This window comes from Jiella soli, from assembly GCF_020615385.1.
In the GTDB taxonomy this organism is placed as follows: Bacteria; Pseudomonadota; Alphaproteobacteria; order Rhizobiales; family Rhizobiaceae; genus VKMB-3413.
The window spans coordinates 368,062-483,404 of the sequence record NZ_JAJAVB010000025.1; the positions used below are offsets into that span (position 1 = coordinate 368,062).

Sequence of the window (115,343 nt, forward strand, 5' to 3'; positions counted from 1 at the left end):
TCGCCTTCAAGCGGATGGGCGACATGGTGTTGGAGGACATGGCGCTGATGGACCGCGGGCTGCCGCCGGCGGTGTGCAAGCGGGCCGAACGCGAGACGGTCTCGCGGATGCGCTCGCGTCCGGTATCGACCAACTGATATAGGCGTTCGGCAGCGCGGCCTGCCATGACGCGCGGCCCGGGGAGCGACGGGAAGGGACGGACATGGAATTTGCAAGACGTGAAATCGGGCGGACCGGCGTCGAGGTCAGCGAATACGGCTTCGGCGGTGCGCCGCTCGGCAATCTCTATGCGCCGGTGCCCGAAGATGAGGCGCGGGCGCTGCTTCTGGCCGCCTACGAGGCGGGCCTTCGATATTTCGATACCGCTCCCTATTACGGCTTTGGCCTGTCGGAACGCCGCTTCGGCGACGCCTTTCGCCAGCTGCCCTGGCAGGAGCTGACCGTCTCGACCAAGGTCGGCCGCCTGATCCGGCCGGATCGCGGGCCCAATCCCGACCGGGAGAAGTTCATCGACGCCGCGCCGTTCCGCTCCGATTACGACTATTCCTATGACGGCGTGATGCGCTCGCATGAGGACAGCCTGCAGCGCCTCGGCATCGACCGCGTGGACATTCTTTTCCTGCACGACATCGGCGCCGTCACCCATGGATCGGAGGCGCATCCCGCCCTCTTCAAGCAGGCGATGGAGGGCGGCTACAAGGCGCTCGACGAACTGCGCCGCAATGGCGACGTCGGGGCGATCGGCCTCGGTGTCAACGAATGGCAGGTCTGCGAGGAGGCGATGGACCACGGCCGCTGGGACGTCTTCCTGCTCGCCGGCCGCTACACCCTGCTCGAACAGACGGCCCTCGACAGCTTCCTGCCGCGCTGCGAGCGCGAGGAGGTCTCGATCGTCATCGGCGGACCGTTCAATTCCGGCATCCTCGCGACCGGGCCGGTCGCCGGCGCGACCTACGACTACGAACCGGCGCCGGCGGAGATCCTGGAGCGCACGCGCCGGATCGCGGCGGTCTGCGAGGCCCATGGCGTCCCGCTCGCCGCGGCGGCGCTCAGGTTCCCGCTGACCCATCCGCGGGTCGCCTCGGTCATCCCCGGCGCCGCCGCGGTCTCGCATCTTCGCCGCAACATGGAGCTTCTGGAGAGGCCGATCCCGGCTGAGCTCTGGTCCGACCTCAAAACCGAGGGGCTCTTGCGCGCGGATTCGCCGGTGCCCGAGGCGGGCTGAGGCGGCGAAACGCCGGCCCGGGCCGGGCGTCTCGCCGGACGCTGCAGTTAACCGGCGACGCGCAGCCCGGCTTGCGCGAGCGCCGGTTCCGGCTCGCTTTCGATCGGCGCCGGCTGGACGGCATTGCGGACCGGATCGCCACGTGCGACGCTCTGGCCGTCGCCGCCATCCTGCTTGGCAGCATACATCGCCTGGTCGGCTTCGATCATCAGCGCCGCGAGATCGGCGGCCGAGGCAGCCCGGCGGGCGGCGATGCCGATGCTGAGCGAGACCCTCGCAATGCCTTCCTTGCGCGCCCTGTCGCGAAACGCTTCCGCGATCGCGCCGCAATCCGCCCGCGCCGCGGTTTCGGCGCCCTCGCCGGTGAACAGGACGACGAACTCGTCGCCGCCGAGACGCGCCGACAGGCTTGCGCCGCGAGCGTGGAGCCTGAGGACGCTGGCGAGGATCCGCAGGAGTTCGTCGCCGACCGCATGGCCGAACTCGTCGTTCACCGACTTGAAGCGATCGATGTCGATGAGCGCGAGCGCGACCTCGACCGGGCGCCCGCGGTCCGGCTTCCAGTTCTGGATCGCCGCCCGGTTGGGCAGCCCGGTCAGGGCGTCGGTGACGGCGATCTGCCTGAGACGGCGCTTCTGCCGGAAGATGAGCGTCAGCAACGCGACGCCGATCAGGCATAGAAGCAGGAGGTTCGCGCTCAGCCAGGCCATGGTCACCACAAGGATGTCCATGTCCTTTTCGGCGAGCTTGGCCTGGCGGACATTGGCAAGGGCGCTCAACTGCGTGAACTCGCGCACGGTCTCGTCGAGCAGTCGGAGCGCCTCGGCACCGTGGTTCGGGGTCGCAAGGGAATTCACGAGCGGCGCGACGGATGCGAGAGTCGCCTCCAGCCGGTCGCGCGCGGCGAGCGCCTCGGGGAACTCGATGCCACCGATCTTGTCCGGAATGGTCGAAACCCGGCTCTGGACGATCGCCAGCCTCAGTTTCGGAGACGTCGCGTCCCTTTCCTTGAGGAGGGCGTCGCGGATCGCGCCCTGCAGGAGCAGGACTTCGATCTGGGTGCGCGTATAGGAATAGGTCAGGTCATAGCTGGTCATCTCGACCAGCCGCGTCTGCTTGCGCTGGATCTGCACGCTGGTAACGACCGCAAGGACGGCCAGCGCGCAGGTCGCCAGCAGCAGCAATCCCAGGAAGCGGTCGACGCCGCGAAGGACGTTTAGCCAACGCCGGATCATGACAGCCGAATTTGCGAGATCTGCCAGATGCAAAGGCCGTAATGGGACTTGTCCTTCAAGCTCGGCCGGTCGTCGAAGGGGAAGACGAGATAGGCCGGACCCTTCTCGGCGATGGGCAGAAAGGCGCCGTCCTGCCGGATGGCGAGGATCGCCCCGTCCGCCTCGAGCTGCGAAATGTCGGCACTGACCAGATAGGAATCCAGCGCGACGATCTCGATCCGGTGGAATGTCCTGTCGGGATCGAAGGCTCGCAGCAACTGCGAGACGGACGGGCCTTCGAGCGGGGTCGGCGTCTTCAGAAACGGGGCCGCGGTGACAAAGCGGGTCTGCGGGAGCTGCGCGAGGTCGAGGCGGCTGAACTTCGCCGTCCTGCCATCACCGTCGACGACCGACAGGATCTTGGCCGCGGGATCGTCGGGATCTTCGGTGGCCGCCGCGACGGGCTTGAGAGGCATCGCGAACGCGCCGCAGATCCCGAACAGCATGCTTCGCCGGCTGATCCCCTTCATTCCGCAAGCTCCCAAATGCGTTTGAAATGTGACGCAGCCTGTCGCATCAAACCTAAATTCTTGTAAAGCGCCTCTTGGCCAATCCAGTAAAATCGGAACGAAGGTGTGAAGCGGCTATGCCGCAACCGCTCGCCGGAGGGGCGAGTGCGTCCGGCGCTCAGTGCCCGGCTGCGACCTTGCCCCCCGGCTTCTGCATGAACACCGTCAAGACGATCAGCGCGCCGAACATTACCGTCATCGCCGTGAAGACGTCGGCGAAGGACATGATCGAGGCTTCCCGCGAGACGATGCCCGACATCTGCTTCAGCGCGGTCAGGTCACCGTCGAAGCCGTAAGAGTTCATCGACGACGCCATGTCGCCCATCCGCTCCTCGACAACGGCGCGGCCCCAGCGCACATGCTCGGCGATGCGCTGATAGTGCATTGCGTTGCGCTCGTTGAGCATGGTGTTGATGATGGCGAGCCCGACGGCGCCGCCGAGATTGCGGGTCAGATTGTAGAGCCCCGAGCCCCCCTTCATCTTCTGCGGCGGCAGCGTGCCCAGCGCGATGTTGTTGACCGGGATCATCGCCAGCATCAGGCCGATGCCGCGCAGAATCTGCGGGATGAACAATTCCCAGAAGTCCCAGTCATGGGTGAGGCCGGACATCAGATAGGTGCCGAGGCCAAAGGAGACGAAGCCGAGGCACAGCATCAGCCGCGGATCCATCTTGCCCGACAGGATGCCCGAGATCGGCGCCATGAGGAACATGGTGAGGCCGGAGACGAACATCGTCTCGCCGATCATCAGGGAATCGTAGCCGCGAATGCGCGCGAGATAGATCGGATAGAGATAGGTGAGGCCGTAGAGCCCGATGCCGAGCACGAAGGAGAACAGGCAGCCGACCGCGAAATTGCGGTTGCCGAAGGCCGAGAGATCGACGATCGGCTCCCTCGCGCTGAAGGCGCGATAGAGGAAGATGATGCCGCCGACGACCGCGACCACGGCCAGCCCGGAAATGGTGGGATCGTCGAACCAGTCGTTGAGCGGGCCTTCTTCCAGGACGTATTCCGCCGAGCCCAGAAGGGCGGCGAGGCCGAGAAGGCCCCACCAGTCGAAGGACTGGAAGAGCTTCAGGTTCGGCTGGTCGAAGTCGACGAGATTCCAGACCGCGATCGCGACGAGGATGCCGGGTGGGACGTTGACGAGGAACAGCCAGTGCCACGAAAGCGCATGGCTGAGATAGCCGCCGACGGTCGGGCCGATGGTCGGGGCGAGGGTGGCGACGAGGCCGATGACGGGCGAGACGATCGCGCGCTTGGAGGGCGGGAAGATGGTGAAGGCGGCGGCGAAGACGCTCGGGATCATGCCGCCGCCGATGAAGCCCTGGATCGCCCGGTAGACGATCATCTGGTCGATGTTCGTCGCCGTTGCGCACAGCGCCGAGGAGGCGGTGAAGCCGGCCGCCGCAAGCGTGAACAGGACGCGGGTCGACAGCATCCGGCCGAGGAATCCCGACAGCGGGATCATCACCACCTCGGCGATGAGATAGGCGGTCTGCACCCAGGAGATCTCGTCCTTGGAGGCAGACAGCCCCGCCTGGATTTCCGACAGCGAGGCCGAGACGATCTGGATGTCGAGGATCGCCATGAACATGCCGAAGACCATGGCGACGAAGGCCAGCATCTTGCGCGCCGGGATCGCGTCCGGCGCTTCCTGCGAAAGCGGCATCGATGGGCTGGCGGCGGCGCTGGCGGACATTCGGGATCTCGAAGCGGAACGGACCTGCGTCTAGGAGAAGCGGGAGAAGGCTAGGCTCACCTTGCGGCCGGCGTCGTCACGGGGGCGGGGCCAGATGCGGCGTCACGGTCCGGTGTCGTACGCAGGTCGATCGACACGACGGCCGAAAGCCCCGGACGCAGCCGTCCGGCAAGCGCCTCGGCGTCGTCGATGGCGATGCGCACGGGCACGCGCTGCGTGACCTTGGTGAAGTTGCCGGTGGCGTTGTCGGTCGGCAGCAGCGAGAACACCGAGCCGGAGGCGGGCGAGACGCTCTCCACAGTGCCGTGGATTTCGCGGCCGGGCAGCGCGTCGATCTCGACCGTCGCCTTCTGGCCCGGCACGATCTCGCTCAGCTGGGTCTCCTTGAAGTTGCCGTCGACATAGGCGCCGTTCAAGGGAACGATCGCCGCAAGCCGCCGGCCGGCGGCGACGAAGTCGCCCGGCTCGACGCTGAGATTGCCGACGATCCCGTCATAGGGCGCCCTCAGCACGGTGAAGGACAGGTCGCGGGCCGCCTTGTCGCGGGCGACTTCCAGTTCGTGGACGAGGCTCTGCGCCTCGGCCTTCTGGGCATCGATGACGGCAAGGTTGGCGGTTGCCGCCGAAAGCGCCGCGGTGGCCGCCGCAAGCTTCGCCGTCGCGGCATCGCGGGCGCTCTGGGCGGTATCCTGCGTCGCCCGCGCGCCGGCACCGCGCTTGGCGAGGTCCTTGGCGCGGGCAAGATCGATCTCGGCCTGCGACAGTTCCGTCCTGGCGGCGGCGAGATTGGCCTTCGCCTCCTCCACTGAGGCCTCGGTCGCCTTGCGCTGGGCATCGCTGCGGGCGACGGTCGCCGTCTGCGTCGCGATCTTCGCCTCGGCGGCCTTGAGCGCGAGCGTGAAGTCGCCGGGGTCGATGACGACCAGCGGATCGCCGGCCTTCACGCGCTGGTTCTCGGTGACGGGGACGCTGTCGACATAGCCGGCGATCTTCGGCGAGACGATGCTCATGTCGGCTCCGACATAGGCGTCGTCGGTCGTCTCGAAGAAGCGGCCCTCGGTGACGTAGTAATAGCCGTACCAACCGCCGCCGGCGAGCGCGGCGAGGAGGATCAGCGGCAGGAGCACCAGCTTGGCGCCGCGCCGGCGCCGCACCGGCGCTTCGGACGGCGTGGCTGCGGGTGCGGCGAGGGGAGCGGAGGCGGGTGCCTGCGGGGCCGGTCCCGGCCGTTCGGCCTTGGACGGGGCGGGCGTGACGTGTTCGGACGTGAACTGGCCGCGTGTGGTGCTGCCCGAAGCGGTCAGGACGCTGCGCGTCGCGGGTGACGTCTCGCCGTCGGGGCTTGCTGTACCGGTCTGGGTCTCGGAGAAATCGTCGAGCATCGTCGTCAGATCCAGATCGAACCGAACCGTTCGGTTTGATTTGCGTTTACAGCCCGGACGTCCTCATGGCAAGGACGGCCCGGAAACTCTTCCGCCGGGGGGAATCGGCGAATCTTGGCGTCAAACTGTCTGGACATGAAACCGAACAACCCCGACGATCCGGTAAAGATCAGACCTCCCGCCGGTGGAAATCCGCGCAAGCGCCGACAAATTATGGATGCGGCGGCCCGCGTCTTCGTCTCGATCGGCTTCGACGGCACGTCGATGGACGATGTCGCCGCCGCGGCGGGCGTGTCGAAGAGCACGCTCTACGTCTATTTCAAGAGCAAGGAACATTTGTTCACGGCGCTGGTCGCCGGCGAGCGCGACCAGAATATCGGCGAAATCTGCGCGCTCCTGACCGATCCGACGCGACCGGCCGAGATCTTGTTCGAGTTCGGCCGGCGGGTCGCCGAGCGGCTGACCGCGCGCCGGGTGATCCAGGCGCATCGAACGGTGATCGGGGTTGCCGAGCGGATGCCGGAGATCGGCAGCGACTTCTATCGGAGCGGCCCGGAGCGCTCGATCGCCTCGCTCGCGCGCTACCTGCAGGTATGCGATGCAGCCGGTACCCTCGACGTCCGCGACCCCGAGCTGGCCGCTGCGCAGTTCCTCGACTTGGCGACGGCCGGGCTGATCAAGCCGCGCATCTTCAACGTCGTCTCGGCCGATCCGACATCCGAGGAGATCGACGCCACCGTCGCCGCGGCGGTCCGGCTGTTCACGGCCGGCTACGGAGCCGGAGGATCTGCCGCGCGGGGTGCGGCGCCGACGCCTTAGCTCGATCTGCATGGTGGAGGATCGCCGGATCACGGGCTTTCGAGCGGATGCCATGGACAGAAGCGCCGCCCCGAGCCGGCATCGCCGTGCCGTTCCCGGCGTGACATCGCGGCGGTCTTCAACTCTGTGACCCCTTGCCGGGATGCGACGCAAACGTCGGTGTGACCAAATTTTTGGCTGTCACCGAAGCTTCATCATTGTGTAACGGAACCGTTTTGGAGCACTCTTAAGCAGGCGACTTGGACAGCTCGGCAACAGGGCCCGAGAGTCGCTTCAACGGTGAGGAAAGATTGATGAACCTGAAATTTACGAGCGCGGCCGCCGTATTCGGCATGGCCGCCGCCTTTGCGACCGCGGCCAGCGCCCAGACCGAGATCCAGTGGTGGCACGCCATGACGGGTGCCAACAACGAGGTCGTCGATACGCTCGCCAAGGAATTCAACGACAGCCAAGGCGATTACAAGATCGTCCCGGTCTTCAAGGGAACCTATCCGGAGACCCTGAATGCGGGAATCGCTGCGTTCCGGGCCAAGCAGACCCCGGGAATCATCCAGGTCTTCGACGTCGGCACCGGCGTCATGATGGGCGCCGAAGGCGCGGTGAAGCCCGTTGCGGAAGTGCTCGAGGCCGCCGGCGAGACGTTCGACAAGTCGAGATATCTGCCGGGCATCGTCGCCTATTATTCTAAGCCCGACGGCACGATGTTGTCCTTCCCCTACAATTCCTCCTCACCGATCCTCTATTACAACAAGGACATCTTCGAGAAGGCCGGCCTCGATACCACCAATCCGCCGAAGACCTGGCAGGAGGTGTTCGAGACCGCGCGCAAGATCAAGCAGTCCGGCGCCGCCGACTGCGGCTACACCTCGACCTGGCTGACCTGGATCCACCTCGAGAACTTCGCCGCCTGGAACGACGTGCCCTACGGCACCGAGGAGAACGGCCTCGCCGGAACCGACGTGAAGCTTGAGCTGAACGAGCCGATCTATGTCGAGCATTTCAAGGAGCTCGCTTCCCTCGCCAAGGACGGCGTCTTCCGCTATGGCGGCCGCACCTCCGAAGCCAAGCAGCTGTTCCTCTCCGGCGAATGCGCGATCCTGACGGAATCCTCCGGGGGTCTCGGCGACATCGTGAAGTCCGGCATCAATTACGGCATCGGCCAGCTGCCCTACGACAAAAACGCCGAGGGCGCGCCTCAGAACACCATTCCGGGCGGCGCCAGCCTCTGGGTCTTCGGCGGCAAGTCCGACGAGGAGTACAAGGGGATCGGCGAGTTCTTCAAGTTCCTGTCGCAAACCGACGTGCAGCAGAGGCTGCATGAGAAATCGGGCTATCTGCCGGTGACGCAGGCGGCCTACGAGGCGACCAAGGCATCGGGCTTCTACGACGAGAACCCGGGCCGCGAGACGCCGATCACCCAGATGATGGGCAAGGAGCCGACCGTGAATTCGAAGGGGGTCCGCCTGCCGAACCTGCCGCAGATTCGCGACATCGAGAACGAGCAGTTCGAGGCGCTTCTCGCTGGCAAGCAGGACGCGCAGACGACGATGGACAACATCGTCAAGCTCGGCAATGCGGCGATTGCCGAAGCCCAGTAATTCCTGCAAACCCGGAAGGCGGGGCGGCACGGGCCGCCCGGCTTTCCGTTCGCCTTTCCGCCCGGCGCCTCTGCCGGGCGCAGCTTTCAGGTCGCCGTGTCAAAAGCCGTCTTCCCGAACAAGGTGCTGCCCTACGCCCTGCTGGCGCCGCAGGTGGCCATCACCATCGTCTTCTTCTACTGGCCGGCAAGTCAGGCGCTCTACCAGTCCATGCTGGACGAGGACCCGTTCGGGCTGAAGTCGAAGTTCGTCGGGCTGAAGAACTTCCGCGACGTGCTCAGCCAGCCGAGCTACATCAACGCGGTCGAGGTGACGGTGATCTTCAGCTTGGCGACGGCGATTCTCGCAATGGGGCTGGCGCTTTTGCTGGCGACGGCCGCCGAGAAGGTGATCCGAGGCAAAACATTCTATCGAACACTGATGATCTGGCCTTATGCCGTGGCTCCGGCCGTCGCTGGCCTGCTCTGGCTGTTCATGTTCAATCCGGCGATGGGAACCTTCGCCTATCTCCTGCGCGACCACGGCATTGCCTGGGACCCGCTGCTGGAAGGGCGCCAGGCCATGCTCCTCGTCGTGGTCGCCGCGGCCTGGAAGCAGATCAGCTACAACTTCCTGTTCTTCGTCGCCGCGCTGCAGTCGATCCCGCGCTCCCTGATCGAGGCCGCAGCGATCGACGGCGCCCGCTCGACGAAGCGGTTCTGGACGATCGTCTTTCCGCTGATCGCGCCGACCACCTTCTTCCTGCTGGTCGTCAACACCGTCTATGCCTTCTTCGACACCTTCGGCATCATCGATGCGGTCACCGGCGGCGGGCCGGGACAGGCAACGACGACGCTCGTCTACAAGGTCTACCGGGACGGATTCGTCAATCTCGACCTCGGCGGATCGGCGGCGCAGTCGGTCATCCTGATGGCGATCGTAATCGGCCTTACCGCCATCCAGTTCCGCTATGTGGAGAAGCGGGTGCACTATGGCTGACGCCCCGGAATCCGCCCGATGATCGAACGCAGCACCTTCGGCCGGCCGATCGCCCACGGACTCCTGATCCTGGGCATCCTGATCGTCGCCTTCCCGATCTACTACACCTTCATCGCCTCGACGCAGTCGCTGCAGACGATCTTGCAGCCACCGCTGCCGCTGCTGCCGGGCGACCAGGCCGCCGCGAACTACGGCGAGGCGCTGTTCGGCGGCGTCGGGCGGATCGGCGGCGTCACGGTCTGGACGCTCCTCTTCAATACGACGGTGATGGCACTCGGCGTCGCGGTCGGAAAGATCGGTATTTCGATCCTGTCGGCCTTCGCGATCGTGTTCTTCCGATTCCCGCTGCGCATGACCTTCTTCTGGCTGATCTTCATCACGCTGATGCTGCCCGTCGAGGTCCGCATCCTGCCGACCTACAAGGTGATGGTCGATCTCGGCCTGATCGACACCTATGCGGGGCTGATCCTGCCACTGATCGCCTCGGCGACCGCGACGCTCCTCTTCCGCCAGTTCTTCATGACGATCCCGTCGGAACTGGTCGAGGCAGCCCGCATCGACGGCGCCGGCCCGATGCGCTTCTTCAAGGACATCCTCGTCCCGCTGTCGAAGACCAACATCGCGGCGCTGTTCGTCATCCTCTTCATCTATGGCTGGACGCAGTATCTCTGGCCGCTGCTCGTGACCAACGACAACCAGATGAACACGATCGTCATCGCGCTGAAGAAGATGGTCTCCTTCGCCGATGCCGATACGCCGTGGCACCTCGTGATGGTGACGGCGATCCTGGCGATCGTGCCGCCCGTCCTGGTCGTGGTCCTGATGCAGCGCTGGTTCGTGCGCGGCCTCGTCGAATCGGAGAAGTAAGCTTGGCCGGCATCGAACTGACGGATGTGAAGAAGGTCTATCCTGGCGGCGTCGAGGCGGTGAAGGGCGTCTCCCTGTCGGTCCCCGACGGCGCCTTCGTCGTACTCGTCGGCCCCTCGGGCTGCGGCAAGTCGACCCTCCTCAGGATGGTCGCGGGACTGGAGACCATCTCCTCTGGGACGATCGAGATCGGCGAGCGGGTGGTGAACCAGCTCGAGCCCGCCGAGCGCGACATCGCCATGGTGTTCCAGAACTACGCGCTCTATCCGCATATGTCGGTGCGCCAGAACCTTCAGTACGGCCTGAAGAACCGCGGGATGGCGAAGGACGAGATCGGACGCCGGGTGGACGAAGCCGCCCGGATCCTCGAGATCGGAGCGTTGCTCGACCGCAAGCCGGGCCAGCTCTCCGGCGGCCAGCGCCAGCGCGTCGCCATGGGACGGGCGATCGTGCGCGAACCGGCCGCCTTCCTGTTCGACGAGCCGCTGTCGAATCTCGACGCCAAGCTGCGCGTGCAGATGCGGGCCGAGATCCGGCAGCTGCAGAGGCGGCTGAAGACCACCAGCCTTTATGTCACCCACGACCAGCTGGAGGCGATGACGCTTGCCGACAAGCTCGTCGTCCTCAACGGCGGCCGGATCGAGCAGGCCGGAACGCCGATGGAAGTCTATGACCGCCCGGCGAGCCTGTTCGTCGCGACCTTCATCGGCTCCCCGGCGATGAACCTCATACCTTTGAACGGCCGCGAGTCTTCGCGCCTGGCACATCTTGCCCCGAAGCATTCCGGTGACGTGACGCTGGGCGTGCGGCCGGAGCATCTGCGGCTTCTCGGCGACGAGACGCCCGCGGCGGACGAGATCGTGTTCGACCTCACCGTGTCGGGCGTCGAGGTCGTCGGTGCGGAAAGCTTCGTCTATGGCCGGTTCGGCGAGGGGCGGACGGAGATCGCGGTGCGCGTGCCGGGCTACAGCCATCTGGAGCCGGGCACCCCGGTCAAGGCCGCGGCGCCCGCCGACGCCTTCCACAGCTTCGACAGTGACAGCGGCCGCCGGCTTTCGGACTGACTTACGCGAAACGACCGGCAATCACGCGACATCGCGGTGCGTCGCGGATGGGATGGCGCTCTGCCAGGGCGCGGGGCGCTCCACTCCAGAATAGGGTTCGGCAGCGCCTTTCCAGCGCTTCACCAATTGCGGATCGTGCACTCGACTTTTCGCCGCTTGCGGATGCGAAGCAGGGGGTGGTCCGAACTGCTTGTCCGGACCACCCGCCGACGGCTCATGCCGCCTGCGCGGTTTCCGGCTCGGCCTGGTCCATGGCGCGCATGTAGAGGTCGAGCAGCGACTCGTGCTCGTCCCGCTCTTCCTTGTCCTGCTTGCGCAGCTTGAGGATCTCGCGGATCACCTTGACGTCGAAGCCTTCGCCTTTCGCCTCGGCGAAGACTTCCTTCTTGCCTTCGTTGAGCTCTGCGATCTCGGCGTCGAGATGCTCGATGCGCTCGACGATCGAGCGGATGCGTCCCCCCGCGATCATGGCCGTGTCACTCATGCTTGCTCCTTCCTGAATGGAGAGCCGCAAGATGGAGCGGCTTCGTTAGCAGGTCCTTAACGGCGCGCGCTCGTCCACAGCCATCGGAGAGCGGCCCCAAGCGGCCGGCTCCCTTTTCCCGTGCCCCGCCGCGTTCTCAGGAGCCGAGGCAGGCGGTCAGCGACTTCGACATGTCGGAAATCAGCTCGAAATAGAGGTCCGGCCCCGCGGCGAGCTCCGCGCCGAGCGGATCGAGAACGCCGGTTCCGGCATCGGTGCCTTCGGTTACCACCTGGACGATCTTCGGCTCGAACTCCGGCTCGGAAAAGACGCAGACGGCGCCGGCCGTCGCGATCTTGTCGCGGATCTCGGCGACGCGGGCGGCGCCCGGCGCCGTCTCCGGGCTGATCGTGATCGCGCCGATCGTGTTCAGCCCGAAGCGCTTGTCGAAATACTGATAGGCGTCGTGGAAGACGATGAACGGCTTGTCGGCGATCGGCTGCAGTTCCCGCTTCGTCGTGTCGACCAGCGCGTCGAGGCGCTCGTTCAGCCTGGCGAGGTTGTCGGCGTAGTGTTCGGAGTTTTCCGGGTCGGCCTTGGCGAGCGCCGTCGCGATGTCGGAGGCCATCGCCTTGGCGTTTTCGGGGTCGAGCCAGAGATGCGGATCGACCGGGACGTCGCTGTCGCCGTCGTCGTCGGCCTCGAACAACCCGCCCGAGCGCGGCTTCAGCTTGACGAGACCAGGCGCTGTGTCGAGCTTCTCCGCGCTGGCGCTTGCGGCGATCGTCTTGATGGGGCCGGCGAGGAAGGTCTCGAGCTCCGGCCCCATCCAGAAGACGAGGTCGGCCGCCTGCAGTGCCGCGGCCTGCGACGGCTTCAGGCTGTAGTCATGCGGCGAGCCCGCACCGTCCACGATCAGCATAGGCTCGCCGACGCCCTGCATCACGGAGGCCACGAGCGAATGAATCGGCTTGATCGAAACCACGACCTTCGGGGCGGCTTCGGCCGCGTTGGCGGTCGTGGCGAGGAGGGCGAGGGCGGCGAGGCCTTGGAAGCGCATCGGGAACTCCGGATGGTTGGCGGCAAGTGATGTTATCACGTAACATCATTGCGTAACGGTATAACGTATGCGATATGAGGGGCAAGACCTTTTTTGACGGCGTGCCATGTCCCTGACCTCTTCCGAACCGCTCCTGTCGCTGAAGGGCGTCGGCGTCGCTCGTGCCGGCCGCTGGCTGGTGCGCGGGATCGATCTCGAGGTCGGCCCGGGCGAGATCGTGACGCTGATCGGCCCGAATGGCTCGGGCAAGTCGACCACCGCCAAGCTCGCCCTCGGCGTGCTCCGGCCCGACGAGGGCAGTGCGTTCCGCCGAAGCGATCTCGCGGTCGGCTACGTTCCGCAGAAGGTCGCGGTCGACTGGACCATGCCGTTGACGGTGAAGCGCTTCATGACGCTGACCAATCGCCTCGCGCCGCCGGAAATCGATCGCGCCCTTTCCCGCACCGGCATTTCGCATCTGTCCGCCGCGGAGCTCAGGCATCTGTCGGGCGGCGAGTTCCAGCGCGCAATGCTCGCCCGGGCGATCGCCCGCAGGCCCGATCTTCTCGTCCTCGACGAGCCGGTGCAGGGCGTCGACTTCTCCGGCGAGATCGCCCTTTACGAACTGATCGGCGCGATCCGCGAGGAAATCGGCTGCGGCATCCTCCTGATCTCGCACGATCTCCATGTCGTCATGGCGGCGACCGACCAGGTCGTCTGCCTCAACGGCCATGTCTGCTGCAAGGGCACCCCCAGCGCCGTCGTCGCCAGCCGCGAATACCGCCAGCTGTTCGGTGACCGGGCGGCCGAGGCGCTCGCCGTCTATCGCCACAGCCACGACCACACGCACCTGCCGGACGGCACGGTGCGCCATGCCGACGGGACGATCACCGACCATTGTCATCCGCAGGACGGCCACCATCCGCACGAACACGGGCCGGGCGCACATGCCGATGGCCATGGCCAGGATGGAAATGCGCGGACCCGGCGAGGCGCGGAACCGGCGGCGGGTTCTGTGCAAGGCGCCGGCGCGGTCGATCCGCAGAACGAGGAGAGGGCGCATCACCATGCTTGACGACTTCTTCGTGCGGGCGCTCGTCGCCGGTGTCGGCGTCGCCCTCGTCGCCGGTCCCCTCGGCTGCTTCATCGTCTGGCGGCGGCTCGCCTATTTCGGGGATACGCTCTCGCACGCCTCGCTGCTCGGCGTGGCGCTCGCCTTCCTCCTGAACACCAATATCATCCTCACGGTCTTTGTCGTTGCCGTCGCGGTTTCGGTGGCGCTGCTCGCCCTGCAACGCCGCGCGACGCTCTCCTCGGACTCGCTGCTCGGCCTCCTGTCGCATTCGGCCCTGGCGATCGGACTCGTGGTCCTGTCATTCCTGACCTATCTGAGGGTCGACCTGATGGGCTTCCTGTTCGGCGACATCCTGGCGGTGTCGCGAACCGATATCGCCATCATCTACGCCGGCGGGCTGGCGGTGCTGCTGGTGCTGGCCGTGATCTGGCGGCCGCTGCTCGCCGCGACGGTGAACGGCGAACTCGCCGCCGCCGAGGGCATGCGGCCCGAACGGGCGCAGTTCGTCTTCATGCTGCTGATGGCGACGGTGATCGCGATCGCGATGAAGATCGTCGGCGTTCTCCTGATCACCGCGCTCCTGATCATCCCAGCCGCGACCGCGAGGAAGTTCGCGTCGGGGCCCGAAACGATGGCGGTGTTCGCCGCGCTCATCGGCGCTGCGGCCGTTGTCGGGGGGCTTTTCGGCTCGCTCAACTTCGACACGCCGTCCGGCCCCTCGATCGTCGTCGCGGCGCTCGTCCTCTTCGTCATCAGCCTGTCGCCGCTTCTGGAAAAGTCCGCGCAGCCGGCCGAGCCGGCGGAAGGGGCGGGCCGGTGAGCGAGCATTCCCATCACCACGACCGGCCGGCGCTGACGCGCAACCAGGGTCTGGTCTTTGCCGCGCTCGAGCGCGCAGACGCGCCGCTCAGCGCCTACACGATCCTCGACCGGCTGCGCGGGGAGGGGCTCAAAGCCCCGTTGCAGGTCTATCGCGCGCTCGACAAGCTGGTCGCCTATGGCATGGTCCATCGCCTCGAAAGCCTCAATGCCTTCGTTCCCTGCCGCCAGGACGACTGCGACGCCCACGAGACCGCCGCCTTCATGATCTGCGAGACCTGCGGCAAGGTCGCCGAGTTTGCCGACGAGACGTTGACGGAGCGGCTGGAGGCGGTGACGCGCGCCAGCGGCTTTACCCTGCACCGCACGACCATCGAACTGCGCGGAATCTGCGCGGCCTGCGGGGCGGCACAGTGAGCCCGCGGCCATCGGGTCGCCGGTAGCGCAGACCGGCTCATGCGTCGGGCTTGGAGTTTGCTCGGTGATCAAATTGTCGGACGCCCGTCTCCAGCCTATAGTCGGAGGGTGATCGCGAGACGGTGCGGCCTGGCCTTTCCGGCAGCCGTGGAGTCCCATGAGCAGACGGACGGCCGAGCCAGTGACCGAGAGTGCGAAATCCCCGGCGGGCGGCCGCCGCGCCGACCGCGGGGAGAAGATCTGCCTCGGCGAACTCGAAAACTATATCGCCTTCCATCTGCGGCTGGCGCAGAACGCCTCCTTCAAGGCCTTCAAGCGCCAGACCGGCCAGAGTGATCTTCGGCCGGGACGCTTCGCCGTACTCGCCCTGATCCACCACAATCCCGGCATCACGCCGATGGCGCTCAGCCTTGCGAGCGGGCGCGACAAGTCGACGATCACGCCCGTTCTGCGCGATCTTCAGCGGGCGGGGCTGATCATCCGCACGCCGGTTCCTAAGGACAAGCGGAGCCATTCGCTCGACCTGACTGCGGCGGGCGAGGAGATGCTGGCGCATCTGGCGGCCTGCGCGGCCGAGCACGACCGCGATCTCGACCGGATCGTGGGCGACAGGAAGCCCGAACTCCTCGATCTTCTGCGCCGCATCGTCGCCGCGATGAACTGAGGTGGCGAAGCGCCGGCCCCTTCCCGCGCAGTCACGCCTCGGGCAACTGCGTCCGGCTCGGCGGCCCGTTTCCGGCCGCAGCGGCACGGCAAGCCGCGCGACGGAGCGGCAAAATCTGCTAAGAACGCAAGCGGCCCGGCAAGAAGATTGCGACGAGCCGGCAAAATGCCTGCCGGGGATAGAAAAGCAGCGCCGGGCATGGCAATCTAGTTGGTGATAAAACAATTCCGGCGATGCCGTCATGGTCTTGGACGGCTGCCACGGTCGCAAAGGCGGGGAGGCCTGCGATCACGGGGATCGGGATGATCGGGAGACGGAGGAACACGCCATGAAACGCAGACAATTCCTTCTTGCGGGAGCGGGCGCGCTCGCAATGCCCGCGCTCGTGCGCAAGGGCTTTGCGGCAGAGCCGGAAGTCACGCTGAAGCTGCACCACTTCCTCGGACCGAAATCGCCGGCGCAGACGAAGATGCTGGAGCCCTGGGCTCGCGCGATCGAGACCGATTCCGGCGGCCGCGTGAAGATCGAGATCTATCCGTCGATGACGCTGGGCGGTTCGCCGCCGCAACTGTTCCGCCAGGTCGCCGACGGCGTCGTCGACATCGTCTGGACGGTCAACGGCTATACGCCGGGGCTCTTTCCGCGCTCGGAAGCCTTCGAACTGCCGACGGTCTTCGTCAACGACATCGCAGCCGCGAACCTCGCCATGCGCGCGATGTTCGACGAATATCTAGCGCCCGAATACGAGCCGGTACACGTCCTGTTCAACCACGTCCATGCCGGTCAGGCGATCCACATGGCGAACAAGCCGGTGCACACCGTGGCCGACACGCAGGGCACCAAGCTGCGCGTTCCCGGCCCGACCGGCAACGACGTCGTCACCGCCATGGGCGCCACCCCGGTGACCATGCCCGTGCCGGACCTTCCGCAGGCGCTGTCGACCAACGCCGTCGACGGTGCGCTGATCCCCTGGGAGATCATTCCGGCGCTGAAGCTGCAGGACGTCACCAAGTATCAGATCGAGGGACCGGACAAAGCCCGCTTCGGCACCACCACCTTCCAGGTCTCGATGAATCGCGACCGCTGGGATTCCCTGCCGGACGACCTGAAGGCGGTCTTCGACAAGAATTCCGGCGAGGACTGGTTGCGCGAGGTCGCCAAGGTCTGGCGCGAGAACGACGATCACGGCATCAAGGTCGCGGTCGATGCCGGCAACGAGCACATCGTCCTCACCCCCGACCAGATGAAGACCTTCGACGAGGCCCTCGCGCCGGTGGTGGACAAATGGGTGAAGGACCATAGCGACTTCGACGCGCAGGCGATCGTCGACGCCGCCAAGGCCAACATGGAAAAGTTCAAGTCTTGAGCCTGCCGACCAACGAGGCGGACGGAGCCGGCCGGTTCCGTCCGTGGCGCCGTCATCGGCCGGGCCGCGGCGAGCGCCTCGTCTTCGGCCTTTCGGCCCTGATCCGCTGGTGGGCGCTCCTCGGCGGGTTCCTGATGGCCGGTCTTGCCGTGATGACGGCCCTCAGCGCGATCTCCAACATCCTCTTCGCAGCGCCGTTTCCCGCCGACTACGAACTGGTCAAGCACATCGTCGCGATCGCGATCTTCATGTTCCTGCCCTATTGCCAGCTCGCCGGGGCGAACGTCACGGTCGACATCTTCACCGAGGGCATGAGCGAGGGAAAGAAGGCGGCGATGGCGCTGTTCGCGGCGATCTTCGCGATCGCCTTTTCGGCCGTGCTGCTGCGCCAGATGTCGCTCGGCTGGATGAGCTATTTGCGCTATCCGGAAGTGACGCCTGTCCTGAAGCTGCCGCTGTGGACGGCGTTCCCGCCGATCCTTTTGTCGCTGGTCCTGCTCCTTCTGGCCGCCGTCCTCACCGCGATCGACGGACTGCGGGTGATGGCCGGCCGGCCTTCCCTCGTCGAGCGCCCCGCCATGACGATCGCCGAATAGGCGCCGGATGATGACCGATCTCGCCCTCGGACTCGGCGGCCTCGTCGCCCTGCTCTTCCTGATCGCGGTCCGGGTGCCGATCGCCTACACGATGATCCTTGTCGGGATAGGCGGCACGATCATCCAGTCCGGGCCGCTGATCCTTCTCAGCCAGTTGAAGGACCTCGCCTACTCGCAGTTCTCGAACTACGATCTGTCGGTCCTGCCGATGTTCATCCTGATGGGCGGGCTCGCCTCGCGCTGCGGCCTGTCGCGCGATCTCTTCCGCGCCGCCAATGCCTGGCTCGGGCGGTTCCGCGGCGGCGTCGCCATGGCGGCGATCGCGGCCTGCGCCGGCTTCGGCGCGCTCTGCGGCTCGTCCACCGCCACCGCCTCGACCATGGGCCAGGTCGCGCTGCCGGAACTCAGGCGCTACAAATTCGCCCCCTCGCTCGCCACCGGCACGATCGCCGCCGGCGGCACGCTCGGCATCCTGATCCCGCCCTCCGTCGTGCTGATCGTCTATGCGATCATCGTCGAGACCAACATCGTCACCATGTTCGCCGCCGCCCTGATTCCGGGCATCCTCGCCATGGTGTTCTTCATGGTCACCGTCGCGATCTATGTGCGCATGGTTCCGGGCTCGGGCCCGGAGGGGCAAGCCGTGCCGGGCGCCGAACTCCTGGCCGCGAGCCTCGCCGTCATTCCCGTCGCGATCATCTTCGGCATCGTCATCGGCGGCATCTATGCCGGCATCTACAATCCGACCGCCGCGGCCGCGATCGGCGTCTTCCTCGTCGCGCTCTACGGCTTCGGGCTCGGGCGCCTGAAATGGGGCGGCTTCCTCGAGGCCCTCCTCGAGACCGCCCGCACCTCGGGCATGATCTTCCTGATCCTGCTCGGCGCCGAGCTTCTCAAGATCTTCATGGCCCGCGCGGGCGTGCCGCAGGCCGCCGCCGACTACCTCACCCATAGTGGCCTTGGCCCATTCGGAATCCTGACGCTGATCATCGTCATCTTCCTGATCTTCGGCTGCCTGATGGATTCCCTGTCCATGGTGATCCTGGCGATCCCCTTCTTCTGGCCGGTCGTCGCGGGACTCGATTTCGGCCTATCGCCCGACGACACCAAGATCTGGTTCGGGATCATCATCCTGATCGTCGTCGAACTCGGCCTGATCACCCCGCCGGTCGGCCTCAACGTCTTCATCATCAATTCGCTCGCGCCCGACGTGCCGATGAAGGAGACCTTCAAGGGCGTGACGCCGTTCTTCGCCTCGGAGATCCTCCGGATCACCATCCTCGTGATCTTCCCGTCGATCTCGCTGCTGTTGCCGCATTTGCTGCGATAGGAAGCGGAAGGACGTGTCGCCGCTGGGTGGGCGGGTGTGCGGAGACCTACTGCCGCGGATCCGCCGCATGGGCACTCAGGAGATCGAGAAAGGCGCTGTGGATCGGGCTCGGCAGGAAGTCGATCCGTGTGGTGACGCCGATCGGCCGGCTGGTCTCGGGCAGCGGAAACGGCACGATGGAGAGCAGGCCGAGCCGTTCCTCGACCGCGATCTGGCGGCGTGACAAGAGCGTCAGCCTGTCGCTTTCGGCGAGGATCGTGCGGGTGACCACCAGCGAACTCGTCTCGACATGGATCCGGGGCCGGCGTGACGTACCCTGGAAGAGATGCTCGAAGGTGCGCCGGATCGGCGCGCCCTGCCGCGGCACGACCCAGTCGTAACCGGCCATGGCCTCCGGCGTGATCGCTCCGGACGACAGGATCGGATGGCCGGCGCGCGCCACCACGGCGAAGGGGTCGTCCAGCAGGAAGCGCTCGACGACGTCGCCGACCGGCGGCGGATTGCGCATGGCGCCGATCAGGAAGTCGACCGTGCCGCTGCGAAGATCGGAGAGGAGATTGTCGTAGGGGCCGTCGACGATCTCGACCGTGACCTGCGGATGGGCTTCAAGCAGCGCGTTGACGGTGCGCGGCAGGATCAGCGTGCGCGCCAGCGGCAGCGAGGCGACTGCGACGCGGGCAGAGACGAAGCCGGCAAGCGCGGAGATCTCCTCGTCCGCCTGCCCGATCTCGCGGATCGCCACCTTCAGCCGCCGGGCGAGTTCGAGCGCGGCCTTGCTCGGGCCGATGCCGGTCACGGCGCGGACGAAGAGGGTCCTGCCGACGAGGCGTTCGAAATCGCGTGCGGCGCGGTGAAGAGAGGGCTCTGCGACGGCGATCAGACGCGACCCTTGCGCGAACGAACCGGCCTCGGCGATCGCGATCATCGCCCGGATCTGCGGCACGGTGATCCGCTGCTCGAGCGCGGCGAGTGCCGCATCGTCACGGCGGAGCGCGGGCCCCGCGACCTCGCGCAGCGCGGCGCGCAATTGCTGGAAGAAGCGGTCGAGACGCGCGGCGAGTATTGCTCCGGCCTCGGTCGCGAAGCTGCCGGAGCTGCGGCGCACCGCGAGCTTTGCTCCGAACGCGGCTTCCAGCTTGGCGATCGCCTGACTGACGGCCGGCTGCGACAGGTTCACAGCTTCGGCCGCCGCATTGACGCTGGACAGATGCGCGACCGCCGAAAAGGCCCTGAGATGCCTGAGGTTCGGAAGCGCAAAGGCCATGTCGGTGCTCTCCCTCAAGCTCGGCGTTTCGCAGGCGCACTTCACAAGAACTTATAGCACGTGCGGCGAGTTCGATTGGATTTCGCACCGCCGCCGCCGCTAACACCCTCTCATCGTCAAGAGGGATCACGAAGCAAGATGGACAAGAAGACCGCCCTCGTCGTCAGCGCCCATTCGGCCGACTTCGTCTGGCGCTCCGGCGGCGCCATCGCCGTCCACGCAGCCAAGGGATACGACGTCACCGTCGTCTGCCTCTCCTATGGCGAGCGGGGGGAATCGGCCAAGCTCTGGAAGCAGCCGGGCTACGACCTCGACAAGGTCAAGGCGAACCGGCGCGAGGAAGCCGAAAAGGCCGCAAGCGCCCTCGGCGTTGCCGACATCCAGTTCTACGATCTCGGCGACTATCCGATGAATATCGAGGACGAGGCCTTCTATCGGCTCGTCGATCTCTATCGCGCCATTCGCCCCTCCTTCGTCATGACCCATTCGAAGAAGGACATCTACAATTTCGACCATCCGCTGACGACGGAGACGGCGCAGCACGCCCGCGTGATCGCGCAGGCGCATGGCTACAAGCCCGGCGAGACCGTCCTCGGCGCGCCGCCGGTCTATCTCTTCGAGCCGCACCAGCCCGAACAGTGCGACTGGAAGCCGAACTTCCTCCTCGACATCACGAGCGCCTGGGAGAAGAAGCGCGCGGCGATCGAATGCATGGCCGGCCAGGAGCACCTCTGGGACTACTACACCCGCGTCGCCCTGCAGCGCGGCGTCCAGGCCTCGCGCAACTCCGACTACAAGATCAAGTATGGCGAGGGCTACGAGGCCGTCTTCCCGCATGTGACGGGCGAACTCGGGCACGGAGCGGTCTGATGGCTGTGGTCGTCCAGAATATCGAGCGGGCAAGCCTCGAAATCGTCGACGGGCTCGCCGCGTGCGGCGTCGCCACCGTCCACGAGGCGCAAGGGCGCAGCGGCCTGATGCAGTCGCATATGAGGCCGATCTATCGCGGCGCGCGCATCGCCGGCAATGCCGTAACGGTGTCGATCGCGCCGGCCGACAACTGGATGATCCATGTCGCGGTCGAGCAGTGCCGGGAGGGCGACCTCGTGGTGGTGTCGCCGACCTCACCGTGCGATGCCGGCTATTTCGGCGAGTTGCTCGCGACATCGCTGAAGGCCCGCGGCGTGCGCGGTCTCGTCATCGAGGCCGGCTGCCGCGACGTGCGGGAGCTGGAAGAACTGGGCTTTCCCGTCTGGTCGAAGGCGATTTCGGCGCAGGGCACGGTGAAGGAGACGCTTGGTTCGGTGAACGTTCCAATCGTCTGCGCGGGGGCGGCGGTCATGCCGGGCGACGTCATCGTCGCCGACGACGACGGGGTGGTCGTGGTCGAACGCGCGAAGGCCGAGGCGGTGCTTTCGGCGAGCCGCGCGCGCGAGGAGAAGGAAAAGATCACGCGCCAGCATCTGCAGTCCGGCGAACTCGGCCTCGATTATTACGGCATGCGCGAGAAGCTCGCGGCCAAAGGGCTGAAATACGTCTGAGGCGGCGCCGGCTCATATGGCCGGCTCTCGCCGTACGAGAAGGAACGGGCGCTTGCGGCTGGGGCCGCATCGCGCTGGGGGACGGACATGAGTGACGGCATACGCTGCATGATGATGCGCGGCGGCACCTCCAAGGGCGCCTATTTCCTCGCCGAGGACCTGCCGGCGGGCGAGGCTGCGCGCGATCGGCTGCTGCTCGAGATCATGGGCTCGCCCGATCCGCGCCAGATCGACGGCATCGGCGGCGCCGATCCGCTGACATCGAAGGTCGCGGTGGTGAAGCGTTCCGAGCGGCCGGGCATCGACATCGACTACCTGTTCCTGCAGGTCTTCGTCGACCAGCCGCTGGTCTCGTCCAGCCAGAACTGCGGCAACATCCTCGCCGGCATCGCGGGCTTCGCGATTGAACGCGGGCTGGTGGAGCCGGCGGACGGCGAAACAACGGTCGCGATCTTCCTCGAAAACACCGGCCAGACGGCGAAGGCGACGATCCCGACGCCGGGCGGGTGGCCGGACTATTTCGGCAATACCGCGATCGACGGCGTGCCGGGAAGCGCCGCGCCGGTGCTCCTGTCGTTCACCGACGCCGCGGGATCTTCCTGCGGCGCGCTTCTTCCCACCGGCCGCGCGGTCGACGAGGTTGACGGGGTGGCATGCACCCTGATCGACAATGGCATGCCCGTCGTCGTCATGCGGGCCGAAGACTTCGGGATCACCGGCTATGAGAGCCGCGAGGAACTCGACGGCAATGCCGGGCTGAAGCAGCGGCTGGAGGCGATCCGGCTCAAGGCCGGGCCGATGATGAATCTCGGCGAGGTCGAGGAAATGAGCGTTCCGAAGATGACGCTGGTCGCGCAGCCGAGCGGCGAAGGCGCGATCATGACCCGCAGCTTCATCCCGCATCGCTGCCACGCCTCGATTGGCGTCTTCGGCGCCCTCAGCGTGGCGACCGCCTGCCTCCTGCCGGGCTCGCCCGCCCACGCCTTGGCGCGGATCCCGAACGGGCGGAAGAAGACGATCCCGGTCGAGCATCCGACCGGGGCGCTCGACATCGTCGTCGTCATGGAGAGCGATGAGGACGGCGCGGCCATTGCCGAGGCGGCGTTCATGCGCACCGCCCGCAAGCTGTTCGACGGGGCAGTATTCCCGCGTTGAGCCATTGCAGTGCCCGCGGCATCCGCGCGCGGCACCAGAACATTCGGGCGGGCGCCGGGCGCGCGGACCGCGGAAGGAGACTGAAGCGATGAGTGAACCCTGTTTCGACGTGGCCCATCTCGGGCATCTCGAACTCCTGACCAACAAGCCGGAAGAGAGCCTGGACTTCTTCGTGAACGTCTACGGCCTCACCGAGAGCGGGCGCGAGGGGGATTCGGTCTATCTCAGGGCCTTCGACGATTACGAGTTCCACTCGCTGAAGCTGACCGCCTCGAACACGACGGGCATGGCTCATGTCGGCTATCGCACGAGTTCGGCGGCGGCGCTGGAGCGCCGGGTCAAGGTGATCGAGGAAATGGGCTGCGGGATCGGCTGGACCGAGGGCGATCTCGGCCATGGCCGCTCCTATCGCTTCCGGAGCCCGGACGGTCACGTCTTCGAACTCTATTACGACACCAAAATCTATGAGGCACCGGATGCCGAGAAGCCGTCTCTGAAGAACATCGCCCAGCGCTACCATGGCCGCGGCGTCTCGCCGCGCCGGATCGATCACTTCAACCTCCTTGCCTCCGACGTCTCGGCGATCCGCGACTTCATGACGAAGGCGCTCGGCAGCCGGGTGACCGAGCAGATCCTGCTCGACAACGGCCGGCTCGGCGGCTGCTGGTTCACCGTCAACAACAAGGGCTACGACGTCGCCTTCACCGAGGACCATTCCGGCGGGAAGGGCCGCTTCCACCACATCACCTATGCAGTCGACCAGCGCGAGGACGTGCTGCGGGCTGCCGACATCTTCCTGGAGAACGGCGTCTTCATCGAGACGGGACCGCACAAGCACGCGATCCAGGGCACGTTCTTCCTCTATGTCTACGAGCCGGCGGGCAATCGCGTCGAAGTGGCCAATGCCGGCGCCCGGCTTGTCCTCAGGCCCGACTGGGAGCCGATCACCTGGACCGAGGGCGAGCGCCGCAAGGGTCAGGCCTGGGGTCTCAAGACGATCGAGAGCTTCCACACGCACGGCACGCCGCCGGTGGAGTGAGAAGCCAGTCAATGATGAGCCCAGCGGGGCTGATGTATAACAACAGAGTTATGGCTAGGCCGCGATTGGCAACCATTTCTGCGTGATTGCGCGGGTTCCGGCGGCCTCGCTCTTGCATCTGTTATGAGTGTCTGGCCTTGTGATCGTGAAAACACTGTTCGGTTGGGATGGATCGGACGGACATCTGGGAGGAGCGCATGACCATTACGAGACGGCGTCTCATGACGTTGGCAGCCACGGTGTCGTTCGGCGTTGCATTGGCGGGCGCGGGTCTGCCGCAGTCTGCCGCGCATGCGGCCGAGGACACGGTGAAGATCGGGCTGATCCTGCCGATCACCGGTCCCTTCGCCTCGACCGGTGCGGAGGAACTCGCCGGCGTCAGGCAATACATGGCCGACCACGGCGACACGAGCGCCGGCAAGAAGATCGAGCTGATCGTCAAGGACGATACCGGCTCGCCCAACGAGACCAAGCGGATCGCCCAGGAACTGGTGACCAGCGGCGGGGCGGACGTGCTGATGGGCTTCGGCCTGACGCCGCTTGCCTTTGCGACGGCGCCGATCGCGACGCAGGCCAAGGTGCCGATGGTCGTCACGGCGGCCGCGACCTCGTCGATCACTGAAAAGTCGCCCTACATCGTGCGCACCAGCTTCGCGACGCCCCAGGGCGCCTACGTGATCGGCGAATGGGCGGCCAAGAACGGCATCAACTCCGTCGTCACCCTGGTCAGCGACTACGCTCCGGGCATCGAGGAGCAGGACTGGTTCATCAAGGCCTTCGAGAAGGGCGGCGGCAAGGTCGTCGAGAAGCTCACCGTGCCCTTGAAGAATCCGGACTTCGCGCCGTTTCTCCAGCGCGTCGCCGACAACAAGCCTGAGGCGGTCTTCGTGTTCGTGCCGGCCGGTGTCGGTGCGCAGTTCATGAAGCAGTTCCGCGAGCGTGGCCTCGACCAATCGGGCATCCGGCTGATCGGCACGGGCGACATCGTCGATGATCAGATCCTCAACGACATCGGCGACGTGGCGCTCGGCATCGTCACCGCCCGCGACTATACGGCCGCGCACGATTCGGAGATGAACCGCAAGTTCGTCAAGGATTTCGAGGCCGCGAACGACGGCATGCGGCCGAACTTCATGGCCGTCGGCGGCTATGACGGCATGGCGCTGGTCTATCACGCGCTGGAGAAGACCGGCGGCGACACCGATGGCGACAGACTGATCGAGGCGATGAAGGGCATGTCCTGGGAGAGCCCGCGCGGGCCGATCTCGATCGACCCGGAGACGCGCGACATCGTCCAGAACATCTACATCAACAAGGTCGAGAGGAAGGACGGCCAGCTTTACAGCGTCACCATGGATACTGTGAAGGACGTCAAGGATCCGGCCAAGGCCGGCAAGTAGACGTGCAGGGCGCCATTGCGCGGTGCCTTCCCATCCGCCGATGCGGCGTCCCTCCGGCCCCGCCGGGCGGGCGCCGCGAAGCCTGAACGAGAAACTGCCCCTCCGGTTCGTCCGGACATCATCAACAGGGAGGAACCCATGACCTTCACGAGACGCAATCTCTTCGCACTGGCTGCAACGGCCTCGTTTGCCGCGACGCTCGCCGGCCTCGGCCTGCCGGTCCATGCGGCAATGGCTGCGGACGACACCGTCAAGATCGGCATGATCCAGCCGATGACGGGGCCCTTCGCCTCGACCGGCGTCGAGGCCGTCGCCGGCGCCAAGCAGTACATCGCCGACCATGGCGACACCGTCGCCGGCAAGAAGATCGAGCTGGTGGTCAAGGACGATACCGGCTCGCCGAATGAGACCAAGCGCATCGCCCAGGAACTCGTGGTCAATGAGGGTGCCGACGTCCTGATGGGCTTCGGCCTGACGCCGCTCGCCTTCGCGACGGCCCCGATCGCGTCGCAGGCCAAGGTGCCGATGGTCGTCACCGCGGCCGCGACCTCCTCGATCACCGAGAAGTCGCCCTATATCGTGCGCACCTCGTTCACGCTGCCGCAGGCCTCCTCGGCGATGGGCGAATGGGCCGCCGCGAACGGCATCAAATCCGTCGTCACACTGGTCAGCGACTATGCGCCCGGCAAGGACGCGCAGGACTGGTTCGTCAAGACGTTCGAGGACAAGGGCGGCAAGGTGGTCGAGCAGCTGACCGTGCCCTTGAAGAACCCGGACTTCTCGCCCTTCCTGCAGCGTGTCGCCGACAACAAGCCGGACGCGGTCTTCGTCTTCGTCCCCGCCGGCGTCGGCGCGCAGTTCATGAAGCAGTTCCGCGAGCGCGGTCTTGGCGATGCCGGCATCAAGCTGATCGGCACCGGAGACGTCGTCGACGACCAGATCGTCAACGACATGGGTGACGTCGCCCTCGGCGTCGTGTCGGCCCATCACTACACGGCCGCGCTGCCCTCGGACATGAATCAGAAATTCGTCAAGGACTTCAAGGCGGCCAATGGCGGCATGCGGCCGAACTTCATGGCAGTCGGCGCCTATGACGGCATGGCGCTGGTCTATCACGCCCTGGAAAAGACCGGCGGCGACGCGAGCGGCGAAGCGCTGATCGAGGCGATGAAAGGCCTGTCCTGGGAGAGCCCGCGCGGTCCTGTCTCGATCGACCCGGACACCCGCGACATGGTCCAGAACATCTATATCGACAGGACCGAGAAGAAGGACGGCGAGCTTTACAACGTGCCGATCGACACCGTGGAGAACGTCAAGGACCCGGCCAAGGCCGCAAAGTAACCGCAGAAGTAACCAAGAATGGGAGACGGCGTTCGCGCCGCCTCCCATTCCGCACTCCGGCGCTGCGACCGCGCCTTTGAACCGGTGTGGCTGGCGGAAGCATCGCCAGCCCGCCCCATGACGGAACACGTCTCTCCATGACGATCTTGTTCGACGGTATCGCCTACGGGATGCTTCTGTTCATCCTGGCCTGCGGCCTCGCCCTGACGCTCGGCTTGATGAATTTCATCAACCTGGCCCACGGCGCTTTCGCCATGGCCGGCGGCTACGTGCTCGTCATCCTGTCGCAGCAGGCGGGCGTGCCCTTCCTCGCCTGCCTGCCGATCGCCTTCCTGGTGCCGGCGCTGATCGGCGCTCTCCTGGAGCGCACGCTCTACCAGCATCTCTACGGCCGCAGCCATCTCGACCAGGTGCTGTTCTCGATCGGCATCGTCTTCATGGCGATTACGGCGACGCGCTATTTCATGGGCTCGGGCCAGCAGATCGTCCAGCTGCCGGACTATCTGCAGGGGCGGGTGGAGCTCCTCGGCACCTCGATGGGTGTCTACCGCCTGTTCACCATCGCGATCTGCGCCCTCGTCGCCGGGCTGATCCAGCTCGGCCTGTCGAAGACGCGCTTCGGCAGCCAGCTCAGGGCCGCGGTCGACGACGCGACCGTCGCCAGAGGTCTCGGCATCAACGTCTCGCTCGTCTTCGCCGTCACCTTTGCGGTCGGCTCCGGTCTCGCCGGCCTCGGCGGCGCGCTGGGCGCTGAAGTGCTCGGCCTCGATCCGGTCTTCCCGCTTCGTTACATGATCTACTTCCTCGTGGTCGTCGCCGTCGGCGGCACGACCACCATCACCGGCCCGTTCATTGCGGCGCTCATCCTCGGTGTCGCCGACGTCCTCGGAAAATATTACGTGCCCTCGCTCGGAGCCTTCATCATCTACACGCTGATGGTCGTCATCCTCCTGTGGCGGCCGCATGGCCTGTTCTCGCGGGCAGGTGCCCGATGAGCGCCGCCGCGCCCGCCGCCCGCCGCGCCGCCGGCGCCGCTCCCGCGCTCGACCGGCCGGCCCTCGTGTCCGCGCTGTCGCGCCCGGCCGTTCCCTGGTGGCTCGAAATCGGGTTCTGGCTCGCGGCGATCGCGATCTTCTTCGTGATCCCGGATCGCGCGCTGCTTCTCACCGACATCGCGATCCTCGGCCTCTTCGCGCTCTCCCTCGACCTCATCCTCGGCTATGCCGGCATCGTCTCGCTCGGCCACGCCGCCTTCTTCGGAACCGGGGCCTATGTCGCCGGCATCCTGGCGGTGAACGGCTTCGGCTGGGCGATCCCCGGCCTTCTCCTCGGCGGGGTGGTGGCCGCGGCGATCGGCTTCGTGTCGAGCTTCCTCATCCTGCGCGGATCCGACCTGACGCGGCTGATGATCACGCTCGGCGTCGCGCTGATCCTTCTGGAGCTCGCCAACCGGTTTTCCGACTGGACCGGCGGGGCCGACGGGCTCTACGGCGTCACCATGCAGCCCGTGCTCGGCCTGTTCGAATTCGACCTTTACGGCCACACCGCATACTTCTACGCCCTCGCGGTCTTGTTCCTCTGCCTCATGCTGGCGCGGCTGATCGTGGCCTCGCCCTTCGGCCACGCGCTGAGGGCGATCAAGGGCAACCGGATGCGCGCCGCCCATCTCGGCATCGGCACGTCGCGCCATCTCGTCGGCATCTACACGCTCGCCGCCTTCATCGCGGGCATTGCCGGGGCGCTGAACGCGCAGACGACGCAGTTCGTCTCGCTGGAAGTGCTCGACTTCGCGCGCTCGGCGGACATCCTCCTCATCCTCGTCCTCGGCGGCACCGGCTACCTCTATGGCGGCCTGATCGGCGCGGTGATCTTCAAGGTGCTGCAGGAGATCTTATCCGATCTAACCCCCGAATACTGGCAGTTCTGGATCGGGCTCCTCCTCGTCGTGATCGTGCTCGCCGGGCGCGAGCGCATGGGCGAGCGGCTGCGCGGATTGTTTGTGCGCGAGCGCGAGGAAGACGGGGAGGCGCTGTCGTGAGCGCGCTCGGCGAAACGGGCAGGGCGACAACGCCCGCGCTTCAGACCACCGGCCTCGTCAAGCGCTTCGGCGGGCTCGTCGCGACGAACGACGTCACGCTCGCGATCGAGAAGGGCGCCCGCCACGCGCTGATCGGGCCGAACGGCGCCGGCAAGACGACGCTGATCAACCTTCTGACCGGCGTCCTGAAGCCGACGCATGGCACCGTCGCCCTTGCCGGCAAGGACGTCACCCGGCTGACGCCGCATCAGCGGGCGCGGCGCGGCATCGCCCGCACCTTCCAGATCAACCAGCTCTTCCTCGACATGACGCCGCTGGAGACGGTGACGCTGTCGGCTGCCGCGGCGAAGGGCCGGGCGGGCGTGTGGTGGCATGGGGCGGCGCGCGAGACCGAGAGCGTCGAGCGGGCCGGCGCGCTCCTGGAGCGCTTCGGCCTCACCGATGTGATGTCGACGCGTGTCTCCTCGCTGCCCTACGGCAAGCAGCGGCTTCTCGAGATCGCCGTCGCCATCGCCTCCGAGCCCTCCGTCCTCCTGCTCGACGAGCCGGCGGCCGGCGTTCCGGAGGACGAACGGCACGAGATCCTGGCGATCGTGGAAAGCCTGCCGAAGGAGGTCACCGTGGTCCTGATCGAGCACGACATGGACCTCGTCTTTTCCTTTGCGGACCGGATCACGGTCCTCGTCTCCGGCGCCGTCTTCACAGAGGGCACGGTGGCGGAGATCTCTGCCAATCCGGAAGTGCGCCGCGTTTATCTGGGAGAGGGCGATGCCTGACATGCTTCAGGTTGAGGGCGTCTCGGCCGGCTACGGCAAGGCCGTCGCCATCCGCAGGATCGACTTTTCGCTGGCGGAGGGCGGGGCGCTGGCGCTGCTCGGCCGCAACGGCGTCGGCAAGACCACGCTGATCAACACGCTCGTGGGCGTCACCACCTTCAAGGGCGGGCGCATAGTCCTCGACGGCAAGGACATCACGAAGCTCGCGCCGGAACGCCGCGCGGCCGCCGGCATCGGCTGGGTGCCGCAGGAGCGCAACATCTTCGTCTCGCTCACCGTCGAGGAAAACCTGACCGCGATCGCGCGGCCGGGCCCCTGGGACGCAGCCCGCGTCTACAAGATGTTCCCGCGGCTTCAGGAGCGCCGCCGGAACATGGGCAACCAGCTCTCGGGCGGCGAACAGCAGATGCTGGCCGTCGGGCGCGCGCTGATGCTCAACCCGAAGATCATCCTGCTCGACGAGCCGCTGGAGGGGCTTGCCCCGGTCATCGTCGACGAACTCCTCGCCGCGCTGCGGCGCATCGTCACCGAGGAGAGGCTGACGGCGATCATCGTCGAGCAGAAGGCGCGCAAGATCCTGCCCTTCACCGACCGCGCGCTGATTCTCGAGCGCGGTACGATCACCCATCAGGCGGACAGCGCGGCGCTGCTCGCGGACGAGGCGGTCCTGGAAGAACGCCTCGGCGTGTAGGGCTCTGGGCCGGCATCTCGCGGAGGTGCCGCCTTCCGCGCCTTGCTCCGGCGCGGCGCCAGTCGTCTACATCATCATCCGCATGTCGAGATTGTAGAGGATCCATATCGTCCCGCCCGCCATGACCACCACGATCATGAAGGAAAAGAGGATCAGCTGCAGGTCTTCGCGCTTCGATTTCGCCAGGTTGATGTGCAGGAAATAATAGAAATGCGCGACGATCTGCACGACGGCGCAGCCGAGAATGATCCACAGAAGCGTCATGCGCGACCAGTCGGTCCAGGCGACGCTTCCGAAGGCGGCGATCGTCAGCGCGGCCGCGACGACGAGCCCGGCGAAATAGTGCCGGCGTTCGCGGCGGAAGTCTTCCTCGTGTTTCATCCGGCGAGCCCCTGTAGATAGACGACGGAGAAGATCCCGACCCAGACGACATCGAGGAAGTGCCAGAACAGGCCGAGCCTGAGGATCCTCAGCTTCACGTCCCTGTCGACCCCGAACACCATGATCTGGGCGAGCATGACGACGATCCACAGGCAGCCGAGCGCGACGTGGATGCCATGGGTCGAGACCAGGGCGAAATAGGCGGAGATGAAGCCCGAGCGGCTGGGGCCGACGCCTTTCTCGAAGACCGACAGGAAGTCGTGCGCCTCGAAGCCGAGAAAGGTGAGGCCGAGGCACAGCGTCACGACCAGCCAGTAGACGACGAAGCGCGGCCGCGGATTGTACTTCATCGCCAGCGAGGCCATGCCGAAGGTGAAGCTGCTCATCAACAATAGGCCGGTCTCGATCGACACGCTCTTGAGGTCGTAGAGCTCCTTCGGACCCGGCCCTCCCGCCGTGGCCCCCATCAGCACCGCATAGGTCGCAAACAGCATGGCGAAGATGATGAGATCGCTCATCAGATAGACCCAGAAGCCGAAGACGAGTTCCTCGGCCTCTTGATGGGTCTTCGGATCGGTGGTCCCGAGATTGATGCCGGGATGCGCCTGTTCCCAATGGCTCATGCCGCCGATGCCTCCGCCAGACCCCTGTTCGCCGGGCTGGTCTCGTAATCGCGCGAGATCACCGGCGCGCGGTGGACGGCGCGGAGCCAGCGCTCATGCTCGCGGCGCACCTCCTCGGCCGGGATGATCTTCTTGGTGTCCTTGACGAAGCTGCGGCCGATGACCGATCCGATCATGGCGAATAGGCCGGTCGCGACCATCCACCAGATGTACCAGACCAGGCCGAAGGCGATCATCGCGCCGGCCATGGCGAAGAGCGGGCCGAGCACCGAATTCTTCGGCATCTCGATGTCCTTGTAGTGCTCGGGCGGCAGATAGGCCTCGCCACGTTGCTTCATCCCATGGAAGGCGTCGCGCCCCTGGACGGTCGGGATGACGGCGAAATTGTATTCGGGCGGCGGGGCGGAGACCATCCATTCCAGCGAGCGCCCGTTCCAGGGGTCGCCGACGAAGACCTCGGTCGCCCGGCGCTGCCGGATGCTGACGAAAAGCTGGATCGCGAGGCTGCCGAAAGCGGCGAGCACGAAGCCGGCTCCGACCAGGGCGACGATTGTCCAGGGCAAATAGGCGCCTTCGAAATACTCCACCGTGCGGCGGGGCATGCCGAGCGCGCCGAGCGCGTAGAGCGGGAAGAAGGCGAGCGTGAAGCCAAGCACCCAGCACACGAAGGCGATCCGGCCCCAGACCTCGTTCAGCCGAAAGCCGAAGGCCTTCGGGAACCAGTAGGTGTAGCCCGCGATCATGCCGTAGAGCATTCCGGGGATCAGCATGTTGTGGAAATGCGCGACCAGGAACAGCGTGTTGTGGACCTGATAGTCGACGGCGGGATTGGCGAGGAGAATGCCGGTCAGTCCGCCGATGGTGAACAGGATGATGAAGGCGAGGGCGTAGAGCATCGGGACCGGGAATCGGATCCGCCCGCGGAACATGGTCAGGATCCAGTCGTAGATCTTCACCCCGGTCGGAATGCCGACCAGCATGGTCGCCGTCCCGAAGACGGCGTTCAGCGCCGCCGTCTGGCCCATGGTGAAGAAGTGGTGCACCCAGACCAGGAAGGAGATGAAGCCGATCGCGGCCGTGGCCCCGACGAGGCCGAAATAGCCGTAGAGCTTCTTGCCCGAAAAATTCGAGAAGACTTCCGAATAGATCCCGAAGGCCGGCAGGATCAGGATGTAGACCTCGGGGTGGCCGAACGCCCAGAACAGGTTGGCGTACATCATCATGTTGCCGCCGAGGTCGTTGGTGAAGAAGTGCATGTCAGCGTAACGGTCGAGCGCGAGCAGGATCGTCGCGACGGTCAGCGGCGGCATGGCGAAGATCATCAGGATGCTGGTGGCGAGTGCCGTCCAGGTGAATAGCGGCATGCGCATCAGATGCATGCCCGGGCAGCGCTTCTTGTAGATCGTGACGGCGAAGTTGATGCCTGTCATGGTCGAGCCGATCGAACTCAACGTCACCGCCCAGATCCAGTAGTCTGGCCCGACGCCGGGATTGAACGTCCACTCGGTATAGGGCGGATACCCGCTCCAACCGCCGGTTGAGAACTTGCCGAGGCATAGGGACACCATCATGATCGCCGCCCCGGCGGAGGTGAAGGCGAGGCTGAGCGAGTTCATCAGCGGGAAGGAAACGTCGCGCGCGCCGATCTGCAGCGGCATGGCGTAGTTGATGAGCCCGGTGAGGAACGGCATCGCCATGAAGAAGATCATGATCGTGCCGTGGGTGGTGAAGAGCTGCGAGAAATGGTCCGGCGGCAGATAGCCGGGCGCGTCGTAGGCCAGCGCCTGCTGCAGGCGCATCATCGACGCCTCGACCAGGGCGCGCGCCATCATCACGAAGGAGAGGATGATGAACATGATGCCGATCTTCTTGTGGTCGAGGCTTGTCAGCCATTCGCTCCACAGATAGCGCCACGTCCCGAGCCAGGTGACCAGCACCGCCACGAAGAGGGCGCCGAAGACGACGATCGATGCGGCGAACGTGGCGATCGGGCTGTAGAAGGGCAGGGCGTCGTAGGACAGCTTGCCGAAGAAGAAGAACCACCAGTCGGAACCGGTCATGGTCGTCCCTTACTTGTCTGCGTGGCGTTCGGTCGGCTGGACACCGGTGGGATAGGGAGGGCGGTATTTCGAGACGATCCGGTCGAGAAAGTCTGGCGCCGCGTCGGTGAAGTAGAGGCGGCCGGGCGGCAGCGAAGTCATGCCCAGCCGCTGCTGCGCCTCGACGGCCGTGCTGCGCTGGGACAGGACGGCGTAGGACTTCATGTCCAAGGGGCGCGGAGCCTCGGCGCGGATCGTCTCCACCCAGGCATCGAACTCCGGCTCGGCCATGGCGTGCACGTCGAATTTTTGCGTGTGGAAGCCCATGCCGTTGAACTGCGTGTTCTCGCCGCGCAAACTCCCGGCACGGTCGGCGAGGAGGTAGAGTTGCGTCTTCATGCCCGCCATGGCGTAGATCTGGCTGCCGAGCGAGGGGATGAAGAAGGATTGCATCACCGCGTCGGCGGTGATGGTGAAGTGCACCGGCCGGTTCGTCGGGAGGCCGAGCACGCCCACCGTCGCGATATGCTGCTCGGGATAGACGAACAGCCATTTCCAATCGAGGCCGATGACCTGGATCTCGAGCGGCGGCTTGTCGGAGGCGATCGGCCGATAGGGATCGAGGTCGTTCTCCCAGGACCAGATCAGATAGGCGAGGATGCCGACGATGAGGACGGGCACGCCCCAGATCACGATTTCCAGGCCCCAGGAAAAGCCCCAGTCCGGCTCGTACCTGCTCTTGGCATTGGTGCGCCGGTAGCGCCACGCGAACAGGGGAACGAGGATGAAGACCGGCAGGCAGACGATCATCATCCAGCCGATCACCTGCAGGAACAGCGCCCGCTGCTGATGGGCGACCGGACCGTAGGGATGAAGGAAGGACGATTGTTGTGCGCAGCCGGCCAGGCCGAGGACGGTGAGAAGCAGAAGGCCGAGCGCGAGCGCCCGGCAGCCGAGGCGGATCTTGTCGCCGCTCATTCGGCGCTCCGCGCGCTGAAATTTCCGACCTCCGCCATCGGTGCAACAGCGCGTATCACAGTCATGCGTGACCTCGTCCGGGGGGCTGTAACGGTCCTGGCGGCCATGTCAGCCGGCCGCCTCGCCGGCGTCGAATTCCGCCAGCGCCAATAGGGCGTTGACGAGGGCAAGATGGCTGAGCGCCTGCGGATAATTGCCGGCCAGGCGACGGCTGGCGACGTCGTATTCTTCCGACAGGAGACCAAGCTCGCTACGCACGTTGAGCGCCGTGTCGATAGTCTCGACCGCGGCGGAGCGCCGTCCCTGTAGGAGCCGGCATTCGGCGAGCCAGAAGGAACAGGCGATGAAGGCGCCTTCCGGCACCAGCCCTTCCATCAGGTGGCGCCGCACCAGTCCCTGATCGACGAGCCGGTCCTCGACGAGGGCGATGGTGCCCTGGATGCGCTCGTCCTCGACCGGCAGGAAACCAACCTTCGGCAGGAGCAGGAGCGAAGCATCCACCTCCCGTCCTCCGAAATAGGAGGTGAAGGAGCCGAGCCCGGGGTCGTAGCCTTCGCGGCAGATGACGTCGTGGATGTGGTCGCGCAGCGCTTCCAGCCGCTTGCGGTCCTTTGCTGAGAGTTCCTGTCCGCCCTTGCCCTTCAGGAAGAGATCCAGCGCAACCCACGTCATCACCTTGGAATAGGTGTAGTGGCGCGGCCGACCGCGGCTTTCCCACAGGCCGGAATCGGGCTCCTGCCAGACCCGTTCGACATAGTCGACGATGGCGTGTTCGAGGTGGCGGCCCTGTTCGGTGCGCTTCATGCCGGCCTGTTCGGAGGCATGCAGCGTGCGGATCAGCTCGCCATAGACGTCGAGCTGGAGCTGTCCGGCAGCGGCATTGCCGACGCGCACCGGTTGGGCGAAGCGATAGCCGGACAGCCAGCCGAGTTGGGCCTCGTCGAGCCGGCGCGAGCCGTCGACGCGGTACATGATCTGCATCTTGTCCGGCGCGCCGGCGACCGCTCTCAGGATCCAGTCGCGCCAGGCGGAGGCTTCCTCGGTGAAGCCGCAGCCGACCAGAGCGGTCAGCGTGAAGGTCGCGTCCCTGAGCCAGCAGAAGCGATAGTCCCAGTTCATCGTGCCGCCCGGCTGCTCCGGCAGCGACGTCGTCGGTGCCGCGACGAGGCCGCCTGTCGGGCGATGGACGAGCGCCTTCAGCGTGAGCAGCGAACGGCTCATCGGCTCGCGATAGCGCTCCTCGTCGAGCGGACTGTCGAACTGGCCGATCCAGTCGGTCCAGTATTTCCGCGTTTCCTCCAGAGCCTTGTCCGGATCGATCGCCTCGGGATCGGGATCCTGCGCCGGACCGTAGGTCAGGAGGAAGGCGTGGCGGCTGCCCTCCGAGGTCGTGAAGTGCGAGGTGGCCCTGCTGTCCTCGATCCGAAGATCCTCGCTGCTGCGGATGACCACCTTGTCCGGCCCGACATGCATGGCGACGCCGTCCTCGCTGCGGGTCACCCATGGCGGCATGTTGCCGTAGTCGAAGCGCAGCGCCGCATCCATGCGCGCGTTGACCTTGCCGTAAACGCCGCTCACCAGGCGCACGAGGACCGGATTGCCGGAGCGGACCGGCATGAAGTCGGTGATCCGGATGGTGCCGCTCTCGCAGGCGAGGTCCGTCTCCAGGATCATCGTGCCCGGCTGGTAGCGGTGTGCGCTGTGCGTGACCGGCTCTTCCGGGCCGATCTGCCAGCAGCCGTTCTCGGCACTGCCGAGGAGCGACGCGCAGCATGCCGACGAATCGAAGCGCGGCAGGCAAAGCCAGTCGACCGATCCCTGGCGGGTGATGAGGGCGACGGTCTCGCCGTCGCCGATCATCGCCAGCTCTTCGAGCGGCCGGGTCATCGTATAGCTCCGGCCGGGGAGATGGACGGAAACCTCATGTCAGCGCCGTCTTCGCATAAAGAGGGAGGCGATTGACAACAGACCGATGAGCCCGACGCCGGCGATGACGGCATCGCGGTGGCGCTCTGTCACCATCTCCAGGCTGGTCGACCTCGCCTCAGAATCAAAACGGCCATGCGCCGTGGCATGGCCGGCCACGGGGTGGAACAGATTGGCCGGAGCATCGGCGGGCTTCGGCGTGTTGGAAAGCTGCGACTTGTAGCCCTTCTTCGCCAAGAAGCGGTCGAGCAGGCCGGGCGCGATCATGTTCCCGACGATCGCCTGGACGCTGGAATAGCCCACCCAGATCTCTCGGCGCTTGTTGGTTGCTGCGAAGAAAATCGCCCGCGCGGCGACCTCCGGCTCGAAGATCGGCGGCACCGGCTGAGCCTTCTTGCTCATCTTGTTCATCGCCCAGTCGAACTGCGGCGTGTTGACCGCCGGCAGCATGACCATGGTCAACTGGATGTCGAGACCGTCATGGATGAGTTCGGAGCGCAGCGAATCGGTAAAGCCGCGGATCGCCGCCTTGGCGGCGCAGTAGGGGGCCTGCAGGGGGACGGAGCGATAGCCGAGGGCGGAGCCGATATTGACGATCACGCCGCGGCGGCGCACGCGCATGCGCTTCAGCGCGGCCATCATGCCGTGGACCTGGCCTTGATAGGTTACGTCGGTCGCGCGCCGGATCTCTTCCGCCGTCAGCTCCGCGACCGGTGCGAAGACCGTCGCCATCGCGACATTCACCCATGTGTGGATCGGCCCGAGCTCCCCCTCGACGCGCGCTGCGGCATGATCGACCGCCTCTGCGTCGGCGACGTCCGTGGGTACCGCCAGCGCCTTGCGCCCGAGCCCACGGATTTCGGCGGCCAGACTGTCGAGCCGGGCGGGATCGCGAGAAAGGAGCCCGACATCGTAGCCGTTGCGCGCGAATTCCAGCGCTGTCGCACGGCCGACGCCCGCGCCTGCCCCGGTGATCACGGCGATCTTGCTCATTCTCGTCTCCTCATCTCGGAAAGCCTCGCTTGGGGGGTGTCGATCCACGTACCGGACCGGACAGGAGCAGCCTCGCCGGCGCGGTGCACCGAATAGCGGCCCCGCTCGCGCCGGGCCCGGCTTGGGCTCGATCGGCAAGGCCGACTTGTGGCGAGGCGGCGGGGTTTCAAATGACCGGATGCTAGCCGTCTATGGTTCGCCTCCGGGTCCGGATGTCCCCGCTGTGTCAGTTGTCGCTCTCGGATCCGTGAACGAGAGTCCTGCGTCGATCACGGTCGCGCGATCTCTATGAGAACCTCCGATCGGCGCGAGCGTTCCCCGGCGCAGCCCTACAAATCCGTAACGATTTCTTTCGAGACGATTGCCGGCCGGGCAGGTCGTACGGCTGGATTCGCCAGCGCGGCCGGGGCTGAACTACAGCGGGCGCCGGCTTAAATGCGCAGACATTCTTCTGAAACCCTCCAGCCCGCGAGCCACATGAGCGAAAGACCCAACATCATCGACATCGAGGATCCGGACGATCCGCGGGTCGAGGACTTCCGGGACGTGCGCGAGCGCGACCTCGTCCGGCGCGGCGGCTTCATCGCCGAGGGCGCCGTCGTGCTCGACCATCTCATCGGCTCGGCTCGGTTCGGTCCCACCGCATTGCTGATCCTGGAAAGCCGGCTTGCCGGGCTCGGGTCCCGCCTTGCCCGCCTGCCGGCCGATGTGCCGATCTATGTCACCGGCCGCGAGGTCTTCGATCGCATTGCCGGCTTTCCGGTCAACCGGGGCGTCCTCGCCCATGCCGAGGATCGCGGGGGCGGGAGCGACGCTTCGCAGATGCTCGCGGCGGCCCGGGCCAGGGGGCGGCCGGTCGTCGTGCTGATCGGCCTGTCCAACCACGACAATGTCGGCGCGATCTTTCGCAATGCGGCCGCCTTTGGAGCCGGCGCCGTCCTTCTCGACGCGACCAGCTGCCATCCGCTCTATCGCAAGGCCCTGCGTGTCTCGGTCGGCACGGTGCTGACGGTTCCCTGGCGGTATGGCGGAGCGTCCGAGGATATCGCGGAGATGGTCGAGGCGGCCGGCTTCCGCCCGATCGCGCTGGCGCCCGGGGGCGATACCGGGCTTGCGGCGGTCGCTGAAGGTGGGCCCGCGGCGCTGTTCCTCGGCTCGGAAGGGGATGGACTACCGCCAGGACTGATGGGCCGCATGCGCACGGTCCGGATCGCGATGGAGCCGGCGCTGGACAGCCTCAACGTCGCAACGTCGGCCGCGATCGTGCTCCACGCGCTCTATTCGGCGGCGTGATCCTTGACGGTCTGGCGGTTCTGGATGCGTCGCACCCGCTCGGCGAGACTCGGCGCGTCGCTGCGCCGGGGCGAGTCCTGGTCGGCCGATAGGATCGTATCGAGCGGCGAACGCGGGCCCTCGGCCGTCGCGGTCATCGCGATGACGCGCGCCGCGAGGTCGCTCACCTTCTGGCGCAGGCCTTCCTCGTCGACGTCCTCGTCGAGGATCGGACGCTCTGGCAGGTCGAGCGTCTCGGCAAGGCTCGGGCGACCGTTCGGCTTCGGCATCGGCACGTCCTCCGGCGCTTTCTCTGACTGAGGCTGCTGCTTGTCGGCGACGCGGCGGGGCGGCTGACGGTCTTTCGAACGCGCATGCCTCGCCGTCGCGGCTGTCGCAGCCGTCGAGGCCTGGGCCCCGAGAAGCCGCGCCAGCTGTTCGTCGCGGTCGGCGAGTTGGGATGTCAGGCGGGTCACCTTCTCGTCGAGGCGCCGGGTGGCGGCCTTCTCCTTCTGGAGATGGGCCTCGAGCGCGCTCGTCTCGCTCTTCAGCCGCTCGATCAGGTTCTGGCCCTCCCTGCTCTGGCGCTCGGTCTGGCGCAATTCGTCGGAGAGCTGCTCGATCTTCGTCTCGGCGGAGATGATGTTGAGCTTGCGCTCCTCGGCGATCGCGCCGAGCTCGCGGAAGCGCTCGGCCAGCGCATCCATTTCCTCGGTCCGCAGCTCCAGGTCGTGGCGCGTGTGTCTCAGCTGTTCGTCGAACTCGTCGATTTCGCGCTCGCGTGCCTCCAGCGTCTCGGCGATCTCCTTGAGATCCGCCGTCTGCTGGGCGACCGTCTCGGACAGGGTGGTGTTGCGAGCCCGAAGCTCGGCATTCTCGCCCGCGACGCGGCCGGCCTCCGCCCGTTCCAGCGCAGCCTTCCGCATATCTTCCTCGGCCTTGATCTCGCGCCGCCGCGTCGTCAGCGCCGCCTCGGCGCGCACATGGTCGATGCTCGCCCGGATCTCGTTGACATTGGCCGGGATCGCGGCCTCGAACTCTCGCAGCGCCAGCCGCTGGGCACGGCGCCAGACGAGCGGCGCCAACAGCAGCGCAAGGAGCAGCGCCGCGCAGAAGCCGAATACGAATGTCAGGGCGGTCGCAATCATGGGGCAGCCGGGTTAGCCAATCACACCAACGGTATAGTGCAAGATGGGCCTTTTTGTTCGGTCAACTTCGTCTGAGCGAGGAAGAATCGCCCGGCGATATGGTTTTATGGCAACGCCGCGGCAAGCGTCGACGGTGCGCATGCGCGCCCGGCGCCAGCTTTCCGGCTGCTGCGCCTCCTGGTCGTCGCTGCCGCCGCCGCCGGATTGATCGGATCCGGCGCATATGGCCCGGTCGCGGCCGGGCATCGCATCATGTGTCGGGGCGGGACAAGTGGTGGTCTTTCCCCCCAGAGTTCGGCCGCGACTGTTTCAGAACGGGTTCCAGGTCGGCATGGGGGTCATCTTCAGATAGCCGACATTGATGCCGAGGCGGGCGCCGATCCCGGTCTTGACCGGGACGAGCAGCACGTCGTCGCGCTTGAGGACCGTCATGCCGAGGCCGCCGACGAGATAGGCGCTGCCCGACAGCCCGCCGAACCGCCCGTAGACGGCATCCACGGACGGCAGGTTGTAGACTAGCATCATGGTGCGGGCGCCGTCGCCGCCGACGTCGAAGCCGAGCGAGGGGCCCTGCCAGAAGATGCGGTGCTGGCCGGCATTCTTGGTGAACAGCGTGCCCTCGCCGAAGCGCAGGCCGCCGAAGAAGGCACCCGCGGCCTCTTCGCCGAGGATGTAGCCGTTCGGCAGGCCATAGCTGCGGAACGCCCGCTCCATGAGCTGGGCGAGGCCGCCGGAGGTCGTGCCGAAGAACTGATGGCCCGTGCGGACCACTTCGTCCAGCGTGTAGCCGGACGACTGGGTCTGGGCGATGGCGGCGGGCGTGGTGAGCTGCACCTGGCAAAGCCCGACGAGGGCAGCGAGAAGAAGTCGGCGGACCGCTGCGGCGATGTTCTGCATGGTCGAATTCCTTCGCGATGGCAGACCGCTCCGGGGCGTCCGAAGCATCTGGCGCCGACGAGGCGCTTTCGGGCGAATTGGAACAAATCATGCTTGCCAATTGCCTAACGCAAAACGGCAACTTCGTGATCTTTTCGCGGTCGGGCCCGCGCGAAACGGCGGTCCACCCGTGGCCCGTCGGTTGACGCGGCCGGCCGTGGGACTCATTGTTTGCCCCGAAATGGGACGGGTGATTCGACCCGGTTCCGCCAGCCTTCTTCCGGACGGACATTCGAATGACGACGCTTCCAGCGCTTTCCTCGGCGGATCTCGCGGCCCTCCTCTCCAGCAGGCTGTGCCACGACATCATTTCGCCGGTCTTCGGCATCCAGAGCGGCCTCGAACTGCTCGACGACATGCCGAACGACAAGGAAGCGATGGATCTCGTCAGGAGTTCGCTGAAATCGGCGGTGGCGAAGCTCCAGTTCGCCCGCATCGCCTTCGGCGCGGCCGGCTCGCAGACCGCGATGATCGACCTCAACGACGCCAAGACGGTGGCGATGGGCTATATGGAGCACGAGAAGGCCAATCTCGTCTGGGAGGGCGAGGTGGGCTACGTGAAGAAGAACTTCGCCAAGGTCATCCTCAATCTCGTGCTTCTGGCCAGCGCCTCGATCAGCCGCGGCGGCGAGGTCCGGGTCGACATCGAGGCGACCGACCCGCCGCGGGCGAGTGTGCGCGCGACGGGCGAGCGTATCCGCATGCAGCCGCGGCTCGTCGCGCTGCTCGACGGCGCCGAAGACCAGGAGACGATGGACGCTCAGGCGATCCAGCCCTACTACACGCTGTTCCTGGCACAGGAATGCGGCCTCTCCGTCTCCTACGAGAAGGTAGACGGCCAGGTGACCTTCTCGGCCGCCGCGGCCTGACGGTTCCCGCTCCTTCGCGCGCGATCGCTTGATCTTCCATCGCGTGCGTGACCGCTCCTTGGTGAGGGGCGGAACCTGCGGTTCTGCGCGAGGCAGGCGCTGCCGGACCGTAACTTTACGGAAAATTTGCCGCGTTCTCGAACCGTCTCTCAACCCTGTACTGTTACAGTTTGCCCCTGCCGCCCGTCCGTGACGGGAACTGACCGGAGGGACGTCATGCAAACCTGCCTCATCATCGACGAAGCGCCGGTGATCCGGAAGATCGCCTCCCGGATCCTTCTGCAGTTCGGTCTCGCCGTCGAATGCGTCGCGACGCCCGCCGAGGCGCAGATCTGGATCGGCGAGAACGGGTTTCCCGACATCGCCATCGTCGCCGCCAACGCCTCCGAGCCCTCCGGCGTCGACTTCGTCCGGGAATACCGGCGGCGGGCAGGCCAGGCCCCGGTCGTCATCCTGGCCCTCCTCGCCGAAGCCAATCTGGGGCTGATGACACGGCTGCGGCGGGCCGGCGCAAACGGCTACGTCTTCAAGCCCTTCGACCGCCGAAGTCTCGGTGAGCAGTTGGCGCCCTATATCGCGGACCAGGCCGCCTGAGCGGGTCCCGCATCGGCGGCGGCGGCGGGTTCCCCTCCGCCTGAGGCGGCAGCCGGCGCGGTTCTTCCGCTTGTTCCGTGTGCGGTCGCAATGCGCTACTCCTTGCCGGATCGATGACGTCGGGGAGTGGTTCGGATGTTGAAGGCCGTGGGAATGCCGGGATCGCGGCTCGGCCGCGTGACCTGGATGCTGGAGGAGATCGGCGAGCCCTACGAGATCGTCCCCTGCAAGCCGCATGACGAGACGATCAAAGCGCTCAATCCGTCCGGCAAGATGCCGGCGCTGATCGACGGTGACTTCGTGCTCGTCGATTCCGGCGCGATCGTCGGCTATCTCGCCGACAAATACGCGCCGACGATCCTTTCTGCGCCGTCCGGTACGCGCGAGCGGGCGATGATCGATTCCTTCGTCCAATTCGCCCAGAGCGAGCTGGAGAGCGGGCCGTGGCACAAGGCGCAGAACCGCTTCGTCCTGCCGGAACATCTCCGGCGCGATGTCGACGACCTCGTCGCCTATGAATTCGGCACGGCCTGCCATGCGCTGGAGGCGCGGCTCGGCGACCGCTCCTATGCCGTGGACGAGAGGTTCACAATCGCCGACCTGATGCTCGGACACTGCGCCGCCTGGGCGCGGATGGCCCGGCTCGAGATTTCCTCGCCGGCGCTCAACGCCTATTTCGACAGTATCCTCGATCGGCCGGCCCTTGCCAGGGCGAGGGCGCGGGAGGCGGAAGCCAAGGCTGCCGCGGGCTGATAGAAGCGAACGAAGGAGGGGGCTCATGCGCAAAATAACGAAGGCGGCGGTCTGGGCCGCGGCGCTGGTCGCGGCGGGCATCGTGCCGGCTCTTGCTGCGCCGCTGACGATCGACCTCGAGGGCGATGCCCAGCGCACGACGGTCGACTACGCCTGCAAGTCCGGCCCGGACGCTGCGCCGACGCCGCTCGGCGTCGAGTACATCAACCTGCCGCACAACAATCTGGCGGTCCTGCCGATCGACGGACATCCGACCGTCTTCGTCGACACGGTCGCGGCGGCGGGCGCGAAATACGCCGCCGGCCGCTGGATCTGGTGGACGAGGGGCCGGCGGGGAACCCTGCGCGACGTTATCCAGAACGACCCGAAGAAGGACGTCATCTGCGAACTCAAGCGCTGACGCCGATCTTGGCCAGACCGCTCTGCGTTCGCCGGCCCGGCCTCCGGTCGCCGTCTATGCCTGCGGCGACAGGAGCGACAGCGCGCTTTCATGCAGCTGCGGCCGGTAGCCGGCCGCGAGCGCCCCGACCGTTACCGCAGGCGTCACAACCGTTACGATTCCGTCCGGACCTGGGGCCGAGCGATCATATCCGTCGATCCGCCAGCGCAGGATCCGGTCGGACCAGACCAGCCAGAACGCATCATCCGACAGAATCATCGCCCCGTCGGGCAGGCCCGAGGCGTCGGCTTCATGACGGATCTGCCTGCGCGAATAGCTCTCGACCCGGCAGGCATGCAGGCGCCGGTCGATCAGGCCTGCCCGGATAGTGCTCGCCTCGCCATCTGCCCGGGCGAAGGCGGCGGCGAAGTCTCGGAACGCGGGGCGCCGGCATTCGGCGCAGGGCCGATGCCCGGCGGCGAGCGCCGTTGCCTCGTCGAGGAAGAAGAGCTCGGTGTAATTTCCCGGCTCCATGATCGTCCGGCGGATGCCCTTGAAGTCGAGGGTGCAGGCGATCCAGGCCTTGTGTCGCCAGCGGCTCGTTCCGAGCGTGCGGTCCGCGCCGTGCAGGATCCCGCGATTGCCCATCAGCGTGCCTTTTGCGGGGTCCGCGACGATCTCTCCCGCCGGCGTTACCCTGTTCTGAAGCGCCATGGTCGTCCTTTCCGCCCGCGTGCACCGGTCCTCGGCACGGCTCGCGCCGCTCTGCCGCCCGGTCCGCGTTTCGATCGATACTGAGCGGCACTGGCGAGCCGCGCCTGCCCGCCGTATCTTCCGCCCGGATGTGGGCACGGAGATTGAGCATGATCGTCGGCAATGAGGTCAAGCGGCGCGGCCAGTGGACAAACGCGGCGGACACGATCACGCTGGACGAGACCCAGCGGCATCGCCGCCGCATGGCGATGGTCACGGACGGGGGCATCGCCTTCCTGCTCGACCTCTCAGAGGCGACGCTTCTGCGCGACGGCGACGCGATCCTTTTCGACGACGGCCAGATCATCGAGGTCAAGGCCAAGCCCGAGCCGCTCTACGAGGTCCGGGGGCGGGACACGGCCCATCTCGTGGCGCTTGCCTGGCAGATCGGCAATCGGCACCTGTCTGCGCAGGTCTTTGCCGACCGGCTGCTGATCCGGCGCGACAAGGTACTCCGCGAGATGCTGGAGGGCCTCGGCGCCAGCGTGAGCGAGGTCGAGGCGGCGTTCGATCCCGAAGGCGGCGCCTATGACGAGAGCGCGCGCCACGGCCATCATCACGACGGTGCCGGCCGCTGATGGCGGACCGTCCGGGGATGCTGCGCGACGGAGACGACACCGCGCGCCGGCATCTTCCGACGCTTCTGACGCTGTTCTCGCCGGCCTTTCCGGTCGGCGGCTTCGCCTATTCGCATGGGCTGGAGACGGCGGTGCGGGAAGGCACAGTCGCCGACGGTGCCGACGTGGAGGCCTGGGTCCGGCTGCTCTTGCGGGCCGGCAGTGGCTGGAACGATCTCGTGCTTCTGACCGAGGCCTTCCATGCGGCCGAGGCCGGCGATTCCACGCGGCTCGCCGAGGTGGAGGAACTGGCTGAAGCGCTCTCCGGCAGTGCCGAGCGACGCATGGAGACGCTGGCTCTGGGCGTGGCTTTCGCCGAGGCGTCGCAGCCCTGGCTGCTTCCGCCGGCCCCGGCCCCGGCCGGGCAGGCCGAGGACGCGGGCGAGAGCGGGGCGCCGCCCTATCCGGTGGCGGTCGGACGTCTCGTCGCCAGGGCTGGCCTGCCGCTGGCCGAGACGCTCGCCGCCTATGCCCATGGCTTTGCGGCCTCCCTGGTCTCGGCGGCGGTGCGGCTGGTGCCGCTCGCCCAGAGCGAGGCCGTGCGCATCCTCCATCGTCTCGAGCCGGAGATCAGCGCCGCCGCCGAACGCGCGAGCGCCTCGACGCTGGACGATCTCGGCCAAGCGGCGCTACTCTCGGAGATCGCTGCGATGCGGCATGAAACGCTTCGAACAAGGCTCTTTCGCTCATGACATCGAGAAACGGACCCTTGCGGGTCGGAATCGGCGGGCCGGTCGGCTCCGGCAAGACGACGCTGACCGAAAAACTCTGCAAGGCGGCGCGCGAGACCTGGTCGATCGGGGTCGTCACCAACGACATCTACACCCGCGAGGACGCCGAGGCGCTGGTGCGCCTGCAGGCGCTTGCGTCGGACCGGATCATCGGCGTCGAGACCGGCGGCTGCCCGCATACCGCGATCCGCGAGGATGCCTCGATCAACATCGCCGCGATCCGGGATCTCAACCGGCGCCATCCGGACCTCGACCTCGTCCTGGTCGAATCCGGCGGGGACAATCTGGCCGCGACCTTCTCGCCGGATCTCGTCGATCTCTCGATCTACGTCATCTCGGTCTGCCAGGGAGACGACATTCCTCGCAAGGGCGGCCCGGCTATCACCCGCTCCGACCTCCTCGTCGTCAACAAGACCGACCTTGCCCCTTATGTCGGAGCGGATCTCGAGCGCATGCGCAGCGATGCGGCGAAGGGCAGGGGTGATCTGCCGACGGTCTTCACCGATCTCTCCCGCGCGAAGGGCGTCGGCGACATCCTCGCTTTTCTCACGCGCCAGGGCGGATTGCCGGCGGTCAAGACGGCGGCGTGAGCCGGCTCTTCCTGAAGAGCCCGCTGGCGATCCTTGCCGAGGGGGCGGATGGCGGCATCGTCGTCGAGAGCGGCAAGATCGTCGAGCTGGTGCCGGCCGGCGGTACTCCCGCCCGGCCGGTCGATGAGACGGTGGACGCCTCGGCCCATGTCGTGCTGCCGGGCCTCGTCAACACCCATCACCACTTCTACCAGACGCTGACGCGGGCTCATCCGCAGGCGATCGACCGCGAACTCTTCCCCTGGCTGAAGGCGCTCTACCCGATCTGGGCGAGGCTGGATCCTCCGAGCTTCCGCCTCGCGGTGCGCCTGGCGCTGACGGAGCTCCTGATGTCCGGCTGCACGACGGCGGCCGACCACCACTATCTCTTTCCCGGCGGCCTGGACGATGCCATCGACATCGACATCGAGGCCGAGGAGGCGCAGGCGCTCGGCATCCGCGTGACGCTGACGCGCGGCTCGATGGACCTGTCGCAGAAGGATGGCGGCCTGCCGCCGGACGACGTCGTGCAGGACGCCGACGCGATCCTCTCAGACAGCGAGCGCCTCATCGCCCGCTATCACGACCGGTCGGAAGGCGCGATGACGCAGATCGCGCTCGCGCCCTGCTCGCCCTTCTCCGTCACCAGGCGGCTGATGATCGAATCGGCCGCCCTGGCGGAACGGCACGACTGCCGGCTGCACACCCATCTCGGCGAAACCAAGGACGAGAACCGCTTCTGCGAGGAGACTTTCGGCTGCCGGCCGGTCGACTATCTGGAAGAGGTCGGCTGGCTCGGACCCCGCACCTGGCTCGCCCATGGCATCCATTTCACCACCGAGGAATGCCGGCGGCTCGGCGCCCACAAGGTCGGCGTCTGCCACTGTCCGGCCTCCAACGCCGTGCTCGCCTCCGGCTTCTGCCCGGTGAACGAACTGAAGGCCGCCGGCTCGCCGGTCGGGCTCGGCGTCGACGGCTCGGCTTCGAACGACGCCTCCAACATGATCGAGGCGGCGCGCCACGCGCTGATGGTCGGGCGGCTGAACTATCGCTCGGCGGAGGCGATCACCGCCCGCGATGCCCTGACGATGGCGAGCGAAGGCTCTGCCGTCTGTCTCGGCCGCGAGGACATCGGCAGGATCGCCGTCGGCCGGCAGGCCGACCTCGCCCTGTTCACGCTCGACGAGTTGCGCTTTTCTGGCGCCCATGATCCGGTCGCGGCGCTCGTTCTTTGCGGCGCGACGCGGGCGGATAGGGTAATGGTCAAGGGGACATGGCGCGTGCTGGACGGCATGCCGGTCGGCATCGACGTCGCGCGGCTTCGCGAGGAGCACGGGAGGGCCGCCCGGCGCTTTGCCTGATCAGAGCGCCAAGCCGCTCGCCTCGTTCGCGCGCGCCAGGAGCCACGCCTCGCATTCGTCTGCCGGCATGGCCGGGGCGAACAGAAAGCCCTGCAGCTCATCGCAGCCGAGGAGACGCAGCTGTTCGGCCTGATCCTCGTTCTCGACGCCTTCGCCGACGGTCTTAAGGCCGAGGCCGTGGGCGAGGTCGATCGTCGACCGGACGAGCAGGCGGTCGTCGGGATCGGCCGCAAGACCGGTCACGAAGACCCGGTCGATCTTGATCACGTCGAGTGGCAGGCTCTTCAGCGCGGCGAGGTTGGAGCAGCCGGTTCCGAAATCGTCGAGGGCGATCGTCAGGCCGAGGGAATGCAGCGCGTTCAGCCGCCGCGCCGCCGCATCGATCGGCTCGACCAGAAGGCTTTCGGTGATCTCGATCTGCAGGGCAGAAGGATCGAACGCCTCGGCCGCCAGGAGGCCGGCGATCACCGGAACGATCTCGTCCTTCTCGAGCTGTTTCGGCGAGACGTTGACGGCGACGTGGTCGACCAGTCCGCGCTCGAGCCACGGCTTGACCGCCCGGCACGCCTTGCGCAGCACCTGCATGCCGAGTTCGTCGATCAGGCCGGCAGACTCGGCCAGCGCGATGAAGTCGTCCGGCGGGACGAGCCCGCCATCGCCCCGGCGCCAGCGCGCCAGCGCTTCCAGACTGGTGCAGCGCCGGCTTTGCGCATCCATCTTGGGCTGGAACCAGACCTCGATGCGGTCGGCGGCGATCGCGGCGCGCAGATCCTCCTCAAGGTCGGTTCTCGCCTGAGACGCCGCCTGCATGCCGTGCTCATAGCCCACAAGATGGTTGCGGCCGGCGCGTTTGGCGGCGTCGAGCGCGATCTCGGCGCGCGCCTGCAGGTCCAACGGGCCGAGAGCCTCGCCTTCGGTGAAGGCCCAACCGGCCGAACAGGTCAGGTTGACCGTTGCGTGCCTGGCACGCACCGGGTCCGACACGGATTCGAAGACGGAACGAGCAAGAGCCTGTGCACTTCCATCCGGGAAGGGTGCCTCGCAGAAGACCACGAACTCGTCGCCGCCGAAGCGGGCGACGAACCCGCTGTTGCCGACCGAATGTCGGAGCCGGTCGCCGATGCCGGCGAGAACCGCATCGCCACACGCATATCCGTGGGTGAGGTTGATCGCACGGAAACCATCGAGGTCGAGCAGAATGAGCGCGGCGGCATGGTCGCTGTCCGCCGACTGGAAGGGGGGAGCGCGCAGGAACCGTTCGAATTGCCTGCGGTCCGGCAGTCCGGTGACCGCGTCGCTACCGATGCGAAACCGGCTGAGGAATTGATGCGGGGCGGCCTCCTCCATGCAAGGCTCGACACCGTTGCGCCCGATCTCCCGCGCTGCCGCGGAAGCGAAGATGGGCCTATCGGCCTGTGCCGCGTCCGATGCGGCAAAGTACGACCCGCATGAGGACTCAGGTCTTCCGGAAACGATCGGTCTCATCGTGTTTCCTCTGCCGATAAAGGGATTGGCTCCCCACGAAGGCGGAAGAAGCCGATCGTGTCGTGCGGAGCGCGGCGACTTCGGTGTCCGACACGGGTCAATTCGGCTCGACGCATGGGTCCTGATCCTCAACCGGTGTCGGCCGGACGGGCGGTCGGCCAAGCTCTTGCCCTGTTCTGCTCTCCGTATTCATCCTGTCGCCGGAGCCGAGGCTCCGTCTGAATCCCGGCAAAATTGTCAAAGCAGAGATTCCTGTACAACTATTGCGATTGGGCTTCGCCGGGAGACTCAACAGGAACTCCCGAATACGGTTGAACTATGAACTGAGGGGACGTTGGTTCCCCGACGCTGCGGGAGGAAATTCGCGCAGCCGGTGTAGGCGCGGGATCCATTGGCGGCTAACGGCTTGTTGTTCCGGCGATTCCCGCCGCAATCGCGGGCATGGCGCCGATCGCCGCAGGCAAGACTTACGTCAGACGTGGTTAGCGAAGTCTGAAAGAAGGAAGGGGTCGGAAAGGAGGAATTCCTCGAGATTGGCACCAGGGCCGCCTCGGTCGACGATGAGGAAGTCGCTCACGCCCTCGAGCGACAGGAGAGGATGGTGCCAAGTGCCGGGAGCGTAGTTAACTCCCTGGTCGCCTCTGGCGAGAAACGCGACCGGCGTTCCCGGTCGTCCGGCTTCGTCCTGCGCGACGACCGCGAGCCAGGGCCGGCCCGACAGCGGATAGAAGGCCTGGCTGCCGAGGGGGTGGCGCTCCATCATCTTGATCTCGACCGGGAGCGTGAAGGGCTCGCCGCGGAAGATCGAGATCAGCGGGCGGCCGCCTTCGGCTCCGACATCGACATGCGCGAGATCGTGATAGCGGATCGTCGTGCCGTTGTTGATCGGCCGCTCCTCCGCGCCGGCGATCTCGATCACATCGCCGAAGGGCGCGAAGGCCGCCTTCGTCAGCGGCTCTGCGCGGATGACGCGGCCCGGTCCGTTCACGACGCCTTGGTTCCGTAGAGCCGCAGGCGCGAGACGCCGCCATCGGGAAAGATGTCGAGCCGGACATGGGTGACGGCGCCGACCGGCTCGACCGTTTCGATCTCCCGGATGGCGTCGGCCGCCAGCTTGGTCTCGGTCACGAGCAGCGGCCAAGCGGCGCTCTCGGCTTCCACCGCGTCTGCCGTCATATCGCCGTCCACCTTGGCCGCGCGCAGGCTGAAGCGGTCGGGATAATTTCCCTTGAAGTGGTGGGTGTCGATCAGGAGGTGGCTGATCGTTCCGGCGGTGCCGAGCTTCAGCACGCACCAGTCGTTGCCCGGCCGGCGCCGGCGGGCCGTCTCCCAGCCGTCGGCCATCACCGGCGCCCGGCCGGGCGCGAGCATGTTGGCGGGATGGCCGTAATGGGCGTCGTTCCAGGCGACGGCCGTCCCGCCATTCTCGATCGCCGCGAGGTCGACCACCTCGCTCGTGCCGACCTCGGACCAGTCCTTGGCGATGGTGCCGTAGACCCGCAGCCGCGCGACCCCGCCATCGGGGTAGATGTGGAGCCGCAGCCAGCGCACGGGCGCGCCGCCCTCCAGCGTGACGAGGTTGTGGCTGTCGCCGGTCAGCGCCCGGCGCGGCACGATCTGCACCCAGTCGGCCTCAGAGGGCTCGCCCGCCGTGTCAGCGGCCTCGACCGAGGCCTCGGGCGGGAAATTGCCCGTGAAGAAGGCGGTGTCGATGTCGATCGCCCCGATTCGGCCTCGCTGGCCGAGGCGGATCACCGCATGATCGTGGCCGGGCGTGCGCTTGCGGCGCGATTCCCAGCCGTCCATCCACTTGCCGTGATCGTCGAAGCGGTCGGGATAGAAGACCGGCGCGGCCGGCGAGATCATCCGGCTCTTGTCGGCGAAAAAATCGTCGGTCGCATAGGTCACCTCGGTGCCGAGCCGCGGATGGGCGAGATCGACATATCGTTTGAGGAGATCGTCGGCCCCGGGAAGGGCGGGGGCGGTGACGAAACGCTCGGAACTCATGCGCGGTCCTTGAAGATCTGGTCGATGCGGATGCGCGCGATCTTTTCCACCTCGCGGCAGGCGGTGGCGAATTCGGCGTCGCGGTCGTGCCCGACGCGGGCTTCGAACGCCGTGAGGATCGCATGCTTGTCGAGGCCCGTCACCGCGATGATGAAGGGAAAGCCGAAACGCTCGACATAGCGGCCGTTGAGCTCGGTGAAGCGGGCGAGTTCGCCTTCGCTCAATGTGTCGAGGCCGGCGCCGGCCTGCTCCGCCTTCGATCGCTCGGTGAGGTCGCCGGCAAGCGCCAGGCGGCCGGCGAGATCGGGATGGGCCTGAAGGACCTGCAGGCGTTCGGCTTCGCTCGCCGCGCGGAAGCTCTGGGTAAGGAGGCTGGAGAGACCGGCGGGGCAGTCATGCGCGGCATGAAGCCCGCCCATCGCCGCCCGTTCGGCGATGAAGGGCGAGTGTTCGAAGACGCCGCCGAAGATCTCGACGAACTCGGTCTGGGTCATCCGGCTCGGCTTGAATCCAGGCCGATAGGGGAAGCGTTCGCGCCAGTGCCGGGCGATGTCGATGCGGCGCGCCACCCAGACGTCGGGCTTGTCCTGGACATAGTCGAGGAAGCGGGCGAGCGCGGCGGCCCGGCCCGGGCGCCCGACGAGCCGGCAGTGGAGGCCGACATTGAGCATCTTCGGGCTGCCGGCCGCTCCCTCGGCGTAGAGCACGTCGAAGGCGTCCTTCAGATAGGCGAAGAACTGGTCCCCCGAATTGAATCCCTGGGGCGTCGCGAACCGCATGTCATTGGTGTCGAGCGTATAGGGGATGATCAAATGCGGCCCGTTCGCGCCCTCGACCCAATAGGGCAACTCGTCGGCATAGCTGTCGGAGGAATAGGCGAAGCCGCCTTCTTCCATGACCAGCTTCAGCGTATTGGCGGAGGGCTTGCCCTGGTAGATCCCGAGCGGGCGCGAGCCGGTGACCGCGGTGTGGAGCCGGACCGCGTCGCGGATGTGCTGGCGTTCCACCTCCTCCGGAAAATCCTTGTATTCGAGCCAGCGCAATCCATGGCTGGCGATCTCCCAGTCCGCCTCGATCATCGCCTCGACGGCTTCCGGGTTGCGCTGAAGCGCGAGCGCGACGCCATAGACGGTGACAGCCATCTGCCGCTCGGTGAACATCCGCCACAGCCGCCAGAAGCCGGCCCGCGCGCCGAATTCGTAGATCGATTCCATGTTGAGATTGCGCTGCCCCGGCCAGGGCTGCGCGCCGACGATCTCGGACAGAAGCGATTCCGACGACGGATCGCCGTCGAGGATCGAACTCTCGCCGCCCTCCTCGTAATTGACGACGAACTGGACGCAGATCTTCGCGGGGCCCTGACCGGAGGGATTGGGCCATTGCGGATCGGGATGCGTCCGACCGTAGCCGTAGAGGTCGCGGGGATAGCGGACAGGGGTCATGGGCGGCGGTCTTCGCGATTGGCGATCAAGAAGGCGTAGCCGCGTCCGCGCTCGCAATCAATCGGCGGAAGGCTGAGCTATGAACTCCCGGCGTCTCACCGTCCCCCGCCGACCTCGTCGAGATGGAACAGCATGTCGGCGGGATCCTCGTAGACGCGGAAGGCGCCGGCGCGCTCGAGTTCGTCCTGGCCGTAGCCGCCCGACAGGAGCCCGACGCCGAGCGCCCGGCAGCGCTGGGCCGCCAGCATGTCCCAGATCGAATCGCCCACGACGATGGCGACGTTGGTGTCGACACCGAGCTTTCGTGCCGCCGCGACGAAGAGGTCCGGATCCGGCTTGGCGAATTCGACGTCGTCGCGGGTGACGATCGGCGTGGAATCGACATCGATCTCCAGCCGTTCGAGATTGTACCGGGCCGTCTCCATCCGGCCGCTGGTGGCGATCGCCCAGGGCGTGCCGACGCGGGTCAGCGTCTTCAGAAGCTCGATTGCGCCCGGCAGCGGACGAACGCTATTGGAATGCCGCGCATAGGCTTCGGCATGCAGGCGCCGCAGCCGCTCGCGGCGCTCCTCGGTGATTTCCTCGCCGATCTCGCGCAGGAGCTGATTGGTGAAGAGACCGCCGCTCATCCCGATCTTGCGGTGGATGCGCCAGACCGACAGGGCGATGCCCTCCTGGTCGAGCGCGTCCTTCCAGGAGAGGACGTGCTGGTAGACGCTGTCGACCAGCGTCCCGTCGAGATCGAAGAGGAAGGCGGGTTCGTTGCGCATGGCGGCCTCGGGGCAGGAGTGGGTATCCGGAGAAGTGCGGCGCGGGTGGCGCCTGTCCAGTGTTGCTGGGGACGGATGATCGCGGGCAGCGAAAGCGCTACGCGCGACTCTCCAATAGTTTGAAGCCGGTTCTTCGAGGGTCTAGGATCGCGCGGTGTGACCGGCTCGGAGGCGAAAGGCATTCTGATGGGCGTTCCATATCCCAATCGTATGACTGCGGACGTCTTTCTCACCTGGCTCGAAACGCAGCGGGAGCGGCATGAACTGGTCAACGGGCGGCCGGTTCGCATGATGGCCGGCGCCAAACAGAGCCACAACGTCGTGACGACCAATGTCGTCGTCGCGCTGTCTTCCGCCGCCAAGCAACGTGGATGCCGCACGACATCGAGCGATACCGCAGTGAGGACCGGTTCAGACGGGATCCGCTATCCCGACGTCGTGGTGGATTGCGGTCCACCCGATCCCGACGCGAAAGAGGCCTTGCGGCCGACCCTCGTGGTGGAGATCTCATCTCCGAACACCCTGATCACCGATGCGACCGACAAGCTGGACGAATATCGCATGCATGGCGACATCCAAGTCATCATGCTGATCGAACCCGACGTCGTCTCGGTCAAGATCTATCGACGAGCGTCGGGCGGGGAATGGGAGATCGAAAGATACGAGGATCTCGGCAGCGTCATTGCGCTGCCGGAGATAGCCGCCGACCTTCCTGTTGCGAATATCTACGACACGCTCGATCCGAAGCTGCGTACGCGCCTGCAACTCGTATCCGACCCCGACCAGCCCACCGAATTTCAACCGTCGCAAAGCGAAACGTAAGCTGGGAAGGGCGGCCGTCGATCGCCCCCTTACAGGGGCCCGCGCTGGATATTCCGGGGGCCGCTTGCGCCGCCGCCTCGAGCCATTGCACAATGCTTTGACCAGATGGTCAAAAGCAACGGAACCTCCTGAATGGCCGACAGAACCGCCGCCCGGCTGACGACTCATGTGCTCGACACGATGCACGGCTCCCCCGCCGCGGGCATGGTGATCGAGCTCGGCCGGATCGAAGGGGGCCTGGTCCATCCGCTGAGCCAGGTCGCGACCAATGCCGACGGCCGCATCGACGGGCCGCTCCTGTCCGGCGAGGCGCTGTCACCGGGCACTTACGAGCTGCGGTTCCACGTCGCCGACTATTTCAGGAAGCGGGGCGTGGCGCTGCCGGAGCCGGCCTTCCTCGATCAGGTGCCGATCCGCTTCGGGATCGCCGACGCCGCGCATTACCACGTGCCGCTGCTCGTCTCCCCCTTTGCCTATTCGACCTATCGGGGGAGCTGATGGCCGCGACCGACCTCCGCACGATCCGCTTTATCCTGAACGGCGAGGAGCGCAGCGTCGCCGGCGCTCCGCCGACAACCACCGTGCTCGAATATCTGCGCCGGACGGAGCGCCTGACCGGCACCAAGGAAGGCTGCGCGGAAGGCGACTGCGGCGCCTGCACGGTCCTGATCGCCGAGCCGGACGGGGCCGGAGGGCTGCATCGCCGGGCGGTCAACGCCTGCATCCAGTTCCTGCCCGCGATGAACGGGCGCGCGGTCGAGACCGTCGAGCATCTCGGCAGGGACGGCGTGCATCCGCTCCAACAGGCCATGGTCGAGAAGCACGCCAGCCAGTGCGGCTTCTGCACGCCGGGCTTCGTCATGCAGCTCTATGCCGGCTGGCTGACCGGCGCGATGAGCGATCGACAGTCGGTCAAGGATCTCGTCGCGGGGAATTTGTGCCGCTGCACCGGCTACGGCCCGATCATCGATGCCGGGCTCGAACTCGCCGCATGCCCCGTGCCGGACACGGCGGAGGCGGATGCCGGGCTGGCCACGCGGCTCGCCGAGATGGAAGGCAAGGGCGTCTTCGCCTACGAGGCGGCCGGGGGGCGCTGGTATGCTCCGACCAATGTCGACGATCTCGCCGACACCTATGCGGCGCATCCGGACGCCGTGCTCGTCGCCGGCGCAACCGATGTCGGCCTCTGGGTGACCAAACAGCATCGCGACCTGCCGCTGATCATCGACGTCTCCAAGGTGCGCGACCTGACGATGGTCGAGGAACGCCAGGACAAGCTCTATCTCGGCGCGGCCGTGACCCATCGCATGGCGCGCGAGGCGCTGTCCGGCGTCCATCCGGACCTCGGCGAGATGCTCAGGCGCTTTGCCGGCTATCAGATCCGCAATGCCGGCACGGTCGGCGGCAACATCGCCAACGGCTCGCCGATCGGCGACCTGCCGCCCTGCCTGATCGCGCTCGGCAGCCGGCTGTTCCTCAGGAAAGGCGACGGCATCAGGGCGATCGCGCTCGAGGACTTCTTTATCGACTATGGCAGGCAGGACCGAGAACCGGGCGAGTTCGTCGCCGCCGTCGAGGTGCCGCGGCTGGCCGACAACCAGCGCTTTTTCGCGTACAAGATTTCGAAGCGCTTCGATTCCGACATCTCGGCGGTGATGGCGGCCTTCCGCCTGACCATCGACGGAGAGATCGTGTCCGACGCCCGGCTCGCCTTCGGCGGCATGGCCGGCACTCCCAGGCGGGCGCCGAAGGCGGAGGCGGCGCTGATCGGCAGACGCTTCGGCGAGGCGTCGGTGGCGGCGGCCATGGCCGCGCTCGCCGAGGATTTTTCGCCGCTCACCGACATGCGCGCCTCCGATTCCTATCGCCTGAAGTCCGCACAAAATCTTCTGAAGCGCTTCCAGCTCGAACAGGCCGGCGAGGTCACCCAGCGCATTGCGTCGTGGGGCCTTTCCGACATCGCGGAGGTGGCGTGATGGACGAGACCCGCATCCAGGACCGCTCCGGCGCGGGCGAACCCGGCATCGCCGAACTCGGCGAGCGGCCGCCGGGCCAGGAGCAGTCGATCCGCGGCGGCGTGCGCTCGCCGCTTCCCCATGACAGCGGCCTGAAGCATGTCACCGGGGCCGCGCGCTATACCGACGATGATCCGGAACTGCCGGGAACGCTGCAGATCTACATCGCCATGTCGGCCAGGGCCCATGCGCAAATCCGGTCGATCGACCTGTCGGCGGTCAGGACGGCGCCCGGTGTCGTGGCGGTGCTGACGGCAGAGGATATTCCCGGTCAGAACGACTACTCGCCGGTCTTCGGCGACGATCCGATCTTTCCGCCGCATGCGGGCGAGGCGGCGGTGGTCCAGTATGTCGGCCAGCCGCTCTTCGCCGTCGCGGCCGAGAGCTGGAAGGGAGCCCGCGCGGCAGCTCAGCTCGCCAAGATAGACTACGAGGACCGTCAGGCGGCGATCTCGATCGACGACGCCATCTCGCTTGCGGACGCGTCGGGCCGGGATCTGCTCGACCCGCACGAGATGCGGCTTGGCGAGGTCGATGCGGCGCTCGCCTCTGCCCCGCGGCGGATCTCCGGCCGGGTCGAGGTCGGCGGCCAGGACCACTTCTATCTCGAAGGCCAGGTCGCCTATGCCGTGCCGCTGGAGGACGGCGACGTCCTGGTGCGGTCCTCGACCCAGCATCCCTCCGAGGTTCAGCACAATGTCGCGAAGATGCTGGGCCTGCCGGACCATGCGGTGACCGTCGAGGTCCGACGCATGGGCGGCGGCTTCGGCGGCAAGGAAAGCCAGCCGGCGCTGTTCGCCGCCGTCGCGGCGCTGGCCGCCGCGAAGACCGGCCGTCCGGCCAAGTGCCGGCTCGACCGCGACGACGACATGGAGATGACCGGCAAGCGCCACGAGGTCCGGATCGACTACCATCTCGGCTTCGACGAGGAGGGCCGGATCGCCGGCGCCGACATGCGTCAATTCGTGCGCTGCGGCTATTCCTCGGACCTCTCCGCCGCGATCGCCGACCGGGCGATGTTTCACGCCGACAACGCCTATGATCTCAAGGCCGCCCGCATCCATTCGCGCCGGCTGAAGACCCACACCGTCTCCAACACCGCCTTCCGCGGCTTCGGCGGTCCCCAGGGGATGGTCGGCATCGAGCGCGCGCTCGACCGGATCGCCTTCGAGACCGGTCTCGATCCGCTCGACGTGAGGAAGCGGAACTTCTACCCCTCCTTCGACAGCGGGTCGGAGCCGTCCCTGACGCCGTACCGCATGGCGGTCACCGACTCGATCATCGCCGAACTGACCGAGGAGCTCGAAACCTCCTCGGATTATCGCGCCCGGCGCGCGGCGATAAAGACGTTCAACGCGACAAGTCCGATCCTGAAGCGGGGGCTGGCGCTGACGCCGGTGAAGTTCGGCATTTCCTTCACCACCGCGCATCTCAACCAGGCCGGCGCGCTCGTCCATGTCTACAAGGACGGCTCGGTGCATCTGAACCATGGCGGCACCGAGATGGGGCAGGGGCTCTTCACCAAGGTGGCGCAGGTCGTCGCCGAGGAGTTCCAGATCGACATCGACCGGGTGAAGATCACCGGCACGACGACGGCGAAGGTGCCGAACACCTCGGCGACGGCGGCGTCCTCGGGCTCGGACCTCAACGGCATGGCGGCGCAGGCCGCCGCCCGTACCATCAAGGACCGGCTGATCGACTATGCCGCCGAGCGGTATCACGTCCCGAAGGAGCAGGTGGTCTTCGAAGCCAATCGCGTCCGGATCGGCAATATGGAGAAGCGCTTCTGCGACCTCGTCGGCGAGGCCTATCTCGCCCGGATCTCGCTGTCCTCGACCGGCTTCTACGCGACGCCCGGCATCACCTATGACCGCGAGACCGCGTCCGGCACGCCCTTCTACTATTTCGCCTATGGCGCGGCCTGTTCGGAAGTCGTCATCGACACGCTGACCGGCGAGTACAGGCTCCTGCGCGCCGACGTCCTCCACGACGTCGGCAAGTCGCTGAACCCGGCGATCGACATGGGGCAGATCGAGGGCGGCTTCATCCAGGGCATGGGCTGGCTGACGATGGAGGAATTGTGGTGGGACGCGTCGGGCCGCCTCAAGACCCACGCCCCCTCGACCTACAAGATCCCGACCGCCAACGACCGTCCGGACGACCTCAGGATCAGAATCTGGGAGAAGGGCGAGAACCGCTCGGCGACGATCTACCGGTCGAAGGCCGTGGGCGAACCGCCCTTCATGCTGGCGATCTCGGTGTTCTCGGCGCTGACCGACGCCGTGTGTGCCGCCGGCGGGGGAAGGGGATTCCCGGACCTCGACGCGCCGGCGACCCCGGAGCGGGTGCTGAAGGCGGTGGAACAGGTGCGGGGGCTGGAGTGACCTCAGCCGACCTCCGACAATCCGTCTTGATGATACCGGAAAATGGTACTATCTGACGGTGAGGAGGCGACACCGGCGCACGCTTGAGCAGGTTTTTGCCCGCCCCGTGATCGGGTCGATCCGCTGGAGCGACATCGAAGCGCTGCTTCGGGAGTTGGGTGCTGAAATCGAAGAGCGCGAGGGCTCCAGGATCGGTATCGTGATGTTTGGGGAGATCAGGGTGTTTCACCGACCGCATCCGACACCGGACACCGACAAGAGTGCCGTTGTCGCTGTTCGGAAGTGGCTGGAGGCCAACGGGATTAAGCCATGACAAAGAACATCATGGAAATCGAAGGGGAAAGGGCGATCGTGACCTTTGACCCCGAGATCGGCATGCTCCGCGGCGAGTTCGTCGGCCTGAACGGTGGGGCGGACTTTTACGCCGACAGCATCGATACGCTTCGGGAAGAAGGACGCACGTCACTGAAGGTCTTTCTCGACATGTGCGCCGAGCGGGGAATCGAGCCGCGCCGCAAGTTTTCCGGGAAATTCAACGTCCGTCTCGATTCCGGGCTTCATGAAGCCGCTGTCGCTGCCGCGCGGGCGCAGGACAAGAGCCTGAACGAATGGGTCGCCGAGGCGATCGAGATGGCGGCGAAGTCGGCATGATCGCCGCGACGAAAGAGCCTTGGATGTGATGCACCTCCCCCAGAAGAGGTATGGGATAACGAGGCTTCCGCGAATGGTGCGGCAGGTCGCATCTCTGCGCGCCGAGCCAGGAGAACGCACGTGACCTCGCTCGCCGCGCTGCGTCGCGGTAGCCTTGCCGCCAATCGACCATCCATCCTCGTCACCGTCACCCGTGCCCTCGGCTCCACCCCGCGCGAGGCGGGGGCGCGCATGCTGGTGAGCCCGGATGACGTTGCCGGCACGATCGGCGGCGGGCGGTTGGAGTTCGACGCGATCGACCGGGCTCGCGCGATGCTCTCCGCGGGGGAGTCCGCGGCCACGATGGACGTGCCGCTCGGGCCCGAGATCGGCCAGTGCTGCGGCGGCCGGGTAATGCTCTCGCTGGAGCGTGTCGACGCCGAACTCCTGGTGCGGCTGGAGGCCGAGGCTGCGATCGAGCTTGCCGGGCGCCCGGCCGCGCTGATCTTCGGCGCCGGCCACACCGGCCGGGCGCTTGCGTGCGCGCTTGCGCCCTTGCCGCTGACCGTCCGGCTGATCGACAGCCGTCCGGAGACGCTTGCAGGTCTGCCGGAGAGCGTGGCGACCGTCGCCGCCGCCATGCCCGAGGCCGAGGTCGATTCGGCGCCTAAGAGAAGCGCCTTCGTCGTCATGACCCACGACCATGCGCTCGACTTCCTCATCACCGCAGCCGCGCTCGCACGCCCGGATGCCGCCTATGTCGGCATGATCGGCTCGGCGACCAAGCGCGAGCGCTTCCGCCGCCATCTCGCCGAGGAGGGCCGGGCCGGCGACATCGCGCGGCTCATCCTGCCGATCGGCGGCTCGGCGCTGCGCGACAAGCGACCCGAGGTGATCGCCGCGCTGACTGCCGCGGAAATCGCCACCTGCCTCTTTTCGGATCAGGCGGAAAAGCTGCCGGCTCGCTTGGCAGCCGGCGCCGGGCAATGCCATAGTGCGGCAGGGACTCATAGGGGGTAACGACGGATCGTCATGGCGCCGCGACTTGAGCTATCGGGCATCACGAAGCGCTTTCCCGGCGTCGTCGCGAACGAATCCGTCTCCTTTGCCGTCGCGCCGGGAGAGATCCACGCGCTTCTCGGCGAGAACGGCGCCGGCAAGTCCACCCTCGTCAAGATCATCTACGGCGTCCAGAAGGCCGACGAGGGCAGGATCGCCTTCGACGGCCGGCCGGTCGTCATCCACTCGCCGAAGGAGGCGCGGGCGCTCGGCATCGGCATGGTGTTCCAGCACTTCTCGCTGTTCGAGGCGATGACGGTCCTGGAGAACATCGCCCTCGGCATGGACGATCCGCCGCCGCAGCGCGAACTCGAGGCGCGGGTGCGGGACATCCTGAAGATCTACGACCTCGCGCTCGACCCGCATCGCGACGTCCACACCCTGTCGGTCGGCGAGCGCCAGCGCATCGAGATCGTGCGGGCGCTGTTGCAGAACCCCAAGCTCCTGATCATGGACGAGCCGACCTCCGTGCTCACCCCGCAGGAGGTGGAGAAGCTGTTCGAGACGCTCAGGCGCCTCGCCTCGGAAGGCTGCTCCATCCTCTACATCTCGCACAAGCTGTCCGAGATCAAAGCGCTCTGCGAATCGGCCACCATTCTGAGAGGCGGCAAGGTCGTCGACACCTGCGATCCCCGCGCCGAGTCCGCCCGGTCGATGGCCGAGATGATGATCGGCGGCAGCCTGAAGGACCTTGCCGGCAAGGATGCCGGCCTATCCGGGGCCGAACGGCTGGTGGTGTCGAACCTTTCGGCGCCGGGCGAGCCGCCCTTCGGCACCAGCCTCAAGAACCTCTCCTTCTCCGTCAGAAGGGGGGAATGCCTTGGGATTGCCGGCGTTGCCGGCAACGGCCAGAACGAGCTCCTGTCGGTGATCTCCGGCGAGCGCCAGGACGGGGTTTCCGGCACGATCACGATCGACGGGCGCGAGCTTTCCGGTCTTTCGGTCAGTGCGCGCCGTGCCGCCGGGCTCGCCAGCGTGCCCGAGGAGCGCAACGGCCATGCCGCCGTGCCGGCCATGTCGCTCGCCGAGAACGCCATCCTCTCGGCCCGCTCGCGCATGGGCCTTGCGAGCGGCGGCATCATGAAGCTCGGCGCCGCCCGGCGCTACGCATCGAAGGTTATCGAGGCCTTTTCCGTGAAGGCGACCGGACCGGGCGCGTCGGCCGGAAGCCTGTCCGGCGGAAACTTGCAGAAATTCATCATGGGCCGCGAGATCATGCAGGATCCGGCCGTGCTCGTGGTCTCGCAGCCGACCTGGGGCGTCGATGCGGGAGCCGCGACCTTCATTCGCCAGGCGATGATCGATCTCGCCGCCAAGGGCGCGGCGATCGTTGTCGTCAGCCAGGATCTCGACGAGCTTCTGGACATGTGCGACCGGATCGTCGTCATCAACGAGGGCCATTTGTCGGAGCCGATGAACGTTGCGGACATTTCCATCGAGCGGGTCGGCCTTCTGATGGGCGGCGTCCACGGCGCCCATGCGGCGACGGCTGACGCGGCGAGGGAGCGGGCGGCCTGATGGCCTGGAGGCTGGAGCCCCGGCGCGAGGAAAGCCGGGCGATGATGCTCGCCGCGCCGGTGATCGCCGTCCTTGCGACGCTTGTCGCAGGGGCGATCCTCTTCACCCTTCTCGGTCACGACGGCTCCGGCGCGGTCTACGAGATCTTCGTGGCGCCGCTGTTCAATCCCTATCGCTGGCAGGATCTCCTGGTGAAGGCCGCGCCGCTGGCGCTGATCGCGATCGGGCTCGCGGTCGGCTTCCGCGCCAATATCTGGAACATCGGCGCGGAAGGGCAGTACATACTCGGCGCCCTTGCCGGCACCGGGGTCGCGCTGATGACGCTGGAGATGAGCGGTGTCTGGATCCTGCCGCTGATGATCTTCACCGGCATTCTCGGCGGCATGGCCTTCGCCGCGATCCCCGCCATCCTGAAGACGCGGCTGAACGTCAACGAGATCCTGTCGAGCCTGATGCTCAACTATGTGGCGATCCAGATCCTGTTCTATCTGATGCGGGGCCCCTGGAAGGATCCGGAAGGCTTCAACTTTCCGCAGACGGCGATGTTCTCGGCGGCCCAGACGCTGCCCATGGCGGTGCCGGGAACGCTCATCCATATCGGCGTGCCGATCGCCGCGGCGCTGGCGCTCGCCGCCTGGTTCCTGATCGCCCGCTCGATCACCGGCTTCCAGATCCGCGTCGTCGGCCTCGCGCCCAAGGCGGCGCGCTATGGCGGCTTCCGCCAGTCGGCGACGGTGTGGCTGGCGATGCTCGCCGGCGGCGGCATGGCCGGGCTTGCAGGCGTCCTTGAAGCCGCCGGGCCCTTCGGCCAGATGGTGCCGCAGTTTCCGACCGGCTACGGCTACACCGCGATCATCGTCGCCTTTCTCGGCCGGCTCAACCCGCTCGGCATCCTCGCCGCGGCTCTCGTCCTGGCGCTCACCTATGTCGGCGGCGAAAGCGCCCAGACCACGATCGGCCTGCCCGCGGCCGCGACCGGCGTGTTCCAGGCGATGATGCTGTTCTTCCTGCTCGCGGCCGACATGCTCGTGCGCTACCGGCTGAGATCCACCGGTCCGGTCGGCGGCCAGGCCCCGGCGACCAGCCCCGCGAGCGCGGCCGAAGGGCCCAAGCGCGTGGAGCGCCTGCCGCCCGCCGAGACGGAGGCGGTGACGCTATGACGCTTTCCCTTGCCATCGCGATCCTGATGACGATCGCGGGGGCGGCGACGCCGCTCCTCATCGCCGCCCTCGGCGAGCTGGTGGTCGAAAAGTCCGGCGTCCTCAATCTCGGCGTCGAAGGCATGATGCTGATCGGCGCGGTCAGCGGTTTCGCCGTCGGCTACACGACCGGCGTTCCCGCTCTCGGAGCCCTTGCGGCAATGCTGGCGGGGGCGCTCGCCTCGCTGATCTTTGCCGTCCTGACGCTCAGCCTGATGGCGAACCAGGTCGCGACGGGCCTCGCCCTGACGATCTTCGGGACCGGCATCTCCGCGCTTCTCGGCGCACCCTATGTCGGCATCACCACGACGCGGCTCGGTCCGATCTTCCCCTCCTTTCTCGCCGAGGATCCGGTCTTGCGGCTCGTCTTCGGCTATTCGCCTCTCGTCTATGCCGGCCTCGCCCTCACCCTCGCCGTCTGGTGGTTCCTCAAGCGCAGCCGGGCCGGCCTTATCCTGCGCGCGGTCGGGGAATCGGACGAGGCCGCCCATGCGATCGGCTATCCGGTCCTCAAGGTGCGCTATCTGGCGGTCCTCTTCGGCGGTGCGATGGCGGGTCTGGCGGGCTGCTATTATTCGCTGGTGCTGACGCCGATGTGGGCGGAGCGCCTGACGGCCGGCCGGGGCTGGATCGCGATCGCCCTCGTCGTCTTCGCCTCCTGGCGGCCGGGCCGGGTGCTGGCCGGCGCCTATCTCTTCGGCGCGGTGATCACGCTGGAGCTGCAGTCCAAGGCCGCCGGCTTCAGTTTCTTCGCGCCCGAGCTTCTGGCGAGCCTTCCCTATCTCGCCACCATCCTCGTTCTCGCGCTCATCTCCGCGGGACGCCACCGCGCCAGCAGCGCCGCCCCGGCCTGTCTCGGCCGGCCGTTCAGGGCGAGCGCCTGACCCGTCGCACCGCCATGCCCGTTCAACCGAATCCAAGGAGTTCGATGATGTTTCAGACCAACCGCCGCCGCCTTCTGACCGGCGCCGCCTCGCTTGCCGCCGCCTCGGCCTTCGGCCTGCCCGCCAGAGCTCAGATCGGCGAGAAGAAGGACAAGGTGAAGGCCGCCTTCGTCTATGTCGGACCGGTCGGCGACTACGGCTATTCCTTCGCCCACGACCAGGGCCGGAAATATCTGGAGAAGGAGCTGGGCGACAAGGTCTCAACCTCCTTCGTCGAGAATGTCTCCGAGGGTCCGGACGCCGAGCGCGTCATCCGCCAGCTCGCCCAGGAGGGCAACGACATCGTCTTCACCACGTCCTTCGGCTTCATGAACCCGACGCTCAAGGTCGCCAAGCAATTCCCGAACGTCGCCTTCGACCATGCCACCGGCTACAAGACGGCCGCCAACATGGGCAACTACAATTCCCGTTTCTACCAGGGCCGCGCCGTTCTCGGCACCATCGCCGGCATGATGTCGAAGTCCGGCAAGGGCGGCTACATCGCCTCCTTCCCGATCCCGGAAGTGGTGATGGGCATCGACGCCTTCACGCTCGCCGCCCGGGCGGTCAATCCGGATTTCAAGACGCAGGTCGTCTGGGTCAACTCCTGGTACGATCCCGCCAAGGAGGCCGATGCCGCGAAGGCGCTGCTCAGCCAGGGCGTCGACGTTATCAGCCAGCACACCGATTCCCCGGCGCCGCTGCAGGCCGCCGAACAGGCGGGCGTCATCGCCTTCGGCCAGGCCTGGGACATGTCGAGCTTCGCGCCGAATGCCCAGATGACCGCGATCGTCGACCATTGGGGCCCGTATTATGTCGACGAGGTCAAGAAGATGCTCGCCGGCGAATGGGAGCCGCGCTCGATCTGGTGGGGCATGCAGGAGGACATCCTGGAGATGGCTCCCTACAATCCGAAGATGCCGGACGACGTGAAGGCCGCCGCCCAGAAGATGGTCGAGGAGACCAAGGCGGGCACCTACGACGTCTTCACCGGGCCGATCACCGACAAGTCGGGCACGCTGAGGGCCAAGGAGGGCGAGAAGATCCCGGACGAGGATCTCCTGAAGCTCGATTGGTATGTCGAGGGCGTCGAGGGCGTCTGAGCCTGACGGAACGGGCGGTGCCGGCGTCAGACTATCGGTTCTGGCTGCGCCAAGGCACCCCCCTCTTCCTGCCGGCATCTCCCCCCTGGGGGGGAGATCGCAGTCTCGTCGGCTGCGACACGTCTGGATGCCGGTCAGGCTACGACATTGAAGGCTGGCCGCGACCCTTGTGAAAGCTCGATCTCCCCCCTTGTGGGGAGATGCCCGGCAGGGCAGAGGGGGGGTGGGCAAGCGCCGGGCTCTGGGAGCCAAGAAGTCCTGAAAGCTGCGCCGGACTCCGCCAACCTTAGGGAATCGCGACTGCATGTGGACCTATTTCGCCGAATGGCTGAGCTTTGCGGTGCGGTGGGTTCATGTCGTCACCGCGATCGCCTGGATCGGCTCGTCCTTCTATTTCATCGCGCTCGACCTCGGCCTCAGGAAGCGCCGCGCCCTGCCGGAGGGCGTCTCCGGCGAGGCCTGGCAGGTTCATGGCGGCGGCTTCTACCACATGCAGAAATACACGCTCGCGCCGGCCGAATTGCCGGACGATCTGACCTGGTTCAAGTGGGAGAGCTATTCGACATGGCTCTCCGGCGCAGCCATGCTGATCCTCGTCTACTATCTTGGCGCGAACCTCTTCCTGATCGACCCGGAGAAGCTCGATCTGCCGGTCTGGGGCGCCATCGCCATTTCGATCGGGGGTCTGGCGCTCGGCTGGATCGTCTATGACGCGCTCTGCAAATCCCCGCTGAAGAACAACGACACGGCGCTGCTCGCGGTGCTCTTCGTCTATGTCGTCGCGGCGAGCTGGGGCTTCGACCAGGTCTTCTCCGGCCGGGGGGCGATGCTCCACACCGGTGCGATGATCGCGACGCTGATGACGGCCAACGTCTTCTTCCTCATCATCCCGAACCAGACGATCGTCGTTTCCGACCTGAAGGCCGGGCGGACGCCGGAGGCCCGGCTCGGCAAGGAGGCCAAGCAGCGCTCGCTCCACAACAACTATCTGACGCTGCCGGTCGTCTTCCTGATGCTGTCGAACCACTATCCGCTCGCCTTCGCGACGGAGTGGAACTGGGCGATCGCCGGGCTGGTGCTCCTGATCGGCGCGGTCGTCCGGCATTTCTTCAACACCATGCACGCGACCGGAAAGCAGCTCTGGTGGTGCTGGGCCGTCGCCGGAATCCTGTTCGCGCTCGTGATCACGCTCTCCGGCGCGCCGGGCTGGCGGGCCGAGGCCGCGCCGGGCAACGAGGCTGCGCGCGAATGGACGGGCGATCCGCAAGTCGCGCTCGCCGCTTCGCCCTATTTCGAGGAGGCGCAGTCGATCGTCGCCTCACGCTGCTCCATGTGTCACGCGCAGGAGCCGCTCTGGCCAGGCATGATCCATGCGCCGAAGGACGTCCGGCTCGAAACCGGTGACGAGATGATCCACTACGCCTCGCTGATCGAACGTCAGGCGGTCCGCAGCCACGCTATGCCGCCCGGCAACCTCACCGGCCTTGAACCGGCCGAGCGCGAGGTCCTGGCGAAGTGGATCGCGTCGGGCTCCGGCCGGTATGTCGCCGGAGACCCCAGGCTATGACGACGGCCATGGGCGATGCGGGCGCCACCCTCGCCATTCGCGGGCGCCTCCTCTGGTTCGATGCCGACCCGGCCGATGCGGGCGAGGCGGCGTCCGTCCGCTTTGTCGAAGACGGGCTCGTCGTCATCGAAAAGGGGATGATCCGGGAAGTCGGCGAGGCGCCGGCGATGGTCCGCCGCCTGTCGCCGTCCATCCCGGTTGTCGACCACCGGCCCTATCTCGTCATGCCCGGCTTCATCGATCCGCATCTGCATCTGCCGCAGACCCAGGTGATCGCCTCATACGGCACCGAGCTGATGGAGTGGCTCCAGAAATACACCTTCCCCGAAGAAAGCCGCTATGGCGACAGGGAAGTCGCCGACATAGCGACCCGCTTTCTCCTCGACACGCTCGCCGCCAACGGAACCACCACGGCGAGCGTCTACTGCACCTCGCATCCGGCCAGCGTCGCCGCCTTCTTCTCGGAAGCCGAACGGCGCAACCTGCGCATGGTCGCCGGCAAGGTGATGATGGACCGGAACGCGCCGGAAGCGCTCCTGGACACGCCTGAGAGCGGCTATGAGCAGTCGAAGGCGCTGATCGCCGAATGGCATGGCCGCGGCCGCCTGGAATATGCGATCACGCCCCGTTTCGCCCCGACCTCCACCGAGGCGCAGCTTCAGGCAGCCGGCGCGCTGGCGACCGAATATCCGGACCTGCCGATCCAGACGCATCTGTCGGAGAACCATGCCGAGATCGCCTATGTCGCCGAGGCCTTCCCCTGGTCGAAGGATTATACCGAGGTCTATGAGCGCTACGGCCTCGTTCGCAGGCGGGCGCTGTTCGGCCATTGCCTCCATCTGATGGAGCGGGAGAGGGCGGCGCTTTCGGCCGGCGGGGCGACGGCGGTGTTCTGCCCGACCTCGAACCTCTTCCTGGGGTCGGGCCTGTTCGACCGCGCGGCCATGCGCGCGGCCGGAATCGCGGTGGGGCTCGCCACCGATATCGGCGGCGGCACCAGCTATTCGATGCTGACGACGGCGGCCGAGGCCTACAAGGTGCTGGCGCTGAAGGGCCAGCGGCTGCCGGCCTTCGAGGCCTTCCATATGCTGACGGCGGGCAATGCCGCCGCGATGGGATTGGAGGACAGGATCGGCCGGATCGCACCGGGCTTGGAGGCCGATCTCGTGGTTCTCGACACCGGCGCGACGGAGCCGCTGCGCCGGCGCGTGGAGCGGGTCGATACGCTCGCCGAGGAGCTGTTCGCACTGATGATCCTCGGCGACGAACGCACGATCGTTGCGACCTACGCCACGGGACTGCGGATCCACGACCGGTCGGCGCAGTTTCGCCGGTCCCTGCCGGCGAGGCAGGAGAGCGTCCCCCTCCAAAGCCCGCGCCAGCCGGGCGGCGCCGACCAGTAGCGCCGCAAAGCGTGGCAGTCCGGGCCTATTGGTCGGCCCGGAAGCGATGCGCCATGTCGTCCGTCGTCAGGAACAGGGAGACCTTGCCGTCGCGCTGCACGTCGAGATGGACGGCCAGCGGACGGTCCTGCGCCAGATGCAGGAAGCCCAGGACATGCCGCCTCTGCTCCGCCGTTATGCGTTCTCCGAAATCCGTCAGGAGGCGGAGCAGTTCGGCCCGGGCGATGGGGTCGGCGCTTGCACTAGATTGCATGGATGTCTTCTCTGACGGGAAGCGGCTCGCCGAGACCGCGGCGCACGAGGCAGCTCTCGTCGATGTCGTAGATGCCGCGCATCGACTGAAGGGCTTCCTGGGTGATGTCGAAGGAGAAACCGGCGAGGGTGAGCCCATCGTGCGGGAAGGGGAGTCCCAGCGCCCGCGGCCGCCAGCCGAGCCCCTGGATCCGCGGGATCCACCAGGCCTCGGCGAGCGAGCGCATCTCGCGCACGCCTTCCTCCATCAGATATTCGAACATACTGCATAGTATCTGGCCGCCCAGGCGGGACAGGCGATGTTCCTCGCGGCGCGACTTGACGACGAAGAACCGCGTCCATTCCCACACGTCCGGCCCCTCCGGCATTGGGCGCACGGAGGCTGCCTGCGGGAAGACGGCCGAAAGCAGGGTCGGCTTCCAGCTCGGCAGGAGCCGGGTGCCGCCGACGACGCCGTCCTTCGGATCGATCGCCAGCAGGTAGACCGCTCCGGGATAGTCGAACTGATCCGCCTCGCGGCCGTCGCGATCGACCAGTGCCCGCCATTTGTGCTCGCCGATATAGATGTCGCGGCGGATGCGGTAGTGCTGGTCGAGTTCGTCCCGGTAGAGATGACCGTTGACGGAATTGATCACATGCACGGAGACCATGCGTCCCTCCTTTGATCGTCGGTGCAATCAAAGAGAGAATCCGCAGGTCTGAATATCCCCGAAATCGGGGACAGCGGGCGACCGCGTCAGGGCCGCAACTGCCTTTGCCGCAAGGCTTCGACGACAGTGTGGGTCAGGGTGCGCGTTCCGAACTTTATCTTTGCCCGCTTGAGATGGGTCGTGACGGTCTCGCGCGAGATCTTCAGCTTTCCCGCGACCTCGTCGAGCTTCTCGCCGGACGCGATGTAGCTGAGCACGTCCCGCTCCCGAGGGCTGAGCGCGGCGGTCGTCGGCTGCTTCATCCTGCCGACCCGGAGCGAAGTCGCATGCGCGTAATAGCCGAGGAGATGGAGCGCCCGCCGCTCGTCGGGAGACGCGGCGATGCGGGGGCCGGCCAGCGAGACGACGGCCTGGAACCCGTTCATGTCGACGATCGGGACGCAGTACCCTTCGGCCATGCCGAATTCCGCCGCCTCGTGCATCAGCTGTCGGCCCTTCGGCTGGACCTCGAGATCGACCGGCGCCGACGACCATTCGAAGGGCTCGATCGTCTCGAAGCAGCGCCGGACCACGGGATCCTGCTTGCAGTAGCCGCTGCGGTCGTAATGCGACATCCAACCGGCAGGCCAATGCTTCAGGATCGCGTAGGGGGCAAGACGTTCGCGCGTCGGCGGCAGATGCGAGACCAGAAAATAGTCGATACCGAAGCGACCGAGGACGCCCTTCAGCGCCCGGCAGACCTCGTCAGCCGTCGCCAGCCGTTCCAGCTCGTCCATCAGCGTGAAAATATCGCCGACGCCCGTCGCATTGAAACCGACATTCACGATCATCCTCCTACACTAGCCCGGTCCGCATCGGACAACAGTAGCGTGGAGCCGATCAATTCGCCATGGAGCAGTTGCAGTGAGCGCTAACAACGGCAAGCTGAGAAGCCCCGTCGACCTGCATCTCGGCCTGACCTTGCGGAGGCTGCGCGAAAGCGCCGGCCTGTCGCAGGAGCGCCTGGCGGCAAGTCTCGGCCTATCGGTGGAAAGGATGCAGGACTTCGAGGCGGGATCTTGCCGCATCCGCGCCGGAGAATTGTGGGAGATCGCCCGCTTCTTCGAGGTGGAACCCGTTTATTTCTTCGGCGGAATCGGAACGCTCGAACCCGAAAGGAGCCGCCTGCCCATCCGCCGCGCTCCGACCGGCTCCAGAAAGGCATCGCCCCCCATCCGGATGTCCGTCGCCAACGACAATGGCGGTCTCGACGGCTGAGCCGGTCCGGCGACTCGCTCTTCTCTGGAAACAGCACGTTCCGAGTAAATGACGTCGCCCATGCCGGCGTCCGCCGATCGGCCCTGTTCGCACGGCCTGCCTGGATGATCTCGTCCGGGGCCCAATATGGGACAGGACCGAAACGAACGGAACGAGGGTCTGGCCATGCGGCTCGTGCGATATGGAGAGACGGGAAAAGAGAAGCCGGGGCTGATCGATGACGACCACGTCCTCAGGGACCTGTCGGACGTCGTGGGCGACATCGCCGGCGACACCCTGTCGCGCAGCGGTATCGAGCGCATCCGCGGGGTCGACCCGAAGAGCCTCATCAAGGCCGATCCTTCCCATCGCCTTGGTCCCTGCGTCGGAGGCGTCGGAAACTTCATCGCCGTCGGCCTCAACTACGAGGACCACGCCCGCGAATCCGGCATGGATATTCCGAAGGAGCCGATCCTCTTCAACAAGGCGCCCTCTTGCATCGTCGGGCCGCATGACGACGTCGTCGTGCCGCGCGGCTCCGACCGCCTGGACTGGGAGGTCGAGATCGCGATCGTCATCGGCGAGGAAGCGCTCTATGTCGGCGAAGACACCGCGATGGACCATGTCGCCGGCTTTTGCCTGTGCAACGACGTATCCGAACGCACCTTCCAGGCCAATCGCGGCGGCCAGTGGATGAAGGGCAAGAGCGCGCCCACCTTCGGCCCGCTCGGTCCCTGGCTGGTGACACCCGACGCGCTCGGGGATCCGCAGGCCGTGGATCTGTGGCTCGACGTCAATGGCGAGCGCATGCAGACCGGGTCGACAGCGACCATGATCTTCGGGGTGAAGACGCTCGTCTCCTACATCTCCCAGTTCATGCGGCTGATGCCGGGCGACGTCATCACCACCGGCACGCCGCCGGGCGTCGGCATGGGCATGAAGCCGGAGCGCTATCTCAAGCCGGGAGACATCGTCACGCTCGGCGGAACCCACCTCGGCGAGCAGCGGCAGGTGATCAAGGCGTCGGAATAGGCCGCGCTGATCGACCGGTGGCGGAGGCGAGGCGGCATCGCGGATTGCGTTTGCGTCTGCAAATTCCGCCACCGGAAGATCGAACTTCCGCTCTTCTCGCGCATTCCAACTGGACATGCGAAGCCGCCTTCCTATCCCTTAACGTCAATTCGCCAGCCCGCGGCGGCCCCGAGGTCGCCTGTCCCGCCCGACAAACTGGAGAAGGTCCGTTCATGGCAGAAACCGCCGAAGCCCCGCGCAAGAGCAAGAAGGCCGGCCGCAGCAAGGATCCGCAAGCCGAGGCCAAGCTCATGGCGCTTGCCGGGAACCGGGTGGCGATCGAAGGCGTCTCGCCGGAGATCGACGGCGGCCGTTTCGCGGTCAAGCGGCTGGAAGGCGAGCCGCTGACGGTCTCTGCCGACATCTTCTGCGATGGCCACGACAAGATCGCTGCGGCGGTGGTCTTCGGCGCGGAGGGATCGGAGGATTGGTCCGAGGAGCCGCTGACCTTCGTCGAGAACGACCGCTGGACCGCGACGATCAGCTTCGACCGGCCAGGGCCTTACCGCTTCTCCATCATCGCCTGGCGCGACCTCTACGCGACGTGGCGGGACGAGGCGACGAAGAAGCTCGACGCCGACAAGCTGACGGACCTCGAACTCACCGAGGCGCGCGAACTCGTCGCGAAGGCGCAAGATTCCGGCCGCGGGTCGAAGGCCGAGCAGAAGGCGCTGGGCAAGCTGCTGGAGAAGCTGGAGAAGCTCGCGGGCAAGGGCGACCAGGGCGGGCAGTACCAGCTGATGCAGTCGCCGGAGACGATCGCGCTGCTCAAGGCGGCTGGCCACCGCACCAATCTGTCGCGCTATCCCGGCAACATTCCGGTGTGGGTCGACCGGGAGGCGGCCGGCTTCTCCGCATGGTACGAGATCTTCCCCCGCTCGCAGTCCGGCGACGCGAGCCGGCACGGCACTTTCGACGACGTCGTCAAGCGCCTGCCCGACATCCGCGAGATGGGCTTCGACGTCCTCTACTTCCCGCCGATCCATCCGATCGGCAGGACCAACCGGAAGGGGAAGAACAACACGCTGACGCCGAGCGCCACCGATCCCGGCAGCCCCTATGCGATCGGGTCCAAGGAAGGCGGGCACGACGCGCTGCATCCCGAGCTCGGCTCGTTCGAGGACTTCTCCCGGATGGTGAAGGCGGCGAAGGAGCACGGTCTGGAGATCGCCATCGATTTCGCCATCCAGTGCTCGCCCGACCATCCCTGGATCAAGGAGCATCCCGAATGGTTCGACTGGCGGCCGGACGGAACGATCAAGTTCGCCGAGAACCCGCCGAAGAAGTACGAGGACATCGTCAATGTCCACTTCTATCGCGGCGCGCTGCCCTCGATCTGGTATGCGCTGCGCGACATCGTCCTGTTCTGGCTCGACAAGGGCGTCCGGATCTTCCGCGTCGACAACCCGCACACCAAGCCTTTCCCGTTCTGGGAGTGGATGATCGCCGAAGTGCGCAAGGTGGATCCTGGCGCGATCTTCCTCGCAGAGGCGTTCACCCGGCCGAAGGTGATGAAGCGTCTCGCCAAGGTCGGCTACAACCAGTCCTATTCCTACTTCACCTGGCGGAATGAGAAGTGGGAACTGACGGAATATCTGACCGAGCTGACGCAGACCGAATGCGCCGAGCACATGCGGCCGAACTTCTTCGTCAACACGCCCGATATCAATCCGGTCTATCTCCAGACTTCCGGCCGCCCCGGCTTCCAGACGCGGCTGGCGCTGGCTGCGACCATGGCCGGCAATTACGGCGTCTATTCCGGCTTCGAGCTGTGCGAATATCAGCCGGTGCCCGGCAAGGAGGAGTACCTAAACTCCGAGAAGTACGAGATCCGCGCCTTCGACTGGAAGGCTCCGGGCAATATTCGGGACGACATCGCCTTCTTCAACCGGCTGCGGCAGAAAGAGCCGGCGATGCGGGATTTCCGCAATCTCCAGTTCTACAATTTCTGGAACGACCACGTTCTTTATTACGGCAAGCGGACCGAGGATCTTTCCTCGTTTCTCCTGTTCATCGTCTCGCTTGACCCGCACGCCTCGCAAGGGGGGCATTTCGAAGTGCCGCTCTGGGAGTTCGGCCTTCCCGATAATGCCTCGGTCCACGCGGAAGACCTTGTCACCGGCAACGAGTTCGCCTGGACCGGCAAGATGCAGCACTGGTGGCTGAACCCGCAGGATCGTCCATACGCTGTCTTCAAGATCACGCGCTAACCCGAGCCCGAAAGCCCGATATCTTATGAACGAATTTGTCTCCGTCGCGCCCGTCGAGCCGACAACATCCGGACCCGACCTCAAGGCCGCCGACTGGTACAAGGACGCGATCATCTATCAGCTGCACGTCAAGACCTTCGCGGATTCGAACGGCGACGGGATTGGCGATTTTCAGGGGCTTCTGGACAAGCTCGACTACATCCAGGAGCTCGGCGTCACGGCGATCTGGCTCTTGCCATTCTACCCTTCGCCGCTTCGCGACGACGGCTACGACATCTCCGACTATCGGTCGGTCAACCCGTCCTACGGCAATCTCGACGATGTCGAGCGGCTGGTCGCCGAAGCGCACAAGCGCGGCATGCGGGTCATCACCGAGCTGGTCATCAACCACACTTCGGATCAGCATCCCTGGTTCCAGACGGCCCGAAAGGCGCCGAAGGGCTCGCCCGAGCGCGATTTCTACGTCTGGGCGGACGACGACAAGGGCTACGACCTCACCCGCATCATCTTCACCGACACCGAGACCTCGAACTGGACCTGGGACCCGGTTGCCGGGCAGTATTTCTGGCACCGGTTCTTCTCGCACCAGCCGGACCTCAACTTCGACAATCCGAAGGTGATGGAGGAGGTGCTGGCGACGATGCACTTCTGGCTCGACAAGGGCGTCGACGGGCTGCGGCTCGACGCGATCCCCTATCTCGTCGAGCGCGAGGGCACCAACAACGAGAACCTGCCGGAGACGCACGACGTCCTGAAGGCGATCCGGGCCGATCTCGACAAGCACTATCCGGACCGCATGCTGCTCGCCGAGGCCAATCAATGGCCTGAGGATACGCGTCCGTATTTCGGTGAGGGCGACGAATGCCACATGGCCTTCCACTTCCCGCTGATGCCGCGCATGTACATGGCGCTCGCCCAGGAGGACCGGCATCCGATCACCGACATCATGCGGCAGACCCCGGAGATCCCGGACAATTGCCAATGGGCGATCTTCCTCAGGAACCATGACGAGCTGACGCTCGAAATGGTCACCGAGGAGGAGCGCGACTATCTCTGGCAGACCTATGCCGCCGACACGCGGGCCCGCATCAATCTCGGCATCCGCCGGCGCCTTGCACCGCTGATGGGCAACGACCGGCGCAAGGTCGAGCTGCTCAACGCGCTGCTGATGTCCATGCCCGGAACCCCCGTCGTCTATTACGGCGACGAAATCGGGATGGGCGACAACTATTATCTCGGCGACCGTGACGGCGTCAGGACGCCGATGCAATGGTCGGCCGACCGAAATGGCGGCTTTTCCCGCGCCGACCCGCAGCGGCTCTATCTGCCGGTGATCCAGGATCCCGTCTACGGCTATCAGGGGGTCAATGTCGAAGCCCAGTCGAACAATCCGGCCTCGCAGCTGAACTGGGTCCGGCGCCTGATTCAGGTCCGGCGCACCAAGGAAGCCTTCGGGCGCGGCACGATCGACTTCCTCCTTCCCTCGAACCGCAAGATCCTCGCCTATGTCCGCTCCCATGCGGACGAGCGGATACTGTGCGTCGCGAACCTCTCCGGGTCGGCGCAGGCGGTGGAGCTCGACCTGTCGGACTATGCCGGCATTGTTCCGATCGAGATGCTCGGCCTCTCGGCTTTCCCGGCGGTCGCCGCCAATGGCAATTACGTGCTGACCCTGCCGGCCTACGGGTTCTTCTGGTTCGACCTGTCCGGCAAGAGTACCGGCGATCCGAGTGCCCCCACGCCGCTGCCGGACTTCTCCACGCTCGTCGCGGGCAAGGACATCGCCTCCACCATCACACCGCGGAACAAGCGTGAACTCGAGACGGTGCTGCCGAGCTTCATCTCCGGCCGGCGGTGGTTCGCCGGCAAGACCGAGCGGCCGCGGTCCGTCAGGACGCGGGCGATCGGGCCGATCCCGAATTCACGCCGGCATCTCCTGGTCGAGGTCGAGGTCCAGGTCGGCGGCGAGACGCAGAACTACTTCCTGCCGCTGTCGACACTCTGGGGCGAGACGCATTTCGGCGCACAGGCGCCGGCACTGCCCTACACCATCGCCAAGATCCGCCAGGGTCCGAAGGTCGGCGCGGTGATCGACGGGACCCGCAATCCCGACCTTGCCGAGCTCCTGATCCAGATCATCGCCGCCGGAAAGGACATCGATCTCGGCGAGGCAAAGCTGCATGTCGAGGCCTCGGCCGCACAGCGCGAGACACTCGAACGGGCACTCGCCGTCGAGGCGGAAGCGATCGTCCCGCTCAGCGCCGAGCAGTCCAACACTTCGTTGCTGGTCGGGTCGGAAGCGATCCTGAAATATTATCGCCGGCTGCGCGACGGCATCCAGCCGGAGCTGGAGGTGACGCGCTTCCTGACCGAGAAGACCGGTTTCGAAGCGGCGCCCGCGCTGCTCGGCTCGATCGAGCTCGTCCGGGCCGACGGCAGCCGGACGGCGCTCGTCGCCATGTTCGAGCAGATCCAGAACCAGGGCGATGCCTGGACCGTCGCGACCGACGCGTTGGCGCGCTATTTGCGCGACCATGCCTACACCTATCCGCCCGTGGCGGATGATGAGGGCCAGGTCGGCGCGCTCAGCGAGCCCAAGCTCATGATCCAGATCGATCCGGGCGAGGTCCTCGGCCGGCGCACCGGCGAGATGCATGCCGCGCTGGCGACGGTCACGGGCGATCCCGCCTTCGACCCGGAGCCGGTCACGCCGCAATTCCTCGGCGAGATGATCGAGGAGGCCAAGGCGGAGGCGAGCGAGGCGCTGGCGATCCTCAAGCAATCGGCCGCCAATGCCGGCGAGGCCAATGCCGACGGCGTCGAGCGGCTGCTGGGAGCGGAGAAGGACATCCTCACCTGGTTCGACGGATTCGCCGAGCTGAAGGTGAACAGCCACCGCACCCGCATCCACGGCGACTACCATCTCGGCCAAGTCCTGGTCGCCAAGAACGACGTCGTCATCCTGGACTTCGAGGGCGAGCCGGGCCGCGCGCTGGAGGACCGCCGGCGCAAGACCTCGCCGCTGCGCGACGTCGCCGGCATGCTGCGCTCATTCGACTATGCAGCCTTCGCCGCCCGCGACAAGGCGGGCCCGGCGGACGAGGCAACGATGGAGCGCCTCGGCGAAATGGCGGAAAGCTGGCGTGATGAGACCACGCAGTCCTTTCTCGCCCACTGGAGCGAGGCATCCGGAATTTCTCTTAAGGACGAAGCAACCTCTCAGCTTCTCGACCTCTTCATTCTCCATAAGGCGTTCTACGAACTCCGCTACGAGGCGGCGATGCGACCCGCATGGCTGTCGATCCCGTTGCGCGGGATTATCGCGCTCCTCGAAAAACGGCAGGTTTTGAAATGAACATCAACACAGACACCGGCGCTGGAGGCGCCGCCATCGATCATCGTCCGGACGAGCGCCAGGCCTATGAGTTCGAACGGGGCGTCCATGGCGATCCCTTTTCCGTGCTCGGCCCGCACTTCACCGACGGTGGCGCGATCGTGCGGGTCTACCGGCCGGGGGCTCACTCGGCCCGGGTGGTCGACGCCAAGGGCAAGGAGCTCGCCGTCCTCGAAGCCTTCGGACCCGAGGGCTTCTTCTCCGGCTTCGTGCCGGGGCTCGACCAGTCCTCGGCCTATCACCTTCGCTACAGCCATGGCGGCGGCGAGGAATGGCAGGAAGAGGACACCTATCGCTTCGGCGAGATCCTCGGGGAGCAGGACGTCCATCTCCTCTCCGAAGGCAATCACTACCGTCTCTACGAAAAGCTCGGCGCGCATCCGCGCGAGATGGGCGGGGTGTCGGGCGTCGCCTTTGCGGTCTGGGCGCCCAATGCCCGCCGCGTCTCGGTCGTCGGCCATTTCAATTCCTGGGATGGACGGCGTAACGTCATGCGCCGGCGCCACGAATGCGGCGTGTGGGAGCTCTTCGTGCCGAATGTCGGCCGGGGAGAGGTCTACAAGTTCGAGCTGGTCGGCCCGGACGGCAATGTGCAGCCCCTGAAGGCCGATCCCGTCGGCTTCTATCAGGAGCAGGCGCCGTCCACAGCCTCGATCGTCGATGGCCTGATCGAGCACGAATGGAAGGATGCGGAATTCCAGTCCCATGACGCCGAGTGGCAGAACCGCGAGAAGCCGATCTCGATCTACGAGGTTCATCTCGGCTCATGGCGCCGCGGCGAAAACAACAGCTTTCTCGACTATGACGCGATCGCCCGCGACCTCGTCCCCTATGTGAAGGACATGGGCTTCACCCATGTCGAGCTGCTGCCGGTCTCTGAGCATCCGTTCTACGGCTCGTGGGGCTACCAGCCGATCGGCATGTTCGCGCCGACCTCGCGCTATGGCTCGCCCGAGGCGTTCGCCCGGCTCGTCGACGCGCTGCATCAGGAGGGGATCGGCGTCCTGCTCGACTGGGTCCCGGGCCACTTCCCGACCGATGTCCACGGCCTCGGCCGCTTCGACGGCACGTCGATCTACGAGCACCCGGATCCCCGGCGCGGCTTCCATCGTGACTGGAACACACTGATCTACGACTACGGGCGCTACGAGGTGAAGAACTACCTCGTCGCAAACGGCATGTACTGGCTCGACCAGTTCCACATCGACGGTCTCCGCGTCGACGCCGTCGCCTCGATGCTTTACCTCGACTACTCGCGCAACACGGGAGAGTGGGAGCCCAACGTCCATGGCGGCCGCGAGAACCTCGAGGCCATGGCCTTCCTGAAGGACACCAACGAGCGCGTCGGCGAGTACTTCCCGAAGGCGACAACGCATGCCGAGGAATCGACTGCCTTCCCCGACGTATCGCGCCCCACCTATGCCGGCGGCCTCGGCTTTCACTTCAAGTGGAACATGGGCTGGATGCACGACACTCTGCACTACATGCAGGAAGACCCGGTCAACCGGCGCTATCACCACCACCACATGACCTTCGGTATGGTCTATGCCTATTCCGAGAACTTCGTCCTGCCGCTCTCCCATGACGAGGTGGTCTACGGAAAGGGCTCGCTGATCGGCAAGATGCCAGGCGACCAGTGGCAGAAGTTCGCAAATCTCAGAGCCTATTTCGGCTTCATGTGGACGCATCCCGGCAAGAAGCTGATCTTCATGGGTGGCGAGTTCGCCCAGTATGCGGAGTGGAACCACGACCAGTCGCTCGACTGGCATCTCCTGGAGAATGCCGAGAACAAGGGCATGCAGCGCCTGGTTCGCGATCTGAACACCATGTATCGCGAGATCCCGGCGCTGCATCAGCTGGATTGCGATCCAGCCGGCTTCGAGTGGATCGACACGGCCAATGTCGAGCAGAGCGTGATCGCCTACCTGCGCAAGGATCGCGACGGCAAGTCGGTGCTGATCGTCTCGAACTTCACCCCGGTTCCGCGCCACGAGTACGAGGTCGGCGTGCCCTCCGGCGGTCAGTGGACCGAGCGACTGAACACTGACTCCGAAATCTATGGCGGCTCCAATGTCGGCAATATGGGTGGCAAGGAAGCCGAGGAGCATTCGGTGAACGGTCGGCCCTATTCGATCTCGCTGACCCTGCCGCCGCTCGCGACGATCGTGCTCGTCCACGAGGGATAAGGAGCCGCCTGTTCCTGCGCATATGCGTCCTGCGGAGGGCCGCAGCGATCTCGACGATCGGTGTGGCCGCCCGGGGGGCAGCCTATGCCGGATAAGCGATCTGGACCCGGTTTCGCCCGGATCGCTTGGCGCCGTACAGCGCTGCGTCCGCGACTGACAGCGACTCCCGCAGCCCTCTCGGACTGCGGATTTCGCTTATCCCGATGCTTACGGTGGCGTCGGCAGTCTTACCCCGGAAGATCCGGGCGCGTTCGGCGAAGTCCCGGCGGATCGCATCCGCGGCAAGAGCCGCATCCGCCGCGCTGCGGTCAGGCAGGCAGACCGCGAACTCTTCGCCGCCGAGGCGGCAGAAGATGTCCGCCGGGCCGAGCTTCAGCCGGACGGTCTTGCAGAAGAGGCGCAGGATCTCGTCGCCATAGGCATGGCCGAACGTGTCGTTGATGCGCTTGAAGTGATCGAGGTCGAGGACGGCGATGCTGCTGGGACTTTGTTCCGGCTGCCTGTCCGAAAGTGCAAGGGTCACGTTTTGCTCGAAGGCCCGCCGGTTGCCGATGCCGGTAAGGAAGTCGGTTTCCGCCAATTGCCGAAGGTCGCTCTCCGCGCGTTCGCGTGCCACCGCAATCAGCAGAAAGGCGATCGCGACGACGATGATGGCGGCTTCGAAAATGGCAAGGGTGAAGGCGAAGCCGGTCATCTGGTGATCGTCCAGCACGGCGCCCGGCACCGGCAGCAGCGCCACCCGCAGCGAATAGAGAAAGCCGTGCAGGGCGAAGACGCCCGCAAGGACACGGATGAAGAACGTCCGTTCGACGCCAGTGAGGAGAAGCCGGGCTCCGATGAAGGAATAGCTCGCCACGATTGCCGACTGCACGGCGATCCGGGCTTCGATCGCAGCGAAATACGGGCAGAAGAGCCAGAAGGCGAGCCAGACCAGCGGCGCGACAAGCGCAAGGAGGACGGGGTCTCTCCCCCTGGTAAACCGTGCAACGCCGCAGATGATGAAGCTGAAGCCGGCGCTCAGGAAGAGATTGCTTCCGCCGATCGCCAGCCAGTCGAGACCCGGCAGCAGGCGCAGCGGCGCCGTCCCGGCGCCCACCCCGATGCACAGGAATCCGATCGTCCACCACGCCATCGGCGCCCGGTCGAGCTTGCGTGTTTCCGCCAGGACCGCCAGAGCGGCGACGAACGCGATACCCGAAAGGACAAAGAAGATTGTGGCGACGTCGACCTTCATGACCTTCTTCGACCCAGATGCAAAATGCACCCGGGCCTACATCGCAAAGATAGAAGAAGTCTTACGAGGCTAGGCCCGCGTCAGCGGGCCGGCTGGGAGAACAGGGAGAAGGGATCCGCCTGTTCGGCCGCTGGGTCGGCCGTGACGACCTTGTTGCGGCCGCCGGCCTTGGCCCGGTAGAGGGCGGCGTCGGCCAGAGCGAGCAGCGCCTCCAGACTGTCGCCGTGGCCGGTGGAGGCGACGCCGATGCTCACGGTCGCGCCGACTGCCCGTCCGTCGACCGTCTCCGCCGCGCGTGCGAAGTCGCGGCGGATGACATTGGCGACCGCCGCAGCCTGGTTGTGCGTCTTCTCCGGCAGGAGAATCGCGAATTCCTCGCCCCCGAGCCGGCCGAAGAGGTCGTTTTCGCGAAGATGCCGCGAAACGACCGCGGCGAAAAGGCGCAGGACCTCGTCGCCAAAGGAATGGCCGTGGTCGTCGTTGAGGCGCTTGAAGTCGTCGAGATCGAGGACGAGCAGCGCGTGCTCCCGGTTCGGCCTGCCGGCGCCAAGCGTCAGGGTCATGCGGGACTTGATCGAGAAGGCGCGCCGATTGTCGATCCCCGTCAGATAGTCCGTCTCGGCGAGGCGTTTCAGCGAATTCTCGCGCCGTTCCCGGCCCGCCGACAGGAGGAGGTAACCGATCAGCACGGAGGCGAGCACCCCTTCGAACATGACCGACGTGTAGGCGAAGCCCGTCATCATGCGAATGTCGAGGACGGCGCCGTCGACGCCGGCCAAGACGGCCCGGAGCGTGAAGAGAACGGCCCTGAGGGCGAACAGCCAGCCTAGCGTGCGCACGACGGGTGAAGGCCGGGCGGTCAAAAGGAAGAGCACCGCAGCGGCCAGCGAATAGGCGGCAACGATCAGGGACAGGAACGCCACGCGCAGGCTCATGTCGTCGAACTGTGGCGCGAAAATCCAGAAGGCGACCCAGGCAATGCTCCCGCCCGGCCACCAGGCGATCAGCCGAGAACGACCGGTGAACACCGCGACGCCGGCGAAGAGGGCTCCATAGCCGCCGGCCATCAGGATGTTGCTGATACCGATCGCCAGGACGTCGAGGCCGAACTGGCGGAGCGGCGTCAGCGTGCTCCCGACGGCGATGGCCAGGAACGCCGAACTCCACCACGCCAGCGCCTTTTCGCGCCCCTTGCACCATTCCGCCAGCAGAGCACCTGCGGCAATAGCGCAGGTCCCCGCCAGAAGCAGGACCATGGTGGTGACGTCGAAATGCATGACTCCCCGCCAGCGAGAGGCATCGATGCCGCAACGCTAAGGAGCAAAGGTCTAGAAAATGTTACGTTTCGTCCGCTCTGTTGAAACGCATTCAAGTCATTGCGGACGAGCGGGCCGGTCTTCGGCGGCCGGCGCCGCCGGCAGCGGAACGACGTCGACCGAATGGAACGTCTTCTGCGTGCCGGCCGTGACGAAGACGCCCGCGACCGGCGCCACGTCGTCATAATCGCGGCCGACCGCGACGCTCACATGATCGTCGGCGGCGACGACGCCGTTGGTGGGGTCGAATCCGACCCAGCCGCAGTCGGGCCCGAGCCAGGCGGTCACCCAGGCATGCATGGCGTCGGCTCCCTCCAAGCGCGGCCGGCCGGGCGGCGGATCGGTGCGCAGGAAGCCGCTGACATAGCCGGCGGGGATGCCGTTCGCCCTGAGGCCGGCGATCATCACATGGGAGAAGTCCTGGCAGACGCCGCGCCGGCTGTCGAAGGCCTCGGCGACGGTGGTGCCGACGCCGGTCGAGCCGGGAACGTAGGCGAAGTCGGCCTTGATGCGGTCCGCAAGGGCGAGGATGCCGGCTCCGACCGAAGCGTCCGCGAGAATCTCGCCGGCATAGGCCGAGAGAGCCGCCAGGGGGGCGGCCCGGCGGCTCGCTGCGAGGAAATGGATCGGCGAGGCGCCGTCGCTCTCGCGGGAAAGGAAGGCGAGGTCGGCCAGCGTGCACCGCGTCGGCGTGTCGGCGAGATCGATCGACCGGCGCGCCAGCGCCACCCGTGCCCGCATCTCCACCTTTAGCGCCGTGTGCGGCCGGTGATAGGCGATCGCGTCGACAGGGTTGCCGAAGAAGTCGGTCTCGGCATGGTGCTCGTCCGGCCGCGGCGTAACCGTGAGCACGGTCCGCTCGACGCTCTGGCCGGGCTCCTCGCGTGGGCGGACCCTCAGGACATGGCGGGCATCGGCGGCCGCGGATGGGTATTCGTAGCCGATCTTCAGCGTGAGGTCGTAGATCATTCTGGATATTGGTCCGGCCGTTCGGCCTTCGGGCTCGACAGGAGGTAGCGCCGGGTCAGAAGGTCGGAAATCGCCCCGAGATCGTCGGCGATGCGGGTGAGGAAGGCTGCGGAGATCTCGTCGGCGTCCGCCGTCTGCAGCCGGACTCTCAGCCGCGCCAGCCGCCGGAAGACCATGTCCGGCGTCTCCCCGGTCGTCATTCCCGGCAGGGCCGAGAGCGCCTCGAAGAGCGCGTTCACCTGGAAGGCGACCGAGCGCGGGTTCAGGGGGTCGAGGATGGTGAGGTCGATCACCGTCTCGCTCGACAGGTCGACGGAATAGCGCCGGCGATAGGTGACGCTGCTGTCGGAGAAGACCAGAAGCGCCTCCAGCGCACCCTCCGGCGGTTCGTCCGCGACGAGCGAGGATGCAATCGTCGCCGACATCCGCGCCCGTTCGAGACTGCGGCCGCATTGCATGAAGCGCCAGCCGGTGAACTGGTACATGTTCTCCTGCACGAGGCCGGCGAAGCCGGACAGATGCGTCAGGATCTGGCTGGTGAGGCCGACCAGATCGTCTTCGCCATCGGCGATGGCCTCCATGATCAGGCCGACGATGTCGGTCAGCGTGCGCCAGCCGTCCGGCGAGAAGCGGTCGCGGATGCGGGACGCCGTGTCCGCCGCCTGGCGGGCGAGGGCGAGGAGCCCGCGCGCGGCTTCGCCGGATGGTGCGTCGACGCCGAGACCCGCCAGCAGCGCGGCGGTCCGCGCTTCCAGCTCGCCCGCCTTGCCGCCTTCGCCGGTGCGGGCGCCATAGAGCCTCAAGAGCCGGGTCGCGACCTCGCAGCGCTCCGTGTAGCGTCCGAGCCAATAGAGATTGTCCGCGGCGCGGGCCGGCAGGGCGCCCGGCAAGCGACGCGAGAAGCGCCTCTGGCCCGAGCCGAGGAGCGTGACCGGCCGCGAGGGGCTGTCGGACGGGATCCATACGTCGATCGAGCCGCCGCCGCGCTGCATGGAGATGACGCGCGCATCGCGGGAATCTGCGACCCGTGCAAATCCCCCCGGCATGACGTGCCACCCCTCCTCGTCGCGGGCGAGGAAGACGCGCAGCGTGACCGGACGAGGCTCGAGCCCTCCGCCGGAAAACACCGGCGCCGTCGAGAGCGCCGCGATCTCCTGGCCGACGATGGCGAGGCCCTGTTGTCGCAGCCGGGCTTCGAGCGCCGTCCGCGACAGCGACGCGATCCCGTCCGCCGCATTGCTTGGTGCTGCCGCGCCGGCCGGGAAGGCGGCCGAGAACTGCAGCCGCTCGCGATGATCGAGAACGTATGCCCGCGCCTTCTCCTGGCCGCACCACCAGGTGGCGATGGTCGGCAGCGAAAGCTCGGTGCCGAGCATCGCTTTCGCCATCGCCGACTGGAAGCCGAGCAGCGCAGGCGCTTCCAGAATGCCCGAGCCGAGCGCGTTGACCATTGTGAGGGCGCCGGAGCGGATCGCCCGCAACAGGCCGGGCGTGCCGATCCGAGAGCCGCCGAAGAGCTCCAGCGGGTCGGCGAAATCGGCGTCGAGCCGGCGCCAGAGGACCCGGATCGGCCGGAAGCCGTCGACCGTGCGCACTTCGGCGCGATCGCCGTGGACGACCAGGTCCCCGCCCTCGAGCAGGAGGAGGCCGAGATAGCGCGCGAGATAGGCGTGCTCGTAATAGGTCTCGTTGTGCGGCCCCGGCGTCAAGAGCCCGATCCTTGAGATGTCGGGCCCCGCGACGGCGTAGAGCGCCTCGCGGAAGCGGCGGAAGAACGGCGCCAGGCGCTCGACGTTCATGTCGCGGCTGATATCGGGGAAGGCCTTGGAGGTCGCGACCCGGTTCTCCAGCGCGAAGCCGGCGCCGGAGGGGGCCTGCGTGCGATCGCCGAGCACCCACCAGCGCCCGTCCGGCCCTCTGCCGAGGTCGATGGCGATGAAGCGGATCAGCGGCTCGCCCGACAGGCCCTGATCGGCCAGCGGCCGCAGGAATTCGGGGTTCTGCCCGAGGAGGGCGCCGGGAACGACGCCATCGCGGATGAGCCGCCTCTCGCCGTAGAAGTCGGCGAGGACGCGCTCGAGGAAGTCCGCCCGCTGAACCAGGCCGGCGGTGAGGGACGCCCATTCGGACGGGTCGACGATCAGCGGCGGATGGCCGAGCGGCCATTCGTGACGCTCCTCGCCGCCCTCCGCCGATCCGTAGACCTGATGGAAGACGCCGGCTTCCGAGAGATATTGCCGGGCCGAGGCGAAGCGGGCCTCACGCTCGCCGCGGGTGAGCCTCGAGAGCGTCGAGAGAAGCGGCGCGTAGTGCGGCCGGATCGCGCCGCTGGTGGCGAGCATCTCGTCGCGACCGCCTGCGGCGAGCCTGGCGTAGTGGCTGAACTGGGCGGGATCGAAGGGCACTGATGATGGCGGCTCGCTGGGCGTTTCACCACCCTATAGCATCGCCGGGCAGGCATGGGGAAAGCGGGTGATTTGAGGAAGTGCTCTTCCCAAGACCTCCTTTAGTGATGCCGTTTGATCGACTTCGGGTGCAGGCGCTCTCTGAGGTCGGATGACGCCAGGAATCAGGCGACCGCCCCGACGGAAACGGTGACCATTTCTCTTCCGGACAAACGTCTTGCAAAAGAAGTTTTTGATGGCAGATTGTAACTCAAGATAGGAATCCGACCGTATATCTACCTGTCGTACATGTGGCGGATTTCTATCAAGTTGGAGGCCTCCGAATATTATTCCTTTTCTGCTTCGGAAGGCGCCCGGGGGATCTTCGACATCGACGCCGCAAATTTCGCCACGATTTTGACGCTCTACGACGATGTCGGCACGATGCTCGCCCGCAACGACGATTCGGACGCCGACCCGGGAAGCAGCTCCTTCTCCAGCCTGATCGACTTCGTATTCGACGAAGACGGCGAATACTATCTCGTGGTGAGCCAGTACGATGGAGATGGCCTTCTGAGTGAAGGATTGTCCTATATCCTCCACGCATCTGTCGAAGGGGCCTCAATCGATTGCGCGGCCTAGGGAGCGTTCGCCATCTACACGACCGCCAGCCCCGCCGGGCGCCTGAGATCCAGCGTCATCGGGAAGGACGGGTCCGGGATCTCGCGCACCGGCTGGTAGGAGCCCGGCGTGTGGCCGATCTCCTCGAAGCGGGCGAGGCGCCGGGCCTCGGCCTCGTAGGCGTTGACCGGGAAGACGTCGTAATTGCGCCCGCCGGGATGGGCGACGTGATAGACGCAGCCGCCGAGCGAGCGCTGCGACCAGCGGTCGTAGATGTCGAAGGTGAGCGGTGCATGCACCGGGATCGTCGGATGCAGGCCCGAGGCCGGCTGCCACGCCTTGAAGCGGACGCCGGCCACCGCCTCCCGGCCCTTGCCGGTCGGCGACAGCGGCACCTCGCGGCCATTGCAGGTGACGATGTGGCGCGCCGCCTCGTAATTCGTCAGCTTCACCTGCAGCCGCTCGACCGAGGAATCGACGAAGCGCACCGTGCCGCCGATCGCGCCGGTCTCGCCCATCACGTGCCAGGGCTCCAGCGCCTGGCGCAACTCCAGCGCGACGCCCTCGCGCTCGATCCTGCCGCAGAAGGGAAAGCGGAACTCAGACTGCGCCTCGAACCATTCCGGCCGCAGCGGATAGCCGGAGCGCTCGAGATCGCCGAGCACATCGAGGAAGTCGGCCCAGACGAATTCCGGCAGCATGTAGCGGTCGTGGAGGCTGGTGCCCCAGCGCACGAACTTGCCCTCTTCCGGACGCTTCCAGAATTTCATGACCAGCGCCCGGATCAGGAGCTGCTGGGCGAGGCTCATCCTGGCGTCCGGCGGCATCTCGAAGCCGCGGAATTCCACGAGGCCGAGCCGGCCCGTCGGCCCGTCCGGCGAATAGAGCTTGTCGATGCAGATCTCGGCGCGATGGGTGTTGCCGGTGACGTCGATCAGGAGGTTGCGGAACAGGCGGTCGGTCAGCCAGGGCGGGGTGGACCCGGAATCGGAGGTCACCTGGGCCATGGCGATCTCCAGCTCGTAGAGCTGATCGTGCCGCGCCTCGTCGATGCGCGGCGCCTGGCTGGTCGGGCCGATGAACAGGCCCGAGAAGAGATAGGACAGCGAGGGATGGCGCTGCCAGTAGAGGACCAGCGACTTCAGCATGTCCGGCCGGCGCAGGAAGGGGCTGTCGAGCGGGCTCGCCCCGCCGACGACGACATGGTTGCCGCCGCCGGTGCCGGCATGCTTGCCGTCGATCATGAACTTGTCGGTGCCGAGCCGCGACTGGCGGGCGTCCTCATAGACGCCGGTGGTGATCGCCACCGCCTCGCGCCAGGACGCGGCGGGATGGACGTTCACCTCGATGACGCCAGGGTCCGGCGCGACGCGGATGACGTTGATCCGCGGATCGTGCGGCGGTGCATAGCCCTCGATCTGCACCGGAAGCTTCTCGGCTTCAGCAATCTCCTCGATTGCGCCGAGAAGCTCGAGATAGGCCTCGGCGGTCTCGAGCGGCGGCATGAAGACGCAGAGCTTGCCCTCGCGCGGCTCGATCGAGAGGGCGGTGCGCACATGGCCCTCGATCTCGCCGGGGCCTTGTACCGGAGCGCCGAAGGACATGGTCTGGCCGGCCATGTTGCCCGCCAGGTTGGAGGCCCCGCCGGGATCGCCGGGCGGCGGCATCTGCTGGCTCATCGATCCTGCTGGGCCGGCCATCGACTGGTCGATGCCGTCGGCGGCCTGCGTCTGCATCTCGACGCGGCCCCAGAGCTGTCGGTTCTGCGGCGGCAGCGGCGGGAAGGGCTGTGTCGGATCGGCCGGATGGATGAAGGGAAAGTCGCCGGCCTTGAGATGAGGCAGGGATCCCAGCGGCAGGCGGTAGCCGAGGGCGGAATCGCCGGGCACGAGGAACAGGTGCCCCCGGCGCGTGCGCCAGCGCTCCGATAGCCAATGCACGCTTCGGTCGCGCGCCTGCCAGGCCTGGATGGGCAGGACGTACCCGGTCGGCCGCGACAGACCGCGCTCGAACACCTTGGCGAGGCGCGAGCGCTCCTCGCGGTCCTCGAGCTTGGAATCGGTCGGCTCGACATTCTCCGGCAACTGCGATTCGCGGGCGATCCAGTAGGCAGCGTCCTCGAAGGCCGGCGCGACGTGGTCGGCGGGAACGCCGAGCTGTTCGGCGACCTTCGTCGCCAGTCGTTCGGCCTCCTCTGCCCCGACCGGATCCGTCGCCGTCTCGCGCGCGACGAGGTCGGCATTCTTCCAGATCGGCACCCCGTCCTTGCGCCAGTAGAGCGAGAAGGTCCAGCGTGGCAGCGTTTCGCCCGGATACCACTTGCCCTGGCCGTAATGCAGGAATCCGCCCGGAGCGAAGCGCTGGCGCAGGCGCCGGATGAGGGCATCGGCAAGGCCGCGCTTCCTCGGGCCGGTCGCGTCGGCGTTCCACTCGGGCGCCTCGAAGTCGTCGATGGACACGAAGGTCGGCTCGCCGCCCATGGTCAGGCGGACGTCATTGGCCTTCAGATCCGCGTCGACGGTCTCGCCGAGCGCGTTCAGTGCCTGCCAACTCTCCTCGGAGAACGGATAGGAGACGCGCGGGCGCTCCGCGATCCGCTTGACCGTCATGTCGAATTCGAACTCGACCTCGGCGAAATCGACGCCGCCGGAGATCGGCGCCGCCGAGCGGTAGTGCGGCGTCGCGGCGAGCGGAATGTGGCTCTCGCCGGTGAGCAGGCCCGAGGTCGGATCGAGCCCGATCCAGCCGGCGCCGGGAAGGTACACCTCGGCCCAGGCGTGGAGATCGGTGAAATCGGTGGACGTGCCGGCCGGCCCGTCGATGGCGACGCGGTCGGGCTTCAGCTGGACGAGGTAGCCGGAGACGAAGCGGGCGGCAAAGCCGAGATGCCGCATGATCTGGACGAGCAGCCAGGAGGAATCGCGGCAGGAGCCGGAGCCCTTCTCCAGCGTCTCCTCCGGCGTCTGCACGCCCGGTTCCATGCGCACCAGATATTCGATGCGGTCGGCGACCACCTGGTTGAGGCCGACGAGGAAGTTCACCGTCTCGAGTTCCGACCGGTCGAGATCCCTGAGAAAGGCCTCAAGGCGCGGTCCGGCGGCCTCCGCGCCGAGATAGGCCGACAGGTCCGTGCGCAGCGGCTCCTCATAGGTGAACGGCCAGCTCTGGGCCATCTCCTCCACGAAGAAGTCGAAGGGGTTGTAGACCGTCATGTCGGCGAGAAGATCGACCTCGACGCGAAATTCGGTCGCGGGTTCGGGAAAGACAAAACGGGCGAGGTAGTTGCCGAACGGATCCTGCTGCCAGTTGATGAAGTGCGGCTCCGGCAGGACCTTCAGCGAATAGGACGGCACCCTCGTTCGCGAGTGCGGCGCCGGGCGGAGCCGGATGACCTGCGGGCCGAGGCGGACGGGCCGATCGTATTTGTAGTGGGTGACGTGATGGAGGGCTGCAAGGATCGACATGTAACTCTTCGTTCGAACGGTGGCCGCGACTTGGCTTTGGACCATATAGCCTCACGGACCTTCGGCAAGCGCCCATGCGGCAGGAACGGGCGACGCATCCCGATTTTATTGCGCCGCAGCGATCTTCAAGGAACTTGCGAGCCGGTCAAACATTGATGCGCGCAACTCTTTTCGCGCCGATGCGCGGTCGGTGGTTTTTCGATGAAACTCTTTTCCTGTCCGTCCTGCTCGCAGGTCGTCTTCTTTGAAAACGTCCTTTGCGAGCGCTGCAGCCATGCGCTCGGCTACGAGCCGGAATCCAACCGCATGCTGGCGCTGGAGCCGGAGGAGGGGATCTGGGTTTCGGCGGGGCGCCATTCCGACGGCAGCCGCTGGAAGTATTGCGGGAACTACGAGTTCGGCGTCTGCAACTGGCTGATCCCGGGCGACAGTGCCGACACCTTCTGCAAGGCCTGCCGGCACAATCTGACGGTCCCGGATGCCTCGAACCCGGCCAATGTCGCGAACTGGCAGAGGATGGAGATCGCCAAGCGGCGCATGGTCTACACGCTTCTGCGGCTGCGCCTGCCGCTCTTCACCCGCGACGAGGCGCCGGAGGGCCTCGGCTTCGACTTCCTTGCGGAGACGCCGGGAGAGCAGCATGTGATGACGGGTCATGACGACGGCCTGATCACCATCGCGCTGGTCGAGGCCGACGATGCCGAACGGGAAAAGCGTCGCACGTCGATGGGCGAGCCCTATCGCACGCTACTCGGCCATTTTCGGCATGAGGTCGGCCACTGGTACTGGGACCGGCTGGTGCGCGACGGTGGCGCGCTCGCCGAATGCCGCGCCATCTTCGGCAATGACGAGGTGGATTACGGCGAAGCGCTGCAGACGCACTACCGCAACGGCCCGAAGCCGAACTGGCAGGACGAGTATGTGTCCTCCTATGCCGCCTCGCACGCCTGGGAGGACTTCGCCGAGACCTGGTCGCACTACCTCCACATCGTCGACTCGCTGGAGACCGGGCACTGGTGGGGCGTGTCCGTCGATCCCAGGGTCAAGGATTCCGGGCTTTTGACGACGACCATCGACTTCGACGTCTTTGCCGAGGCAATCACCATCGAGGACATCACCGATGCGTGGCTGGCGCTTTCGGCGGCGCTCAACTCGTTCAACCGATCGATGGGACATAACGACCTCTATCCCTTCGTCCTCTCCGAGACGGTGAGGGGCAAGCTCGGATTCATCCACGATCTCGTCCACTTCCGGCTGGGAAACCAGAGGGCCAACCTGCCGCAAGCGGCACAGGGCGCAGCCGCCGGGGGTTGAAAATCCAGCAAAAGCCCTTGTCGAAGAATGTCTTGTGGGCGGCGCACGAAAATCCGAGGCGCTCTAGGCTTGAAGCGGCCTATGGCGCTCCACTTAAGAGATGGACAACCATATTCGTGGCTCGCTCCGGCGGGACGGGTGCGGAACCCGAGCTGCGCGAAGCGTGACGGCCGGATGCGACAAGCCGGCTATCCTTCGCCATTCGTCCGCATGCGCGCTCCCCCGGCGACCCTCGACCGACCTAGACGAGTGGCCATGACCAAGGGCAATCAATTCGCATTCGAGACATCCTGGGGAGCTTTCCCAACGGAAGGCGGGGCAAGGTTCCGGCTCTGGGCGCCCGGCGCCGGCTCGGTCGATCTCGCCTTCGGGGCGACGGGCGACGCAGCCGAGTTCCTCCCCATGGAGCGGGACGACGCCGGCTGGTGGAGCCTAACCACCGACCAGGTGGCGGTCGGCGAAGGCTACGGCTTCCGCGTCGACGGCGAACGGGTCGTGCCAGACCCTGCGGCGCGGGCGCAGATGGACGACGTTCACGGCCTCTCCAGGCTCGTCGATCCGGCTGCCCATGAATGGCGCACGCCGGGCTGGATGGGCCGACCCTGGGAGGAGGCGGTCTTCTACGAACTCCATACCGGGACGTTCACGCCCGAGGGCACGTTCGACGCGATCGTGGAGAAGCTCGACTATCTGAAAGAGACCGGCATCACCGCGATTGAGCTCCTGCCGGTCGCCCAGTTCGCGGGAAAGCGCGGCTGGGGCTATGACGGCGTGCTGCTCTATTGCCCGCACGAGACCTATGGCGGGGTCGACGGCCTGAAGCGCTTGATCGACGCAGCCCATGAGCGCGGGCTGATGGTCTTCCTCGACGTCGTCTACAACCATTTCGGACCCGACGGGAACTATATCGGCTCCTATGCGCCGGAGTTCTTCCACGAGGAGATCCACACGCCCTGGGGCGCGGCGATCGCCTATGACGAGACGCCGGTGCGCGACTTCATGATCGAGAACGCGCTGTTCTGGTTGGAGGAATACCGGATCGACGGGCTGCGCCTCGACGCCATCGACTCGATCAAGGACACGACCGACACGCCGCTGGTGAAGGAACTGGCCGCCCGTGTGCGCGAGAAATACCCGGATCGGCACGTCCACATCACCACCGAGGACGACCGCAACATCACCTGGCATATCGAGCGCGGGAAGGCCGGCGAGCCGCTGCTGGTCTCCGGCGAGTGGAATGACGACTTCCACCACTGCGCCCATGTCCTCGCGACCCACGAGGAAGAGGGCTATTACGCGGACTATTCGCGTAGGAGCGTCGAGCAGATGGCGCGGGCGCTGGCGACCGGCTTCGTCTTCCAGGGACAGCATTCGGCGCATCGGGGCAAGGACGTCGGCACCTCTTCGGCCCATCTTCCGCCCACGGCCTTCGTAAATTTCCTGCAGAACCACGATCAGATCGGGAACCGGGCCTTCGGCGACCGGCTGACGGACCTCGCCTCGCGGCGGGTCGTGGAATGCCTGCAGGCGATCCTGCTCCTGTCCCCGCAGATTCCGCTCCTCTTCATGGGCGAGGAGTACGGGGAGACCAAGCCGTTCTGCTTCTTCACCGATTTCCATGGCGAACTCGCCGACCTCGTACGCGAAGGGCGTCGCAGCGAATTCAGGAAGTTCGCCGCCTTCCATGATGCCGATGCGCGCAAGCTCATCCCCGATCCGAACGCCGCCTCGACCTTCGAAGCCTCCAAGCTCGACTGGGAGATGGCGACGCGCCCGACCTATCGGCGCCGGCTGGCCATGGTCCGGGAACTCCTGGAAAAGCGCCAAGCGTCAATCGTGCCGCTCCTGAAGGAGACGCCGCCGAGCTGCGGCGCCTATCAGGTCTCGGACGAGACCCGTGCCTTCGTCGTCTCCTGGAGGCTGAAGGACGGGTCCGTGCTGCAGCTCTTCGCCAATCTGGACGACGAACCCTGGGCCGTGCCACAAGGCGTCGGCAAGGGCGATCTCGGCCGCGGCAAGCTCGTGCATGCCCATCCGAAGGGTGCCGAGGAGGCTTTGGCGACGGGCGTTCTGCCGGGGCCGAGCGTCGTCTTCCGCCTCGACGGCCAGCAACTGATCGCAGGGAAGTCTTCGTGAGCGACCATCTCGACCGGCTTGCCGAGAGTCACGGCATCCAGCTTGCCTATGTCTCCGAAATGGGCGAGCGCCGCCAGATCGACGATGCGGCGAAGCGGTCGCTTCTCGGCGCCCTCGGCATCGACCCTGAGGACGAGGACTTCGGCAGTTTCGACGAGGCACAGGATACGCCGACGCGCCGATGCGCCCTGCCGCAGACGGTCCGCGACCACCGCTTCTGGGGCGTGTCCTGCCAGCTCTACGGGCTTCGGTCTGCGCGCAATCTCGGCATCGGCGATTTCGAGGATCTGGCACAGCTTGCGTCGATCGCAGGCGAGGAGGGCGCCGCCTTCGTCGGCGTCAACCCACTGCACGCGCTGTTCCTCGCCGATCCCGGCCGCTACAGCCCCTATTCCCCGTCCACCCGGCGCTTCCTCAACCCGCTCTACATCGCTGTCGACCGGCTGGAGGGCGGGCCGCAAGCGATCGCGGCGCTTCGCGCCGAGGCGCCCGAGCTCTTCGAGGACCTCGACGGCGACCTTGTCGACTATCCGCGGGCCGGGCAGCTGAAGCTGCAGCTGTTCAAGAAGATTTTCGCCGCGAGGCGCGACGATATCCGCGAGGAGCAGGCCTTCGAGCGCTTCTGCGCCGGCGGCGGCGATACGCTTGCCGGCTTCGCGCTATTCGAGGCGATCTCGGAGCGGCAGGTCGAGGACGGGTTTCATGCCGGCTGGCATTCCTGGCCCGGGGCGCTGCAGGATCGTGACAACCAAGCGGTGTCGGCGTTTGCGGAGGAGAATGCCGATCTCGTCCTGTTCCATCAATGGCTGCAGTTCGAAGCCGAGGAGCAACTCGCCGAAGCGCAGGCACGCGCCAAGGCCGCCGGCATGCGCATCGGCCTCTATCTCGACCTTGCCGTCGGTGTCGCGCCGGATGGCGCCGAGACCTGGATGGACCCGTCGCTGACGGTGGCTGCGGCGCGGGTCGGCTCGCCGCCCGATATGTTCAACAGCCAGGGCCAGGACTGGGGCCTTGCGCCGCTGTCGCCGAAGGCGCTGGCCGAGCGCGGCTTCAAGCCGCTGCGCGAATCCTTCGAGGCGCTCACCCGCAATGCCGGCGCGGTCCGCATCGATCACGCCATGGGGCTCGCCCGGCTGTGGTGGATCCCGCAGGACAGCGGCTCTTCCGGCGGCGGCTATGTGCGCTATCCGCTCGGCGCGATGGTCGACACCGTTGCGGAGGTTTCGGAGGCGAATGCCTGTCTCGTCGTCGGTGAAGATCTCGGCACCGTGCCGCCGGGCTTTCGCCACGTGATGGAGACGGCACAGGTCATGTCCTACCGTGTCCTGTATTTCGAGCGGCACCGCGAGACGGAGTTCCTGCCGCCCGCGGCCTATCCCAAGCTCTCGCTCGCCTGCGTGTCGACGCATGACCTCGCGACGCTTGCCGGCTGGTGGGACGGGGCCGATATCGCCCTTCGCTTCGAGGCAGGCACCCAGGACGCGGCGGCGACGGAGCGCGACCGGACCGATCGCCGGCACGACAAGCGCGCGCTCGTCTCCGCGCTCGCCGAGGCGGGTGTCCTGCCGCCGGAGCTTTCTCGGGTCGCCGCGGGCGAGGACGAGGTTCCGGACACGCTTTCGGCAGATCTTGCTGTCGCCGTCCACCGCTTCGTCGCGATGACGCCGTCGCTTCTCGTCACCGTCCAACTCGACGACATGATCGGCTCGCATCGACAGCCGAACCTGCCCGGCACGACCGATCAATATCCCAACTGGCGTATCCGCTCGCCAATCGCCCTCGAAGATCTCGCGGAGAGCGAACGCTTCCGCAACATGGCCGCCGCGATGCGGCGGGAAAGGCCGAACCGCTCATGAGCCGCCCCCTGGTCGCGACCTACAGGCTGCAGTTTCGCGAGGGCATGGACTTCTCCGGCGCTGCCGGGCTCGCTCCCTACATCGCCCGCCTGGGTGTCAGCCATCTCTACGCTTCGCCGATCTTCGCCGCCTCGCCGGGCTCGACCCACGGCTACGACGTCACCGACTACAACGCCCTCGAGGAGAAGCTCGGCGGCATTTCCGGCTTCACCGCGATGAGCGACGCGCTCTCGGGAGCGGATGTCGGCCTGATCCTCGACTTCGTGCCGAACCATATGGGTGTCTCGCCGGTCAATCATTGGTGGGAGGACGTGCTGCGCTGGGGCCAGGAGAGCCGCTACGCGCGCACCTTCGACATTTCCTGGGAAGCCGAGAAGATCCTCGTTCCGGTCCTCGGCAAACCCTATGGCGACGCGCTGGAGGATGACGAGCTCTCGGTCCAGCTCGATGCGGATGCGGCGCAGCTGCGCTTCGACGCGGCGGGCTACGGGCTGCCGATCGATCCGCGCACCTACGGGCACGTCTTCGGCCTGCTCGACCATGCCGAGAAGGACCGCCTGGTCCGGCGGTTTTCGGTGTCGACGCCCGCCGAGGCCGACGAACTCGCCGAGCGCTTCGCCGAGCATCTCGCAGATCCCGGCTTCCGCGCGGCGCTCGACGCGGCGCTGGCGGCGATCAATGCCGATCCGGCCGCGCTCCACGAACTGCACGAGGCGCAGGCCTGGCGTCTCGCCTGGTGGCGCACGGCTCGCGAAAAGCTCACCTATCGGCGCTTCTTCGAGATCGCCGACCTGATCGGCGTGCGCCAGGAACTGCGCCGGGTGTTCTCCGAATCGCACCAGACGGTGATCCGGCTCGCCCGCGAGCGCCGGCTCGACGGCATCCGCATCGACCATGTCGACGGCCTCGCCGATCCCAAGGGCTATCTCGTGCAGCTGCGCCAGGCCTTCCAGTCGGTGCGGCGCTCGCCCTCGATCCATGTCGAGAAGATCCTCACCGGCGAGGAGCGGCTGCGCAACAATTGGGAGATCGAGGGCACAACCGGCTACGAGTTCATCACGGCCCTCGCCGGTCTCTACGTCGACGCCGCACAGGAAGCGGCGATGACCGACGCCTACCACGCCTTCATCGGCGAGGAGGAGGATTTGCGCGCCATGATCACCCGGCAGAAGCGGGCGATCTTCCAGCGCAATCTCGCCGGCGAACTTGTCAGCCTCACCAATCTGGCGCTCGGCGTCGCCGAACGCGGCCTGGCGACGCGCGACCTCGGCTCCGACACCATCGCCCGATCGATCGTCGAGGTCGCGACAGCGCTCCCGGTCTACCGCACCTACGTCTCCGTCGACGGGGTGCCGCGGCGCGACATCGCCGTCATCGACGAGGCGGTCGACCTCGCCATGACCTGGCGCGAGGTCGAGGCGGACGAGCCGATCCAGTTCATCGGCCGGCTCCTGAAGCTCGATTTCATCGACGGCGCCGACATCGCCGGCGCGCTCGACTTCACCCGGCGCTTCCAGCAGACCACCGGCGCGGTGATGGCCAAGGCGGTCGAGGACACGGTCTTCTACCGCTACAACCGTCTGATCGCTCTCAACGAGGTCGGTGGCGAGCCGGATCATTACGGCGCCGATGTCTCGGCCTTCCACGAGGCGATGGAGACCCGGCTGCAGGATCAGCCGGAAGGCCTCCTCGCCACCTCGACCCACGACACCAAGCGCGCCGAGGATGCTCGCGCGCGGCTCTACACGCTGTCCGAAGCGCCGGAGCGCTGGCGCGAGATGGTGACGGAGTTCGCGCGGCGGATGGAGCCGTGGCGCAAGTCGATCGAGCCCGGAGTGAACTCGCCCGATCCCGCCACCGAATGGGGGCTCTACCAGTCGCTGCTCGGCGTCCTGCCGACGGACTTCGATCCGGGCGACGCGGCCTTGCGGCACGGCATCGCCGAGCGTCTTGCCGCCTTTGCCGAAAAGGCGGTGCGCGAGGCCAAGCGCTGGACGAGTTGGACCTCTCCTGCGAGCGCCTATGAGACCGCCTTGTCGAACTTCACCCATGCCATGCTGGAGAGCGGCGATGCCGAGGCGTTCCTGTCGCATTTCTGGCAGGTGGCGCAGCCCTTCGTCGCCGCCGGCGCGCTGACCTCGCTGTCGCAGCTCGTCGTCAAGCTTGCGGCTCCCGGCATCCCCGACATCTACCAAGGCACCGAGTTCTACGACTTTTCTCTCGTCGATCCGGACAACCGCCGACCGGTAGACTTTGCGGTGCGCAGCGAGGCGATGGGCAGCGAGACCTCCTGGGACGAGGCGTGCGAGACCTGGCGGAGCGGCTGGATCAAGGCCAAGGTGACCCGCGCGGGCCTGGCCATGCGCAACCGCAATCCAGAGCTCTTCGCGCGCGGCGCCTATGTCCCCCTTGCCGCGGAAGGGGACCTCGCAGATCACGTCGTCGCCTTCGCCCGCATTGACGAGGAAGCCGGCAAGGCGGCCATCGCGATCGCACCGCGCCTGTGCCTCTCGCTGCTCGACGGCCGGGTCGACATCATGCCGGCGGGCGGCCGCTGGGGCGACACAAGCGTTGCGCTTCCTCAGGTCCTTCAGGATTGCTCCCTGCGCAATAGCTTCAGCGAAGAGATCCTGCCGCCCGGCAAGAGCCTCGACCTCGGAACGATCCTGTCGGACCTGCCTTTCGCCCTGTTCGAGACGGCCTGAGCCGACGGCCGGACCCTCTGCGAAGGGCCGGCTTCGTGCATCTTGCCGCCCTGTCGCCGGGGCGGCCCCGATGATTGGGAAGGAGACCCGCAATGCCGATCCGCACCGTCGTCTGGAACGAGTTCATCCACGAGCGCAACAACGCCGTCGTCAGGGAGATCTATCCGGGCGGGATCCATGGCGCGATCGCCGCCGGGCTGAGGGAGGACGACGCGTTCGACGTGTCGACGGCGACGCTGGACCAGCCCGAGCACGGACTGTCCGAGGCGCGTCTGGCCGAGACCGACGTCCTGCTGTGGTGGGGCCATAAGGCGCATAAGGACGTGTCCGACGAGACCGTGGAGATGGTCGCCGATCGCGTCCATCAGGGCATGGGGTTGATCGTCCTCCACTCCGGCCACTTCTCCAAGCCGTTCAAGCGGCTGATGGGCACGCCCTGTTCCTTGCGCTGGCGCGAGGCGGGTGAGCGAGAGCGTCTCTGGGCGGTGAACCGCTCGCATCCGATCGTGCAGGGCGTGACACCGGCGATCGAACTGCCGAATGCCGAGATGTACGGCGAGCCGTTCCTGGTGCCGGAACCGATGGAGACGGTGTTCATCTCCTGGTTCGAGGGCGGCGAGGTGTTCCGCTCGGGGCTGACCTATCAGCGCGGGGCGGGGAAGATCTTCTACTTCCGCCCGGGCCACGAGACCTATCCGATCTATCACAACCCGCAGATCAAGCGGGTGTTGAAGAACGCCGTGCGCTGGGCCCACAACCCGGTGCCGGCCTGGGAGGACGTCGCAGAGGCGCCAAACGTCCCCGTCGAGAAGGCGCCGGAGACGATCGAGAAGCGGGGCCCGGCCCTGCACAAGCCAGGCGAAGAGGGATATCGGTGAGTTCGGCAGAGGAGGGATCGGCATTGGCAGACGCAGGCGAAAAACGGATCATGATCCTCGGCACCGGCGGGATTTCCCACCGCCATGCCGAGCACTTCACCTCGATCCCCGGCTGCCGGATCGTCGCCGCCTGCGACGTCAACGCCGATCGGTCGCGCACCTTTGCGGACATGCACGCCATTCCGCGTTCCTTCGACAATCTCGGCAAGGCGCTGGAATGGGGCGAGTTCGACGCCGTGGTGAACTCGACGCCGGACGGCGTCCACAAGGCGACGACGCTGGACATCCTTGCCGCCGGCAAGGCGGTCTTCTGCGAAAAGCCGCTGGCGGTGAATGCCGATGATGCCTTCGACATGGTCGAGGCGGTCGAGAAGGCCGGTGTCATCAACATGGTCAACCTGACCTATCGCAACGCTCACGCCATCCAGATGGCCCGGCGGCTGATCGACGCCGGCGAGATCGGTGCCGTGCGCCATGTCGAGGCGAGCTATCTGCAGAGCTGGCTGACCGGCCGCCACTGGGGCGATTGGCGGGTCGACGAGCGCTGGCTGTGGCGGCTGTCCTCCGCGCATGGCTCGATGGGCGTGCTCGGCGATATCGGCATCCACATCGTCGACTTCGTCACCTATGGCACGGGGCTCGACATCGCCGCCCTGCAGGCGCGGCTCAAGACCTTCGACAAGGCCGAGGGCGGCGCGATCGGCGGCTATACGCTCGATGCCAACGATTCCTGCGCGATGACCGTGGAGTTCACCAATGGTGCGCTCGGGGTTATCCATATGAGCCGCTTTGCGACCGGCAAGGCGAACGATCTCGACCTGACCATTCATGGCGAGCTCGGCGCGCTGAAGATCTGGTCGAACACGACCGAGTCCAGCCTCCAGGTCTGTCTCGGGGCGGACATCGAGACGCAGACCTGGCGGCCCTACGACTGTCCGCCGACCCCGCGCAACGCCGACCGCTTCGTCATCGCGCTCCTGTCCGGCACGAATGGCGAGCCGGATTTCCGCCGGGCGGCTGAAGTGCAGAAGATCCTCGATCTTTGCTTCGTCTCGGATGCGGAGCGGCGGATGCTGCCGGTCGAACTGCCGCCGGCGGACTGACCGCCCAAGATCCGCCAGGCCGGCGGCTTCACTGAGCGAAAGGTCGGCACCAGCTTCTTCTGGCAAGGCTTGGGGAGCCCCCATGCGTCGCCCGCCGGCCTTGGCGCGCGGCGCGACCCGACCTCGGATACCGCCACAGATGCTGTCGACCTTCGTCACCTACCAGCTCTATTCGAGCGACATGCAGCGCTCGCTCGACCGCGTCGCGGCCGATCCGGTCGCCAAGCGCGAGGCGGAATACTACAACGCGCATATTGGCGAGGTGAAGTCCGTCGACGACTTCCTCGGGGATTACAGGCTCTACTCCTATGCGATGAAGGCCTATGGTCTGGAAGACCAGATCTACTCTAAGGCGCTGATGAAGAAGGTGCTGGAGAGCGACCTCAGCGACACCAAGAGCTTTGCCAACAAGCTGTCGGACGACCGCTATCGCGAGTTTGCCAAGGCCTTCAACTTTCCCGCCGCGTCTTCGGTGGACAAGACGCTCACCGCCCAGTCGGCCGCGCAGAGCGATCTGACCACCGAGGCCTATTCGGAATACCGGGTGCGGGCCGGGCAGGCCCAGGCGTTCAACGCCAGCCACTATGTCGGCACGATCGGCAGCGTCACCTCGGTCGATCAGTTCCTGAACGACAGCGCAATCTACAGCGTCGCGCTCGCCTCGGTCGGGATCGATCCAGCGATCACCTCCAAAAGCTTCATTCGGCAGGTGCTGACCTCGAACGCGGCGGATGCGCCGGCCGCCAACGGCGACACGCGCTATCTGAAGCTCGCCGACATGCTGCCCTTCAATGCCGACGGCTCGGCGCCGGCCGGCGGGCTGCAGACAGCCGCACAGGCGAACGGCACCGTCTATAGCTACTTTCAGGCGAAGGGGCTTGCGGCAACCGCACAGGCGGCGAGCTATCAGGTCAGCTATTACGAGGCGCAGATCGGCCAGGTGCAGACGGCGGACGATTTCGTGGGGGATGCGCGGCTTCTCGACGTCGCGCTGACCTCCGTCGGCCTCGACTCCTTGACGACCTCCTCGACCTTTGTCTGGCAGGTCCTGACCAGCGATCTCGCCGATCCCGACAGCGTCCTCAACAAGATGTCCGAGGCGACCGGCTCCGACATCGAGCGGAAGGCGAAGTTCAAGGCCCTCCAGGCTATGTTCACCTTCGATACGCAGGGCAATGCCGCGGCGGGCGGCGCACAGAGCACCGAAATGATCACCGCCACGACGGACGACTATCTGGAGCGCTATCAGAACGTCATCCGGCAGAAGGATACGCTCAGCACCAGCCTGTTCAAGGCCGGCGTCGCCGCGCTGAGCAGCGTCACCGGCTTCATGGCGAGCAGCGCGGTCTACAGCTATGCGCTGAAGGCCTTCGACCTCGACCCGGCGACCGAGAGCTACACCAAGATCATGCGGGTCCTGAAGAGCGATCCGTCCGATCCCAAGAGCTATGCCCGCCAGCTCCGCGACGAGCGCTATGTCCACCTTGCCGCAGCCTTCAACTTCGACGACAAGGGGAAGGTCGCCAGTCAGCGCCTGCCGCAGACCGAGGCGAGCCAGGTCGCAACCGCCAACCGCTATGCCGAGCTCCTGGGTGACGATCCGAGCAAGGCGGCTCTCGCCAAGGCGAAGGCGGAAACCGCCGACTACAAGGCCGCGCTGTCCTCCGTCGCCACGATCGACGACTTCGTCTCGAACGATACCATCCTGACCTATGCCCTGAAGGCCTACGGCCTCGATCAGGCGAAGCTTTCGAAGGACGACCTGAAAGCGATCCTGACCAGCGACCTCAGTGATCCCGAGAGCGCGGCCAATGTGAGGAACGACAAGCGGTTCGTGGAATTCGCAGCCGCCTTCACCTTCACCACCGGCGGCGAGATCCAGCGCGACAAGCAGGAGGTCCAGACCGTTAGCAATCTGATCAAGACGCAGGACTTCTATTTGCAGCAGATGCTGGAACAGGAAGCGGGCAACGATAACGAGGGGGTTCGCCTGGCGCTCTATTTCAAGCGCAAGGCGCCGGATCTGAAGAACAGCTACGAGATCCTCGCCGACCCGGCGCTCCTGTCGGTGGTGCAGACGGCGCTCGGGATCCCGAGCGAGTCCAGCCAGAGCGACATCGAGTTGCAGAAGGCGACGATCGACAAGAGGCTCGACCTTGCGAGTCTCGACGATCCCAGGCAGCTGGAGAAGTTCGTCAGCCGCTTCCTGGCAATGTACGACCTGACTTCCGGCGCGAGCTCGGCCGCGTCCTCCCCGGCCGCCATCATCCTCGGCGGCTCGAGCTCTTCCGGCATCGCGGGGATCCTGTGAGGCTCACCAGCTGGGCGGGGCCATGAAAAAAGGCTGCGAAGCGCCAAGCTCCGCAGCCCTTCAGATTTCACATTCGCAGTTGCGTCAGCGGACCGACAGGACTTCGCCGCTGCGCCGGTCGATGTCGACGCGGATATCGTCGCCGCGCCTGTCGATCCCCGCGATGCGGTAGGACCGCCGCGTCTTGGTGATGGAATCGACGTCCCGCACGCCCTGACGGCGGGCAATCCGCACCGCCTCGCGCTCGGACACCTCGTCCCGCTCGGCGCGGGAATCGTGGCCCCGATGGTCGCGGTCGCGATAGTCCCGCTCCTGGGTCTGCTCGTTCGGCACAAGGCGGATGCCGTCCTTGCCGATCTGGATACCCTGCGCGAGCGCAGGGGTGGCGAGGGCGATCGCCGCCGCCGTGAGTGCACCGTAAGTGAAAATTCTTTTCGTCATCGTCTCTCTCCCTGGGAGATATAGTTGCATTCAGGACGAATGCCCCGGATGCTTTCTGGAGAGACAACAACGGTGACGATTTTTGGTTCCAGGTCTCCGAGCGACCAAGGAACGGTAAATGGCCGCAGCCATTTCACTTTATGGCGAAAAGATGATCGACGGTATTGGGCGGCCGGGCTGCGGTTGCGGAAGCGCGGAACCTGAGGCGTGCCCCATGCTCCGCGTTCGCAACCCGGCCCTGCGACCGGCGCTCAGCCCATATATTGGCCGCCATTGGCCGAAAGCGTCGAGCCGGTGATGAAGCTCGCGTCGTCCGAGGCGAGAAACACGACGCAGCGTGCGATCTCGTCCGCTTCGCCCAGCCGGCCGACCGGGATCTGCGGCAGGATGTGCTTCTGCATGACGTCCTCGGAAATCGTGGCCATCATCTCGGTGTTGATGTAGCCGGGACAGATCGCGTTGACCGTGATGCCCTTCTTGGCGCCCTCCTGGGCGAGCGCCCGGGTGAAGCCGATATCGCCGGCCTTGGCGGCGGAATAATTGGCCTGGCCGGCCTGGCCCTTCTGGCCGTTGATCGACGAGATGTTGATGATCCGCCCGAAGCTGCGCGAACGCATGCCATCCCACACCGGCCGGGTCATGTTGAATAGGCCGGAGAGATTGGTGTTGATGACCTCCTGCCACTGCTGGGGCGTCATCTTGTGGAACATCGCGTCGCGGGTGATGCCGGCATTGTTGACCAGGATGTCGACCGGCCCGATCTCGGCCTCGACCTTGGCAATGCCTTCGGCGCAGGCGTCGTAGGAGCCGACGTCCCATTTGTAGACCGCGATCCCGGTTTCCTGCTTGAAGGCGTTCGCCTTCTCGTCATTGCCGGCATAGGTCGCCGCCACCTGATGTCCCGCCGCCTTCAGCGCCATCGAGATCGCCGCGCCGATGCCGCGCGTTCCTCCCGTCACGATTGCCGTTCTGGCCATGATGTCTCCTCCCTGGTTCGGGCTCCACCACACATTGCAGCCGGAAGCGTAGCCGGCTCAGAGCCTCACCTTGTTTATGTCGTCGGCGGGAGGTTGGTCACCCCTCGGCCCGACAAAAATGCCGCCGCGCTCGCCGCGAAAGCGAGCCGGCGGCCAAAAAGGCCGCGGCCCGGCGGTCCTTTCGAACCGCCGGGCCGCGAATAAATGTGTCATGCCGTAAGAGCGAATGCTGCCGAAAGGCCAGCTCTGTTCTCCCGCGGCAGCGCTGGGATCACATCCGCTCGAAACACATGGCGACGCCCATGCCGCCGCCGATGCAGAGCGTTGCGAGGCCCTTCTTGGCGTTCCGGCGCTGCATCTCGAAGAGCAGGGTGTTGAGAACGCGGTTACCCGAAGCGCCGATCGGATGGCCGATCGCGATCGCGCCACCATTGACGTTGACGATGTCGGGATTCCAGCCGAGGTCCTTGTTGACCGCGCAGGCCTGCGCGGCGAAGGCTTCGTTGGCCTCGACGAGATCGAGGTCGTCGACCGACCAGCCGGCCTTTTCCAGCGCCTTCCTCGAAGCCGGGATGGGGCCGGTGCCCATGATGGCCGGATCGACGCCGGCCGTCGCCCAGGAGACGATCCGCACCATCGGCGTCAGGCCACGCCGCTCGGCCTCGGCCTCGCTCATCAGGACGGTCACTGCAGCGCCGTCATTGATGCCGGAAGCGTTCGCCGCCGTCACCGAACCCTCCTTGTCGAAGGCGGGACGCAGCTTGGAGATGCCTTCCAGGGTTACGCCGTGCTTGATGTATTCATCGTCTTCGACGACGGTGTCGCCCTTACGGCCCTTGACCGTGAACGGCACGATCTCGTCCTTGAACCGACCGGCCTTCTGCGCGGCTTCGGCCTTGTTCTGGCTCTTCACCGCGAACTCGTCCTGCATCTCGCGGGTCAGCTGCCACTGCCGGGCGACGTTTTCCGCCGTATTGCCCATGTGATAGCCGTTGAAGGCGTCGATCAGCCCGTCCTTCAGCATGGTGTCGACGAGCTTCAGGTCGCCCATCTTCTGGCCGGCGCGCAGATGCTGGGCATGCGGGGCCATGGACATCGATTCCTGGCCGCCGGCGACGATCACCTTGGCATCGCCCATCGCGATCTGCTGCATGCCGATCGCAACGGTCCTGAGGCCCGAGCCACAGAGCTGGTTCAGGCCCCAGGCGGTGGCTTCCTTGGGGCAACCGGCTGCCATCGCCGCCTGCCGGGCCGGGTTCTGACCTTCGGCGGCGGTCAGGATCTGGCCCATGATCACCTCGTCGACCTCGGCCGCGTCGACCTTGGCGCGGGCGAGCGCCTCCTTGATGGCGGTGGCGCCCAGTTCATGGGCAGGCACGCTGCCGAAAGCGCCATTGAAGGCCCCGACGGGGGTGCGCGCCGCACCGACGATGACGACCGACTGTCCGTTGTTCATGACGAATTCCCTCAAGTGCGAGCAGGACCGTCCGGAGAATATAGGGCGGCCGGATGACTTCCGCACCTTTGTCGCAAAGCTGGCTCGGGCCTGTCAAACGGAGCCGGTCGCCTGGGAAGCCGGCGGATCGGCCGTCGATTCCGCAGCGCGGGGAAGGCGGAACCCGGCCCGGCAGGCCGCAATGCCTTGGATTCCAGTGGGCCCGTCCGGAAGCATTTGGAATGCGGCGCGATTTGTGCCTATCATTTATGCGGCGCAGCGAGAGTTTTGCGAGTGGCAGAACCGCCCGCGTGTTCGCACAGGTCAAGGGGTGAGGAATGGCCAAAGATTCGGATGTGACGGTAATCAAGAAATACGCCAATCGCAGGCTCTACAACACCGGCACCAGCACCTATGTCACGCTCGAGAACCTCGCGACCATGGTGAAGAACAACGAGGAATTCATCGTCCAGGATGCCAAGAGCGGCGAAGACATCACCCATTCGGTGCTGACCCAGATCATCTTCGAGCAGGAGAACAAGGGCGGGCAGAACCTGATGCCGATCGCCTTTCTGCGGCAACTGATCCGCTTCTACGGCGACCAGATGCAGATGGTGATCCCGGCCTATCTGGAGCAGACGATGAGCGCCTTCGCCAAGGAGCAGGAGAGCTTCCGCGAGAAGGTGACGGGACCTATCACCCAGACCCCGATGAAGCTCATGGAGGCGCAGGTCCGCCGCAACACCGAAATGTTCCGCCAGGCGATGGTGATGTTCAACCCGTTCATGGCCGGCGCAATGGGAGAGGCCGGCGATACGAATGATCGCGGCCATTCCGGCGGAGCGGGAGCCAGCACGGACAGCCGCGACGACGATCTGAAGGCGATGCGCGACCAGTTGCAGCGCATGCAGGAGCGTCTTGAAGCGATCGATTCGCGCAAGGAGAGCTGACCGGCCGCCAATTCGCCGGGCGTTCGGCCACCGGGTGATCCCGTCCGGCCTCGGTTTCGCCGCCGCGCCGGTGGGGCAGACGGAACGACATAGCAAAGGAAAAGCCGGCTCCCGTCGAAGGACCCGGCTTTCGAATTCTCCACGCTGGCCTTGCGGCTGCGGGAGAGGCGCTCGGCGAAATGCCGCGGCGCCGGATCGGGCTTACGCCTTTTCCTTGACCGTCAGGATCTGCTTGCCGCGATACATGCCGGTCTTCAGGTCGATGTGGTGCGGCCGACGCAGCTCACCGGAGTTCTTGTCTTCGATGTAGGTCGGCGCCTTCAGCGCGTCCGCCGAACGGCGCATGCCGCGCTTCGACGGGGTCGTTTTCCGTTTGGGTACGGCCATGTCCTGCTCCATTTGGCCCGCCGCTCGCCGGAAAGCCAGCGGCCGGGCAATCTCGATTGTCCGGGGTGCTCCGGGCCCACGGAAGCATGGCTTCCGATGACTCGGTGCATTCGCGTCGCAATGCCGATCGGTCGACCAAGAGCCGCCGCAAGGCCTCGCCATGACGGGAATTCCAGGTGCCCATAGCAAAGCTTCGGCCGAATTGGAAGGGGCCTGGACGCGCGCTCAGCCCTTTTGCGGATCGCCGACGCAGCCGACATAGGCGCCGGAGCGCGACGCAAGACGCTGGACGCGCCGCGCCAGCCGGTTCAGTCCGGAGGAGGGCTTGCCCGGATTGCGTGCATCCGGCGCGGGCAGGGTGACGGTGATCAGGGCGGCCTGGCGCGCCGTCAGTTGCGCGGCGGATCTGCCGAAATAGTGCTGGCTCGCCGCATCGATTCCGTAGATGCCTTCGTCCCACTCGGCGATGTTGACGTAGATCTCCATGATCCGCCGCTTCGACAGGACGAGATCGAAATAGATCGCCAGCGGCACTTCCAGACCCTTGCGTAGGAAGGACCGGCTGTTCCACAGGAAGAGGTTCTTCACCGTCTGCATGGTGATCGTGGAGGCGCCGCGGGTTTCCTCGCCGGCCAGGGCTTCGTTTACGACTTCGCGCATTTCGCCCCAGTCGACCCCGTGGTGCCGGCAGAACTGGCCGTCCTCGGACATGATGATCGAGTGGAGGAGAACCGGCGAAACATCCTCGATCGCCACCCAGTCGCGCTCGACCGGCTGGCCGGTGAGGTGGTCGTAGAGCATCAGCGTCGACATCGGATGGACGAGGCGCAAGGCATAGACCGGCGTCAGGACCAGCGGGATCGCGGCGAGCAGGACGAGCACTGCGGCGACCCGTGTCAAAATACGCAGCATTCGTCTAAACATCCGGCTCGGTCTGCCTCGGCGGGGACTTTCGCATGCCTCCCCGCAGGAAGGATCGTCTTTACTTATCGGTGGTAGAAACCTTTCGCAATGCCTTGCTGGCGACATTAGGTTCCGCTGATTGTTCGCTTGCTTTCCTAAATTGAGACTAGATGCTGGGAGACGGAACGAAGATGAAATCGGCGGATTTCGAGGGAAAACTCGCGGTCACTGCAAAGGCGGTTGGCGCTTTTCTCGATGACATTCTTCAATCGCATCAGTTGGTGGCCGGAACTCCGCAAAAACTCTTGGGTGCGATGCGCCACGGCGTGTTGAACGGGGGTAAGCGCCTGCGGCCGTTTCTGGTGATCGAGACGGCGAAGATGTTCTCGGGCGATTCGAAGGCGGCGATGCAGGTCGGCGCGGCGCTCGAATGCGTCCATTCCTATTCCCTCGTCCATGACGATCTGCCGGCGATGGACGATGACGATCTCAGGCGCGGCAAGCCGACCGTGCACAAGGCCTTCGACGAGGCGACGGCGATCCTGGCTGGTGACGCGCTATTGACTCTGAGTTTCGGCCTCATCGCCTCGTGCGACAAGATCCCGGCGGAGGCACGCGCGGCCCTCGTCGTGCTCCTGGCCAAGCGCGGCGGGGCGCCCGGCATGGTCGGCGGCCAGATGCTGGACATCCAGGCCGGCGACAGCCGCTCCGAGATCGAGATCACCCGCATGCAGGCGATGAAAACCGGCGCCTTGATCAGCTGCTCCTGCGAGGCGGGAGCGCTTCTTTCCGGGGCATGCGACGACGATCGCGCCCGGCTTCGCCGCTTCGGAGACACGATCGGCCTCGCATTCCAGCTCGCGGACGACCTGCTCGACGAGTATGGCGAGGCGGAGGTCGTCGGCAAGGCGACAGGCAAGGATCAGGCCAAGGGCAAGCGCACGCTCGGACAGATCTACGGCCGGCGCGCGCTCCAGGACCGGCTCGACGCGCTCGAGAGCACGGCGGAGGAGCTGCTGGAGCCCTATGGCGAGAGGGCCGAGCTCCTGCTGGAAGCGGCGCGCTTCGTGGTCTGGCGCAAGCACTGATCTGGTGATCGCGTCGACCCGGCATGGCCTGCCGCCGCGCGGCGGCTGAGCGTCTCGAACTCCGGCACTTCGTAAGATCCGCCGGACGTCGCAGGGCCCGCGCGGATCTGCGCGGGGTCAGTTCTTCATGACGATGCAGAAGCCGCCGGCGCCGCGCAGCCGGTTGCAGAGCGCGTCGGCTTCGGACTTCGTGTCGGCGCCGATCCTGACGGCATAGATGCGGCGTCTCGGGCTCGTGCGCGTGCGCGTGACGATCGGCTTGATGTCGCCGAGGATCGAGGGAAAGGCCGACTGGACGCGGGCGAACATCCGCATGGCCACCGCCTGACGTTCGTTGCCGGCCACCTGGACCCCCCACGGCTTCATCGGCGCGCTGTCGACATCCGCAAGCGAGCCGAAGACCGAACGCGTCTTCATGATGGGGAGTTGCGCGCAGCCGTCGAGGAATTCGAGCTCGTCGTCGAGCGGATGATGCTCGACCTCGCGGCCGTCTTCCTTGAACCAGTCCGCCGGCCGGAAGGTGATCGCGGCGACGTAGTTCTCGGTCTCGGCCGGCAGGTAGCCGCCATTGGCGATCCAGGATTTCACCCGGTTGATCCCGCCATTGTAGGCCGCCGCCGCGAGACCCCAATTGCCGAGTTCGGTTCGAAGGTCGGCGAGATATTGCGCGGAATGGCGGATCGAGGATTCGAGATCGTAGGGGTCGTCTAGGCCCCGTTCCACCGCGGTATAGGGCATGAACTGCGCGATGCCCTGCGCCCCCACGGGCGAGACCGCCTTGATGTCGAAGCGGCTCTCTTTCCAGATCAGCCGGGCGAAGAAGTCCTTCGGCATGCCGACCGCTTCGGCGTCCTTGCCGATCAGTTGGCAGATGTCGCGCGCGGTCGGCGCCGCGGTTTTCCGCTGCAACGGCGTATCGTCCGTCTTCGGGACGGGGGCGGCGATCTGTTCGACGCCTGTCCCGGCGGTATCGTCGGTGGCGCCGGCGGAGCCGGTGTCGGCGCCTGCGGAAGGCGGCTCGTTCACGCCTTCGAGCGCGGGCGGGCTCGGCGGAAAGGGGATCGCCGGCAGGACCATCCCGGGAACCGCGGCCGGCTCTGGACCGACGGTCTGGGCCAAGGCGCTCGGCGCCAGTGCGAGGAGCGCGCTCGCGAGCAGCGGCAGGGCCGCGCGTCCGGCGCTTATGCGTGTTGGCTGGCAGTCGCCCCGCTTCATTCCGCCGCGGCGCGGTCGGACCCGAAACGTCGCTCGATATAGTCCGCGACCATCGCCTGGAATTCGGCCGCGATGTTCGGGCCGCGCAGCGTCACCGTTTTCTTGCCGTCGACGAAGACCGGGGCCGCAGGCGTCTCGCCGGTGCCGGGCAGCGAAATGCCGATATCGGCGTGCTTGGATTCGCCGGGCCCGTTGACGATGCAGCCCATCACCGCGACGTTCAGCGCCTCGACGCCCGGATAGCGCTCGCGCCAGACCGGCATGTTCTCGCGGATGTCCGACTGGATCTTCTCGGCGAGTTCCTGGAACACCGTCGAGGTCGTGCGGCCACAGCCGGGGCAGGCGGCGACGACGGGGACGAACTGGCGAAAGCCCATGGTCTGCAGGAGTTCCTGTGCGACCTGCACCTCCTTCGTGCGGTCGCCGCCCGGCTCCGGCGTCAGCGACACGCGGATCGTGTCGCCGATGCCTTCCTGCAGGAGGATGCCCATCGCCGCGGAGGACGCGACGATGCCCTTCGAGCCCATGCCCGCCTCGGTGAGGCCGAGATGCAGGCAATGGTCGGTGCGGCGGGAGAGGTCGCGGTAGACGGCGATGAGGTCCTGCACCTGGCTGACCTTGGCCGACAGGATGATCCTGTCGCGGGCAAGACCTATCTCCTCGGCAAGCTGCGCCGACAGGAGCGCCGACTGGATGATCGCCTCGCGGGTGACGGCCCGGGCCGAGAGCGGCTGCGGCAGCGCGTTGTTCTGGTCCATCAACCGGGTCAGGAGCTCCTGGTCGAGCGAGCCCCAATTGACGCCGATGCGGACCGGCTTGCCGTAGCGGATCGCCATCTCCACGATGGCGGAGAACTGCTTGTCGCGCTTGTCCCGGAAGCCGACATTGCCGGGATTGATGCGGTATTTGGCAAGCGCCTCGGCACAGGCCGGATGATCGGCCAGCAGCTTGTGGCCGATATAGTGGAAGTCGCCGACCAACGGCACGGTAACGCCCAGCCGATCGAGCCGCTCCTTCACCCTGGGCACCGCGGCGGCGGATTCGTCCCGGTCCACGGTGATGCGGACGATCTCGGAACCGGCCTTCGCGAGCGCCGCCACCTGCGCGACCGTCGCGTCCACATCCGCCGTGTCGGTATTGGTCATCGACTGTACGACGACCGGCGCGTCGCCCCCGACGAGAACACCGCCGACGTCGACGGAAACTGTTCTCTTGCGCGGCGCGGGATCGGCCTCGATCGTGTCGATGGGGGTCTGGATGGTCATGGCGGCTTCCGGTTGATGCCTCGGCGGGCAACGACGTTCCGACAGCGAGGTGGCGCCCCTCGCCGAGCTTGTCAATCGGAACACGCGGCTATGGCGTTCCGATGACGGGACAGGGGTCCGATCGCCGAGCGTGAGTTCCCCTCTATGTCGAGGCCCGACAGGACAAACCTTCAGGGAGTTGCGCCATGGCCGTCGGATACGGGCCGATCGTCGTCATCCTAGTCTTCATTGCGCTGATCGCGGTCATGCCGGCCTGGCCCTATGCCCGGCGATGGGGCTACCGGCCGACCATGATCCTCGGCATCATCTTCGTGATCATTGCGGTCTATGTCGCGATCGGCGGTTTCGGCCCGCCGCAGAACGCGGTCTCCTTCCCGCGCTGAGCCGCGACTCGATGCACGCTTTTGCATGGGTGGGAACTGAATTCGTCTTCAACGGTTTGTGAGGCGACTGTTAGACAAACAACGAATGGAAACGTCATGAGCGTCGGCGCCATCATCCTCATCATCGTCATCCTGCTCCTGATCGGCGCGCTGCCGACCTGGGGCTATTCGGGCGGCTGGGGCTACGGTCCTTCGGGCATTCTCGGCCTGATCGTGGTCGTGGTCCTGATCCTGCTCCTGCTTGGACGTATCTGAGCGGTCCGCCACCGCGACCAGCCTTCTGATCAACGCAGCGCCGCGCCGAGTGACCCTCGGCGCGGCGTTGTCATGTCCGGCGCCGGGATCGGAGCGGATGCTTCGGCCAAGGACTTCTCTTGAGTCCATAGAGTGAGTGGCGAGCGCATGCTGCGGTGCCGCGGGTCTTGTTGCGCTGCGCAGATTGCGCAATGAGTCATGCTCTTGTCCTCGCGCATATGAAGATCGGCACAGGCCGTTGCGCGGGCATTTCGTGTCAGGAGGACGCATGGCACAGCGCGGCGTCGCCGTTCGGCGGGACCCTTGCCGGAATACGCCATCGGCAGATGAATTCGCAGAGGCGGCAATCAGCGGGGGCCGGCGGTGATCGACGCCGGCGACTACCGAACACTCTACGACCGGTTCGCGTGGAACCTTCCCGCCCGATTCAACATCGCCGAGGCCTGTGCCGACCGCTGGGCCGAACGCGAACCCGATCGCTTGTGCCTGATCGAGGATCGCGGCGCCCTGCCGCCGGCAACGCTCAGCTATGGCGATCTGTCGGAGCGCTCGCGCCGCCTCGCCGCCGCCTTCGCCCGGCGGGGCGTGAAGCGTGGCGACCGGGTGGCGATCGTCCTGCCGCAGAGCTTCGAGGCGGCGATCACCCATCTCGCGGTCTACCGCCTCGGCGCCGTCGCCGTGCCGCTGGCGCTGCGCTTCGGGCCGGACGCGCTCGGCTTTCGCATGGCGGCCGCCGGGGCGAGCCTCTTGGTGATCGAGGGAAGCGGCCTGCCGACCCTTGCCGGTGTCTCCCATGACCTTCCGGAGCTTCGGCAGATCGTCGCCGTCGGGGCCGAACGGGCGGACCTTCTCGACTTCCACGCGCTACTCGCAGAACCCGACGAACCGGTCGAAGACGCCGACACGACCCCGGACGATCCGGCGCTGATCATCTTCACCTCCGGCACGACCGGCCCGCCCAAGGGCGCGCTGCATGGTCACCGCGTGCTCCTCGGCCATCTGCCTGGGATGCAGTTCCATCACGAGGGTTTTCCGAAGCCGCGGGACCGGCTGTGGACGCCGTCCGACTGGGCCTGGGCCGGCGGTCTCCTCAACGCGCTTCTGCCCTCGCTCCTCTTCGGCGTGCCGGTCGTGTTCACCCGCGAGCGCTTCAGCGCCGAGGAGACCTTCGCACTGATGGCGCGGCAAGGCGTACGCAATGCCTTCCTGCCGGCGACGGCCCTGCGCATGATGAAGGCGGCGACGACCCGGGAGGCGGTGCGGGCGCTCGATCTGCGAACGATCGGCTCGGCGGGCGAAACGCTGCCGCGCGCGACCTATCTGTGGGCGCGCGAGGCGCTCGGCCTCACCGTCAACGAGTTCTACGGCCAGACCGAGTGCAACATGGTGCTCGGCTCCTCGGCCGCCTTCGGCGTCTCCCGCCCGGGCGCGATCGGCAAACCCGTTCCGGGCCATCGGGTCGCCATCCTCGACGAGGCCGGCCAGCCCGTTCCCGCCGGGCGCACCGGTATCATCGCCGTCAGGGCGCCGGACCCGGTGATGTTCCTCGGCTACTGGAACGACCCTCAGGCGACGGCCGACAAATTCCGCGGCGAGTGGCTTATGACGGGCGATGAGGCGGTGATGGACGAGGACGGCTTCGTCGCCTTTGTCGGGCGGGAGGACGACATCATCACCTCGGCCGGCTACAGGATCGGGCCGGGCGAGGTCGAGGACTGCCTCCTGTCGCATCCGGCGGTGAAGCTCGCGGCCGTCGTCGGCAAGCCCGATCCCTTACGCACCGAGATCGTCAAGGCCTATGTCGTTCCGGCCGACGACGCGGAACCGGGCGCGAACCTTGCCGCCGCGATCCAGCTCTTCGTCCGCGAGCGGCTGTCGGCGCATGAATATCCGCGCGAGATCGCCTTCGTGACCGAGATGCCGCTGACCACCAGCGGCAAGATCATCCGCCGCGTCTTCCGTGAGATGGCGGAGCGTGAGGCGGGCGCGGCAGAGGCGGCGGAATAAGGCCCCCTCGCGTCGCCTGTGCGCCGCAGGCTCTGACGGGCCCTCGGCTCGCGGCGGGTTCGGAGTTCCGGAACGAAGTCTCTCAACCGGTTAAGAAACACGGTTAATCGAGCGTTAACGATTCGCTGCGATGGTCCCTGACCGAGGGAAGCGTCGCTTCGGGCGGCAGCTTCCGGCCGGATCAGGCGAGGGAAGCGGGTCGATGAGACTGTTGAAGATGATGACGATCGGCGCGGCAACGACCGCCTGCGCCTTCACCGGTGCGATGGCGGCCGACCTTCCGCCGATCTACGACGCGCCGCTCTATGAATCGGTGCCGGAGGTCCAGCCCGTCGAGATCGGCACCGGCTGGTACCTGCGCGGCGACGTCGCCTACGACTTCCAGACCGACCTGCCCTCGAGTTACGAGCTCCGCTCTGTCGATCCGAGCGGCACCAGCATCCTCGCGACCGGCTCCTATGACGGGCTCAAGCTTCAGTCCGGCGTCACGGGGTCGGGCGGCATCGGCTATCAGTTCACCGATTATCTGCGCGGCGATGTCACGCTCGGCTACTGGAAGCAGGACATCGGCGACGCCAGGCTCGGCGACTTCAAGGTCAGGACCTCGGCCAAGGGACTGGAAGTCATGGGCAATGCCTATGCCGACCTCGGCACCTATGTCGGCTTCACGCCCTATGTGGGCGCCGGCGTCGGCGGCGTTCGGTTGGAATACAATTCGACCTGCAGCTATAGCGGCATTTCCTGCGGGGATGGGCTGAACAGTTTCTTCGCCGATGACAACGCAGACTGGCGCTTCGCCTATTCGGTCATGGCGGGCGTCGCCTACGACGTCTCCAAGAACCTCAAATTCGATGTCGGCTATCGCTACCTCAATGTTGATGGCGGTTCGGCGACGGCCATCCGCGGCGGTCTCCCCAACAGCCAGACGACCTACCAGATCGACGGCGAGGACGACGGCTTCGACCGCCACACGATCACGGCGGGCCTTCGCTATTCGCTCTGGTAGGCGAGACGTTTCCGGCAGGGTCCGCGGCGCGTGACATGGCGGCCGGGACCTGCCGGCCGTAAAAGCCGAGCACCCCAACGTCCATCCACGCGCGACCGCCCGATAGTCCGCTTCGGCGCGCTTGATTTTGAGGAGGTCTTCCGCCGCGGGCCGCGGATGCCTGGGTGTTCGCCCCGTAGAAATGCGAGCCGAACAGGGGGCGCGCCAGGATGCGCCTGTCATCCATGATGCCGCCGCTCCTTTGGCCGCTCGCTCGATTATCCGCCGATCGCGGGCCCTTTTCGCCGGCTCGGAGCCGACTTGCCCGTTTAGAGCCGCCGCCCGCCAACGCGAATAAATCCCTTAGCGTTGTGAAAATATCATTCGTCGGCCGCACCCCGGAATGCAATATGCCCGCGCCGTGACCCTCACCCGGTTACGCGCGCGGGACGGGCGGTCATGGTGGACGGCCACGGGAGAGCGCCCCGTGGTCGTCGTGGCCCCCCGATTCGCTGCGGCGACCGAAGGGAAACGCCGTCACATCCGTGACGAAAAGTGCAAAGCCTGCCTCATCGAAGTGACGCTGCGTCAATGCGCGGGCGCAAGGCAGGGGCGGGCGGTCACGTGCTCTCTCCGCGTGGCCGCCCCTTTCACGATTGCGCCGCGCAGGACGGGATCGGTCTGTCTCGATATCGCCGGAAGGCTGGGGTGGGAGCTGCGGCTCACCGGCGCCGGTCGATGCCACACCGTCTCCCAGGTTATGATCCCGGGCACAGGCTTGCGCAGTTATGGGCCTTCCGCTATCAGCGTCCGCGGGACACCTCTCCCCAACGAGAGGCGCCTATCTGAAAGGGTAGCTAAAGATGGCGACTATCTCCAAGCCGGACATGCGTCCGGCCAATCCCCGCTTTTCGTCCGGTCCTTGTGCCAAGCGTCCCGGCTGGACGCTCGAGGCGCTCAGCGATGCAGCGCTCGGTCGCTCGCACCGCGCCAAGGTCGGGAAATCCAAGCTTCAAAAAGCGATCGACGACACCCGCGAGATCCTCGGCGTTCCCGCCGATTATCGCATCGGCATCGTGCCGGCGTCCGATACCGGCGCCGTCGAAATGGCGATGTGGTCGCTGCTCGGCGCCCGCGGCACCGACGTCCTTGCCTGGGAATCGTTCGGCTCCGGCTGGGTCACCGATGCGGTCAAGCAGCTGCAGCTGAAGGACGTCCGCACCTTCGAAGCGCCCTATGGCGAGATCGTCGACCTCGGCCAGGTCGATTTCGACCGCGACGTCGTCTTTACCTGGAACGGTACGACCTCTGGCGTGAAGATGCCGAACGGTGACGCGATTCCCGCGGGTCGTCAGGGCCTGACCATCTGCGACGCGACCTCGGCCGCCTTCGCGCAGGACCTGCCGTGGGATAAGCTCGACGTCGTCACCTTCTCCTGGCAGAAGGTCATGGGCGGCGAGGCCGCGCATGGCATGCTGATCCTCTCTCCCCGCGCCGTCGAGCGGCTGGAGAGCTATAAGCCTTCATGGCCGCTGCCGAAGATCTTCCGCCTGACCAAGGGCGGCAAGCTGATCGAGGGCATCTTCAAGGGCGAGACGATCAACACCCCCTCGATGCTCGCGACCGAGGACTATCTCGACGCGCTCGCCTGGGGCAAGGAGATCGGCGGACTGAAGGCGCTGAAGGCCCGCGCCGACGCCAATCTCGCGGCGGTCGAGGCCTATGTCGATGCGAATGACTGGATCGGCTTCCTGGCGAAGGATAAGGCGATCCGCTCCAACACCTCGGTCTGCCTCACCTTCACCGATTCGGATCTCGTCGCTCAGTCCGAGGACGCGCAGAACGCCTTTGCCAAGGGTGTCGCATCGCTGCTCGAGAAGGAGGGCGTCGCCCTCGACATCGGCGCCTATCGCGATGCGCCGGCGGGCCTCAGGATCTGGTGCGGTGCGACCGTCGAGACGGCCGACATCGAGGCGCTGATGCCGTGGATCGGCTGGGCCTACGCCCAGCAGAAGGCCGAGCTGAAGAAGGCGGCCTGACCCGGCCGGGCGGCAGCCGGCGAGCGGGAAGGGCGGTCGGCG

The 115,343-nt window shown here is 66.3% G+C and carries 103 protein-coding genes (2 of these 103 only partly in view); 67 read left to right on the forward strand and 36 right to left on the reverse strand.

Annotated elements, in window-relative coordinates; genetic code table 11:
- Both LH400_RS16175 and LH400_RS16180 read left to right on the forward strand, forming a co-directional pair.
- A protein-coding gene (locus LH400_RS16175; RefSeq protein WP_229153841.1) for a hydroxyacid dehydrogenase crosses the window boundary here: on the forward strand, positions 1–137 show its 3' portion. The gene continues 934 nt to the left of window position 1, outside the view; 137 of the gene's 1,071 nt are visible here — the last part of the coding sequence; its start codon lies beyond the left edge, outside the window; the stop codon is at positions 135–137.
- Between the two features lie 65 nt (positions 138–202).
- Positions 203–1,225 (forward strand): aldo/keto reductase, encoded by a 1,023-nt coding sequence (locus LH400_RS16180; protein ID WP_229153843.1) that lies wholly within the window; start codon positions 203–205, stop codon positions 1,223–1,225.
- 47 nt (positions 1,226–1,272) lie between these two features.
- Here the strand turns inward: LH400_RS16180 and LH400_RS16185 are convergent, their stop codons facing one another.
- The 4 genes from LH400_RS16185 to LH400_RS16200 form a co-directional block, all read right to left on the reverse strand.
- Positions 1,273–2,460: a GGDEF domain-containing protein gene (locus LH400_RS16185; RefSeq protein WP_229153845.1), complete on the reverse strand. Its 1,188-nt coding sequence runs from the start codon at positions 2,458–2,460 to the stop codon at positions 1,273–1,275.
- Entirely contained in the window at positions 2,457–2,915 is a 459-nt protein-coding gene (locus tag LH400_RS16190; protein WP_229153847.1) for a putative pterin-binding protein, read from the reverse strand. The genes LH400_RS16185 and LH400_RS16190 overlap by 4 nt, the downstream gene beginning before the upstream one ends.
- Positions 2,916–3,126: 211 nt before the next feature.
- Positions 3,127–4,710 carry a DHA2 family efflux MFS transporter permease subunit gene (locus tag LH400_RS16195; protein WP_370638402.1) on the reverse strand — a complete coding sequence of 528 codons (1,584 nt, stop codon included), beginning with the start codon at positions 4,708–4,710 and terminating at the stop codon, positions 3,127–3,129.
- Between the two features lie 56 nt (positions 4,711–4,766).
- Positions 4,767–6,092 carry an HlyD family secretion protein gene (locus tag LH400_RS16200; protein WP_229153849.1) on the reverse strand — a complete coding sequence of 442 codons (1,326 nt, stop codon included), beginning with the start codon at positions 6,090–6,092 and terminating at the stop codon, positions 4,767–4,769.
- Between the two features lie 213 nt (positions 6,093–6,305).
- Between LH400_RS16200 and LH400_RS16205 the strand changes: the two genes are divergently transcribed.
- The 5 genes from LH400_RS16205 to LH400_RS16225 all read left to right on the forward strand — a co-directional run bounded on the left by LH400_RS16205 (position 6,306) and on the right by LH400_RS16225 (position 11,418).
- A complete protein-coding gene (locus LH400_RS16205) occupies positions 6,306–6,911 on the forward strand; it encodes a TetR/AcrR family transcriptional regulator (protein WP_229153851.1) in 606 nt (201 codons plus the stop codon).
- Positions 6,912–7,204: 293 nt separating this feature from the next.
- On the forward strand, positions 7,205–8,509 hold the full coding sequence (ugpB, locus tag LH400_RS16210; protein WP_255617648.1) for a sn-glycerol-3-phosphate ABC transporter substrate-binding protein UgpB: 1,305 nt from the start codon (positions 7,205–7,207) through the stop codon (positions 8,507–8,509).
- A gap of 96 nt (positions 8,510–8,605) precedes the next feature.
- Positions 8,606–9,487, forward strand: coding sequence for a sn-glycerol-3-phosphate ABC transporter permease UgpA (gene ugpA, locus LH400_RS16215; protein ID WP_229153853.1), 882 nt, complete (start codon positions 8,606–8,608; stop codon positions 9,485–9,487).
- Between the two features lie 18 nt (positions 9,488–9,505).
- Positions 9,506–10,354, forward strand: coding sequence for a sn-glycerol-3-phosphate ABC transporter permease UgpE (ugpE, locus tag LH400_RS16220; RefSeq protein WP_229153855.1), 849 nt, complete (start codon positions 9,506–9,508; stop codon positions 10,352–10,354).
- A 2-nt stretch (positions 10,355–10,356) separates the two neighbouring features.
- Complete coding sequence (locus LH400_RS16225) at positions 10,357–11,418, forward strand: sn-glycerol-3-phosphate import ATP-binding protein UgpC (protein WP_229153856.1); 1,062 nt, start codon at positions 10,357–10,359, stop codon at positions 11,416–11,418.
- A 214-nt stretch (positions 11,419–11,632) separates the two neighbouring features.
- Here LH400_RS16225 and LH400_RS16230 read toward each other — a convergent pair whose 3' ends face one another.
- Both LH400_RS16230 and LH400_RS16235 read right to left on the reverse strand, forming a co-directional pair.
- A complete protein-coding gene (locus LH400_RS16230) occupies positions 11,633–11,902 on the reverse strand; it encodes a DUF2312 domain-containing protein (protein WP_229153858.1) in 270 nt (89 codons plus the stop codon).
- Between the two features lie 136 nt (positions 11,903–12,038).
- On the reverse strand, positions 12,039–12,980 hold the full coding sequence (locus tag LH400_RS16235; RefSeq protein WP_370638403.1) for a zinc ABC transporter substrate-binding protein: 942 nt from the start codon (positions 12,978–12,980) through the stop codon (positions 12,039–12,041).
- Positions 12,981–13,047: 67 nt separating this feature from the next.
- On the opposite strand from LH400_RS16235, the gene LH400_RS16240 reads away from it, so the two are divergent.
- From LH400_RS16240 to LH400_RS16270, 7 genes are all read left to right on the forward strand, one after another.
- Entirely contained in the window at positions 13,048–13,995 is a 948-nt protein-coding gene (locus LH400_RS16240) for an ATP-binding cassette domain-containing protein (protein ID WP_229153860.1), read from the forward strand.
- Positions 13,988–14,815 carry a metal ABC transporter permease gene (locus LH400_RS16245; RefSeq protein ID WP_229153861.1) on the forward strand — a complete coding sequence of 276 codons (828 nt, stop codon included), beginning with the start codon at positions 13,988–13,990 and terminating at the stop codon, positions 14,813–14,815. The genes LH400_RS16240 and LH400_RS16245 overlap by 8 nt, the downstream gene beginning before the upstream one ends.
- Complete coding sequence (locus LH400_RS16250; protein WP_229153862.1) at positions 14,812–15,231, forward strand: Fur family transcriptional regulator; 420 nt, start codon at positions 14,812–14,814, stop codon at positions 15,229–15,231. The genes LH400_RS16245 and LH400_RS16250 overlap by 4 nt, the downstream gene beginning before the upstream one ends.
- A gap of 157 nt (positions 15,232–15,388) precedes the next feature.
- Entirely contained in the window at positions 15,389–15,895 is a 507-nt protein-coding gene (locus tag LH400_RS16255) for a MarR family winged helix-turn-helix transcriptional regulator (RefSeq protein ID WP_229153863.1), read from the forward strand.
- Positions 15,896–16,223: 328 nt separating this feature from the next.
- Positions 16,224–17,261: a TRAP transporter substrate-binding protein gene (locus LH400_RS16260; protein WP_229153864.1), complete on the forward strand. Its 1,038-nt coding sequence runs from the start codon at positions 16,224–16,226 to the stop codon at positions 17,259–17,261.
- Complete coding sequence (locus LH400_RS16265; protein ID WP_229153865.1) at positions 17,258–17,857, forward strand: TRAP transporter small permease; 600 nt, start codon at positions 17,258–17,260, stop codon at positions 17,855–17,857. Before LH400_RS16260 ends, LH400_RS16265 begins: the two co-directional genes overlap by 4 nt.
- A gap of 10 nt (positions 17,858–17,867) precedes the next feature.
- Positions 17,868–19,187, forward strand: coding sequence for a TRAP transporter large permease (locus LH400_RS16270; RefSeq protein ID WP_491014613.1), 1,320 nt, complete (start codon positions 17,868–17,870; stop codon positions 19,185–19,187).
- A 46-nt stretch (positions 19,188–19,233) separates the two neighbouring features.
- Here LH400_RS16270 and LH400_RS16275 read toward each other — a convergent pair whose 3' ends face one another.
- Complete coding sequence (locus LH400_RS16275) at positions 19,234–20,451, reverse strand: LysR family transcriptional regulator (RefSeq protein WP_229153867.1); 1,218 nt, start codon at positions 20,449–20,451, stop codon at positions 19,234–19,236.
- A gap of 138 nt (positions 20,452–20,589) precedes the next feature.
- On the opposite strand from LH400_RS16275, the gene LH400_RS16280 reads away from it, so the two are divergent.
- From LH400_RS16280 to LH400_RS16325, 10 genes are all read left to right on the forward strand, one after another.
- Positions 20,590–21,321 (forward strand): PIG-L deacetylase family protein, encoded by a 732-nt coding sequence (locus LH400_RS16280; protein WP_229153868.1) that lies wholly within the window; start codon positions 20,590–20,592, stop codon positions 21,319–21,321.
- Positions 21,321–21,992, forward strand: a complete 672-nt coding sequence (locus LH400_RS16285; RefSeq protein ID WP_229153870.1) for a 4-carboxy-4-hydroxy-2-oxoadipate aldolase/oxaloacetate decarboxylase — start codon at positions 21,321–21,323, stop codon at positions 21,990–21,992. The genes LH400_RS16280 and LH400_RS16285 overlap by 1 nt, the downstream gene beginning before the upstream one ends.
- A gap of 87 nt (positions 21,993–22,079) precedes the next feature.
- Positions 22,080–23,147 carry a 4-oxalomesaconate tautomerase gene (locus LH400_RS16290; RefSeq protein ID WP_229153872.1) on the forward strand — a complete coding sequence of 356 codons (1,068 nt, stop codon included), beginning with the start codon at positions 22,080–22,082 and terminating at the stop codon, positions 23,145–23,147.
- An 88-nt stretch (positions 23,148–23,235) separates the two neighbouring features.
- A complete protein-coding gene (locus tag LH400_RS16295) occupies positions 23,236–24,186 on the forward strand; it encodes a catechol 2,3-dioxygenase (RefSeq protein WP_229153874.1) in 951 nt (316 codons plus the stop codon).
- A 197-nt stretch (positions 24,187–24,383) separates the two neighbouring features.
- Positions 24,384–25,586: an ABC transporter substrate-binding protein gene (locus LH400_RS16300; RefSeq protein ID WP_370638404.1), complete on the forward strand. Its 1,203-nt coding sequence runs from the start codon at positions 24,384–24,386 to the stop codon at positions 25,584–25,586.
- Between the two features lie 138 nt (positions 25,587–25,724).
- Positions 25,725–26,927 (forward strand): ABC transporter substrate-binding protein, encoded by a 1,203-nt coding sequence (locus tag LH400_RS16305; RefSeq protein ID WP_229153877.1) that lies wholly within the window; start codon positions 25,725–25,727, stop codon positions 26,925–26,927.
- A gap of 137 nt (positions 26,928–27,064) precedes the next feature.
- Positions 27,065–27,922 (forward strand): branched-chain amino acid ABC transporter permease, encoded by an 858-nt coding sequence (locus LH400_RS16310; RefSeq protein WP_229153878.1) that lies wholly within the window; start codon positions 27,065–27,067, stop codon positions 27,920–27,922.
- Positions 27,919–28,965 carry a branched-chain amino acid ABC transporter permease gene (locus LH400_RS16315; RefSeq protein WP_229153879.1) on the forward strand — a complete coding sequence of 349 codons (1,047 nt, stop codon included), beginning with the start codon at positions 27,919–27,921 and terminating at the stop codon, positions 28,963–28,965. The genes LH400_RS16310 and LH400_RS16315 overlap by 4 nt, the downstream gene beginning before the upstream one ends.
- Entirely contained in the window at positions 28,962–29,741 is a 780-nt protein-coding gene (locus tag LH400_RS16320) for an ABC transporter ATP-binding protein (RefSeq protein ID WP_229153880.1), read from the forward strand. The genes LH400_RS16315 and LH400_RS16320 overlap by 4 nt, the downstream gene beginning before the upstream one ends.
- Positions 29,734–30,432 carry an ABC transporter ATP-binding protein gene (locus tag LH400_RS16325; protein WP_229153881.1) on the forward strand — a complete coding sequence of 233 codons (699 nt, stop codon included), beginning with the start codon at positions 29,734–29,736 and terminating at the stop codon, positions 30,430–30,432. Before LH400_RS16320 ends, LH400_RS16325 begins: the two co-directional genes overlap by 8 nt.
- 66 nt (positions 30,433–30,498) lie before the next feature.
- Here LH400_RS16325 and cyoD read toward each other — a convergent pair whose 3' ends face one another.
- The 6 genes from cyoD to LH400_RS16355 all read right to left on the reverse strand — a co-directional run bounded on the left by cyoD (position 30,499) and on the right by LH400_RS16355 (position 37,372).
- On the reverse strand, positions 30,499–30,813 hold the full coding sequence (cyoD, locus tag LH400_RS16330; RefSeq protein ID WP_229153882.1) for a cytochrome o ubiquinol oxidase subunit IV: 315 nt from the start codon (positions 30,811–30,813) through the stop codon (positions 30,499–30,501).
- The gene (gene cyoC / locus LH400_RS16335; protein WP_229153883.1) at positions 30,810–31,436 is read right to left on the reverse strand and encodes a cytochrome o ubiquinol oxidase subunit III; all 627 of its coding nucleotides are present in this window, start codon (positions 31,434–31,436) and stop codon (positions 30,810–30,812) included. Before cyoC ends, cyoD begins: the two co-directional genes overlap by 4 nt.
- Positions 31,433–33,496, reverse strand: a complete 2,064-nt coding sequence (locus LH400_RS16340; protein ID WP_229153885.1) for a cbb3-type cytochrome c oxidase subunit I — start codon at positions 33,494–33,496, stop codon at positions 31,433–31,435. The genes cyoC and LH400_RS16340 overlap by 4 nt, the downstream gene beginning before the upstream one ends.
- 9 nt (positions 33,497–33,505) lie before the next feature.
- Positions 33,506–34,453: a cytochrome ubiquinol oxidase subunit II gene (locus LH400_RS16345; protein ID WP_229153887.1), complete on the reverse strand. Its 948-nt coding sequence runs from the start codon at positions 34,451–34,453 to the stop codon at positions 33,506–33,508.
- A 108-nt stretch (positions 34,454–34,561) separates the two neighbouring features.
- Positions 34,562–36,340 carry a glycoside hydrolase family 15 protein gene (locus LH400_RS16350; RefSeq protein WP_229153889.1) on the reverse strand — a complete coding sequence of 593 codons (1,779 nt, stop codon included), beginning with the start codon at positions 36,338–36,340 and terminating at the stop codon, positions 34,562–34,564.
- A gap of 39 nt (positions 36,341–36,379) precedes the next feature.
- Positions 36,380–37,372, reverse strand: a complete 993-nt coding sequence (locus LH400_RS16355; protein ID WP_229153891.1) for an SDR family oxidoreductase — start codon at positions 37,370–37,372, stop codon at positions 36,380–36,382.
- Positions 37,373–37,849: 477 nt separating this feature from the next.
- Between LH400_RS16355 and LH400_RS16360 the strand changes: the two genes are divergently transcribed.
- Positions 37,850–38,665 carry a TrmH family RNA methyltransferase gene (locus tag LH400_RS16360; protein ID WP_229153893.1) on the forward strand — a complete coding sequence of 272 codons (816 nt, stop codon included), beginning with the start codon at positions 37,850–37,852 and terminating at the stop codon, positions 38,663–38,665.
- On the opposite strand, the gene LH400_RS16365 is transcribed toward LH400_RS16360, so the two are convergent.
- Positions 38,650–39,792: a coiled-coil domain-containing protein gene (locus tag LH400_RS16365; protein ID WP_229153895.1), complete on the reverse strand. Its 1,143-nt coding sequence runs from the start codon at positions 39,790–39,792 to the stop codon at positions 38,650–38,652. The two genes, LH400_RS16360 and LH400_RS16365, sit on opposite strands and share 16 nt — an antisense overlap.
- 309 nt (positions 39,793–40,101) lie before the next feature.
- The gene (locus tag LH400_RS16370; protein ID WP_229153897.1) at positions 40,102–40,689 is read right to left on the reverse strand and encodes a DUF1134 domain-containing protein; all 588 of its coding nucleotides are present in this window, start codon (positions 40,687–40,689) and stop codon (positions 40,102–40,104) included.
- Positions 40,690–40,964: 275 nt separating this feature from the next.
- On the opposite strand from LH400_RS16370, the gene chpT reads away from it, so the two are divergent.
- From chpT to LH400_RS16390, 4 genes are all read left to right on the forward strand, one after another.
- Positions 40,965–41,597, forward strand: a complete 633-nt coding sequence (chpT, locus tag LH400_RS16375) for a histidine phosphotransferase ChpT (RefSeq protein ID WP_229153899.1) — start codon at positions 40,965–40,967, stop codon at positions 41,595–41,597.
- A 216-nt stretch (positions 41,598–41,813) separates the two neighbouring features.
- Complete coding sequence (locus LH400_RS16380; protein WP_229153900.1) at positions 41,814–42,191, forward strand: response regulator; 378 nt, start codon at positions 41,814–41,816, stop codon at positions 42,189–42,191.
- A 153-nt stretch (positions 42,192–42,344) separates the two neighbouring features.
- Positions 42,345–42,944 (forward strand): glutathione S-transferase family protein, encoded by a 600-nt coding sequence (locus LH400_RS16385; protein ID WP_229153902.1) that lies wholly within the window; start codon positions 42,345–42,347, stop codon positions 42,942–42,944.
- A gap of 25 nt (positions 42,945–42,969) precedes the next feature.
- Positions 42,970–43,344 carry an MliC family protein gene (locus LH400_RS16390; RefSeq protein WP_229153904.1) on the forward strand — a complete coding sequence of 125 codons (375 nt, stop codon included), beginning with the start codon at positions 42,970–42,972 and terminating at the stop codon, positions 43,342–43,344.
- Positions 43,345–43,398: 54 nt separating this feature from the next.
- Here LH400_RS16390 and LH400_RS16395 read toward each other — a convergent pair whose 3' ends face one another.
- Entirely contained in the window at positions 43,399–44,037 is a 639-nt protein-coding gene (locus LH400_RS16395; protein ID WP_229153906.1) for a hypothetical protein, read from the reverse strand.
- 149 nt (positions 44,038–44,186) lie between these two features.
- On the opposite strand from LH400_RS16395, the gene LH400_RS16400 reads away from it, so the two are divergent.
- Genes LH400_RS16400 through LH400_RS16415 form a run of 4 tightly spaced genes read left to right on the forward strand, consistent with a single transcriptional unit; the run spans position 44,187 to position 47,354 of the window.
- Positions 44,187–44,654: an urease accessory protein UreE gene (locus tag LH400_RS16400; RefSeq protein WP_229153908.1), complete on the forward strand. Its 468-nt coding sequence runs from the start codon at positions 44,187–44,189 to the stop codon at positions 44,652–44,654.
- Positions 44,655–44,671: 17 nt separating this feature from the next.
- On the forward strand, positions 44,672–45,385 hold the full coding sequence (locus tag LH400_RS16405; protein WP_229153910.1) for an urease accessory protein UreF: 714 nt from the start codon (positions 44,672–44,674) through the stop codon (positions 45,383–45,385).
- Entirely contained in the window at positions 45,382–46,014 is a 633-nt protein-coding gene (gene ureG, locus LH400_RS16410) for an urease accessory protein UreG (RefSeq protein WP_229153912.1), read from the forward strand. Before LH400_RS16405 ends, ureG begins: the two co-directional genes overlap by 4 nt.
- Positions 46,011–47,354, forward strand: coding sequence for an 8-oxoguanine deaminase (locus LH400_RS16415; protein WP_229153913.1), 1,344 nt, complete (start codon positions 46,011–46,013; stop codon positions 47,352–47,354). The genes ureG and LH400_RS16415 overlap by 4 nt, the downstream gene beginning before the upstream one ends.
- Here the strand turns inward: LH400_RS16415 and LH400_RS16420 are convergent, their stop codons facing one another.
- From LH400_RS16420 to LH400_RS16440, 5 genes are all read right to left on the reverse strand, one after another.
- Positions 47,355–48,701 (reverse strand): putative bifunctional diguanylate cyclase/phosphodiesterase, encoded by a 1,347-nt coding sequence (locus LH400_RS16420; RefSeq protein WP_229153914.1) that lies wholly within the window; start codon positions 48,699–48,701, stop codon positions 47,355–47,357.
- A gap of 610 nt (positions 48,702–49,311) precedes the next feature.
- Positions 49,312–49,827 carry an ureidoglycolate lyase gene (locus LH400_RS16425; RefSeq protein WP_229153916.1) on the reverse strand — a complete coding sequence of 172 codons (516 nt, stop codon included), beginning with the start codon at positions 49,825–49,827 and terminating at the stop codon, positions 49,312–49,314.
- A complete protein-coding gene (gene alc, locus LH400_RS16430; RefSeq protein ID WP_229153918.1) occupies positions 49,824–50,846 on the reverse strand; it encodes an allantoicase in 1,023 nt (340 codons plus the stop codon). Before alc ends, LH400_RS16425 begins: the two co-directional genes overlap by 4 nt.
- Positions 50,843–52,288 (reverse strand): allantoinase PuuE, encoded by a 1,446-nt coding sequence (gene puuE / locus LH400_RS16435; RefSeq protein WP_229153920.1) that lies wholly within the window; start codon positions 52,286–52,288, stop codon positions 50,843–50,845. The genes alc and puuE overlap by 4 nt, the downstream gene beginning before the upstream one ends.
- Positions 52,289–52,383: 95 nt before the next feature.
- Positions 52,384–53,058, reverse strand: a complete 675-nt coding sequence (locus LH400_RS16440) for an HAD family hydrolase (RefSeq protein WP_229153922.1) — start codon at positions 53,056–53,058, stop codon at positions 52,384–52,386.
- Between the two features lie 156 nt (positions 53,059–53,214).
- Here LH400_RS16440 and LH400_RS16445 point away from each other — a divergent pair, with 156 nt between their 5' ends.
- From LH400_RS16445 to guaD, 13 genes are all read left to right on the forward strand, one after another.
- On the forward strand, positions 53,215–53,880 hold the full coding sequence (locus LH400_RS16445; RefSeq protein ID WP_229153924.1) for a Uma2 family endonuclease: 666 nt from the start codon (positions 53,215–53,217) through the stop codon (positions 53,878–53,880).
- Positions 53,881–54,012: 132 nt separating this feature from the next.
- Positions 54,013–54,378: a hydroxyisourate hydrolase gene (uraH, locus tag LH400_RS16450; protein WP_229153926.1), complete on the forward strand. Its 366-nt coding sequence runs from the start codon at positions 54,013–54,015 to the stop codon at positions 54,376–54,378.
- Positions 54,378–55,856, forward strand: a complete 1,479-nt coding sequence (gene xdhA / locus LH400_RS16455) for a xanthine dehydrogenase small subunit (RefSeq protein WP_229153928.1) — start codon at positions 54,378–54,380, stop codon at positions 55,854–55,856. The genes uraH and xdhA overlap by 1 nt, the downstream gene beginning before the upstream one ends.
- Entirely contained in the window at positions 55,856–58,279 is a 2,424-nt protein-coding gene (gene xdhB, locus LH400_RS16460; RefSeq protein WP_229153930.1) for a xanthine dehydrogenase molybdopterin binding subunit, read from the forward strand. Before xdhA ends, xdhB begins: the two co-directional genes overlap by 1 nt.
- Positions 58,280–58,385: 106 nt before the next feature.
- Positions 58,386–58,592: a type II toxin-antitoxin system HicA family toxin gene (locus tag LH400_RS16465; RefSeq protein WP_229153932.1), complete on the forward strand. Its 207-nt coding sequence runs from the start codon at positions 58,386–58,388 to the stop codon at positions 58,590–58,592.
- The gene (locus LH400_RS16470; protein WP_229153933.1) at positions 58,589–58,930 is read left to right on the forward strand and encodes a type II toxin-antitoxin system HicB family antitoxin; all 342 of its coding nucleotides are present in this window, start codon (positions 58,589–58,591) and stop codon (positions 58,928–58,930) included. The genes LH400_RS16465 and LH400_RS16470 overlap by 4 nt, the downstream gene beginning before the upstream one ends.
- Positions 58,931–59,050: 120 nt before the next feature.
- Positions 59,051–59,929 carry a xanthine dehydrogenase accessory protein XdhC gene (gene xdhC / locus LH400_RS16475; RefSeq protein WP_229153934.1) on the forward strand — a complete coding sequence of 293 codons (879 nt, stop codon included), beginning with the start codon at positions 59,051–59,053 and terminating at the stop codon, positions 59,927–59,929.
- A gap of 12 nt (positions 59,930–59,941) precedes the next feature.
- Positions 59,942–61,486, forward strand: coding sequence for an ABC transporter ATP-binding protein (locus LH400_RS16480; protein WP_229153935.1), 1,545 nt, complete (start codon positions 59,942–59,944; stop codon positions 61,484–61,486).
- On the forward strand, positions 61,486–62,646 hold the full coding sequence (locus LH400_RS16485) for an ABC transporter permease (protein ID WP_229153936.1): 1,161 nt from the start codon (positions 61,486–61,488) through the stop codon (positions 62,644–62,646). The genes LH400_RS16480 and LH400_RS16485 overlap by 1 nt, the downstream gene beginning before the upstream one ends.
- Positions 62,643–63,569, forward strand: a complete 927-nt coding sequence (locus LH400_RS16490) for an ABC transporter permease (RefSeq protein ID WP_229153937.1) — start codon at positions 62,643–62,645, stop codon at positions 63,567–63,569. Before LH400_RS16485 ends, LH400_RS16490 begins: the two co-directional genes overlap by 4 nt.
- Positions 63,570–63,616: 47 nt before the next feature.
- The gene (locus LH400_RS16495) at positions 63,617–64,711 is read left to right on the forward strand and encodes a BMP family ABC transporter substrate-binding protein (protein WP_229154423.1); all 1,095 of its coding nucleotides are present in this window, start codon (positions 63,617–63,619) and stop codon (positions 64,709–64,711) included.
- 304 nt (positions 64,712–65,015) lie between these two features.
- Positions 65,016–66,278 carry a urate hydroxylase PuuD gene (locus tag LH400_RS16500; protein ID WP_229153938.1) on the forward strand — a complete coding sequence of 421 codons (1,263 nt, stop codon included), beginning with the start codon at positions 65,016–65,018 and terminating at the stop codon, positions 66,276–66,278.
- Positions 66,275–67,681 carry a guanine deaminase gene (guaD, locus tag LH400_RS16505; protein ID WP_229153939.1) on the forward strand — a complete coding sequence of 469 codons (1,407 nt, stop codon included), beginning with the start codon at positions 66,275–66,277 and terminating at the stop codon, positions 67,679–67,681. The genes LH400_RS16500 and guaD overlap by 4 nt, the downstream gene beginning before the upstream one ends.
- 25 nt (positions 67,682–67,706) lie before the next feature.
- On the opposite strand, the gene LH400_RS16510 is transcribed toward guaD, so the two are convergent.
- From LH400_RS16510 to LH400_RS16520, 3 genes are all read right to left on the reverse strand, one after another.
- Entirely contained in the window at positions 67,707–67,934 is a 228-nt protein-coding gene (locus LH400_RS16510) for a hypothetical protein (protein ID WP_229153941.1), read from the reverse strand.
- Positions 67,924–68,583, reverse strand: a complete 660-nt coding sequence (locus tag LH400_RS16515; protein ID WP_229153943.1) for an acyl-homoserine-lactone synthase — start codon at positions 68,581–68,583, stop codon at positions 67,924–67,926. The genes LH400_RS16510 and LH400_RS16515 overlap by 11 nt, the downstream gene beginning before the upstream one ends.
- Positions 68,584–68,669: 86 nt before the next feature.
- Complete coding sequence (locus LH400_RS16520) at positions 68,670–69,407, reverse strand: helix-turn-helix transcriptional regulator (protein ID WP_229153945.1); 738 nt, start codon at positions 69,405–69,407, stop codon at positions 68,670–68,672.
- A gap of 79 nt (positions 69,408–69,486) precedes the next feature.
- Between LH400_RS16520 and LH400_RS16525 the strand changes: the two genes are divergently transcribed.
- The 5 genes from LH400_RS16525 (at position 69,487) to glgB (ending at position 78,680) form a co-directional block, all read left to right on the forward strand.
- The gene (locus LH400_RS16525) at positions 69,487–69,840 is read left to right on the forward strand and encodes a helix-turn-helix domain-containing protein (protein ID WP_229153947.1); all 354 of its coding nucleotides are present in this window, start codon (positions 69,487–69,489) and stop codon (positions 69,838–69,840) included.
- Positions 69,841–70,005: 165 nt separating this feature from the next.
- Entirely contained in the window at positions 70,006–70,851 is an 846-nt protein-coding gene (locus LH400_RS16530) for a fumarylacetoacetate hydrolase family protein (protein WP_229153948.1), read from the forward strand.
- Between the two features lie 212 nt (positions 70,852–71,063).
- Positions 71,064–73,100, forward strand: coding sequence for an alpha-1,4-glucan--maltose-1-phosphate maltosyltransferase (locus LH400_RS16535; RefSeq protein WP_229153950.1), 2,037 nt, complete (start codon positions 71,064–71,066; stop codon positions 73,098–73,100).
- A gap of 25 nt (positions 73,101–73,125) precedes the next feature.
- A complete protein-coding gene (gene treS, locus LH400_RS16540; RefSeq protein ID WP_229153952.1) occupies positions 73,126–76,455 on the forward strand; it encodes a maltose alpha-D-glucosyltransferase in 3,330 nt (1,109 codons plus the stop codon).
- On the forward strand, positions 76,452–78,680 hold the full coding sequence (gene glgB, locus LH400_RS16545; protein ID WP_229153953.1) for a 1,4-alpha-glucan branching protein GlgB: 2,229 nt from the start codon (positions 76,452–76,454) through the stop codon (positions 78,678–78,680). The genes treS and glgB overlap by 4 nt, the downstream gene beginning before the upstream one ends.
- An 82-nt stretch (positions 78,681–78,762) precedes the next feature.
- Here glgB and LH400_RS16550 read toward each other — a convergent pair whose 3' ends face one another.
- From LH400_RS16550 to LH400_RS16565, 4 genes are all read right to left on the reverse strand, one after another.
- Positions 78,763–79,914: a GGDEF domain-containing protein gene (locus tag LH400_RS16550; protein WP_229153954.1), complete on the reverse strand. Its 1,152-nt coding sequence runs from the start codon at positions 79,912–79,914 to the stop codon at positions 78,763–78,765.
- 80 nt (positions 79,915–79,994) lie between these two features.
- Positions 79,995–81,191, reverse strand: a complete 1,197-nt coding sequence (locus tag LH400_RS16555; protein WP_229153955.1) for a GGDEF domain-containing protein — start codon at positions 81,189–81,191, stop codon at positions 79,995–79,997.
- A 96-nt stretch (positions 81,192–81,287) separates the two neighbouring features.
- Positions 81,288–82,199 (reverse strand): transglutaminase family protein, encoded by a 912-nt coding sequence (locus tag LH400_RS16560; protein ID WP_229153956.1) that lies wholly within the window; start codon positions 82,197–82,199, stop codon positions 81,288–81,290.
- Entirely contained in the window at positions 82,196–84,604 is a 2,409-nt protein-coding gene (locus LH400_RS16565; protein ID WP_229153957.1) for a circularly permuted type 2 ATP-grasp protein, read from the reverse strand. The genes LH400_RS16560 and LH400_RS16565 overlap by 4 nt, the downstream gene beginning before the upstream one ends.
- 309 nt (positions 84,605–84,913) lie before the next feature.
- Here LH400_RS16565 and LH400_RS16570 point away from each other — a divergent pair, with 309 nt between their 5' ends.
- Complete coding sequence (locus LH400_RS16570; RefSeq protein WP_229153959.1) at positions 84,914–85,225, forward strand: DVUA0089 family protein; 312 nt, start codon at positions 84,914–84,916, stop codon at positions 85,223–85,225.
- Positions 85,226–85,239: 14 nt separating this feature from the next.
- Here LH400_RS16570 and LH400_RS16575 read toward each other — a convergent pair whose 3' ends face one another.
- Complete coding sequence (locus tag LH400_RS16575) at positions 85,240–88,668, reverse strand: transglutaminase family protein (protein WP_229153960.1); 3,429 nt, start codon at positions 88,666–88,668, stop codon at positions 85,240–85,242.
- A 201-nt stretch (positions 88,669–88,869) separates the two neighbouring features.
- Between LH400_RS16575 and LH400_RS16580 the strand changes: the two genes are divergently transcribed.
- From LH400_RS16580 to LH400_RS16610, 7 genes are all read left to right on the forward strand, one after another.
- Positions 88,870–89,982 (forward strand): zinc-binding metallopeptidase family protein, encoded by a 1,113-nt coding sequence (locus LH400_RS16580; RefSeq protein ID WP_229153961.1) that lies wholly within the window; start codon positions 88,870–88,872, stop codon positions 89,980–89,982.
- Positions 89,983–90,237: 255 nt separating this feature from the next.
- Positions 90,238–92,118 (forward strand): malto-oligosyltrehalose trehalohydrolase, encoded by a 1,881-nt coding sequence (gene treZ / locus LH400_RS16585; RefSeq protein ID WP_229153962.1) that lies wholly within the window; start codon positions 90,238–90,240, stop codon positions 92,116–92,118.
- The gene (malQ, locus tag LH400_RS16590; protein ID WP_229153963.1) at positions 92,115–93,974 is read left to right on the forward strand and encodes a 4-alpha-glucanotransferase; all 1,860 of its coding nucleotides are present in this window, start codon (positions 92,115–92,117) and stop codon (positions 93,972–93,974) included. Before treZ ends, malQ begins: the two co-directional genes overlap by 4 nt.
- Complete coding sequence (gene treY / locus LH400_RS16595) at positions 93,971–96,679, forward strand: malto-oligosyltrehalose synthase (protein ID WP_229153964.1); 2,709 nt, start codon at positions 93,971–93,973, stop codon at positions 96,677–96,679. Before malQ ends, treY begins: the two co-directional genes overlap by 4 nt.
- Before the next feature lie 92 nt (positions 96,680–96,771).
- On the forward strand, positions 96,772–97,557 hold the full coding sequence (locus LH400_RS16600) for a ThuA domain-containing protein (protein ID WP_229153965.1): 786 nt from the start codon (positions 96,772–96,774) through the stop codon (positions 97,555–97,557).
- A gap of 50 nt (positions 97,558–97,607) precedes the next feature.
- Positions 97,608–98,660, forward strand: coding sequence for a Gfo/Idh/MocA family protein (locus LH400_RS16605; RefSeq protein WP_229154425.1), 1,053 nt, complete (start codon positions 97,608–97,610; stop codon positions 98,658–98,660).
- A gap of 139 nt (positions 98,661–98,799) precedes the next feature.
- A complete protein-coding gene (locus tag LH400_RS16610; RefSeq protein WP_229153967.1) occupies positions 98,800–100,971 on the forward strand; it encodes a DUF1217 domain-containing protein in 2,172 nt (723 codons plus the stop codon).
- 84 nt (positions 100,972–101,055) lie between these two features.
- Here the strand turns inward: LH400_RS16610 and LH400_RS16615 are convergent, their stop codons facing one another.
- The 3 genes from LH400_RS16615 to LH400_RS16625 all read right to left on the reverse strand — a co-directional run bounded on the left by LH400_RS16615 (position 101,056) and on the right by LH400_RS16625 (position 103,845).
- The gene (locus LH400_RS16615) at positions 101,056–101,412 is read right to left on the reverse strand and encodes a PepSY domain-containing protein (protein ID WP_229153969.1); all 357 of its coding nucleotides are present in this window, start codon (positions 101,410–101,412) and stop codon (positions 101,056–101,058) included.
- 251 nt (positions 101,413–101,663) lie between these two features.
- Entirely contained in the window at positions 101,664–102,389 is a 726-nt protein-coding gene (gene phbB / locus LH400_RS16620) for an acetoacetyl-CoA reductase (RefSeq protein ID WP_229153971.1), read from the reverse strand.
- Positions 102,390–102,660: 271 nt separating this feature from the next.
- Positions 102,661–103,845: an acetyl-CoA C-acetyltransferase gene (locus LH400_RS16625; protein ID WP_229153973.1), complete on the reverse strand. Its 1,185-nt coding sequence runs from the start codon at positions 103,843–103,845 to the stop codon at positions 102,661–102,663.
- A 317-nt stretch (positions 103,846–104,162) separates the two neighbouring features.
- Here LH400_RS16625 and phaR point away from each other — a divergent pair, with 317 nt between their 5' ends.
- Positions 104,163–104,774 (forward strand): polyhydroxyalkanoate synthesis repressor PhaR, encoded by a 612-nt coding sequence (gene phaR / locus LH400_RS16630; RefSeq protein ID WP_229153974.1) that lies wholly within the window; start codon positions 104,163–104,165, stop codon positions 104,772–104,774.
- Between the two features lie 201 nt (positions 104,775–104,975).
- Here phaR and rpmF read toward each other — a convergent pair whose 3' ends face one another.
- A complete protein-coding gene (gene rpmF, locus LH400_RS16635; RefSeq protein ID WP_229153975.1) occupies positions 104,976–105,161 on the reverse strand; it encodes a 50S ribosomal protein L32 in 186 nt (61 codons plus the stop codon).
- A gap of 225 nt (positions 105,162–105,386) precedes the next feature.
- Positions 105,387–106,073 (reverse strand): monofunctional biosynthetic peptidoglycan transglycosylase, encoded by a 687-nt coding sequence (gene mtgA / locus LH400_RS16640; protein WP_229153976.1) that lies wholly within the window; start codon positions 106,071–106,073, stop codon positions 105,387–105,389.
- A 182-nt stretch (positions 106,074–106,255) separates the two neighbouring features.
- Here mtgA and LH400_RS16645 point away from each other — a divergent pair, with 182 nt between their 5' ends.
- Positions 106,256–107,152: a polyprenyl synthetase family protein gene (locus LH400_RS16645; RefSeq protein WP_229153977.1), complete on the forward strand. Its 897-nt coding sequence runs from the start codon at positions 106,256–106,258 to the stop codon at positions 107,150–107,152.
- 117 nt (positions 107,153–107,269) lie between these two features.
- On the opposite strand, the gene LH400_RS16650 is transcribed toward LH400_RS16645, so the two are convergent.
- Together LH400_RS16650 and ispG are read right to left on the reverse strand one after the other, a co-directional pair.
- Positions 107,270–108,271, reverse strand: a complete 1,002-nt coding sequence (locus LH400_RS16650) for a lytic transglycosylase domain-containing protein (protein WP_229153978.1) — start codon at positions 108,269–108,271, stop codon at positions 107,270–107,272.
- A 92-nt stretch (positions 108,272–108,363) separates the two neighbouring features.
- Positions 108,364–109,632, reverse strand: a complete 1,269-nt coding sequence (ispG, locus tag LH400_RS16655; protein ID WP_229153979.1) for a flavodoxin-dependent (E)-4-hydroxy-3-methylbut-2-enyl-diphosphate synthase — start codon at positions 109,630–109,632, stop codon at positions 108,364–108,366.
- Positions 109,633–109,817: 185 nt separating this feature from the next.
- Between ispG and LH400_RS16660 the strand changes: the two genes are divergently transcribed.
- The 6 genes from LH400_RS16660 to alaE all read left to right on the forward strand — a co-directional run.
- The gene (locus LH400_RS16660) at positions 109,818–110,015 is read left to right on the forward strand and encodes a DUF3309 family protein (RefSeq protein WP_229153980.1); all 198 of its coding nucleotides are present in this window, start codon (positions 109,818–109,820) and stop codon (positions 110,013–110,015) included.
- A 96-nt stretch (positions 110,016–110,111) separates the two neighbouring features.
- Positions 110,112–110,270 (forward strand): DUF3309 family protein, encoded by a 159-nt coding sequence (locus tag LH400_RS16665; RefSeq protein WP_229153981.1) that lies wholly within the window; start codon positions 110,112–110,114, stop codon positions 110,268–110,270.
- A gap of 363 nt (positions 110,271–110,633) precedes the next feature.
- Positions 110,634–112,277 carry an AMP-binding protein gene (locus LH400_RS16670; RefSeq protein WP_229153982.1) on the forward strand — a complete coding sequence of 548 codons (1,644 nt, stop codon included), beginning with the start codon at positions 110,634–110,636 and terminating at the stop codon, positions 112,275–112,277.
- A gap of 202 nt (positions 112,278–112,479) precedes the next feature.
- Positions 112,480–113,283 carry an outer membrane protein gene (locus LH400_RS16675; RefSeq protein WP_229153983.1) on the forward strand — a complete coding sequence of 268 codons (804 nt, stop codon included), beginning with the start codon at positions 112,480–112,482 and terminating at the stop codon, positions 113,281–113,283.
- Positions 113,284–114,125: 842 nt separating this feature from the next.
- On the forward strand, positions 114,126–115,301 hold the full coding sequence (locus LH400_RS16680) for a phosphoserine transaminase (protein ID WP_229153984.1): 1,176 nt from the start codon (positions 114,126–114,128) through the stop codon (positions 115,299–115,301).
- A 41-nt stretch (positions 115,302–115,342) separates the two neighbouring features.
- Position 115,343: a 1-nt sliver of an L-alanine exporter AlaE gene (gene alaE, locus LH400_RS16685; protein ID WP_229153985.1), read on the forward strand. 452 nt of this gene lie beyond the right edge of the window; just 1 of its 453 coding nucleotides falls inside the window; its start codon straddles the right edge of the window (only 1 of its three bases is visible, at position 115,343); its stop codon lies off the right edge, out of view.

Bases quoted from the DNA above. Each gene is read 5' to 3' on its own strand.
- phaR (WP_229153974.1), top strand. From the start codon at position 104,163: ATGGCCAAAGATTCGGATGTGACGGTAATCAAGAAATACGCCAATCGC.
- ureG (WP_229153912.1), top strand. From the start codon at position 45,382: ATGACATCGAGAAACGGACCCTTGCGGGTCGGAATCGGCGGGCCGGTC.
- LH400_RS16510 (WP_229153941.1), bottom strand. From the start codon at position 67,934: ATGCAATCTAGTGCAAGCGCCGACCCCATCGCCCGGGCCGAACTGCTC.
- LH400_RS16185 (WP_229153845.1), bottom strand. From the start codon at position 2,460: ATGATCCGGCGTTGGCTAAACGTCCTTCGCGGCGTCGACCGCTTCCTG.
- LH400_RS16600 (WP_229153965.1), top strand. From the start codon at position 96,772: ATGCCGATCCGCACCGTCGTCTGGAACGAGTTCATCCACGAGCGCAAC.
- LH400_RS16440 (WP_229153922.1), bottom strand. From the start codon at position 53,058: ATGCGCAACGAACCCGCCTTCCTCTTCGATCTCGACGGGACGCTGGTC.
- LH400_RS16580 (WP_229153961.1), top strand. From the start codon at position 88,870: ATGAAACTCTTTTCCTGTCCGTCCTGCTCGCAGGTCGTCTTCTTTGAA.
- LH400_RS16495 (WP_229154423.1), top strand. From the start codon at position 63,617: ATGTTTCAGACCAACCGCCGCCGCCTTCTGACCGGCGCCGCCTCGCTT.
- LH400_RS16380 (WP_229153900.1), top strand. From the start codon at position 41,814: ATGCAAACCTGCCTCATCATCGACGAAGCGCCGGTGATCCGGAAGATC.
- LH400_RS16270 (WP_491014613.1), top strand. From the start codon at position 17,868: ATGACCGATCTCGCCCTCGGACTCGGCGGCCTCGTCGCCCTGCTCTTC.
- LH400_RS16400 (WP_229153908.1), top strand. From the start codon at position 44,187: ATGATCGTCGGCAATGAGGTCAAGCGGCGCGGCCAGTGGACAAACGCG.
- LH400_RS16490 (WP_229153937.1), top strand. From the start codon at position 62,643: ATGACGCTTTCCCTTGCCATCGCGATCCTGATGACGATCGCGGGGGCG.
- LH400_RS16285 (WP_229153870.1), top strand. From the start codon at position 21,321: ATGGCTGTGGTCGTCCAGAATATCGAGCGGGCAAGCCTCGAAATCGTC.
- LH400_RS16610 (WP_229153967.1), top strand. From the start codon at position 98,800: ATGCTGTCGACCTTCGTCACCTACCAGCTCTATTCGAGCGACATGCAG.
- LH400_RS16680 (WP_229153984.1), top strand. From the start codon at position 114,126: ATGGCGACTATCTCCAAGCCGGACATGCGTCCGGCCAATCCCCGCTTT.
- LH400_RS16340 (WP_229153885.1), bottom strand. From the start codon at position 33,496: ATGACCGGTTCCGACTGGTGGTTCTTCTTCTTCGGCAAGCTGTCCTAC.
- LH400_RS16325 (WP_229153881.1), top strand. From the start codon at position 29,734: ATGCCTGACATGCTTCAGGTTGAGGGCGTCTCGGCCGGCTACGGCAAG.
- LH400_RS16550 (WP_229153954.1), bottom strand. From the start codon at position 79,914: ATGAAGGTCGACGTCGCCACAATCTTCTTTGTCCTTTCGGGTATCGCG.
- treZ (WP_229153962.1), top strand. From the start codon at position 90,238: ATGACCAAGGGCAATCAATTCGCATTCGAGACATCCTGGGGAGCTTTC.
- LH400_RS16280 (WP_229153868.1), top strand. From the start codon at position 20,590: ATGGACAAGAAGACCGCCCTCGTCGTCAGCGCCCATTCGGCCGACTTC.
- LH400_RS16240 (WP_229153860.1), top strand. From the start codon at position 13,048: ATGTCCCTGACCTCTTCCGAACCGCTCCTGTCGCTGAAGGGCGTCGGC.
- uraH (WP_229153926.1), top strand. From the start codon at position 54,013: ATGGCCGACAGAACCGCCGCCCGGCTGACGACTCATGTGCTCGACACG.
- LH400_RS16310 (WP_229153878.1), top strand. From the start codon at position 27,065: ATGACGATCTTGTTCGACGGTATCGCCTACGGGATGCTTCTGTTCATC.
- LH400_RS16470 (WP_229153933.1), top strand. From the start codon at position 58,589: ATGACAAAGAACATCATGGAAATCGAAGGGGAAAGGGCGATCGTGACC.
- LH400_RS16255 (WP_229153863.1), top strand. From the start codon at position 15,389: ATGAGCAGACGGACGGCCGAGCCAGTGACCGAGAGTGCGAAATCCCCG.
- LH400_RS16500 (WP_229153938.1), top strand. From the start codon at position 65,016: ATGTGGACCTATTTCGCCGAATGGCTGAGCTTTGCGGTGCGGTGGGTT.
- glgB (WP_229153953.1), top strand. From the start codon at position 76,452: ATGAACATCAACACAGACACCGGCGCTGGAGGCGCCGCCATCGATCAT.
- LH400_RS16665 (WP_229153981.1), top strand. From the start codon at position 110,112: ATGAGCGTCGGCGCCATCATCCTCATCATCGTCATCCTGCTCCTGATC.
- LH400_RS16180 (WP_229153843.1), top strand. From the start codon at position 203: ATGGAATTTGCAAGACGTGAAATCGGGCGGACCGGCGTCGAGGTCAGC.
- LH400_RS16260 (WP_229153864.1), top strand. From the start codon at position 16,224: ATGAAACGCAGACAATTCCTTCTTGCGGGAGCGGGCGCGCTCGCAATG.
- LH400_RS16195 (WP_370638402.1), bottom strand. From the start codon at position 4,710: ATGTCCGCCAGCGCCGCCGCCAGCCCATCGATGCCGCTTTCGCAGGAA.
- LH400_RS16605 (WP_229154425.1), top strand. From the start codon at position 97,608: ATGATCCTCGGCACCGGCGGGATTTCCCACCGCCATGCCGAGCACTTC.
- treS (WP_229153952.1), top strand. From the start codon at position 73,126: ATGAACGAATTTGTCTCCGTCGCGCCCGTCGAGCCGACAACATCCGGA.
- LH400_RS16420 (WP_229153914.1), bottom strand. From the start codon at position 48,701: ATGGAGGAGGCCGCCCCGCATCAATTCCTCAGCCGGTTTCGCATCGGT.
- LH400_RS16515 (WP_229153943.1), bottom strand. From the start codon at position 68,583: ATGGTCTCCGTGCATGTGATCAATTCCGTCAACGGTCATCTCTACCGG.
- LH400_RS16615 (WP_229153969.1), bottom strand. From the start codon at position 101,412: ATGACGAAAAGAATTTTCACTTACGGTGCACTCACGGCGGCGGCGATC.
- LH400_RS16275 (WP_229153867.1), bottom strand. From the start codon at position 20,451: ATGGCCTTTGCGCTTCCGAACCTCAGGCATCTCAGGGCCTTTTCGGCG.
- xdhB (WP_229153930.1), top strand. From the start codon at position 55,856: ATGGACGAGACCCGCATCCAGGACCGCTCCGGCGCGGGCGAACCCGGC.
- LH400_RS16300 (WP_370638404.1), top strand. From the start codon at position 24,384: ATGACCATTACGAGACGGCGTCTCATGACGTTGGCAGCCACGGTGTCG.
- LH400_RS16230 (WP_229153858.1), bottom strand. From the start codon at position 11,902: ATGAGTGACACGGCCATGATCGCGGGGGGACGCATCCGCTCGATCGTC.
- LH400_RS16560 (WP_229153956.1), bottom strand. From the start codon at position 82,199: ATGATCTACGACCTCACGCTGAAGATCGGCTACGAATACCCATCCGCG.
- LH400_RS16200 (WP_229153849.1), bottom strand. From the start codon at position 6,092: ATGCTCGACGATTTCTCCGAGACCCAGACCGGTACAGCAAGCCCCGAC.
- LH400_RS16530 (WP_229153948.1), top strand. From the start codon at position 70,006: ATGCGGCTCGTGCGATATGGAGAGACGGGAAAAGAGAAGCCGGGGCTG.
- LH400_RS16355 (WP_229153891.1), bottom strand. From the start codon at position 37,372: ATGAGCAAGATCGCCGTGATCACCGGGGCAGGCGCGGGCGTCGGCCGT.
- LH400_RS16675 (WP_229153983.1), top strand. From the start codon at position 112,480: ATGAGACTGTTGAAGATGATGACGATCGGCGCGGCAACGACCGCCTGC.
- LH400_RS16485 (WP_229153936.1), top strand. From the start codon at position 61,486: ATGGCCTGGAGGCTGGAGCCCCGGCGCGAGGAAAGCCGGGCGATGATG.
- guaD (WP_229153939.1), top strand. From the start codon at position 66,275: ATGACGACGGCCATGGGCGATGCGGGCGCCACCCTCGCCATTCGCGGG.
- ispG (WP_229153979.1), bottom strand. From the start codon at position 109,632: ATGACCATCCAGACCCCCATCGACACGATCGAGGCCGATCCCGCGCCG.
- LH400_RS16365 (WP_229153895.1), bottom strand. From the start codon at position 39,792: ATGATTGCGACCGCCCTGACATTCGTATTCGGCTTCTGCGCGGCGCTG.
- cyoC (WP_229153883.1), bottom strand. From the start codon at position 31,436: ATGAGCCATTGGGAACAGGCGCATCCCGGCATCAATCTCGGGACCACC.
- ugpE (WP_229153855.1), top strand. From the start codon at position 9,506: ATGATCGAACGCAGCACCTTCGGCCGGCCGATCGCCCACGGACTCCTG.
- cyoD (WP_229153882.1), bottom strand. From the start codon at position 30,813: ATGAAACACGAGGAAGACTTCCGCCGCGAACGCCGGCACTATTTCGCC.
- LH400_RS16625 (WP_229153973.1), bottom strand. From the start codon at position 103,845: ATGAACAACGGACAGTCGGTCGTCATCGTCGGTGCGGCGCGCACCCCC.
- LH400_RS16290 (WP_229153872.1), top strand. From the start codon at position 22,080: ATGAGTGACGGCATACGCTGCATGATGATGCGCGGCGGCACCTCCAAG.
- LH400_RS16390 (WP_229153904.1), top strand. From the start codon at position 42,970: ATGCGCAAAATAACGAAGGCGGCGGTCTGGGCCGCGGCGCTGGTCGCG.
- rpmF (WP_229153975.1), bottom strand. From the start codon at position 105,161: ATGGCCGTACCCAAACGGAAAACGACCCCGTCGAAGCGCGGCATGCGC.
- xdhA (WP_229153928.1), top strand. From the start codon at position 54,378: ATGGCCGCGACCGACCTCCGCACGATCCGCTTTATCCTGAACGGCGAG.
- LH400_RS16385 (WP_229153902.1), top strand. From the start codon at position 42,345: ATGCCGGGATCGCGGCTCGGCCGCGTGACCTGGATGCTGGAGGAGATC.
- puuE (WP_229153920.1), bottom strand. From the start codon at position 52,288: ATGACCCCTGTCCGCTATCCCCGCGACCTCTACGGCTACGGTCGGACG.
- LH400_RS16395 (WP_229153906.1), bottom strand. From the start codon at position 44,037: ATGGCGCTTCAGAACAGGGTAACGCCGGCGGGAGAGATCGTCGCGGAC.
- phbB (WP_229153971.1), bottom strand. From the start codon at position 102,389: ATGGCCAGAACGGCAATCGTGACGGGAGGAACGCGCGGCATCGGCGCG.
- LH400_RS16305 (WP_229153877.1), top strand. From the start codon at position 25,725: ATGACCTTCACGAGACGCAATCTCTTCGCACTGGCTGCAACGGCCTCG.
- LH400_RS16345 (WP_229153887.1), bottom strand. From the start codon at position 34,453: ATGAGCGGCGACAAGATCCGCCTCGGCTGCCGGGCGCTCGCGCTCGGC.
- LH400_RS16315 (WP_229153879.1), top strand. From the start codon at position 27,919: ATGAGCGCCGCCGCGCCCGCCGCCCGCCGCGCCGCCGGCGCCGCTCCC.
- LH400_RS16480 (WP_229153935.1), top strand. From the start codon at position 59,942: ATGGCGCCGCGACTTGAGCTATCGGGCATCACGAAGCGCTTTCCCGGC.
- LH400_RS16535 (WP_229153950.1), top strand. From the start codon at position 71,064: ATGGCAGAAACCGCCGAAGCCCCGCGCAAGAGCAAGAAGGCCGGCCGC.
- LH400_RS16645 (WP_229153977.1), top strand. From the start codon at position 106,256: ATGAAATCGGCGGATTTCGAGGGAAAACTCGCGGTCACTGCAAAGGCG.
- LH400_RS16190 (WP_229153847.1), bottom strand. From the start codon at position 2,915: ATGCCTCTCAAGCCCGTCGCGGCGGCCACCGAAGATCCCGACGATCCC.
- ugpB (WP_255617648.1), top strand. From the start codon at position 7,205: ATGAACCTGAAATTTACGAGCGCGGCCGCCGTATTCGGCATGGCCGCC.
- LH400_RS16555 (WP_229153955.1), bottom strand. From the start codon at position 81,191: ATGCATTTCGACGTCACCACCATGGTCCTGCTTCTGGCGGGGACCTGC.
- LH400_RS16295 (WP_229153874.1), top strand. From the start codon at position 23,236: ATGAGTGAACCCTGTTTCGACGTGGCCCATCTCGGGCATCTCGAACTC.
- alc (WP_229153918.1), bottom strand. From the start codon at position 50,846: ATGAGTTCCGAGCGTTTCGTCACCGCCCCCGCCCTTCCCGGGGCCGAC.
- LH400_RS16350 (WP_229153889.1), bottom strand. From the start codon at position 36,340: ATGACCCGGCCGCTCGAAGAGCTGGCGATGATCGGCGACGGCGAGACC.
- LH400_RS16245 (WP_229153861.1), top strand. From the start codon at position 13,988: ATGCTTGACGACTTCTTCGTGCGGGCGCTCGTCGCCGGTGTCGGCGTC.
- treY (WP_229153964.1), top strand. From the start codon at position 93,971: ATGAGCCGCCCCCTGGTCGCGACCTACAGGCTGCAGTTTCGCGAGGGC.
- LH400_RS16370 (WP_229153897.1), bottom strand. From the start codon at position 40,689: ATGCAGAACATCGCCGCAGCGGTCCGCCGACTTCTTCTCGCTGCCCTC.
- LH400_RS16405 (WP_229153910.1), top strand. From the start codon at position 44,672: ATGCTGCGCGACGGAGACGACACCGCGCGCCGGCATCTTCCGACGCTT.
- LH400_RS16205 (WP_229153851.1), top strand. From the start codon at position 6,306: ATGGATGCGGCGGCCCGCGTCTTCGTCTCGATCGGCTTCGACGGCACG.
- LH400_RS16575 (WP_229153960.1), bottom strand. From the start codon at position 88,668: ATGTCGATCCTTGCAGCCCTCCATCACGTCACCCACTACAAATACGAT.
- mtgA (WP_229153976.1), bottom strand. From the start codon at position 106,073: ATGCTGCGTATTTTGACACGGGTCGCCGCAGTGCTCGTCCTGCTCGCC.
- LH400_RS16360 (WP_229153893.1), top strand. From the start codon at position 37,850: ATGAGCGAAAGACCCAACATCATCGACATCGAGGATCCGGACGATCCG.
- LH400_RS16660 (WP_229153980.1), top strand. From the start codon at position 109,818: ATGGCCGTCGGATACGGGCCGATCGTCGTCATCCTAGTCTTCATTGCG.
- chpT (WP_229153899.1), top strand. From the start codon at position 40,965: ATGACGACGCTTCCAGCGCTTTCCTCGGCGGATCTCGCGGCCCTCCTC.